General features: G+C 64.9%; 94 protein-coding genes, 1 tRNA gene and 2 pseudogenes (2 of these 97 only partly in view). 48 read left to right on the forward strand and 49 right to left on the reverse strand.

Annotation, left to right across the window (positions count from 1 at the left end; all coding sequences use genetic code 11):
• The 3 genes from acnA to ACVWZ4_RS12725 all read left to right on the forward strand — a co-directional run.
• A protein-coding gene (gene acnA / locus ACVWZ4_RS12715) for an aconitate hydratase AcnA (RefSeq protein ID WP_456700308.1) crosses the window boundary here: on the forward strand, positions 1–2,641 show its 3' portion. It extends 80 nt beyond the left edge of the window; the window shows 2,641 of its 2,721 coding nt (coding positions 81–2,721); its start codon lies beyond the left edge, outside the window; its stop codon occupies positions 2,639–2,641.
• A gap of 302 nt (positions 2,642–2,943) precedes the next feature.
• On the forward strand, positions 2,944–3,723 hold the full coding sequence (locus tag ACVWZ4_RS12720; RefSeq protein WP_456700307.1) for a DUF1223 domain-containing protein: 780 nt from the start codon (positions 2,944–2,946) through the stop codon (positions 3,721–3,723).
• Between the two features lie 634 nt (positions 3,724–4,357).
• The gene (locus tag ACVWZ4_RS12725; protein ID WP_456700306.1) at positions 4,358–4,729 is read left to right on the forward strand and encodes a DUF2794 domain-containing protein; all 372 of its coding nucleotides are present in this window, start codon (positions 4,358–4,360) and stop codon (positions 4,727–4,729) included.
• Between the two features lies 1 nt (position 4,730).
• On the opposite strand, the gene ACVWZ4_RS12730 is transcribed toward ACVWZ4_RS12725, so the two are convergent.
• The 4 genes from ACVWZ4_RS12730 to ACVWZ4_RS12745 form a co-directional block, all read right to left on the reverse strand.
• On the reverse strand, positions 4,731–5,261 hold the full coding sequence (locus ACVWZ4_RS12730; protein WP_456740423.1) for an N-acetyltransferase family protein: 531 nt from the start codon (positions 5,259–5,261) through the stop codon (positions 4,731–4,733).
• Between the two features lie 121 nt (positions 5,262–5,382).
• Positions 5,383–6,174, reverse strand: coding sequence for a Bax inhibitor-1/YccA family protein (locus ACVWZ4_RS12735; RefSeq protein WP_092233985.1), 792 nt, complete (start codon positions 6,172–6,174; stop codon positions 5,383–5,385).
• Between the two features lie 295 nt (positions 6,175–6,469).
• Positions 6,470–9,040 carry an ABC transporter permease gene (locus ACVWZ4_RS12740; RefSeq protein ID WP_456740424.1) on the reverse strand — a complete coding sequence of 857 codons (2,571 nt, stop codon included), beginning with the start codon at positions 9,038–9,040 and terminating at the stop codon, positions 6,470–6,472.
• Positions 9,037–9,759: an ABC transporter ATP-binding protein gene (locus tag ACVWZ4_RS12745; protein WP_456700303.1), complete on the reverse strand. Its 723-nt coding sequence runs from the start codon at positions 9,757–9,759 to the stop codon at positions 9,037–9,039. The genes ACVWZ4_RS12740 and ACVWZ4_RS12745 overlap by 4 nt, the downstream gene beginning before the upstream one ends.
• Before the next feature lie 55 nt (positions 9,760–9,814).
• On the opposite strand from ACVWZ4_RS12745, the gene ACVWZ4_RS12750 reads away from it, so the two are divergent.
• The 12 genes from ACVWZ4_RS12750 (at position 9,815) to ACVWZ4_RS12805 (ending at position 23,807) form a co-directional block, all read left to right on the forward strand.
• Positions 9,815–10,450 carry an arylesterase gene (locus tag ACVWZ4_RS12750; protein ID WP_456740425.1) on the forward strand — a complete coding sequence of 212 codons (636 nt, stop codon included), beginning with the start codon at positions 9,815–9,817 and terminating at the stop codon, positions 10,448–10,450.
• A 173-nt stretch (positions 10,451–10,623) separates the two neighbouring features.
• A complete protein-coding gene (gene thpR, locus ACVWZ4_RS12755; protein ID WP_456700301.1) occupies positions 10,624–11,160 on the forward strand; it encodes an RNA 2',3'-cyclic phosphodiesterase in 537 nt (178 codons plus the stop codon).
• Between the two features lie 110 nt (positions 11,161–11,270).
• Positions 11,271–12,458 carry a cell division protein ZapE gene (zapE, locus tag ACVWZ4_RS12760; RefSeq protein ID WP_456700300.1) on the forward strand — a complete coding sequence of 396 codons (1,188 nt, stop codon included), beginning with the start codon at positions 11,271–11,273 and terminating at the stop codon, positions 12,456–12,458.
• 247 nt (positions 12,459–12,705) lie between these two features.
• Positions 12,706–13,674, forward strand: coding sequence for a malate dehydrogenase (gene mdh / locus ACVWZ4_RS12765; protein ID WP_092233999.1), 969 nt, complete (start codon positions 12,706–12,708; stop codon positions 13,672–13,674).
• Positions 13,675–13,875: 201 nt separating this feature from the next.
• The gene (sucC, locus tag ACVWZ4_RS12770) at positions 13,876–15,072 is read left to right on the forward strand and encodes an ADP-forming succinate--CoA ligase subunit beta (RefSeq protein WP_456740426.1); all 1,197 of its coding nucleotides are present in this window, start codon (positions 13,876–13,878) and stop codon (positions 15,070–15,072) included.
• Positions 15,073–15,076: 4 nt separating this feature from the next.
• Positions 15,077–15,556 (forward strand): DUF1579 family protein, encoded by a 480-nt coding sequence (locus ACVWZ4_RS12775; protein ID WP_456700298.1) that lies wholly within the window; start codon positions 15,077–15,079, stop codon positions 15,554–15,556.
• 36 nt (positions 15,557–15,592) lie between these two features.
• Entirely contained in the window at positions 15,593–16,477 is an 885-nt protein-coding gene (sucD, locus tag ACVWZ4_RS12780) for a succinate--CoA ligase subunit alpha (RefSeq protein ID WP_008145220.1), read from the forward strand.
• Between the two features lie 134 nt (positions 16,478–16,611).
• Positions 16,612–19,569: a 2-oxoglutarate dehydrogenase E1 component gene (locus tag ACVWZ4_RS12785; RefSeq protein ID WP_456700297.1), complete on the forward strand. Its 2,958-nt coding sequence runs from the start codon at positions 16,612–16,614 to the stop codon at positions 19,567–19,569.
• A gap of 166 nt (positions 19,570–19,735) precedes the next feature.
• Entirely contained in the window at positions 19,736–20,968 is a 1,233-nt protein-coding gene (odhB, locus tag ACVWZ4_RS12790) for a 2-oxoglutarate dehydrogenase complex dihydrolipoyllysine-residue succinyltransferase (RefSeq protein WP_456700296.1), read from the forward strand.
• A 54-nt stretch (positions 20,969–21,022) separates the two neighbouring features.
• Positions 21,023–21,784 (forward strand): SDR family oxidoreductase, encoded by a 762-nt coding sequence (locus ACVWZ4_RS12795; protein WP_456700295.1) that lies wholly within the window; start codon positions 21,023–21,025, stop codon positions 21,782–21,784.
• Positions 21,785–21,840: 56 nt separating this feature from the next.
• Positions 21,841–23,241, forward strand: a complete 1,401-nt coding sequence (lpdA, locus tag ACVWZ4_RS12800; protein ID WP_456700294.1) for a dihydrolipoyl dehydrogenase — start codon at positions 21,841–21,843, stop codon at positions 23,239–23,241.
• Positions 23,242–23,276: 35 nt separating this feature from the next.
• Positions 23,277–23,807 carry a hypothetical protein gene (locus ACVWZ4_RS12805; protein ID WP_456700293.1) on the forward strand — a complete coding sequence of 177 codons (531 nt, stop codon included), beginning with the start codon at positions 23,277–23,279 and terminating at the stop codon, positions 23,805–23,807.
• A gap of 58 nt (positions 23,808–23,865) precedes the next feature.
• On the opposite strand, the gene ACVWZ4_RS12810 is transcribed toward ACVWZ4_RS12805, so the two are convergent.
• On the reverse strand, positions 23,866–24,459 hold the full coding sequence (locus ACVWZ4_RS12810) for a DUF4337 domain-containing protein (protein ID WP_456700292.1): 594 nt from the start codon (positions 24,457–24,459) through the stop codon (positions 23,866–23,868).
• A gap of 103 nt (positions 24,460–24,562) precedes the next feature.
• Complete coding sequence (locus tag ACVWZ4_RS12815; protein ID WP_456700291.1) at positions 24,563–25,528, reverse strand: tyrosine recombinase XerC; 966 nt, start codon at positions 25,526–25,528, stop codon at positions 24,563–24,565.
• Between the two features lie 111 nt (positions 25,529–25,639).
• Between ACVWZ4_RS12815 and ACVWZ4_RS12820 the strand changes: the two genes are divergently transcribed.
• Positions 25,640–27,850, forward strand: coding sequence for a primosomal protein N' (locus ACVWZ4_RS12820; protein WP_456736904.1), 2,211 nt, complete (start codon positions 25,640–25,642; stop codon positions 27,848–27,850).
• Between the two features lie 217 nt (positions 27,851–28,067).
• On the opposite strand, the gene ACVWZ4_RS12825 is transcribed toward ACVWZ4_RS12820, so the two are convergent.
• Positions 28,068–28,571 (reverse strand): septal ring lytic transglycosylase RlpA family protein, encoded by a 504-nt coding sequence (locus ACVWZ4_RS12825; protein ID WP_456700289.1) that lies wholly within the window; start codon positions 28,569–28,571, stop codon positions 28,068–28,070.
• Between the two features lie 646 nt (positions 28,572–29,217).
• Here ACVWZ4_RS12825 and ACVWZ4_RS12830 point away from each other — a divergent pair.
• The 6 genes from ACVWZ4_RS12830 (at position 29,218) to ACVWZ4_RS12855 (ending at position 36,199) form a co-directional block, all read left to right on the forward strand.
• Complete coding sequence (locus tag ACVWZ4_RS12830; RefSeq protein WP_456700288.1) at positions 29,218–29,778, forward strand: F0F1 ATP synthase subunit delta; 561 nt, start codon at positions 29,218–29,220, stop codon at positions 29,776–29,778.
• Positions 29,778–31,307 (forward strand): F0F1 ATP synthase subunit alpha, encoded by a 1,530-nt coding sequence (gene atpA / locus ACVWZ4_RS12835; RefSeq protein WP_456700287.1) that lies wholly within the window; start codon positions 29,778–29,780, stop codon positions 31,305–31,307. Before ACVWZ4_RS12830 ends, atpA begins: the two co-directional genes overlap by 1 nt.
• Positions 31,308–31,485: 178 nt before the next feature.
• Positions 31,486–32,358: a F0F1 ATP synthase subunit gamma gene (locus ACVWZ4_RS12840; protein ID WP_456763427.1), complete on the forward strand. Its 873-nt coding sequence runs from the start codon at positions 31,486–31,488 to the stop codon at positions 32,356–32,358.
• 82 nt (positions 32,359–32,440) lie between these two features.
• Positions 32,441–33,874 (forward strand): F0F1 ATP synthase subunit beta, encoded by a 1,434-nt coding sequence (atpD, locus tag ACVWZ4_RS12845; RefSeq protein ID WP_456700285.1) that lies wholly within the window; start codon positions 32,441–32,443, stop codon positions 33,872–33,874.
• An 89-nt stretch (positions 33,875–33,963) separates the two neighbouring features.
• Positions 33,964–34,371 carry a F0F1 ATP synthase subunit epsilon gene (locus ACVWZ4_RS12850; protein WP_456700284.1) on the forward strand — a complete coding sequence of 136 codons (408 nt, stop codon included), beginning with the start codon at positions 33,964–33,966 and terminating at the stop codon, positions 34,369–34,371.
• Between the two features lie 151 nt (positions 34,372–34,522).
• Positions 34,523–36,199, forward strand: a complete 1,677-nt coding sequence (locus ACVWZ4_RS12855; RefSeq protein WP_456790135.1) for an adenylate/guanylate cyclase domain-containing protein — start codon at positions 34,523–34,525, stop codon at positions 36,197–36,199.
• 170 nt (positions 36,200–36,369) lie between these two features.
• Here ACVWZ4_RS12855 and ACVWZ4_RS12860 read toward each other — a convergent pair whose 3' ends face one another.
• The 10 genes from ACVWZ4_RS12860 to proB all read right to left on the reverse strand — a co-directional run bounded on the left by ACVWZ4_RS12860 (position 36,370) and on the right by proB (position 46,006).
• Positions 36,370–36,870, reverse strand: a complete 501-nt coding sequence (locus tag ACVWZ4_RS12860; protein WP_456700283.1) for an RNA pyrophosphohydrolase — start codon at positions 36,868–36,870, stop codon at positions 36,370–36,372.
• A 63-nt stretch (positions 36,871–36,933) separates the two neighbouring features.
• Positions 36,934–37,440 (reverse strand): RNA pyrophosphohydrolase, encoded by a 507-nt coding sequence (locus ACVWZ4_RS12865; RefSeq protein WP_456700282.1) that lies wholly within the window; start codon positions 37,438–37,440, stop codon positions 36,934–36,936.
• A 71-nt stretch (positions 37,441–37,511) separates the two neighbouring features.
• Entirely contained in the window at positions 37,512–38,720 is a 1,209-nt protein-coding gene (locus tag ACVWZ4_RS12870) for a divergent polysaccharide deacetylase family protein (protein ID WP_456700281.1), read from the reverse strand.
• 184 nt (positions 38,721–38,904) lie between these two features.
• Positions 38,905–40,269 carry a S41 family peptidase gene (locus tag ACVWZ4_RS12875; protein WP_456700280.1) on the reverse strand — a complete coding sequence of 455 codons (1,365 nt, stop codon included), beginning with the start codon at positions 40,267–40,269 and terminating at the stop codon, positions 38,905–38,907.
• Positions 40,266–41,633 carry a murein hydrolase activator EnvC family protein gene (locus tag ACVWZ4_RS12880; RefSeq protein ID WP_456700279.1) on the reverse strand — a complete coding sequence of 456 codons (1,368 nt, stop codon included), beginning with the start codon at positions 41,631–41,633 and terminating at the stop codon, positions 40,266–40,268. The genes ACVWZ4_RS12875 and ACVWZ4_RS12880 overlap by 4 nt, the downstream gene beginning before the upstream one ends.
• Before the next feature lie 31 nt (positions 41,634–41,664).
• Positions 41,665–42,147 (reverse strand): 23S rRNA (pseudouridine(1915)-N(3))-methyltransferase RlmH, encoded by a 483-nt coding sequence (gene rlmH, locus ACVWZ4_RS12885; protein WP_456740428.1) that lies wholly within the window; start codon positions 42,145–42,147, stop codon positions 41,665–41,667.
• Between the two features lie 82 nt (positions 42,148–42,229).
• The gene (gene rsfS, locus ACVWZ4_RS12890; RefSeq protein WP_456700277.1) at positions 42,230–42,586 is read right to left on the reverse strand and encodes a ribosome silencing factor; all 357 of its coding nucleotides are present in this window, start codon (positions 42,584–42,586) and stop codon (positions 42,230–42,232) included.
• A 196-nt stretch (positions 42,587–42,782) separates the two neighbouring features.
• Positions 42,783–43,409 (reverse strand): nicotinate-nucleotide adenylyltransferase, encoded by a 627-nt coding sequence (locus ACVWZ4_RS12895; protein ID WP_456738268.1) that lies wholly within the window; start codon positions 43,407–43,409, stop codon positions 42,783–42,785.
• Between the two features lie 41 nt (positions 43,410–43,450).
• A complete protein-coding gene (locus ACVWZ4_RS12900; RefSeq protein WP_456740429.1) occupies positions 43,451–44,746 on the reverse strand; it encodes a glutamate-5-semialdehyde dehydrogenase in 1,296 nt (431 codons plus the stop codon).
• Between the two features lie 138 nt (positions 44,747–44,884).
• Positions 44,885–46,006 (reverse strand): glutamate 5-kinase, encoded by a 1,122-nt coding sequence (gene proB, locus ACVWZ4_RS12905; RefSeq protein WP_456740430.1) that lies wholly within the window; start codon positions 46,004–46,006, stop codon positions 44,885–44,887.
• Positions 46,007–46,187: 181 nt separating this feature from the next.
• Between proB and ACVWZ4_RS12910 the strand changes: the two genes are divergently transcribed.
• On the forward strand, positions 46,188–47,165 hold the full coding sequence (locus ACVWZ4_RS12910; RefSeq protein ID WP_456740431.1) for a Bug family tripartite tricarboxylate transporter substrate binding protein: 978 nt from the start codon (positions 46,188–46,190) through the stop codon (positions 47,163–47,165).
• A 44-nt stretch (positions 47,166–47,209) separates the two neighbouring features.
• On the opposite strand, the gene ACVWZ4_RS12915 is transcribed toward ACVWZ4_RS12910, so the two are convergent.
• The 3 genes from ACVWZ4_RS12915 to ACVWZ4_RS12925 all read right to left on the reverse strand — a co-directional run bounded on the left by ACVWZ4_RS12915 (position 47,210) and on the right by ACVWZ4_RS12925 (position 50,589).
• The gene (locus ACVWZ4_RS12915; protein ID WP_456763426.1) at positions 47,210–48,844 is read right to left on the reverse strand and encodes an alkaline phosphatase family protein; all 1,635 of its coding nucleotides are present in this window, start codon (positions 48,842–48,844) and stop codon (positions 47,210–47,212) included.
• Positions 48,845–48,981: 137 nt separating this feature from the next.
• Positions 48,982–50,022 carry a GTPase ObgE gene (obgE, locus tag ACVWZ4_RS12920; RefSeq protein ID WP_456700272.1) on the reverse strand — a complete coding sequence of 347 codons (1,041 nt, stop codon included), beginning with the start codon at positions 50,020–50,022 and terminating at the stop codon, positions 48,982–48,984.
• 84 nt (positions 50,023–50,106) lie between these two features.
• Positions 50,107–50,589: a MaoC family dehydratase gene (locus ACVWZ4_RS12925; protein WP_456700271.1), complete on the reverse strand. Its 483-nt coding sequence runs from the start codon at positions 50,587–50,589 to the stop codon at positions 50,107–50,109.
• A gap of 222 nt (positions 50,590–50,811) precedes the next feature.
• On the opposite strand from ACVWZ4_RS12925, the gene ACVWZ4_RS12930 reads away from it, so the two are divergent.
• Positions 50,812–51,726, forward strand: a complete 915-nt coding sequence (locus tag ACVWZ4_RS12930) for a DMT family transporter (protein WP_456742212.1) — start codon at positions 50,812–50,814, stop codon at positions 51,724–51,726.
• Between the two features lie 79 nt (positions 51,727–51,805).
• On the opposite strand, the pseudogene ACVWZ4_RS12935 reads toward ACVWZ4_RS12930, so the two are convergent.
• The 3 genes and pseudogenes from ACVWZ4_RS12935 to rplU all read right to left on the reverse strand — a co-directional run bounded on the left by ACVWZ4_RS12935 (position 51,806) and on the right by rplU (position 53,303).
• Positions 51,806–52,400: pseudogene (locus ACVWZ4_RS12935) on the reverse strand (GNAT family N-acetyltransferase).
• A 156-nt stretch (positions 52,401–52,556) separates the two neighbouring features.
• Positions 52,557–52,826, reverse strand: a complete 270-nt coding sequence (rpmA, locus tag ACVWZ4_RS12940; protein WP_092234086.1) for a 50S ribosomal protein L27 — start codon at positions 52,824–52,826, stop codon at positions 52,557–52,559.
• Between the two features lie 102 nt (positions 52,827–52,928).
• A complete protein-coding gene (gene rplU / locus ACVWZ4_RS12945; protein WP_456700269.1) occupies positions 52,929–53,303 on the reverse strand; it encodes a 50S ribosomal protein L21 in 375 nt (124 codons plus the stop codon).
• Positions 53,304–53,634: 331 nt separating this feature from the next.
• Between rplU and ACVWZ4_RS12950 the strand changes: the two genes are divergently transcribed.
• The 4 genes from ACVWZ4_RS12950 (at position 53,635) to ACVWZ4_RS12965 (ending at position 57,571) form a co-directional block, all read left to right on the forward strand.
• On the forward strand, positions 53,635–54,789 hold the full coding sequence (locus tag ACVWZ4_RS12950; RefSeq protein ID WP_456700268.1) for an ROK family protein: 1,155 nt from the start codon (positions 53,635–53,637) through the stop codon (positions 54,787–54,789).
• Positions 54,790–55,384: 595 nt separating this feature from the next.
• Positions 55,385–55,474, forward strand: a tRNA-Ser gene (locus ACVWZ4_RS12955).
• 232 nt (positions 55,475–55,706) lie between these two features.
• A complete protein-coding gene (locus ACVWZ4_RS12960; RefSeq protein WP_456740433.1) occupies positions 55,707–56,978 on the forward strand; it encodes a DUF2157 domain-containing protein in 1,272 nt (423 codons plus the stop codon).
• A complete protein-coding gene (locus ACVWZ4_RS12965) occupies positions 56,975–57,571 on the forward strand; it encodes a GDYXXLXY domain-containing protein (RefSeq protein ID WP_456738854.1) in 597 nt (198 codons plus the stop codon). The genes ACVWZ4_RS12960 and ACVWZ4_RS12965 overlap by 4 nt, the downstream gene beginning before the upstream one ends.
• Before the next feature lie 6 nt (positions 57,572–57,577).
• Here ACVWZ4_RS12965 and ACVWZ4_RS12970 read toward each other — a convergent pair whose 3' ends face one another.
• Positions 57,578–58,942, reverse strand: coding sequence for an aminotransferase-like domain-containing protein (locus ACVWZ4_RS12970; protein ID WP_456763735.1), 1,365 nt, complete (start codon positions 58,940–58,942; stop codon positions 57,578–57,580).
• Between the two features lie 163 nt (positions 58,943–59,105).
• On the opposite strand from ACVWZ4_RS12970, the gene ACVWZ4_RS12975 reads away from it, so the two are divergent.
• Positions 59,106–59,963, forward strand: coding sequence for a DMT family transporter (locus tag ACVWZ4_RS12975; RefSeq protein ID WP_456740434.1), 858 nt, complete (start codon positions 59,106–59,108; stop codon positions 59,961–59,963).
• Between the two features lie 12 nt (positions 59,964–59,975).
• Here the strand turns inward: ACVWZ4_RS12975 and ACVWZ4_RS12980 are convergent, their stop codons facing one another.
• Positions 59,976–61,187: an EAL domain-containing protein gene (locus ACVWZ4_RS12980; RefSeq protein WP_456740435.1), complete on the reverse strand. Its 1,212-nt coding sequence runs from the start codon at positions 61,185–61,187 to the stop codon at positions 59,976–59,978.
• A 568-nt stretch (positions 61,188–61,755) separates the two neighbouring features.
• Entirely contained in the window at positions 61,756–62,919 is a 1,164-nt protein-coding gene (locus ACVWZ4_RS12985; RefSeq protein WP_456700263.1) for a hypothetical protein, read from the reverse strand.
• 333 nt (positions 62,920–63,252) lie between these two features.
• Between ACVWZ4_RS12985 and ACVWZ4_RS12990 the strand changes: the two genes are divergently transcribed.
• Positions 63,253–63,867, forward strand: coding sequence for a LuxR C-terminal-related transcriptional regulator (locus ACVWZ4_RS12990; RefSeq protein ID WP_456740436.1), 615 nt, complete (start codon positions 63,253–63,255; stop codon positions 63,865–63,867).
• Positions 63,868–63,886: 19 nt separating this feature from the next.
• On the opposite strand, the gene ACVWZ4_RS12995 is transcribed toward ACVWZ4_RS12990, so the two are convergent.
• From ACVWZ4_RS12995 to ACVWZ4_RS13010, 4 genes are all read right to left on the reverse strand, one after another.
• The gene (locus tag ACVWZ4_RS12995) at positions 63,887–64,135 is read right to left on the reverse strand and encodes a hypothetical protein (RefSeq protein ID WP_456700261.1); all 249 of its coding nucleotides are present in this window, start codon (positions 64,133–64,135) and stop codon (positions 63,887–63,889) included.
• A 98-nt stretch (positions 64,136–64,233) separates the two neighbouring features.
• A complete protein-coding gene (locus tag ACVWZ4_RS13000) occupies positions 64,234–64,647 on the reverse strand; it encodes an Hpt domain-containing protein (protein WP_456700260.1) in 414 nt (137 codons plus the stop codon).
• Between the two features lie 149 nt (positions 64,648–64,796).
• Positions 64,797–65,492 carry a Crp/Fnr family transcriptional regulator gene (locus ACVWZ4_RS13005; protein ID WP_456705109.1) on the reverse strand — a complete coding sequence of 232 codons (696 nt, stop codon included), beginning with the start codon at positions 65,490–65,492 and terminating at the stop codon, positions 64,797–64,799.
• A 171-nt stretch (positions 65,493–65,663) separates the two neighbouring features.
• Positions 65,664–66,374 (reverse strand): Crp/Fnr family transcriptional regulator, encoded by a 711-nt coding sequence (locus ACVWZ4_RS13010; protein ID WP_456700259.1) that lies wholly within the window; start codon positions 66,372–66,374, stop codon positions 65,664–65,666.
• Between the two features lie 876 nt (positions 66,375–67,250).
• Between ACVWZ4_RS13010 and ACVWZ4_RS13015 the strand changes: the two genes are divergently transcribed.
• The 6 genes from ACVWZ4_RS13015 (at position 67,251) to ACVWZ4_RS13040 (ending at position 72,950) form a co-directional block, all read left to right on the forward strand.
• Positions 67,251–70,097 carry a hybrid sensor histidine kinase/response regulator gene (locus tag ACVWZ4_RS13015; RefSeq protein ID WP_456740437.1) on the forward strand — a complete coding sequence of 949 codons (2,847 nt, stop codon included), beginning with the start codon at positions 67,251–67,253 and terminating at the stop codon, positions 70,095–70,097.
• An 84-nt stretch (positions 70,098–70,181) separates the two neighbouring features.
• Positions 70,182–70,655 carry a chemotaxis protein CheW gene (locus ACVWZ4_RS13020; protein WP_456736919.1) on the forward strand — a complete coding sequence of 158 codons (474 nt, stop codon included), beginning with the start codon at positions 70,182–70,184 and terminating at the stop codon, positions 70,653–70,655.
• A 35-nt stretch (positions 70,656–70,690) separates the two neighbouring features.
• A complete protein-coding gene (locus ACVWZ4_RS13025; RefSeq protein ID WP_092239913.1) occupies positions 70,691–71,080 on the forward strand; it encodes a response regulator in 390 nt (129 codons plus the stop codon).
• A gap of 34 nt (positions 71,081–71,114) precedes the next feature.
• Positions 71,115–71,984, forward strand: coding sequence for a CheR family methyltransferase (locus ACVWZ4_RS13030; protein ID WP_456700256.1), 870 nt, complete (start codon positions 71,115–71,117; stop codon positions 71,982–71,984).
• Positions 71,985–71,986: 2 nt separating this feature from the next.
• Positions 71,987–72,304, forward strand: a complete 318-nt coding sequence (locus ACVWZ4_RS13035) for a PilZ domain-containing protein (protein WP_456700255.1) — start codon at positions 71,987–71,989, stop codon at positions 72,302–72,304.
• A 142-nt stretch (positions 72,305–72,446) separates the two neighbouring features.
• A complete protein-coding gene (locus ACVWZ4_RS13040; protein ID WP_456700254.1) occupies positions 72,447–72,950 on the forward strand; it encodes a response regulator in 504 nt (167 codons plus the stop codon).
• A 53-nt stretch (positions 72,951–73,003) separates the two neighbouring features.
• Here the strand turns inward: ACVWZ4_RS13040 and ACVWZ4_RS13045 are convergent, their stop codons facing one another.
• On the reverse strand, positions 73,004–73,321 hold the full coding sequence (locus ACVWZ4_RS13045) for a hypothetical protein (protein WP_456740438.1): 318 nt from the start codon (positions 73,319–73,321) through the stop codon (positions 73,004–73,006).
• 174 nt (positions 73,322–73,495) lie between these two features.
• Between ACVWZ4_RS13045 and ACVWZ4_RS13050 the strand changes: the two genes are divergently transcribed.
• Entirely contained in the window at positions 73,496–74,131 is a 636-nt protein-coding gene (locus tag ACVWZ4_RS13050; RefSeq protein ID WP_092239918.1) for a response regulator transcription factor, read from the forward strand.
• Positions 74,132–74,173: 42 nt separating this feature from the next.
• Here the strand turns inward: ACVWZ4_RS13050 and ACVWZ4_RS13055 are convergent, their stop codons facing one another.
• Positions 74,174–77,770 carry a PAS domain S-box protein gene (locus ACVWZ4_RS13055; RefSeq protein ID WP_456736922.1) on the reverse strand — a complete coding sequence of 1,199 codons (3,597 nt, stop codon included), beginning with the start codon at positions 77,768–77,770 and terminating at the stop codon, positions 74,174–74,176.
• Entirely contained in the window at positions 77,748–78,167 is a 420-nt protein-coding gene (locus ACVWZ4_RS13060; protein WP_456736923.1) for a response regulator, read from the reverse strand. The genes ACVWZ4_RS13055 and ACVWZ4_RS13060 overlap by 23 nt, the downstream gene beginning before the upstream one ends.
• 254 nt (positions 78,168–78,421) lie before the next feature.
• On the opposite strand from ACVWZ4_RS13060, the gene araD reads away from it, so the two are divergent.
• Complete coding sequence (gene araD, locus ACVWZ4_RS13065) at positions 78,422–80,158, forward strand: L-arabinonate dehydratase (protein ID WP_456700250.1); 1,737 nt, start codon at positions 78,422–78,424, stop codon at positions 80,156–80,158.
• A gap of 9 nt (positions 80,159–80,167) precedes the next feature.
• Positions 80,168–80,887 carry a ribonuclease activity regulator RraA gene (locus tag ACVWZ4_RS13070; RefSeq protein WP_456700249.1) on the forward strand — a complete coding sequence of 240 codons (720 nt, stop codon included), beginning with the start codon at positions 80,168–80,170 and terminating at the stop codon, positions 80,885–80,887.
• A 45-nt stretch (positions 80,888–80,932) separates the two neighbouring features.
• Here the strand turns inward: ACVWZ4_RS13070 and ACVWZ4_RS13075 are convergent, their stop codons facing one another.
• The 4 genes from ACVWZ4_RS13075 to ACVWZ4_RS13090 form a co-directional block, all read right to left on the reverse strand.
• Positions 80,933–83,041: a S9 family peptidase gene (locus tag ACVWZ4_RS13075; RefSeq protein WP_456700248.1), complete on the reverse strand. Its 2,109-nt coding sequence runs from the start codon at positions 83,039–83,041 to the stop codon at positions 80,933–80,935.
• 244 nt (positions 83,042–83,285) lie between these two features.
• Positions 83,286–84,473 carry a pyridoxal-phosphate-dependent aminotransferase family protein gene (locus ACVWZ4_RS13080; protein WP_456700247.1) on the reverse strand — a complete coding sequence of 396 codons (1,188 nt, stop codon included), beginning with the start codon at positions 84,471–84,473 and terminating at the stop codon, positions 83,286–83,288.
• A gap of 165 nt (positions 84,474–84,638) precedes the next feature.
• Positions 84,639–85,364: a thermonuclease family protein gene (locus tag ACVWZ4_RS13085; RefSeq protein ID WP_456700246.1), complete on the reverse strand. Its 726-nt coding sequence runs from the start codon at positions 85,362–85,364 to the stop codon at positions 84,639–84,641.
• 152 nt (positions 85,365–85,516) lie between these two features.
• The gene (locus ACVWZ4_RS13090; RefSeq protein ID WP_456700245.1) at positions 85,517–87,244 is read right to left on the reverse strand and encodes a hypothetical protein; all 1,728 of its coding nucleotides are present in this window, start codon (positions 87,242–87,244) and stop codon (positions 85,517–85,519) included.
• A 406-nt stretch (positions 87,245–87,650) separates the two neighbouring features.
• Here ACVWZ4_RS13090 and ACVWZ4_RS13095 point away from each other — a divergent pair, with 406 nt between their 5' ends.
• A complete protein-coding gene (locus ACVWZ4_RS13095) occupies positions 87,651–88,499 on the forward strand; it encodes a caspase family protein (RefSeq protein ID WP_456700244.1) in 849 nt (282 codons plus the stop codon).
• Between the two features lie 175 nt (positions 88,500–88,674).
• Here ACVWZ4_RS13095 and ACVWZ4_RS13100 read toward each other — a convergent pair whose 3' ends face one another.
• From ACVWZ4_RS13100 to ACVWZ4_RS13110, 3 genes are all read right to left on the reverse strand, one after another.
• The gene (locus tag ACVWZ4_RS13100) at positions 88,675–89,562 is read right to left on the reverse strand and encodes an efflux RND transporter periplasmic adaptor subunit (protein ID WP_456700243.1); all 888 of its coding nucleotides are present in this window, start codon (positions 89,560–89,562) and stop codon (positions 88,675–88,677) included.
• A gap of 201 nt (positions 89,563–89,763) precedes the next feature.
• Entirely contained in the window at positions 89,764–90,822 is a 1,059-nt protein-coding gene (locus tag ACVWZ4_RS13105) for a lactonase family protein (protein WP_456790503.1), read from the reverse strand.
• A 202-nt stretch (positions 90,823–91,024) separates the two neighbouring features.
• Entirely contained in the window at positions 91,025–91,162 is a 138-nt protein-coding gene (locus ACVWZ4_RS13110; RefSeq protein WP_456700241.1) for a hypothetical protein, read from the reverse strand.
• Between the two features lie 455 nt (positions 91,163–91,617).
• Here ACVWZ4_RS13110 and ACVWZ4_RS13115 point away from each other — a divergent pair, with 455 nt between their 5' ends.
• Together ACVWZ4_RS13115 and ACVWZ4_RS13120 are read left to right on the forward strand one after the other, a co-directional pair.
• Positions 91,618–91,740, forward strand: a complete 123-nt coding sequence (locus ACVWZ4_RS13115; RefSeq protein WP_456700240.1) for a hypothetical protein — start codon at positions 91,618–91,620, stop codon at positions 91,738–91,740.
• A gap of 151 nt (positions 91,741–91,891) precedes the next feature.
• The gene (locus ACVWZ4_RS13120; protein ID WP_456740441.1) at positions 91,892–93,991 is read left to right on the forward strand and encodes a methyl-accepting chemotaxis protein; all 2,100 of its coding nucleotides are present in this window, start codon (positions 91,892–91,894) and stop codon (positions 93,989–93,991) included.
• Between the two features lie 70 nt (positions 93,992–94,061).
• Here ACVWZ4_RS13120 and ACVWZ4_RS13125 read toward each other — a convergent pair whose 3' ends face one another.
• The 3 genes and pseudogenes from ACVWZ4_RS13125 to ACVWZ4_RS13135 form a co-directional block, all read right to left on the reverse strand.
• Positions 94,062–94,943 (reverse strand): SDR family oxidoreductase, encoded by an 882-nt coding sequence (locus ACVWZ4_RS13125; RefSeq protein ID WP_456740442.1) that lies wholly within the window; start codon positions 94,941–94,943, stop codon positions 94,062–94,064.
• Positions 94,944–95,159: 216 nt separating this feature from the next.
• A pseudogene (locus tag ACVWZ4_RS13130) lies at positions 95,160–95,521 on the reverse strand (hypothetical protein).
• Positions 95,522–95,719: 198 nt separating this feature from the next.
• Positions 95,720–98,383 (reverse strand): bifunctional diguanylate cyclase/phosphodiesterase, encoded by a 2,664-nt coding sequence (locus ACVWZ4_RS13135; protein WP_456736930.1) that lies wholly within the window; start codon positions 98,381–98,383, stop codon positions 95,720–95,722.
• Positions 98,384–99,010: 627 nt separating this feature from the next.
• On the opposite strand from ACVWZ4_RS13135, the gene ACVWZ4_RS13140 reads away from it, so the two are divergent.
• The 4 genes from ACVWZ4_RS13140 to ACVWZ4_RS13155 all read left to right on the forward strand — a co-directional run bounded on the left by ACVWZ4_RS13140 (position 99,011) and on the right by ACVWZ4_RS13155 (position 102,413).
• Positions 99,011–100,057: a LysM peptidoglycan-binding domain-containing protein gene (locus ACVWZ4_RS13140; protein WP_456740444.1), complete on the forward strand. Its 1,047-nt coding sequence runs from the start codon at positions 99,011–99,013 to the stop codon at positions 100,055–100,057.
• Between the two features lie 382 nt (positions 100,058–100,439).
• Positions 100,440–101,708, forward strand: a complete 1,269-nt coding sequence (locus ACVWZ4_RS13145; RefSeq protein ID WP_456740445.1) for a Spy/CpxP family protein refolding chaperone — start codon at positions 100,440–100,442, stop codon at positions 101,706–101,708.
• Between the two features lie 196 nt (positions 101,709–101,904).
• Entirely contained in the window at positions 101,905–102,135 is a 231-nt protein-coding gene (locus ACVWZ4_RS13150; protein ID WP_456740446.1) for an AbrB/MazE/SpoVT family DNA-binding domain-containing protein, read from the forward strand.
• Positions 102,132–102,413, forward strand: a complete 282-nt coding sequence (locus ACVWZ4_RS13155; RefSeq protein WP_456740447.1) for a PIN domain-containing protein — start codon at positions 102,132–102,134, stop codon at positions 102,411–102,413. Before ACVWZ4_RS13150 ends, ACVWZ4_RS13155 begins: the two co-directional genes overlap by 4 nt.
• A 247-nt stretch (positions 102,414–102,660) precedes the next feature.
• Here the strand turns inward: ACVWZ4_RS13155 and ACVWZ4_RS13160 are convergent, their stop codons facing one another.
• Together ACVWZ4_RS13160 and ACVWZ4_RS13165 are read right to left on the reverse strand one after the other, a co-directional pair.
• Positions 102,661–105,108, reverse strand: coding sequence for an adenylate/guanylate cyclase domain-containing protein (locus ACVWZ4_RS13160; protein ID WP_456740448.1), 2,448 nt, complete (start codon positions 105,106–105,108; stop codon positions 102,661–102,663).
• 133 nt (positions 105,109–105,241) lie between these two features.
• Positions 105,242–107,257, reverse strand: coding sequence for an AsmA family protein (locus tag ACVWZ4_RS13165; protein ID WP_456740449.1), 2,016 nt, complete (start codon positions 107,255–107,257; stop codon positions 105,242–105,244).
• Positions 107,258–107,473: 216 nt separating this feature from the next.
• Between ACVWZ4_RS13165 and ACVWZ4_RS13170 the strand changes: the two genes are divergently transcribed.
• On the forward strand, positions 107,474–108,148 hold the full coding sequence (locus ACVWZ4_RS13170; RefSeq protein WP_456700227.1) for a Crp/Fnr family transcriptional regulator: 675 nt from the start codon (positions 107,474–107,476) through the stop codon (positions 108,146–108,148).
• Positions 108,149–108,203: 55 nt separating this feature from the next.
• On the opposite strand, the gene ACVWZ4_RS13175 is transcribed toward ACVWZ4_RS13170, so the two are convergent.
• From ACVWZ4_RS13175 to ACVWZ4_RS13190, 4 genes are all read right to left on the reverse strand, one after another.
• Positions 108,204–111,347, reverse strand: coding sequence for an efflux RND transporter permease subunit (locus ACVWZ4_RS13175; RefSeq protein WP_456700226.1), 3,144 nt, complete (start codon positions 111,345–111,347; stop codon positions 108,204–108,206).
• Positions 111,347–112,276 carry an efflux RND transporter periplasmic adaptor subunit gene (locus ACVWZ4_RS13180; RefSeq protein ID WP_456700225.1) on the reverse strand — a complete coding sequence of 310 codons (930 nt, stop codon included), beginning with the start codon at positions 112,274–112,276 and terminating at the stop codon, positions 111,347–111,349. Before ACVWZ4_RS13180 ends, ACVWZ4_RS13175 begins: the two co-directional genes overlap by 1 nt.
• A 143-nt stretch (positions 112,277–112,419) precedes the next feature.
• Entirely contained in the window at positions 112,420–113,082 is a 663-nt protein-coding gene (locus ACVWZ4_RS13185) for an OmpA family protein (RefSeq protein WP_456700224.1), read from the reverse strand.
• A gap of 138 nt (positions 113,083–113,220) precedes the next feature.
• Positions 113,221–114,744, reverse strand: coding sequence for a caspase family protein (locus tag ACVWZ4_RS13190; RefSeq protein WP_456763422.1), 1,524 nt, complete (start codon positions 114,742–114,744; stop codon positions 113,221–113,223).
• Between the two features lie 370 nt (positions 114,745–115,114).
• On the opposite strand from ACVWZ4_RS13190, the gene ACVWZ4_RS13195 reads away from it, so the two are divergent.
• Positions 115,115–115,343, forward strand: partial view of an N-acyl homoserine lactonase family protein gene (locus tag ACVWZ4_RS13195; RefSeq protein WP_456740451.1) — the beginning only. The gene runs 578 nt beyond the window's last position; only the first 229 of its 807 coding nucleotides appear in the window; the start codon lies at positions 115,115–115,117; its stop codon lies off the right edge, out of view.

Here is a 115,343-nt window from a genome sequence, read left to right on the forward strand (position 1 = left end):
GGCCGAGAAGAATGGTCTGAAGGGAATTTCGAAACTTCCCTATTCGATGAAGGTCCTGCTCGAGAACCTCCTCCGCAACGAGGACGGCCGCTCGGTCAAGAAGGAGGACATCGTCGCGGTCTCGAAGTGGCTGCGCAAGAAGTCGCTGGAGCATGAGATCGCGTTCCGCCCGGCCCGCGTGCTGATGCAGGACTTCACCGGCGTTCCGGCCGTCGTCGACCTCGCCGCGATGCGCAATGCGATGCAGAAGCTCGGCGGCGATGCCGAGAAGATCAATCCGCTGGTGCCGGTCGATCTCGTCATCGATCACTCCGTGATCGTGAATTTCTTCGGCGACAACAAGGCTTTCGCCAAGAACGTCACGGAAGAGTACAAGCAGAACCAGGAGCGCTACGAGTTCCTGAAATGGGGCCAGAAGGCGTTCTCGAACTTCTCCGTCGTGCCGCCCGGCACCGGCATCTGCCACCAGGTCAATCTTGAATATCTCTCCCAGACGGTCTGGACCAAGAAGGAGAAGATGACGGTCGGCAAGAAGACCGGCACCTTCGAGGTCGCCTATCCCGACTCGCTCGTCGGCACCGACTCGCACACCACCATGGTCAACGGTCTCGCCGTGCTCGGCTGGGGCGTCGGCGGCATCGAGGCGGAAGCCTGCATGCTCGGTCAGCCGCTGTCGATGCTGCTGCCCAACGTCGTCGGCTTCAAGCTGAAGGGCGCGATGAAGGAAGGCGTCACCGCGACCGACCTCGTGCTCACAGTCACGCAGATGCTGCGCAAGCTCGGCGTGGTCGGCAAGTTCGTCGAGTTCTTCGGCCCCGGCCTCGACAATCTCTCCGTCGCCGACAAGGCGACCATCGCCAACATGGCGCCGGAATATGGCGCGACCTGCGGCTTCTTCCCCGTTGACGCCGCCGCGATCGATTATCTCAAGACCTCCGGCCGCGCCGCACCGCGAGTCGCACTGGTGCAGGCCTATGCCAAGGCGCAAGGCCTGTTCCGCACCGCCAAGTCGGCTGATCCCGTTTTCACGGAAACGCTGACGCTCGACCTCGCCGACGTCGTGCCGTCGATGGCCGGTCCGAAGCGTCCTGAGGGCCGCATCGCGCTGCCGTCCGTTGCCGAAGGTTTTTCGCTCGCACTCGGCAGCGAGTACAAGAAGACCGAAGAGCCCAACAAGCGCTTCGCCGTCGAGGGCAAGGACTACGAGATCGGTCACGGCGACGTCGTCATCGCCGCCATCACCTCCTGCACCAACACCTCGAATCCGAGCGTGCTGATCGGCGCCGGCCTCTTGGCGCGCAACGCCGCCGCGAAGGGCCTGAAGGCAAAACCGTGGGTGAAGACCTCGCTGGCTCCGGGCAGCCAGGTCGTGGCCGGCTATCTCGCCGATTCCGGTCTGCAGAAGGATCTCGACAAGGTCGGCTTCAATCTGGTCGGCTTCGGCTGCACCACCTGCATCGGCAATTCCGGTCCGCTGCCGGAGGAGATTTCGAAGTCGATCAACGACAACGGTATCGTCGCCGCGGCCGTGTTGTCAGGTAACCGCAACTTCGAAGGCCGCGTCTCGCCGGACGTGCAGGCGAACTATCTGGCCTCGCCGCCGCTGGTCGTCGCGCATGCGCTCGCCGGTAGCGTCACCAAGAACCTCGCCGTCGAGCCGCTTGGCGAAGGCAAGGACGGCAAGCCGGTGTACCTGAAGGACATCTGGCCGACGACGAAGGAGATCAACGCCTTCATGAAGAAGTTCGTGACCTCGACGATCTTCAAGAAGAAATATGCCGACGTGTTCAAGGGCGACACCAACTGGCGCAAGATCAAGACGGTCGAGAGCGAGACCTACCGCTGGAACATGTCGTCGACCTATGTGCAGAACCCGCCCTATTTCGAAGGCATGAAGAAGGAGCCGGAGCCGGTCACCGACATCGTCGAGGCGCGCATCCTCGCCATGTTCGGCGACAAGATCACCACCGACCACATTTCGCCGGCCGGCTCGATCAAGCTTACCTCGCCCGCCGGCAAATATCTCAGCGAGCACCAGGTGCGTCCCGCCGACTTCAACCAGTACGGCACGCGCCGCGGCAATCATGAAGTGATGATGCGCGGCACCTTCGCCAACATCCGCATCAAGAACTTCATGCTCAAGGGCGCGGATGGAAACATCCCCGAGGGCGGCCTCACCAAGCACTGGCCCGACGGCGAGCAGATGTCGATCTACGACGCCGCGATGAAGTATCAGCAGGAGCAGGTGCCGCTCGTGGTGTTCGCCGGCGCCGAATACGGCAACGGCTCCTCGCGCGACTGGGCCGCGAAGGGCACCCGCCTGCTCGGCGTGCGCGCCGTGATCTGCCAGAGCTTCGAGCGCATCCATCGCTCGAACCTGGTCGGCATGGGCGTGCTGCCGCTGACCTTCGAGGACGGCACCTCCTGGTCGTCGCTCGGCCTGAAGGGGGATGAGAAGGTCACGCTGCGCGGCCTGGTCGGTGACCTCAAGCCGCGCCAGAAGCTGACCGCGGAGATCGTCTCCGGCGACGGCTCGTTGCAGCGCGTTTCGCTGCTCTGCCGCATCGACACGCTGGACGAGCTCGATTACTACCGGAATGGCGGCATTCTCCACTACGTGCTGCGCAAGCTCGCGGCGTAGTCCATGATCCGGAAAACGGTGCAGCGGCTTTCCGGAAAGATCATGCTCCAACAACGATCGAAGTGCGCTTGGCGTACTTTAGCGCGCGAATTTGTGAACGGTGGCTCACCGCGACGTGAGTAGAAGCCTAGACAAAGGCGGCCTATCAAAAAGGCCGCCTTTGTTCGTTTGCGGTATGTTTCGGATGGGCCTGCCCGGCAAAATCCCCCCTTGGACGGTTGGATGCGTTCGGCCCGTAAGACTACGGTGACCATCAGGCGATAAGATCTTCCCTCAACGAGCTACCATGTGTGACGTTCGACATGACTGGAATGATGGCTTCTAATCTCGTTTCGCGATGGTCCGGTGCATTCTGGTCGGGAGCACTCGGCATCTGCGCCATCGTCGCCGTCATTCGTCCCGCCCAGGCCGATCCCCGCGCCGTGGTCGAGCTCTTCACCTCCCAGGGCTGCTCCTCCTGCCCGCCCGCCGACAAAATCATCGGCGATCTCGCCAAGGACCCCTCGATCATCGCGCTGAGCATGCCGATCGACTATTGGGACTATCTCGGCTGGAAGGACACGCTGGCGGACTCACGTTTCTCGGCGCGGCAGCGCGCTTATTCACGGATGCGCGGTGATCGCGAAGTCTACACGCCGCAGGTCGTGGTCAACGGCGCTGCGCATGTCATCGGCAGCGATCGCTCCGGCATCGAAAATGCAATCGACAAGACCGACTCAAGCGCGGGCGTGATGAGCGTGCCGGTGACGATGTCGCTCGCGGGCAAGCAGATCAACGTGTCGGTGGCGGCGAGCAAAGAGCCGGCGGTCTCGCATGGCGAGGTCTGGATCTGCTCGATCGTGAGATCGGTGCCGATCGAGATCAGCCGTGGCGAGAATCGTGGTCAGCAGATCACCTACCACAACGTCGTGCGCAATCTGCTCAAGGTCGGTGACTGGAACGGACGTCCGGAAAGCTGGACGGTCCCGATCGAGAATTTGACATCGCGCGATGGCGTGGACGGCGCGGTGGTCTATGTCCAGGACGGCAGTCGCGAGAAGCCAGGCGCAATGCTGGGCGCGGCGTACACCTCGCTGCACTGAAGCGAACGCTTCGAACTGCTGATCCGAGCACCACGTTCAATCCCCATGGTGAGGAGGCGCGTGAGCGCCGTCTAGCGGACATGCTCTGCACCGCCGCGAGCACCATGCAGGCCCCGCTCATGCATCCGGGACTCGATCGTTGGAGACGCCGCTTCGCGGCCCTCAGGATGAGCAGAAAGAATTTTCGCGCGGATGCTCGGAGTGCAGCTTCGTCGGGGCAACATGCAGCCACGAACAAAAAAAAGGACCAACTTGCGTTGGTCCTCCTTGTCGTGCGTACAGACCCGATCCTGTTCGACCCCGGGGGGCTGGGGGCTGAGGAATCCGGAACCGAAAGGACCGGGTCAACGCACACCAGCCTTGTCGCAGTGCAGGGCGGCAGGCGGTGGGCGGAAAAGCGGCGATCCTGTGATTCCTGCTAACGATCCCGTGACGGTTTGCCGCTGGGGAGTTCCACCGTTGCGTGTGTCATGATTCTCAGGCGCCCGGCGAGCTGAGCCGGGATCGTTCGAGAGGCCGGGCAAGAGCCTCTTGCGGCGGGGAACGGTTGGCGCGATCATGCAGATGTCATGATCCGCGGCTCCGGGGACGGTCTTCGCGGAGGCGGTCATGCCGAGCGATGAGGAGGCGCCCCATGAGTTTGACGTCGGAGGATGCCGATCCGAGCGAGCTGCGCGCAGCGGTGCGCCCCGCCGCTGCGAATGCCCAACCGAACCGGGTGACGTTCAACCGGCTCGAGCTGAACCGAATTCTCAACCTCTATGGCCGTATGGTTTCCGACGGCGAGTGGCGCGACTATGCCATCGACTTCCTGAAAGACCGCGCGGTGTTCTCGGTCTATCGCCGCGCCTCCGAAGTGCCGATCTACCGCATCGAGAAAGATCCGCGGCTCGCGCGCAAGCAGGGCATGTACAGCGTGATCTCGGCGACCGGCCTGATCCTGCGCCGCGGCCACGAGCTCGACCGCGTGCTGCTGGTGATCGACCGCAAGCTGGCGGCGGTGTGACCTACTTTCCGGGGACCGTCTTCGCGCCCTCGCCGAGATCGCGCTGCATCATGACCGTATCCAGCCAGCGGCCGAATTTCAGGCCGACATCGGGATGCGTGCCGATCATCTTGAAGCCGCCCCGGGTGTGCACGCCGATGGAGCCGGCATTGGCGGAATCGCCGATGACGGCAATCATCTGGCGGAAGCCGCGAGCCTCGCATTCGCTGATCAGCCGGTCCAGCAGCAGTGACCCAATGCCGCGGCGGTGGAAGGCGGGATCGAGATAGATCGAATTCTCGACTGTGAAGCGATAGGCCGGCCGCGGCCGGTAGGCGCCGGCATAGGCGTAGCCGGCGACGCGGCCGTCGAGCAATGCGACGAAATAGGGATAGCCGCCGTCGACCAGCGTGCGATAGCGGCGCGTCATCTCGGCGAGGTCGGGCGGATCGAGCTCGAACGTCGCGGTGCCCTCGCGGACGGCCTGCTGATAGATCGCGGCGATGGCGGGGAGGTCGGCCTCGATGGCGGGCCTGATTTCAGGTGCGGACATGGGGGCGAGATTAGCAGGGGCCTTGCTCCGAGCAACGTGATTTTCCTCATGACGGAGGCGGCGCAAACAAAAACCCCGGCCCTTCGGCCGGGGTTCGTGTCCGTTCTCTTGCGGCTGGCGCTTAGTCGCGCTGGCCGAGGAGCTGCAGCAGCAGCGTGAACAGGTTGATGAAGTTCAAATACAGCGAGAGCGCACCCGATATCGCCGCACGCTCGGCGATGTCACCGCCGGCGGAAGCGTAGCCGTAGATGTAGTCGTTCTTCAGGCGCTGGGTGTCCCAGGCGGTGAGGCCCGCGAACACGAGAACGCCGACCACCGACACGATGAACTGCAGCGCCGTGCTGGCCAGGAACAGGTTCACCAGGCTCGCGATGATAATGCCGATCAGGCCCATGAACAGGAACGAGCCCATGCCGCTCATGTCACGCTTGGTGGTGTAGCCGTAGAGGCTCAGCGCACCGAACGTCGCCGCGGTGATGAAGAACACCCGCACGATCGAGGTGTGCGTGTACACCAGGAAGATCGAGGACAGCGAGATGCCCATCAGCGCCGAGAACACCCAGAACAGGATCTGGGCGGTCGAGGGAGCCAGGCGGTTGATGCCGGCCGAGATCACGAACACCATGGCGAGCGGCGCCAGCATGAACAGATATTTCAGCGGGCTCACGAACATCGCGTAGCCGAACGGCGTCAGGAACAGCTTGCCGACGCGGACCGCCTCGGCCGTCGGAACGTCGGTCACGGCAGCCATGTAGACACCGAGCGCGGCGAGGCCGGTGATGGCGAGGCCGATGCTCATGTAATTGTAGATGCGCAGCATGTAGGCGCGCAGGCCGGCGTCGACCGTCGCGGCGTCAACACGCCCGGCGGCCCTGCCGAAAGGAGAAGCGTAATTGCGGTCTAGGTCCGACATGGTCGAATTCCCGTTGGTTGGCCCGGTCCGGCACGGGGGTTGCCATGCCGCCGGTTCGTCAAATTCTATCTCGGATACCGATGCCTGCCGACTAAATTTTGGCTAACAATCGGGGCTCCGAACCCATCCGATATGTGGGAAACTAACACATTCGCTGCAACCGTCCACGCGCGGCCGAATGTCGCCCTTTCGCGCAATCCTGACGAGAACCTGACAGCAGACGTGGTTAATCGCAGGAATCCTGCGCTTCCGGTCCGGCCGATTTCGGTCCGGCGCGGCTACCCGCTACCTTTTGTCACAAATTCCGCAACACCGTGGCGGGCTTTTTGTTCAAGGCCAGCAGCGTGCCCGCGAGCCCAAGCCCGACGGTGACGACCAGCGCGGCCACGACCACGCCGGCCGCGCTGCCGCCTTGCCAGACGAAGGTCAGCGTCATCAGCCGCGTCACGATCATCCAGGCGGCCATGCTGCCGGCGATCACGCCGAACATTGCGGTGGCAAGGCCGATCAAGAGGTATTCGAGCGCATAGGCGCCGAGCAGCCGCAGCCGCGTCGCGCCGAGTGTTTTGAGGATGACCGCATCATAGACCCGGTGGCGATGACCGGCGGCGAGCGCGCCGCCCAGCACCAGGATTGCCGAGATCAGGGTCACGGCGCTGGCGCCGCGGATCGCAAGCGCGAGGTTGGTCACGACCGCGCCGACCGTCTCCATCACCTCGCGCACCCGCACGCTCGTCACCATCGGGTAGGCGTCCGCCACCTGCTTGATGATCTTGCCGTCGCCGGCCGCATCGCCGCCCGATTCCGTCAGCGTCGCGATGTGGGTATGCGGCGCGCCCTTGAAGGCGCTCGGCGAGAACACCAGGACGAAATTGATGCCGAGCCCCTGCCAGTCGATCGTGCGCAGATTGCTGATTTTCGCCGCGATATCGCGGCCGAGCACGTTGACGACGATTTCGTCGCCGAGCTTGAGGCCAAGCCCGTCGGCGATCTTCTTCTCCATCGAGACCAGCGGCGGGCCTGAATAGTCGGCGCGCCACCATTCGCCCTCGACGACCTTGGAGCCTTTCGGCAGCTCGCCCGTATAGGTCAGGCCGCGGTCGCTCTGCAGCACCCATTCGGAATCGGTCGACGGCTTGAGGTCCTCGGCACGGACGCCGCGGGCCGCGACGATGCGCCCGCGCAGCATCGGCACGTCCTCGACCTTCGCGCCGGGGGCGATCTGGCGCAGATAACCGTCGAACTCGGCGGCCTGCGTGCTCGGAATGTCGATGAAGTAGAACGCCGGCGCGCGATCGGGCAGCGCCGCGAGGAACTGGCGCCGCAGATTGCCGTCGATCTGGGTGATGGTGACGAGCACCGCGAGGCCGAGCCCGAGCGAGAGCACGACCGACGGCGTCAACGCGCCCGGCCGGTGGATGTTGGCGATCGCAAGCCGCAGCATGGTGAAGCGCGTGCGCGGCAATCGGCGCGCGATCGCCATCAGCACGGCGGCGACGCCGCGCAGCACGGCGAACACGACGACGGAGGAGACCACGAACATCGCGGCGATGCGCTTGTCGAAGGACAGGCCGATCACGACGGCGACCAGCAGCACGACGACACCGCCCATGAACACGAGATAGCCCAGGCGCGGCCGGTGCCATTCGGCGGCGACGGTGTCGCGGAACAGCGCCGCGACCGGCACGTCATGCACGCGTCCGAGCGGCCACAGACCGAAGGCGAGCGCTGTGAGCAGGCCATAGACGAAGGACAGTGCGAGCTCGTCGGCATGCACCGCCGGCACCACCGGCAGCGGCAGCAGCTTGCCGAACAGGCCGACGATGGCGAACGGCATCGCCGCGCCGAGCGCCAGGCCGATCGCCGAACCGATCGCGGCCAGCAGCACGACCTGCGCCAGATAAATGCCGAACACGTCGCGCCCGGTGGCCCCGACGGCCTTGAAGGCCGCGATCACCTCGAGCCGGCGGTCGATATGGCTCTTCACGGCATTGGCAACGCCGACACCGCCGACCAAAAGCGCGGCGAGGCCGACCAGGGTCAGGAACTGGGTGAAACGGCTGATATTGCGTTCCAGCTGCGGCGAGGCATTGGAGCGGCTGCGGACCTCCCAGCCGGCCTGCGGCGCGGCGTTGCGGGCGTCGGCAATGAAGGTGTCGGTGGCGCGGTCGCTGTTGGCGGCGTCGGGCAGTTTGACGCGGTAAACCCAGCGTACCAGGCTGCCTGGCTGAATGAGACCGGTGGCACGCAAGGCCGCCTCGCTGATCAGCAAGCGTGGGCCAAACCCGATGCCGCTGGCGAGCTTGTCGGGCTCGGCCTCGACGCTGGAGCGGATCTGGAACGTCGCAGAGCCAATGGTGACGCGGTCGCCGATCCTGAGTGAAAGCCGCGCCAGCAGCGTCGGATCGGCAGCCGCGCCGAATGCGCCGTCGCGTTCCGCGAGCAGATCGGCGAGGGGCAGTGGCGGCGCCAGCGTCAACTGTCCGAGCATCGGATAGGTGTCGTCGACCGCCTTCATCTCGACCAGCGCCGGCTTGCCCTCGGCCGAGCGCGCCATGCCGCGCAAGGTGGCGGCGACGGAGAGGGTGCCGCGCGAGCGCAGGAAGGCGATTTCGTCCGGCTTGGCCTCGCGCTGGAACAGCACGAAAGAGACGTCGCCGCCGAGCAGCGTGCGGCCCTCACGCGCGAGACCGTCGCTGAGGCTCGCTGAGACCGAGCCGACGCCCGCAATCGCCATCACCCCGAGCGCAATGCAGGCGATGAAGACGTAGAAACCGCGCAGGCCGCCGCGCAATTCGCGCAAGGCATAGCGCAGCGACAGCGCGACGCCGTTCGGCCTCGCGGACGGTGCGATGGCGACGCTCATGCGCTGGTCGTCTGCGTGTCGATGCGGCCGGAGCGCAGGCGGATCACGCGGTCGCAGCGATGTGCGAGCGAGGAATCGTGCGTCACCAGCACCAGCGTCATGCCGCGCTCGGCATGTTTGGTGAAGAGCAGATCGATGATCTGCTTTCCCGTGGCCTCGTCGAGATTGCCGGTCGGCTCATCGGCGACGAGGATGGCGGGATCGGGCGCCAGTGCGCGCGCCAGCGCCACGCGCTGCTGCTCGCCGCCGGAGAGCTGCGTCGGATAATGATGCAGGCGATCGCCGAGTCCGACCGATTGCAGCTCCTCGGCCGCGCGTTTGTTGGCATCAGGATTGCCGGCGAGCTCGAGCGGCACCGCGACATTCTCCAGCGCGGTCATGGTCGGGATCAGGTGAAAGGACTGAAAGACGATGCCGACCTGGCGGCCGCGAAAACGCGCCAGCGCGTCCTCGTCGAGGGCATTGAAAGGCGTGCCTGACACCACCACCTCTCCGCTATCAGGTCGCTCCAGCCCCGCCATCACCATCAGCAGCGTGGATTTGCCCGAGCCTGACGGGCCGATCAGGCCGATCGTCTCCCCCGAGCCGATCCGCAGGCTGATATCCTTGAGGATGTGAACGCGTGCCGCCCCCGTGCCCAATGACAGATTGACGTTGGAGATGGCGATGGTGTCCGGCGCAGTGCCGGCGAGCGAAGAGGTTTCGATGCGACTGTCCATGGTCCGGTCATATGGCAACTCCGCACGTGGGGTCGAGAGGCGTTACGGATTGTTCATGCACATAGCCGTGTTGATGCTCGCTTTGATGACGCTCACGGGTCCGGCCCGGGCGGATTCGACAAAACCGATCAAGCTCGTCGTTCTCGGCGATTCCTTGAGCGCGGGTCTTGGCCTCCCGGCCCAGGATGCGTTTCCTGCCAAGCTTCAAAAAGCGTTGCATGTCAATGGCATAGATGTCGAGATGGTCAACGCTGGCGTATCCGGCGACACCTCGTCCGGCGGCCGCGACCGGCTCGACTGGTCGGTGCCCGAGGGAACCGAAGGCGTCATCATCGAGCTCGGCGCCAACGACGCGATGCGCGGCATCGACCCAGACTTGACGCGGGCGGCGTTGACCGACATCGTTCAGCGTCTGAAGGCGCGCAAGATCGCCGTGATGCTGTGTGGCATGCTGGCGCCGCCGAATTTCGGCGCGGGCTACGGCGCGCGCTTCAATTCGATTTATCCGGAACTGGCGAAGCGGTTCGACGTGCCGCTCTATCCGTTCTTCCTCGACGGCGTCGCCGCGGACGCCAAGCTCAACCAGGCCGACGGCATTCATCCGACCGCTGCAGGCGTCGACATCATCGTCAACAACATGCTGCCCACGGTGGAGGCATTCGTGCGCACGATCGGCGAGCAGCGCCGTTGAAATGCAGGCAATGCTAACCCTGACACCAGGGTTTTCCCGGTGTAGCCTCGCCAACACTTCGCAGAGTCACACAACTGCGATAGGAATCAGGGTACTGATGATTCGTCGCCGGCTCTAAAATCTGGATATGATCTCTCCCCGGGATCATGCCCAAGCATCGGGAGTACGAAACGATGCCGCGTTTGTTTACTGGTCTGGAAATTCCGGCCGAGGTCTGCCAGACGCTTTCCAATTTGCGAGGTGGCCTTCCCGGAGCCCGCTGGATCGATCCCGAAAATTATCACGTCACCCTGCGCTTCATCGGCGACATCGATGGCGTCTCCGCCAACGAGATCGCATCGATGCTGTTTCGCGTCGACCGCAAGCCGTTCGAGGTGAAGGTGCAGGGGTTGACGAGTTTTGGCGGCCGCAAACCGAGGGCGGTCGTTGCGACGATCGCGCCGAGCAAGCCGCTGATGGAGCTGCAGGCCGAGCTCGAACGCATGATGCAGCGGATCGGCCTCGATCCGGAGGGCCGCAAATTCATCCCGCACGTCACGCTGGCCCGGCTGCACGACGCCTCCGACCGCGACGTCGCCGACTATCTCTCGATCCGCGGCTACTTCCCGAGCAAGGCGTTCGTGGCGGAGCGCTTCGTGCTGTTCTCGTCGCGTGCGTCGACCGGCGGCGGCCCGTATGTGGTCGAGGACGCCTACGAGCTGTGTGAGTGAGCTCGTTCTTCCCCTCTCCCCGTAAGAACGGGGCGAGGGAGAAGAAAGCGCATAGCCCGTCCACCAATTGACGGCTTGCAATTTCCGCCGGTCTCTGGCGGTAAAGAGCCATGCTCTCCACCCCGAACTCCTCCTTCAGCGAAGCCTATCAGGCCCAGATCGCATCGGGCGCGATCGAGCCCGATGCCGCGCAGGCCGAGGTCGCCGAGGCCTATGCGGCGCTCGACCTGCGGCTTGCGAACTACAGCCCGAAGCGCAAGCAGGGGCTGCTCGCCCGCCTGTTCAACGGTGGCGACAAGAACGAAGCGCCGCGTGGCCTGTACATCCATGGCGAGGTCGGCCGCGGCAAGACCATGTTGATGGATCTGTTCTTCCAGCACTCCACGGTCGAGCACAAGCGCCGCGCGCATTTCCACGAATTCATGGCCGATGTGCACGAGCGCATCTACGATTATCGCCAGGGCATCGCGCGCGGCGAGATCGCCGACGGCGACGTCATCGCGCTGACGGCGAACGCGATCTTCGAGGAGAGCTGGCTGCTCTGCTTCGACGAATTCCACGTCACCGACATTGCCGATGCGATGATCCTCGGGCGCCTGTTCGCAAAGCTGTTCGAGCTCGGCACCGTCGTCGTCGCGACCTCCAACGTTGCCCCCGACGATCTCTACAAGGGCGGCTTGAACCGCGCGCTGTTCCTGCCCTTCATCAAGCAGATCTCGGACCACATGGACGTCTCGCGGCTCGATGCGCGCACCGACTTCCGGCTGGAGAAGCTTCAGGGCGTGCCGATGTGGCTGACGCCCGTGGACGGCGATGCCGGCGCTGCGCTGGATCGCGCCTGGGCCAAAATGACCGGCAATGCCAAATGCAGGTCGCGCGACATCCAGATCAAGGGGCGCATCCTGCACGTGCCCTGCTCGGCCCATGGCGTGGCGCGCTTCGGCTTCGCCGATCTCTGCGAGAAGCCGCTCGGTGCATCAGACTACCTCAGGCTGGCGCACGACTACCACACCATCCTGGTCGACCATATTCCAGTGATGGACTTCTCCCAGCGCAACGCCGCCAAGCGCTTCATCACGCTGATCGACACGCTCTATGACAATGCCGTGAAGCTGATGGCCTCGGCCGATGCCGACCCGATATCGCTCTATGTCGCGACAGAGGGCAACGAGGCGATGGAGTTCAAGCGGACCTCATCGCGCCTGATCGAGATGAGTTCGGAATCCTATCTGGCGCTGGCTCACGGGCGCAAGGATTCCACCGCCAGCGGCTCCACCAAAGGCTTGGTGGAGACTTAGGTCCTATTTCTATCCTCCCGTCATTCCGGGGCGTGCGCCGGCACGAACCCGGAATCTCGCGCTGCAATTTCCAGATTCCCGGTTCGCCCGCGCAACGGCGCGGGCGCGCCGGAATGACGGCTTAGGGACCGCTGGGCGGAAACGCGGCAAGCCCGACAATTGGGCATCCGCCGACTTGAACGGGGCAAGCGAAAGGGATAACCACCCTCTCAGTTTCCCCTCCTTACGTGTCTAGAGGACAGTTCACATGGCGCGCGACAAGATTGCTTTGATTGGCTCCGGTCAGATCGGCGGAACGCTGGCTCACCTCATCGGCTTGAAAGAACTGGGCGACGTCGTGATGTTCGACATCGCCGAGGGCGTGCCGCAGGGCAAGGCGCTCGACATCGCGCAGTCCTCGCCGGTCGACGGTTTTGACGCGCACTACAGCGGTGCGAACTCCTACGAGGCGCTCGACAACGCCAAGGTCTGCATCGTCACCGCCGGCGTGCCGCGCAAGCCCGGCATGAGCCGCGACGACCTCCTCTCCATCAACCTCAAGGTCATGGAGCAGGTCGGTGCGGGCATCAAGAAATACGCCCCCGACGCCTTCGTCATCTGCATCACCAATCCGCTCGATGCCATGGTCTGGGCGCTGCAGAAGGCCTCGGGGCTGCCGCACAAGAAGGTCGTCGGCATGGCCGGCGTGCTCGACTCCGCGCGCTTCCGCTACTTCCTGGCCGACGAGTTCAACGTCTCGGTCGAAGACGTCACTGCCTTCGTGCTCGGCGGCCATGGCGACACCATGGTGCCGCTGGTGAAGTACTCCACCGTTGCCGGCATCCCGCTGCCCGACCTCGTCAAGATGGGCTGGACCTCGCAGGCGCGCCTCGACGAGATCGTCGACCGCACCCGCAACGGCGGCGCCGAGATCGTCAACCTGCTCAAGACCGGCTCGGCCTTCTATGCGCCGGCTGCTTCGGCCATTGCGATGGCCGAGAGCTATCTGCGTGACAAGAAGCGCGTGCTGCCCTGCGCCGCCTACCTCAACGGCGAATACGGCGTGAAGGACATGTATGTCGGCGTGCCCGTGGTGATCGGCTCCAAGGGTGTCGAGCGCGTCGTCGAGATCGAACTCGCCGGCAAGGACCGCGAGGCCTTCGACAAGTCGGTTGGCGCGGTGCAGGGCCTGGTCGATGCCTGCAAGAAGATCGCCCCCGATCTTCTCGGTCGCTAAAGCCTCAACACTCCCGCCGAGGACCGAAAACCGGTTCTCGGCGGTTTCATTTCCGGGCCCCGGCTAGCCGGGACGGGGTCCGGCCCAAGATTTCCGACATCAGAGAATCCGGGTTGCAGTTGCTGTGGTATATGGTATGCCAGCCACAAGACTGAGGTGGGCCCTGAGGGGTCACCGCCCGCGGGTTCAGGGAGCGACCATATGAATATCCATGAATATCAGGCCAAAGCGCTGCTGAGCGAGTTCGGCGTAGCGATCTCCAAGGGCGTTCCCGTCCTCAGTGCCACCGACGCAGACGCTGCGGCCATGGCTCTGCCGGGCCCGGTCTGGGTGGTGAAGAGCCAGATCCATGCCGGCGGCCGCGGCAAGGGCAAGTTCAAGGAAGCCTCGGCGGGCGACAAGGGCGGCGTCCGCATCGCCAAGTCGGCCGCGGAGGTCTCCGAGTTCGCCAAGCAGATGCTGGGCGCTACCCTGGTGACGGTGCAGACCGGCCCGGCCGGCAAGCAGGTCAACCGCCTCTACATCGAGGACGGCTCCGACATCGACAAGGAGTTCTATCTCTCGATCCTGGTCGACCGCGAGACCTCTCGCGTCTCGTTCGTCGTCTCGACCGAGGGCGGCGTCAACATCGAGGACGTCGCGCACAATACTCCCGAGAAGATCGTGACCTTCTCGGTCGATCCCGCGACCGGCATCATGGGCCATCATGGCCGCACCGTTGCCAAGGCGCTGAAGCTCTCCGGTGATCTCGCCAAGCAGGCCGAGAAGCTCACCGCGCAGCTCTACACGGCGTTCGTCGCCAAGGACATGTCGATGCTGGAGATCAACCCGTTGGTCGTGACCAAGCAGGGCCAGCTCCGCGTGCTCGACGCCAAGGTATCGTTCGACGACAATTCGTTGTTCCGTCATCCCGACGTGCTCGCGTTGCGCGACGAGACCGAGGAAGACCCCAAGGAAATCGAGGCGTCGAAGTACGACCTCAACTACGTTACCCTCGACGGCAATATCGGCTGCATGGTCAACGGCGCCGGTCTCGCCATGGCGACGATGGACATCATCAAGCTCTACGGCATGGCGCCGGCGAACTTCCTCGATGTCGGCGGCAGCGCCAGCAAGGAGAAGGTTGCGGCAGCGTTCAAGATCATCACCGCGGATCCCAATGTGAAGGGCATCCTGGTCAACATCTTCGGTGGTATCATGAAGTGCGACGTGATCGCGGAGGGCGTCACGGCTGCGGTTCGTGAGGTCGGCCTCAGTGTGCCGCTGGTGGTTCGCCTCGAAGGCACCAATGTCGAGCTCGGCAAGAAGATCATCCGCGAATCCGGTCTGAACGTGGTGCCGGCCGACAATCTCGACGACGCCGCGCAGAAGATCGTGAAGGCCGTCAAGGGAGGCTAAGCTCATGGCCCAGGACCATCTCTCCGCGTCGTCTCCACTTGCAGAGCATGCGCGTCTCGCCGCGTTCGCCGGCGAATGGAATGGTGAAGAGGTGGTCTTTCCGTCGCGCTGGACGGAAGGCGGCACCGCCACGTCTCACGTCGTCGCGCGCATGGACCTGAACGGGTTCTACCTGATTCAGGACTCGGTGCAGATGCGCGACGGCAAGCAGAGCTTCGCCACCCACGGCATCTTCACTTACGACCGCGACGACCGGACCTACAAATTGTTCTGGTACGATTCGCTTGGCTACACCCCGCCCTCGCCCGCCTCCGGCGGGTGGGTCGGCAAGACCCTGACGCTGGTGCGCGGCTCGCTCCGCGGCAACGCGCGCCACGTCTATGAGATCATCGACGACTCCTCCTACTCGTTGAAGGTCCAGTTCTCGCCGGACGCGGAAGGCTGGGCTGACGTGCTCACCGGCGTTTACCGGCGCATCCACTGATCCTCTCACTCTGTTAGTTTCGCGAAAGCAGACCTCATGTCCATCCTGATCGACAAGAACACCAAGGTCATCTGCCAGGGCTTCACCGGCAAGAACGGCACCTTCCATTCCGAAGCCGCGATTGCCTACGGCACCAAGATGGTGGGCGGCACCTCGCCCGGCAAAGGCGGCTCGACCCATCTGAACCTGCCGGTGTTCGACACCGTGCGCGAAGCGCGTGAGAAGACCGGCGCCGATGCCTCGGTGATCTATGTGCCGCCGCCGGGTGCGGCGGACGCGATCTGCGAAGCGATCGACGCCGAGATCCCGCTGATCGTCTGCATCACCGAAGGCATTCCCGTGATCGACATGGTGCGCGTGAAGCGCTCGCTGGCCGGCTCCAAGTCGCGCCTGATCGGGCCGAACTGCCCGGGGGTCATGACCGCGGGCGAGTGCAAGATCGGGATCATGCCGGCCAACATCTTCAAGACCGGCTCGGTCGGCATCGTCTCCCGCTCGGGTACGCTGACCTACGAAGCCGTCTTCCAGACCTCGCAGGAAGGCCTCGGCCAGACCACCGCGGTCGGCATCGGCGGCGACCCGGTCAAGGGAACCGAGTTCATCGACGTCCTCGAAATGCTCCTGGCTGATCCCAAGACCGAGTCGATCATCATGATCGGCGAGATCGGCGGTTCCGCCGAGGAAGATGCTGCCCAGTTCCTCAAGGACGAGGCAAAGCGTGGTCGCAAAAAGCCGATGGTCGGTTTCATCGCCGGTGTTACCGCACCTCCCGGCCGTCGCATGGGCCATGCCGGCGCGATCATCTCGGGCGGCAAGGGCGACGCCGGTTCCAAGACCGACGCGATGAAATCCGCAGGGATTACAGTGTCGCCGTCTCCCGCGCGCCTCGGCCATACGCTTGCCGAAAAATTGAAAGGTTAATTCACTTCTTGGTACTTTTCCGGGCGAAGTTTCGCAGCAAATAGGGTAAATGGTGCCCATCGCGTCGAGCCTCTGCCGGGAGCTCGACGCCAGCGCCGTTTGTTTGCGCGAACCGAAATCGCCAGGAACCCAGTATGTCTCGCCAGGACGCGAACGCAGCCTTTGCCCTCTCATCCTTTTTGCAGGGCACCAACGCCACCTACATCGACGAAATCTACGCCCGCTACGAGAAGGACCCGTCTTCGGTCGACGCCGAGTGGCAGGAGTTCTTCAAGAGCCTCAACGACCAGCCGGCTGACGTCCGGAAGAACGCGGAAGGGCCATCCTGGGAGCGCGCCAACTGGCCGCTGACCCCGAAGGACGATTTGACCTCCGCCCTCGACGGCAACTGGGCCGAGGTCGAGAAGGCGGTCGGCAGCAAGATCGCCGCCAAGGCGCAGGCCAAAGGCACCGATATTTCCTCTGCCGATTTGCTCCAGGCCACGCGTGACTCCGTGCGTGCGCTGATGCTGATCCGCTCCTATCGCATGCGTGGTCACTTTCACGCCAAGCTCGATCCGCTCGGCATCGAGGCCCCGCGCAACCGCGAAGAGCTCGACCCGCGCACCTACGGCTTCAGCGAAGCCGATTTCGACCGCAAGATCTTTCTCGATCACGTGCTCGGTCTCGAATACGCCAACTTGCGCGAAATCACCGCGATCTGCGAGCGCACTTACTGCCAGACGCTCGGCGTCGAGTTCATGCACATCAGCAATGCCGCGCAGAAGGCCTGGATCCAGGAGCGCATCGAGGGGCCGGACAAGGAGATCTCCTTCACCCGCGAAGGCCGCCGCGCCATCCTGATGAAGCTGGTCGAAGCCGAGGGCTTCGAAAAATTCTGCGACACCAAGTTCACCGGCACCAAGCGCTTCGGCCTCGACGGCGGTGAATCGCTGATCCCCGCGCTCGAGCAGATCATCAAGCGTGGCGGCAATCTCGGCGTGAAGGAAGTCGTGCTCGGCATGCCGCATCGCGGCCGCCTCAACGTGCTGACGCAGGTGATGGGCAAGGCCCACCGGGCGCTGTTCCACGAGTTCAAGGGCGGTTCGGCCAATCCCGATGCGGTCGAAGGCTCGGGCGACGTCAAATATCACCTCGGCGCGTCCTCGGACCGTGAGTTCGACGGCAACCGCATCCATCTGTCGCTGACCGCCAACCCCTCGCATCTCGAGATCGTCGATCCCGTCGTGCTCGGCAAGGTTCGCGCCAAGCAGGACCAGCACGGCGATCCGCCGGACCAGCGCATCTCGGTGATGCCGCTGTTGATGCATGGTGACGCGGCGTTCGCGGGCCAAGGCGTGGTCGCCGAATGCTTCGGCCTGTCGGACCTGAAGGGCTACCGCACCGGCGGCTCCGTGCACTTCATCGTCAACAACCAGATCGGCTTCACCACCTATCCGCGCTACTCGCGCTCCTCGCCCTATCCGTCCGATGTGGCGAAGATGATCGACGCGCCGATCTTCCACGTCAACGGCGACGATCCGGAAGCCGTGGTGTTCGCGGCCAAGGTCGCGACCGAGTTCCGGCAGAAATTCCACAAGCCCGTCGTCATCGACATGTTCTGCTACCGCAGGCATGGCCATAACGAGGGCGACGAGCCGGCGTTCACCCAGCCGGTGATGTACAAGAAGATCGCGGCTCACCCGACGACGCTGGAGCTCTATTCCCGCCGGCTGGTCAGCGAAGGCGTGATGACCCAGGGGGAGGTCGACAAGGCCAAGGCCGATTGGCGCGCGCGGCTCGATGCCGAGTTCGAGGCCGGCACCTCCTACAAGCCGAACAAGGCCGACTGGCTCGACGGCAAATGGGCGGGCTTCAAGATCGCCGACCAGGAAGAGGATGCCCGTCGCGGCGTCACCGGCGTCGATCTGCCCGTCCTCAAGGACATCGGCCGCAAGATCACCAAGGTGCCGGATGGTTTCCGCGTTCACCGCACCATCCAGCGCTTCCTGGAAAATCGCGCCAAGGCGATCGATAGCGGCACGGGCATCGACTGGGCGACCGGCGAAGCGCTGGCGTTCTGCTCGCTGCTCAACGAGAACCATCACGTGCGTCTGTCCGGACAGGATTCGGAGCGTGGCACCTTCTCGCAGCGCCACTCGGTCCTGATCGACCAGGAGGACGAGAGCCGCTACACGCCGTTCAACCATCTCGGCAACGAGCAGGGCCATTACGAGGTCATCAACTCGCTGCTGTCGGAAGAGGCGGTGCTCGGCTTCGAATACGGCTATTCGCTCGCCGAGCCGAACACGCTGACGCTGTGGGAAGCGCAGTTTGGCGATTTCGCCAACGGCGCCCAGGTCGTGTTCGACCAGTTCATCTCCTCGGGTGAGCGCAAATGGCTCCGCATGTCCGGTCTCGTCTGCCTGTTGCCGCACGGGTATGAGGGCCAGGGACCGGAGCACTCTTCGGCGCGTCTGGAGCGTTACCTGCAGATGTGCGCGGAAGACAACATGCAGGTGGTCTACCCGACCACGCCGGCGAACTACTTCCACGTGCTGCGCCGCCAGCTTCATCGCGAGATCCGCAAGCCGTTGATCCTGATGACGCCGAAGTCGCTGCTGCGTCACAAGCGGGCGGTCTCGCGCCTCGAGGAGCTCGCGAAGGGCACGACCTTCCACCGCATCCTGTATGATGACGCCCAGATGCTGCCGAACGAGCCGATCAAGCTCGTTCCGGACGACAAGATCCGCCGCATCGTGCTGTGCTCGGGCAAGGTCTATTACGACCTCTACGAAGAGCGCGAGAAGCGCGGCATCGACGACATCTATCTGATGCGCGTCGAGCAGCTCTATCCGGTGCCGCTGAAGGCGCTGGTGGCCGAGTTGTCCCGCTTCAAGAAGGCGGAGGTGATCTGGTGCCAGGAAGAGCCCCGCAACATGGGAGCCTGGCACTTCATCGAGCCCTATCTGGAGTGGGTGCTGAACCAGGTGAACGGCGCAAGCCGGCGTCCGCGTTATGTCGGCCGCGCCGCCTCCGCGGCGACCGCCACGGGTCTGATGTCCAAGCATCAGGCGCAGCTGAAGGCGTTCCTGGACGAAGCACTGAGCTGAACTTTTTCGAACTGCGTCATGCCCCGCTTGCAAAAGCGGGGCATCCGGTAAGACGTGACGTCCTCGTGCATGCGAAGCGTCCCGGCTTGCTGGATGGCCTGCTTTTTCGCTGGCCGTGACATCAGGAATTCATGACCGCATAGGCGATCCCCTTAAGGAAAAGACCATGACTGAAATTCGTGTGCCGACGCTCGGCGAATCCGTCACCGAGGCCACCATCGGCCGCTGGTTCAAGAAGGCAGGCGATGCCGTCGCCGTCGACGAGCCCTTGGTGGAGCTCGAGACCGACAAGGTCACCATCGAAGTCCCGGCGCCCTCCGCCGGCACGCTGAGCGAGATCATCGCCGCTGATGGCACCACCGTTGCGGTCGGTGCGCTGCTCGGCCAGATCACTGAAGGCGCGGCCGGTGCCAAGCCTGCGGCAGCGCCCGCCAAGCCTGCGGCAGCGGCTCCGGCTCCCGCCGCTGCGGCTCCGGCCGCGAAGGCGCCGCCGGCCGATGCTCCGCTCGCTCCGTCCGTGCGAAAACTCTCCGCCGAGACCGGCGTCGACGCCTCGACCGTTCCGGGCTCCGGCAAGGACGGCCGCGTCACCAAGGGCGACATGCTCGCCGCGATCGAGCGTGCGGCCTCCGCGCCGACTCCGGTGAACCAGCCCGCTGCCGCCGTGCAGGTGCGCAGCGCCTCGCCGGCCGATGACGCTGCCCGCGAAGAACGCGTCAAGATGACCCGGCTGCGCCAGACCATCGCGCGCCGCCTCAAGGACGTGCAGAACACCGCGGCCATGCTCACGACCTTCAACGAGGTCGACATGACCAACGTCATGGCGCTGCGTGCCCACTACAAGGATGCGTTCGAGAAGAAGCATGGCTCGAAGCTCGGCTTCATGGGATTCTTCACCAAGGCCGTCGTGCAGGCGCTGAAGGATATCCCGGCCGTCAACGCCGAGATCGACGGCACCGATCTGATCTACAAGAACTACTACCACATCGGCGTGGCCGTCGGCACCGACAAGGGCCTGGTCGTCCCCGTCGTGCGCGACTGCGACCACAAGTCGATCGCCGACATCGAGAAGGGCATCGCCGATTTCGGTCGTCGCGCCCGTGACGGACAGCTCAAGATCGACGAGATGCAGGGCGGCACCTTCACCATCACCAACGGCGGCATCTATGGCTCGCTGATGTCGACCCCGATCCTGAACGCCCCGCAGTCCGGCATTCTCGGCATGCACAAGATCCAGGACCGTCCGATGGTCGTCGGCGGCAAGATCGAGGTCCGTCCGATGATGTATCTGGCACTGTCCTACGATCACCGCGTGATCGACGGCAAGGAAGCGGTCACCTTCCTGGTTCGCGTCAAGGAGAGCCTGGAAGATCCGGCACGTCTGGTGCTCGATCTCTGATCCCTGAAGCTCTGGGAGCGCCGTCGCGATCGGTGCGACGGCGCCTGTCGAATCATGGAGGCTGATGTGACGGATAAGGTGGTTGTCATCACCGGCGGCAGCCGCGGTATTGGTCGTGCGACCGCGCTTGCAGCGGCCGCGCGCGGCTATCGCGTCGTGGTCGGCTACGCCAGCAACAAGACGGCCGCCGACGAGGTGGTCGCGCAAATCGAAGCCGGCAACGGCAGGGCGATCGCGGTAAAATGCGATGTCGCTGAAGAGAGCGACATCCTCGATCTGTTCAGGGAAGCCGACAAGCTCGGAACGCTCGGTGCGCTCGTCAACAATGGCGGCATCGTCGGCAAGAGCGGCGTGCGCGTCGACGAGATGTCGGCCGAGCGCATCCAGCGCGTGCTGGCGGTCAACGTCACCGGCTCCATCCTCTGCGCGCGGGAGGCGGTGAAGCGGATGTCGACCAAGCACGGCGGCAAGGGCGGCGTCATCGTCAATCTGTCATCGGTCGCGGCCAAGCTCGGCGCGCCCAACACTTACGTCGATTACGCCGCGTCGAAAGGCGCGATCGATTCCTTCACCACGGGCCTCGGCTACGAGGTCGCAGCCGAAGGCATTCGCGTTGCGGGTATTCGCCCCGGCCTGATCGATACCGACATCCACGCCTCCGGCGGCGAGCCTGACCGGCATCATCGCCTGGCCCATCTGGTGCCGATGAAGCGCGTCGGCACCGCGGATGAAATTGCAAATGCCATCATCTGGCTCATGTCGGACGAGGCTTCCTACGTCACCGCAGCCACGCTCGATGTGTCCGGCGGTCGCTGACGCGCCGGCGGACGCTGACACATCCTCATAACGTTGAAATTACGGGACTTTCTCTCATGGCTACCTACGATCTCGTCGTCATCGGCACCGGACCTGGCGGTTATGTCTGCGCGGTGCGCGCCAGCCAGCTCGGCATGAAAGTCGCCGTGGTCGAAAAGAACGCAACGCTCGGCGGCACCTGCCTCAATGTCGGCTGCATGCCGTCGAAGGCGCTGCTGCACGCCTCCGAAATGTTCGAGGAAGCCGCGCATTCCTTCGCGAAGATGGGCATCAGCGTTTCCGCGCCGAAGCTCGAACTGCCGGCGATGATGAACTTCAAGCAGCAGGGCATCGACGGCAACGTCAAGGGCGTCGAGTTCCTGATGAAGAAGAACAAGGTCGACGTGCTCAAGGGCACCGGCAAGATCCTCGCCACCGGCAAGGTCGAGGTGTCGGCCGACGGCAAGTCGCAGGTGATCGAGACCAGGAATATCGTCATCGCGACCGGCTCGGACATCGCGCGCCTCAAGGGCATCGAGATCGACGAGAAGCGCATCGTGTCCTCGACCGGCGCGCTGTCGCTGGACAAGGTCCCCGGCAAGCTGCTCATCGTTGGCGCCGGCGTGATCGGCCTCGAGCTCGGCTCGGTGTGGAAGCGCCTGGGTGCCGAAGTCGTCGTCGTCGAATTCCTCGACCGCATCCTGCCCGGCATGGACGGCGAGATCGCCAAGCAATTCCAGCGTATCCTCGAGAAGCAGGGCTTTGCGTTCAAGCTGGGGGCCAAGGTCACCGCGGTCGACACCTCGGGCAAGACGCTGAAGGCGACGATCGAGCCCGCCGCCGGCGGCCCCGCCGAGACTGTCGAGGCCGACGTCGTGCTGGTCTGCATCGGCCGCGTGCCCTACACCGATGGTCTCGGTCTGAAGGAGGCCGGCGTTGCGCTCGATCAGCGCGGCCGCGTGCAGATCGATCCGCATTTCGCCACCAGCCTGAAGGGCGTCTATGCCATCGGCGACGTCGTCGCGGGCCCGATGCTCGCCCATAAAGCCGAGGATGAAGCTGTTGCGGTCGCGGAGATCATCGCAGGCCAGGCCGGCCACGTGAACTACGACGTGATCCCAGGCGTCGTGTATACCACCCCGGAAGTGTCCTCCGTCGGCAAGACCGAGGAAGAGCTGAAGCAGGCCGGCGTCGCTTATACCGTCGGGAAGTTTCCCTTTACCGCCAACGGCCGCTCCAAGGTCAATCAGACCACTGAGGGCTTCGTGAAGATTCTCGCAGATGCGAAGACCGATCGCGTGCTCGGCGTGCACATCATCGGCATCGAGGCCGGCGAAATGATCCACGAGGCCTGCGTTCTCATGGAGTTTGGTGGCAGTGCGGAAGATCTCGCGCGCACCTGCCACGCGCATCCGACCCGCTCCGAGGCCGTCAAGGAAGCCGCGCTTGCAGTCGGCAAGCGGGCCATCCATATGTAGGATCGCGCCTGGAGCCAAATCCGGCGGGACATCACATGCTGCGCCGCCTTCTTCAACCGGTCTGGGTCCTGCTCGCGATCATCTTCCTGATCGAAGCCTGGCTGTGGGATCATCTCGAGCCTGTTGTCGCGCGGGTCGTGGCACTGATCCCGCTCGCCCGGTTCAAATCATGGCTGGCAGAGCGCGTCGACGCGCTGTCGCCTGCGATGACGTTGATCGTCTTCGCGGTCCCGATCATCCCGCTGTTTCCGCTCAAGCTGGTCGGCCTGTGGCTGCTCACGCATGAATACTGGACCAGCGCGGTCTTCACGATCCTGTTCGCCAAGATGCTCGGCGTCGGTGTCACCGCCTTCGTCTTCGACGTCACGCGCGACAAGCTTCTGGAGATGCACTGGTTCGAGCGGCTCTACGAAATGGTCCTGCGGCTGCGCGCCAAGGCGACCGAGCTGGTCGACCCGGTCAAGCGCCGCCTCCGCGAGCTGGTCACCGGCAACGGAGAAGGCTGGTCCTCCCGCACGCTTCGCCTGATCCAGCGTTTTCGCAAAAGCGTGCACGAGGCGCGCTGAGCTGCTTTCATGCCCCGGTCAAGCCGGGGCATGACAGTGGTGTGTGTGGCGGTCCTGCTCACCCGTGCAGATGCAGCAGATGCGGCGCCCATGCGCCGAGCACGGTCATGCCGAGCCCTGCGAGCGTCAAGAGGCCGGCGATCCAGGCCAGCGGCAGCATGCCGGTGATGATCGTGGCGGATGCCAGCACGATGCCGATCTGGAACGCCGCCGACGCCAGCTCGAAGTGATGGTATTTCGCGGTCGCCTCGTCGCGCTGGTGCTCGGCTTCCTTGGCCTTCTCGGAGAGCTGCTCGGTGCCTTCGCCGGTCTCGGGCTCGGAGCGGTAGCGCGCCGCGGTCTTCTGCCAGTCGTCGATCTGCTTCTGCACCGCGGCCTTCATGGCCTCGTCGCCGGTGCTGCCGAGCGTCAGCTTGCCCTGTTCGGCGGCGGTCTGCACGACGGTGCGGCGGATGCTCTTGGCCTGGAAGAACGCCCAGAGGTTGGAGGCCTCGACGTTCTTGCTGATCGATTCGGTCTGCGCGCCTTTGCCGAGCGTTTCCGAGATCGCCAGGAACAGCGCCAGCACCGCGATCAGCAGGGCGATCTTCTTGTTCTCGCCGGATGCGTGCTCGGCATGCTCGGCCTGCTCCATGCTTTCGTGTGCGCTCATGAATCCCCCTCCTGTTCGGTTCCGCAACGATTGACCGAACCGCGCGGCCTGCGCAAGAGGCATGCTTGCGATGACAGCTTGATGTCAGGAACTAGCGAACTCTTCAGCGCCTTGGATGCGCGCTGGCATAGACTTCCAGCAGCCGCTCGGAATCGATCCCGGTATAGATCTGCGTGGTCGAGAGCGAGGAATGACCGAGCAATTCCTGAATGGCGCGGAGATCCCCGCCGCGCGAGAGCAGGTGCGTTGCGAAGGAGTGACGCAGCGCGTGCGGCGTGGCGCTGTCGGGCAGGCCGAGGGCACCGCGCAGCCGTTCCATCGCGAGCTGGATGATGCGCGGGCTGAGCGGCCCGCCGCGCGCGCCGACGAAGATCGGCCCTTCCGGAGGCAGCGCATGCGGGCACATCGCGGCATATTCGTCGATCAGCGCGAGCACATTTTGCAGCACCGGCACCATGCGCGTCTTGTTGCCTTTGCCTGTCACGACCAGCACGTCGCCTTCGCCGGCCTTCGGCACCTCGCGTCGCTTCAGCCCGAGCGCCTCGGAGATGCGCAGGCCCGAGCCATACAGCAGTGCCATCACCGCAGCGTCGCGCACCAGGATCCAGGTCTCGCGATCCTCGCCGGCGCGCTCGTCGGCATCGGCCAGGCGTTTTGCAGATGCCATCGGCAAAGGCTTCGGCAGCGTCTTGGCGACCTTCGGCGCGCGGATGGCGGAGAGCGCGCCGACCTTGCCTTTGCCTTCGCGTTCGAGGAAGCGGCCGAACGAGCGCAGGCCCGCCAGCGCGCGCATCAGCGAGCGGCCGGCAATGTCGTCGGCGCGCCGCATCGCCATGAAGGCGCGCACGTCGGTCGCTTCGAGCGAGGCAAAGCGGTCCAGCGTGACACGCTCGCCCCAGTGGCTGCACAGGAAATCCAGGCACTGCCTGAGGTCGCGGCCATAGGCTTCCAGCGTCTTCGGCGACAGCCGTCGCTCGGCGCCGAGATGCGACAGCCAGCGCGCCATCTCCTGCGCGATCGAGCAATCGGCGCTGGCGAGCTCGAGTGGTGGGGGGACCGGTTTGCTCATGCGCTCTGGACGGAATGATTCCGCACAGTATATCGCATCATACACGTTTACCGTTCGCTAAGGCGGACCCGGGGCGATAGCCTCAAAGCCCCCGAGGTTCCGATTCTCTCCATGGATCATACGTCGCGCAGCACGACCGTCCCCGCCAACGCGACCCGCATGGTCGACGTGCTGGTGCCTGTCGCGCTCGACCAGACCTATTCCTACAAGGTGCCGCGCGGCATGGAGCTGAAGGCCGGCGATCTCGTCGGCGTGCCGCTCGGGCCCCGTGAGGTGCTCGCCGTGGTCTGGGGCGAAAACGCCAATCCCGATCCACGCCTGCATAACCGCCTCAAGGAGGTCAGCGAGAAGCTGGACGTTGCGTCGCTCAAGGGGGAGCTGCGTTCGGTCGTCGACTGGGTGGCCAATTACACGCTGAGCCCGCGCGGCATGGTGCTGCGGATGTGCCTGCGCATGGGCGAGAACCTCGGTCCCGAGCGCGTCCGCGCCGGCGTGCGGCTAACAGGTGATCTTCCGCGGCGGCTGACGCCGTCGCGTCAGCGCGTCATCGAGCTGCTGTCGGACCGGCTGCTGCACGGCAAATCCGAGACTGCCAAGGAAGCCGGCGTTTCCGCCGGCGTGATCGACGGCCTCGTCGACGAGGGTACGCTGACGGTCGAGCCGATGCCGCCGCCCCCCCCGCCGCCCGCGCCCGATCCTGAGTTCGGCCGTCCCGATTTTTCGCCGCTCCAGCGCGCCGGCGTCGATGCGATGCGCGCGCTCGCGGCTAACGGCACCTTTCATGTCGCGCTGCTCGACGGCGTCACCGGCTCCGGCAAGACGGAGGTCTATTTCGAGGCGGTTGCGGAAACGATCCGCCGCGGCAGGCAGTCGCTGATCCTGATGCCGGAGATTGCGCTGACCGGCCAGTTCCTCGACCGTTTCGCGCAGCGCTTTGGCGTGCGCCCGATCGAATGGCATTCCGAACTCACACCGCGCACCCGCGCGCGCAATTGGGCCGCGATCTCCGAAGGCACCGCGCCGGTCGTGGTCGGCGCGCGCTCGGCGCTGTTTCTGCCCTACGCCAATCTCGGCCTCATCGTCGTCGATGAAGAGCACGACCAGGCCTACAAGCAGGACGAGGGCGTGCACTACCACGCCCGCGACATGGCGGTGGTGCGTGCGCATATCGCCAAGATCCCGATCGTGCTGGCGTCAGCGACGCCGTCGGTCGAATCGGAGGTCAATGCGCGCAAGAACCGCTATCAGCGCATCGCGCTGCCGTCGCGCTTCGGCGGCCAGCACATGCCTGAAATCGAGGCCATCGACATGCGCCGCGAGCCGCCCGCGCGCGGCCGCTACATCTCGCCGCGGCTGGCCGGAGAGATCAGAAAGGCGATCGAGAAGCGCGAGCAGGCGCTGCTGTTCCTCAATCGCCGCGGCTATGCGCCGCTGACCCTGTGCCGCGGCTGCGGCCATCGCTTCGCCTGCACCATCTGCGATGCCTGGCTGGTCGATCACCGCTTTCGCCAGCGGCTGGTCTGTCACCATTGCGGCTTCTCGATGCCGCGCCCCCCGACCTGTCCGCATTGCGCAGCGGAGGAATCGCTGGTGGCGGTTGGCCCCGGCGTCGAGCGCTTGCAGGAGGAGGCGGCGGCGCTTTTCCCTGACGCGCGCACCATGGTGCTGTCGAGCGATCTCATCACCTCGATCGAGACGATGCGAAGTGAGCTAAACGACATCGCGGAAGGCCGCGTCGACATCATCATCGGCACGCAGCTCGTCGCCAAGGGCCACAATTTTCCGCGGCTGAATCTCGTCGGGGTCGTCGATGCGGATCTCGGCCTCAGCAACGGCGATCCGCGCGCGGCGGAACGGACCTGGCAATTGCTCAATCAGGTGATCGGCCGTGCCGGGCGCGAGCAGGGCCGTGGCGTCGGCTATCTGCAAACGCATCAGCCGGATCATCCCGTGATGAAGGCGCTGATCGCCTGCGATCGCGAGGCTTTCTACGACAGCGAGATCGATCTGCGCGAGAAGACGCTCTATCCGCCGTTCGGACGCCTCGCCAGCCTGATCATTTCCGCGGGCGATCGTCCGAGCGCCGAAGGCCTCGGCCGCCAGCTCGTGGCACGCGCGCCGCGCGACGAGCGCGTGGTCGTGCTCGGCCCCGCCGAAGCCCCGCTCGCCGTCATCAAGGGCCGCTACCGCTTCCGCATCCTGGTGAAATCGGCGCGCGGCTTTGATCTCTCGGATTATTTGCGCAACTGGCTGGCGGTGTGTCCGAAGCCGAAGGGCAACCAGAAGCTCGAGGTCGACGTCGACCCGCAGAGCTTTTTGTGAGCCACAAGGCACACTGCGCTCCCTCCGCCTTGCGGGGGAGTGCGGGGAAGAGGGGTGGCCCCGCAAATGCTGTGCGTGAGGGGGAGGGAACGCAGCTGTGCGTGTCGTCAAAAATGCCCCAGCAAAAAGCCCGCGGTCCCCCAAGACCGCGGGCTTGTTTCACGCGCGCATCAAACCGATGAAAACTGCGCGTGTGGGCTGAGGCGCGAGATCGCCGCTACGAGATCACTTCCGCGGTGACGCGGCCGACGCCGGCGCCGGTGAGGCCGATGGCCCGGGCAGCGCCAGTGGAGAGGTCGAGCACGCGGCCGCGCACGAACGGGCCACGGTCATTGATGGTGACGATGACGCTCTGGCCGCCATGGGTGACGCGCAGCTTGGTGCCGAACGGCAGCGAGCGGTGCGCCGCGGTGAGGGCGTTCTGGTTGAAGCGCTGGCCCGAAGCGGTGCGGCTACCGGATTCGTTGCCGTAATAGGAAGCCATGCCGGAGAAGCTGCGGCCGGTACCCTGCGACGGCGTCATCGACGCATTGGCGTTGCGCCAATCGAAGCCCGCGTTGGCCTCGGCCAAGGCCTGGTGGTGGTGGTGAGAACCCCTGTGGTGATGCCTGGATTTGGCGGAAGCTTCGGTGGCAGTTCCACCGACGATGAGAGTTGCAGCGACGAAAGCGATCGCCGTGCGCGGCCGGGTCGCAGTGCCCAGCGTCTTCAAAGACAGCATTTAGTGGTCCCTACGCTAGTATTGCCACATATGTGGCTAGTGGAGCCCCCATCAGTTTGTGAGCGGGTTGGCGTTTCGATTCCTAATGAGGCGTGAATTGGGCAGTAAATCCGTTCCGTGTCGTCGTGAAATATCTTGTGATCTGAATCGATATTCAGCCGAAGTTCCGTAATCTTTCACTTTAACGATTCTTTAACCAAGTTATTACTTAGCTATACTGTAAAACGAAGTTGTTAAACTTCCTGTTTAGAATTGGGTAAGTATTCGGCGGCCGCGATCGGCGGGGCCGAAGTCACGACTCAGCGATCCGTGTTCATGGCGGGTATGCGCTGAGGGCGGGAACGAATGCGCGCGTTGCCGACGAACGGCGCCCGGCAGCCCGTAGCCTGGCAGCTCAGGTCAGGCGGTCGCAGCCGCGTCTCGAACTGCGACGAACGGCCGACAGAACCTCATGCCTTTAATTTGGCGTCATGTTGCACGTGCGCGCCTGCTATGTTAGCAAAGCCGCGATTTTAACGGACCCGGCACGTCCCCGTGTCGGCCGAGAATCAAAGTCCCGCTTGAATTCCAAGGGCTTGGATCGCTAGGCGCCGCGTTGTGGCGACGGTTTTCCCCTTGCGAGTTTGACAGCACAAAGAGCGCGTCGGTGGCAGCAGAAGATACGTCGGTTTCAGGTGTGTCCGGCCGTTATGCAACGGCCTTGTTTGAACTCGCCCGCGACCAGAAAGTGGTCGACGAGGTCAAGGCCGATCTCGACAAGTTCGAGGCTCTGCTGAACGAAAGCGCTGATCTCAAGCGCCTCGTCCGCAGCCCGGTTTTTGCGGCTGACGCCCAGTCAAAGGCCCTTTCGGCGGTGCTGGACAAGGCGGGCATATCAGGCATTTCCGCCAATTTCCTGAAAGTGCTGACCGCCAACCGCCGCCTGTTCGCGGTGGCCGACGTCATCCGCGCCTATCGCGCCCTCGTCGCCAGGTTCAAGGGCGAGGCGACGGCGGATGTCACGGTCGCGGAAGCGCTCTCGGACAAGAATCTCGACGCCCTCAAGGTTGCCCTGAAGTCGGTGACCGGCAAGGACGTCGCGCTCAACGTGAAGATCGATCCCTCGATCATCGGTGGCCTCGTCGTGAAGCTTGGCAGCCGCATGATCGATAGTTCGCTTCGCACCAAACTCAATTCGATCAAGCACGCGATGAAAGAGGCAGGCTGATGGACATCCGCGCCGCGGAAATTTCCGCGATCCTCAAGGACCAGATCAAGAATTTCGGCCAGGAAGCTGAAGTCTCCGAAGTCGGACAGGTGCTGTCCGTCGGCGACGGCATCGCCCGCGTCTACGGTCTGGACAATGTCCAGGCCGGCGAAATGGTCGAATTCGAGAACGGCACGCGCGGCATGGCGCTGAACCTCGAAACCGACAACGTCGGTGTCGTTATTTTCGGTGCCGACCGCGAGATCAAGGAAGGCCAGACCGTCAAGCGCACCCGCGCCATCGTGGACGCGCCGGTCGGCAAGGGCCTGCTCGGCCGCGTCGTCGACGCGCTCGGCAACCCGATCGACGGCAAGGGCCCGATCCAGGCCGACAAGCGCATGCGCGTCGACGTCAAGGCGCCCGGCATCATTCCGCGCAAATCGGTGAGCGAGCCGATGGCGACCGGCCTCAAGGCGATCGATGCCCTGATCCCGATCGGCCGCGGTCAGCGCGAGCTGATCATCGGCGACCGTCAGACCGGCAAGACCGCGATCGCGCTCGACACCATCCTGAACCAGAAGCCGCTCAACGCGCAGCCCGACGAGAACATCAAGCTGTACTGCGTCTACGTCGCGGTCGGCCAGAAGCGTTCGACGGTTGCCCAGTTCGTGAAGGTGCTCGAAGAGCAGGGCGCGCTCGAATACTCGATCGTCGTCGCCGCCACCGCCTCCGATCCGGCGCCGATGCAGTACATCGCGCCCTTCACCGGCTGCACCATGGGCGAGTACTTCCGCGACAACGGCATGCACGCGGTCATCATCTACGACGATCTGTCCAAGCAGGCCGTCGCCTACCGCCAGATGTCGCTGCTGCTGCGCCGGCCGCCGGGCCGCGAAGCCTATCCGGGCGACGTGTTCTATCTGCACTCCCGCCTGCTCGAGCGCGCGGCGAAGCTGAACAAGGACCAGGGCTCGGGCTCGCTGACGGCGCTGCCCGTCATCGAAACCCAGGCCAACGACGTGTCGGCCTACATCCCGACCAACGTCATCTCGATCACCGACGGTCAGATCTTCCTGGAAACCGACCTGTTCTTCCAGGGCATCCGCCCCGCGGTGAACGTCGGTCTGTCGGTGTCGCGCGTCGGCTCCTCGGCGCAGACCAAGGCCACCAAGAAGGTCGCCGGCAAGATCAAGGGCGAGCTCGCGCAGTACCGCGAAATGGCGGCGTTCGCGCAGTTCGGCTCCGACCTCGACGCCTCGACCCAGCGCCTGCTGAACCGCGGCTCGCGCCTGACCGAGCTGTTGAAGCAGCCGCAGTTCTCGCCGCTGAAGATGGAAGAGCAGGTCTGCGTGATCTGGGCCGGCACCAACGGCTATCTCGATCCGCTTCCGGTCAGCAAGGTGCGCGCGTTCGAGGACGGGCTGCTGTCGCTGCTGCGCGGCAAGCACGTCGACATCCTCAATGCGATCCGCGACAGCCGAGACCTCTCCGACGACACTGCTGCCAAGCTGAAGTCGGTGGTCGAAGGCTTTGCGAAGAGCTTCGCGTAATTAACAGCCGATATGGCCGGGCTAAAGCGCGAAGCGCGTCTTCGCAAATGATGTCCCGGCCATCCACGCGTTTCGGCTTGCAAGATAGAACGTGGATGCCCGGGACGAGCCCGGGCATGACGACTGGGATAGGCTAGTGGCTTGACCGTCTGGGTCGAACCGCCGGGGTGAACGAAGAATGGCGTCACTTAAAGACATGCGCGTGCGCATCGCCTCCACCAAGGCGACGCAAAAGATCACCAAGGCCATGCAGATGGTCGCGGCCTCGAAGCTGCGACGTGCGCAGACCGCGGCGGAAGCGGCGCGTCCTTATGCCGACAAGATGAGCGCCGTCATCTCTAACATCGCCAGCGCCGCGGCAGGTTCGCCCGGCGCGCCGGTGCTGCTGGCCGGCACCGGCCGCGACCAGGTTCATCTGCTGCTGGTTTGCACCGGCGAGCGCGGCCTGTCGGGCGCCTTCAACTCGTCGATCGTGCGTCTCGCCCGCGAGCGCGCCTTGGCGCTGATCGCCCAGGGCAAGGACGTGAAATTCTTCTGCGTGGGCCGCAAGGGTTACGAGCAGCTCCGCCGGCAGTTCGACAAGCAGATCGTCGAGCATCTCGACCTGCGCAGCGTGCGCCAGCTCGGCTTCGTCAATGCCGAGGATATCGCCAAGAAGGTTCTGGCGCGGTTCGACGCCGGCGAGTTCGACGTCTGCACGCTGTTCTACTCGCGCTTCCGTTCGGTGATCGCGCAGATCCCGACCGCCCAGCAGATCATCCCGCTGGTGGTCGAGGAGGACTCGAGCGCCAACACGACGCCTTACGAATACGAGCCCGAAGAGGACGAGATTCTCACCCGTCTTCTGCCGCGCAACCTCGCTGTCCAGATCTTCCGCGCGCTGCTCGAGAACAACGCCTCGTTCTACGGCGCTCAGATGAGCGCGATGGACAACGCGACGCGCAACGCCGGTGAGATGATCCGCAAGCAGACGCTGGTCTACAACCGCACGCGTCAGGCGCAGATCACCAAGGAACTGATCGAAATCATCTCGGGCGCCGAAGCCGTCTAGCAAAGACGCATCGGCACTCGTCAAACCCAACATCCCGGTCGGTTGACCGTGGTCTACAAGTTCGGATCGAAGGAGACATTCAATGGCAGCCCAGCTCGGTCGCGTCACCCAGGTCATCGGCGCCGTCGTCGACGTGCAGTTCGAAGGCCACCTGCCGGCCATTCTCAACTCGCTCGAGACCAAGAACGGCGGCAATCGCCTGGTGCTCGAAGTCGCTCAGCATCTCGGTGAGTCCACCGTCCGCACCATCGCGATGGACACCACCGAAGGTCTGGTTCGCGGCCAGGAAGTGACCGACACCGGTTCGCCGATCCGCGTTCCCGTCGGTGAAGGCACGCTCGGCCGCATCATCAACGTCATCGGCGAGCCGATCGACGAAGCCGGTCCGGTCAAGGCGGAAGGCCTGCGCGCGATCCACCAGGAAGCGCCGACCTACACCGACCAGTCGACCGAAGCTGAAATTCTCGTCACCGGCATCAAGGTCGTCGATCTTCTTGCTCCGTATGCGAAGGGTGGCAAGATCGGCCTGTTCGGCGGCGCCGGCGTCGGCAAGACCGTGCTGATTCAGGAGCTGATCAACAACGTCGCGAAGGCGCACGGTGGATACTCCGTGTTCGCCGGCGTCGGCGAGCGGACCCGCGAGGGCAACGACCTCTATCACGAGTTCATCGAGTCCAAGGTCAACGCCGATCCGAAGAATCCGGATCCGAGCGTGAAGTCGAAATGCGCGCTGGTGTTCGGCCAGATGAACGAGCCCCCGGGCGCCCGCGCCCGCGTCGCGCTCACGGGTCTGACCATCGCCGAAGACTTCCGCGACCAGGGCCAGGACGTGCTGTTCTTCGTCGACAACATCTTCCGGTTCACCCAGGCCGGCTCGGAAGTGTCGGCGCTGCTCGGTCGTATTCCGAGCGCCGTGGGTTATCAGCCGACGCTCGCGACCGACATGGGCGCGCTGCAGGAGCGCATCACCACCACCCAGAAGGGTTCGATCACCTCGGTGCAGGCCATCTACGTTCCGGCCGACGACTTGACCGACCCGGCCCCCGCGACCTCGTTCGCGCATCTTGACGCAACCACCACGCTGTCGCGCTCGATCGCCGAAAAGGGCATCTATCCGGCGGTGGACCCGCTCGACTCGACCTCGCGCATGCTCTCCCCGCTGGTCGTCGGCGAGGAGCACTACGCGGTGGCCCGTCAGGTTCAGCAGGTGCTGCAGCGCTACAAGGCGCTCCAGGACATCATCGCCATTCTCGGCATGGACGAGCTTTCGGAAGAGGACAAGCTGACCGTGGCCCGCGCCCGCAAGGTCGAGCGCTTCATGTCGCAGCCGTTCCACGTCGCCGAGATCTTCACCGGTTCGCCGGGCAAGTTCGTCGACCTCGCCGACACCATCAAGGGCTTCAAGGGCCTGGTGGAAGGCAAGTATGACCACCTGCCGGAAGCCGCCTTCTACATGGTCGGCACCATCGAAGAAGCCGTCGAGAAGGGCAAGAAGCTCGCCGCTGAAGCGGCTTAAGAAGCGAATGGCGAATGGGGAGTCGCGAATAGTTTCGCTGCTCCTTTTCGCCACTCGCTATTCGCCATTCGCCATTCGCAAGGTTTCCCATGGCCACCTTCCACTTCGATCTCGTCTCTCCGGAAAAGCTCGCCTTCTCGGGCGAAGTCGATCAGGTCGACATTCCCGGTGTCGAAGGTGACTTCGGCGTGCTGGCGGGGCACGCGCCTGTCGTGGCTGCGATCCGTCCCGGCATCCTCGTCGTCACCACCGCTGGCCGCCACGAGAAGATCATCGTGCTCGGCGGCCTCGCCGAAGTCTCCGAAAAGGGCCTGACCGTGCTTGCCGACGTCGCGACCTCGCTGGCCGAGCTCGACCGCGCCGAGTTCGCCGAGACCATCGCGGAGATGGAGGAAGGCTTGAAGGAGCACGAAGGCGGCGAGCTCGATCAGGCGATCGAGCGGCTCGATCACTTCAAGAGCATCCAGCAGCAGCTCAATACCACGGCGATGCACTAAGCCCCGGTGCACTGCTCCGGGGCTCAAAGCTCTAAATTCCTGAACAAGTTCAGCGCTCGTCACCACAAATGGCGGGCGCTGAAACTTTGTTGCGCCGCGCCGGAGATGGCGGCATTCTGCGCCCGCGGATGTGTTCCGGGGCGGGTAGCGGATGAAACGCAAGATCGCAGCGATTTTCGCAGCCGATATTGCCGGTTACTCAAGGCTGGTCGCGGAGGATGAAGAGGAGACGCTGCGGCGTCTGGCATCCTATCGTCTTGTCGTAGACGACTTCATTGCCAGGGCCGGCGGACGCATCTTCAACACCGCCGGTGACGCCGTGCTCGCCGAATTCCCGAGCGCAGTCGAAGCTGTGCGCTGCGCGATCGACATCCAGGAGTCCTTGCGAACCCGAAACATGGCCTATCCGGCGAGCCGGCAGATGACGTTCCGGATCGGCATCACCATCGGCGACGTCGTCGAACGTGACGGCGATCTGCTCGGCGACGGCGTCAATATCGCAGCCCGGCTCGAGGGGCTCGCCGAGGTCGGTGGCATCTGCATCTCCCGTGCCGTGCACGAGCAGGTCGCCAACAAGCTGTCGGTGCAGTTCGCCGATATCGGTGCGCAGGAGGTCAAGAACATTCCGACGCCGGTGCACGCCTACATGGTGGCGATGCGGCGTGAGGACGGGACTTTTGCGACGCCGCAGCTGAAGAAGGCCGCCAAGGCAGGGCAGGGGCCGAGCTGGATGTGGCCATTGGTGGTCGGCGTGGTCTCGGTCGTCGCCATCGCCGTCGGCGGCCTCCTCTATTTCAGCAAGCTCGAGACCGGCAAGACACCTGATGTCGCGGCGTCAACCACGCCTGCTCCGCTGCCAGGCGCGACGGCCGCAGCGACCCCGAGTCCAACACCCACGATGGCCGCGAAGGCGCCGATGCCTTCACCGACGCCGACATCGACACCGACCCAAATGGCTGCCGCCACGCCGATGTCCACGCCAGTGCCGACGCCGGCGGCACCGAACGGCAAGCTCCCTGCGGATGCGGTGCCGTTTGTCAGTGAGCGCGTGCGTGGCTATCTCGGCAATGATTATTCAGCCGCCGGCGATTACAAGGCCTTCGCCCTGAACATCACCGGCTTCACTGGCGCCTCGGTCAATCAGCCGAATGAGGAAGCTGCGCGCGCCGCCGCGCTCGATCAGTGCCAGAAGCGTGCGGATGCCGCGCAATCGCCGCGGCGCTGCGAGCTCTATGCGGTCGGCAACAAGGTGGTCTACAGCCATGGTAATCCGCCGATGCCGCCGCCGCCCTGGGTGCGGCACGACAGCATGACCGAGCGCCCGCTCGTGGCGAAAGATTTTCCGCTGCTGCGCGATCAGGCCAGGACCCGCATCGAGAACGTCTACGCGCCGGCGGCAAAGTCACGGGCGGTCGCGCTCGGGCCGGGCGGTCAGTATTTCATGACGCTGGGGGCGACCTCGGTCGACGAGGCTACGCGGCGTTCGCTGGAATCCTGCGGTGCGTTCGCAGGCTCTCCCTGCATGGTCGTGGCGGTTGACGATGTCTATGTCGTGCCAATCCCGACCCTGCTCAGGGCCGTTGGCTTCTTCCACCCCGCGAGCAATCCCTCGATCGTGGCCGATGCGCGCCCCGAGGTCGTGCGCAAGCTCGGCGACGGCTTGGGCTGGAATGCGGTCGCCGTCGGAACGTCGGGCCGCTCCGGCCTAGGCCTGAAGGCCGCCGACGAGCAGACCGCCGTCGACGGCGCGATCGCCGATTGCGTCAAGCACGACAGCGACTGCCACGTCATCGCGATCGGCCCGTTTACGGTGGGACCGATCAATTAAGTAGCCTCGCAGTATAAGCCACAATCGCCACTCCGACGAAGGTGCGTTCCCTTCCCCCCCCCCCTGTGGGGAGGGAACGAGAGAGTGCTGCGTTGCTCACTCAAATTTCCAAAAAACTTCTCTGATCAACCAACCCCCGGGCTACTGTGCATGGGGTTGTTTTCGCGAATTCAGTTTGCGAAGGGCGCGAACTCCTGGGCTACTGCGCGGTAGACGTCGCGGCGGAACGGCACCACGAGGTCGGCGACGCGATCGAGTCGCTCCCAGCGCCACGCGTCGAACTCCGCGGGCTGGCCGTTGCGCGGCGTCAGCGGGTCGATCTCGTCCTCCTTGCCGGTGAAGCGCAGCGCGAACCACTTCTGACGCTGGCCGCGGAATTTGGCCAGCCGATGGGTCTGCGGACCGTCATAGGGCGGGAATTCGTAAGTGAACCAGTCGGTCTCGCCGAGATAGCAGGCGCTGACGACGCTGGTCTCCTCCCAGAGCTCGCGCACCGCGGCATCGCGAAGGTTCTCGCCCTCGTCGACGCCGCCTTGGGGCATCTGCCAGTCGAGCCCCGGCAGGATGATCTCGGGGCCGTCGCCCTTGAAGCGGTGCCCGATCAGCACGCGGCCGTCGGCATTGAACAGCGCGATCCCGACATTGGGACGGTAGGGTTTTTCGCTCGTCACGCGGGAGTCTCTCATTGTCAGTCCGGCGATGCCTTAGCACCAAAGTCCGGACGACAATTTGATCTAGTCGTCCGCGAGCGCGGAAAATTCCTTGACCACGCGCTCATAGACAGGGCGCTTGAACGGAATGATCAGCTCGGGAAGATTCTTCATCGGCTCCCAGCGCCAGCTGACGAATTCGGCCTTGTGGCCGCCGCCGCCGGGCTTCTCGACATTGATCTCGCTGTCCTTGCCGGTGAAGCGCACCGCGAACCATTTCTGGCGCTGGCCGCGGTAGCGGCCCTTCCAGGCGCGTCCCGCCACCGTGCGCGGAATGTCGTAGATCAGCCAGTCCGGCACCTCGGCGAGCCGCTCGATCGAGCGCACGCTGGTTTCTTCATAAAGCTCGCGTTTGGCAGCGGCCCAATTGTCCTCGCCGGGATCGACCCCGCCCTGCGGCATCTGCCAGACATGGCGGTCGTCGACGTGCTCGATGCCGCCGGCACGGCGGCCGATGAACACCAGGCCTTTCGGATTGATCAGCATGACCCCGACACAGGTTCGGTAGGGCAGATCCTCGTAACGCGCCATTCCGCCAAACCTCTCGGGTACTGCTGGAACGCTGCCGGGCACTCCGGCCCATGGCGTACCAATTCTTTGATTTAACTGGATTTTGATTTCAGCATCGCGGTTGTCAATGGCACCAAAAGGATACCTCGGTCGCTCAATGTCTTGATCCAGGCGCCGACCCGCTCGATCGAGACGGGAAGCGCGGAGGCGGTGCCGATGGCGACCCCGCGTTCCCTCGCCATCGATTCCAGCTTGTTCAGCGCACGGTCGATCTCGGTCGGGGTCGGCACCGCGTCGAGCGCGATGTCGCCCTTGCCGAATGGCACGGTGAGGCTGCCGGCCGCCTGGCCTGCGATGCTGCGCGGCGAGGAGCCGTCGTCGAAGAAGCCGAGGCCGCGCTTGGAGGCCTCGCGGATGATCGGCTGCATTGCCGCGTCCGTCGCCACGAAGCGAGCGCCCATGAAATTGGTGATGCCGGCATAGCCCTGTATCCGGCTCAGGTGCCAGTAGAGGCGATCGGTGTTCTGGTCTGCCGTGAGCGACGTCAGCAGGGTTTGCGGGCCGGGATCATTGTCCGGGAAATCGTAGGGCTCCATCGGGATCTGCAGGAAGATCTCGTGGCGCTGGGCGCGGGCGCGCTCGGCCAACTTTCCGGGATCAGATCCATAAGGCGTGAAGGCCAGCGTCACCGCGCCCGGCAGCTTCATGATGGCATCGGTGGTCTTGGCGGCACCGACGCCGAGGCCGCCGATCACGATCGCCACCACGGGCATCTTCGCGGCCTTGGCGCGGTCGGCCTCGGCGGCGTAGACGTTGAACGGCTTGAGATCGCCCGATACCGCGGGGATCATGCCGTAGCGCGACTTCTCCAGCAGCTTGGGATCGATCCCGGTCATGACGGGGGGCGGAGCGGAAACCGCCTCGCCCTTGTCGGCGGCGTCGCCCGCGCCGATCACCACGTCGTGGCGCGCGCCGGTCGAGCCGTCGATCATGGTGACGGTCTTCTGATCGCCGGACGCGGCTTCCTTCGGCGCCTCCTTGGTCGCGCGCTTGCTTTCCTCGCTTTGGCCGGCGGCAGGCTTCTCGTCCGTGGCCTTGAGATCGCGGATCGCGATCCGCGTCATCGGCTCGCCGCCGAGCGGGTCCTTGTTGAAGATGGCGAAGCCGGCGAAGGTCACCAGGAACAGGCCGAGCATCACAGCCAGCAACTGCATGGCGGTGAACGGCAGCCGCAGCCGCCGTTTCCGGCGCGGCGTGTCCTGTCCGAGCGGGGCGCTCAGATCATCGGCCGTTTCAGTCATGCGAGATCCCGAATCACTCCACCGACGATACCACGCCGCGGTCAAGCGGCGGCAGGCCGGGATAGGCCGGGGATGTCGGGAGTTCCCAAGCAAAATGGGCAGCAGCAAAAAGGGCGGCTGTTGGAGCCGCCCTTTGCATGAGATCGCGTCGATCGCGTTTAGCTCGCGGCCTTAGTTCGCGGCCTTAGTTCGCGGCCTTGGGCTTGTCCGTCGCGGGCGCGGCCTTGTTGTCGCCACCCGGCGCCGGCGCCGCGCTGGCGCTGTTCTTGATGCCGTGGAGCAGGTCGTCGGCCATCTTGAGCGCCTTGTCGTCCTTGGCATCAGGCGGAACGTAGGACTGCGAACCGGTCTTCTCGTCGCCGTCGTTCTTGAGATGGCCGCGGAGCGAAGCTTCACCCTTGGTGTCGGTGCGCGACTTCAGCTCGTCGGGCACGTCCTGCAGCACCTCGATGTCAGGCACGATGCCCTTGGCCTGGATCGACTTGCCCGACGGCGTGTAGTAGCGCGCGGTGGTCAGGCGCAGCGCGCCATTGCCCGAGCCCAGCGGGATGATGGTCTGCACCGACCCCTTGCCGAACGAGCGGGTGCCGACAATGGTCGCGCGCTTGTGGTCCTGCAGCGCGCCGGCGACGATTTCCGATGCCGAGGCCGAACCGCCGTTGACGAGCACGATGACTGGCTTGCCCTTGGTGAGGTCGCCCGCATGCGCGACGCGGCGCTGGGTCTCCTCGGCGTTGCGGCCGCGGGTCGAGACGATCTCACCCTTCTCCAGGAAGGAGTCGGACACGGTCACGGCCTCCTCGAGCAGACCGCCCGGATTGTTGCGGAGGTCGATGATGTAGCCCTTGAGCTTGTCGCCGATCTGGCTCGAGAGGTTCGCAATCTCCTTCTTCAGGCCTTCGGTGGTCTGCTCGTTGAAGGTGGTGATGCGGATATAGGCGATGTCGTCAGCCTCGACGCGCGCGCGCACCGAGCGAACGCGGATGTTGTCGCGCACCAGCGTGACGTCGATCGGATTGTCCTGGCCCTTGCGGATGATCTTGAGCTTGATCTTGGTGTTGACGGGGCCGCGCATCTTCTCGACCGCCTGGTTCAGGGTCAGGCCCTGCACCGCCTCATCGTCGAGATTGGTGATGATGTCGTTGGCCATGACGCCGGCGCGCGAGGCCGGCGTATCGTCGATCGGCGAGACCACCTTGATCAGGCCGTCTTCCATGGTGACCTCGATGCCGAGGCCGCCGAACTCGCCGCGGGTCTGCACCTGCATGTCGCGGAAGCTCTTGGCATCCATGTAGCTCGAATGCGGATCGAGGCCGGAAAGCATGCCGCTGATGGCGGATTCGATCAGCTTGGTGTCGTCGGGCTTCTCGACATAGTCGGAGCGCACGCGCTCGAAGACGTCGCCGAACAGATTGAGCTGGCGATAAGTGTCGGCGGTCGCGGCTCGCGCGCTGGAGCCCATGAACACCGCGCGCGGCTGGGTCACGAACAGCGTCAGCGCCGCACCGGTGGCCGCGCTGAGGAGGATAACTGAAGTCTTGCGCATCATCCGCGAACCTTCTCGCCTTCATTTGCGGCCCACCATGGACCTGGATCGATTGGAGTGCCGTCTTTGCGGAACTCGACATACAGCACAGGTTGACTCGCGTTGGTGGCGAGAATGGAGGCGACTTGAGATGTCGACCCCATGGTCGCGACCGGCTCCCCCGTGAGCACAAACTGTCCGATGTTTACCGAAATGCGCTCCATCCCGGCGATCAGGACATGATACCCGCCCCCGGCATTGAGGATCAAGAGTTGTCCATAGCTGCGGAACGGGCCGGCATAGACCACCCAGCCGTCGCAGGGCGTCGTGACCTGCGAACCAGGCTTGGTGGCCAGCGAAATGCCCTTCTGAATCCCACCGATTCCGTCGGAACCGCCAAAGTCCCTGATCTTGTTACCGTTAACCGGCAGGGGCAGGAGCCCCTTCGCCGAGGCGAACAGGATCGCCGGGCTGGTCCGGGAGCGGTCCTTGAACACGGCCGGCCCTGATTTGGCATCGGCCGTCGCGTTTGCCGCTGCTGCCTTAGCCTCGTTGGCCTCGGCCTGTTTTGCGGCCTCGGCCGCTTTCTCGGCCGCCCTGGCGGCGCTTTGCAGGTCCTGCTCCATCTTGGCGATCAGCCCCTGGAGATCGCCGACCTGCTTTGACAGGGTGATGGCGCGCGAATTCTCGGCGTCGAGGTCCTTTTCGCGCGAGGATTGCTGTCGCTGCCGCTCCTCGACCAGGGCGGTGAGGCGGGTCTGGTCGCTGCGAATCTTGTCGCGGTCGGATGCGAGCTGGTCGCGCTCGGCGGCGATGGTTTTGCGCAAGGCCACGAGGTCGCCGAGCTCGCCCGCGATCTTCTCGGCGCGGCCGCGCAATTCCGGCACGAGGGCACCGAGCAGCATCGCGGTGCGTAGCGATTGCAGCGCATCTTCGGGCCGCACCAGCAATGCTGGCGGCGTGCGCCGGCCGGCGCGTTGCAGGGCCGCCAGCACCTCGACGATGTCGGCGCGACGCGAATCGAGCGAGGCGCGTGCCGCCTGCTCGCGGCCGTTCAGCGTCTTCAGCCGCGCTTCGGCCGCGTCGATCTTGGTCTCGACGGTGCGAACATTGGCGGCGGTGTCGATCAATTGCTGATTGAGCTGGGTGCGGTCCTGGCCGAGCGCGGTGATTTCGGCCTTCAGCTTGGCTTGCGCTTCCTCCGCGCTCTTCTGGCCGGCGCGCGCTGCCTCCAGCTCCTGCTCACGCTGCTTGATGGCGTCCGGCGAGATGGCTGCGGTCTGTGGCGCCGGTGCCCCCGTCTGAGCTTGCGCGAGGGTTTCTTCGGCGAAGAGGCTTGCCCCGGCGCAACTCGCAATCAGCAGCAAATTGAGGATCGGCGCTCGCATCTCGTCTGCAAGGTGCTCGTTGTGGCGCGAATCACGCGCGATGATAGGGGTGGCCGGCCAGAATGGTGGCGGCCCGATACAGCTGTTCCAGAAGCATGACGCGGACCATCTGGTGCGGCCAGGTCGCAGAGCCGAACGCGATCGCGAGCTTGGCCTTACGGCGCAATTCGGGCGAAAGTCCGTCCGCCCCTCCGATCACGAAGATCGTATGACCGGCACCCTCGTCGCGCCAGCGCCCGAGATTCCGTGCGAATACGGTGGAATCGAGATTTTGCCCGCGCTCGTCCATCGCCACCAGGATCGATTTGCCGGGGATATGGGCGGAGATCGCCGCGGCCTCCTCGGTCATCCGCGTTGCGGCGTCGCGGGCGCGGCTTTCCGGGATTTCGTGGACAGTGAGCTCACGGAATCCGAGCTTGCGGCCGGTCTCGTCGAACCGCTCGAAATAGCGGTCGGCAAGCTCCCGTTCGGGGCCCTGCTTCAGCCGGCCCACCGCAATGACGGCAACACGCATAGCATCTCTTGAATCGCGCGCACCATGCGCGCGCATGACGCTAGCATGCGCGTCAGCCGATGCGAAATCGGCTCAAGTCAGCCTAGATCGCCTTCGCCGCCCCCGGGCCCTGCGTGTACAGTCTCTCGAGGTTGTAGAACTCACGGACCTCGGGTCTGAACACGTGCACGATCACATCGCCGGAATCGATCAGCACCCAGTCGCAATTGGGCAAGCCCTCGACGTGGATGTTCTTGATGCCGTTTTCCTTGAGGCCTTTGGCGACGTTCTCCGCGATCGCGCCAACGTGCCGGTTCGCCCGGCCGGTGGTGATGATCATGTAGTCGGAGTATGCCGATTTGCCGCGAAGGTCGATGGTGACCGTCTCTTCCGCCTTCATGTCGTCAAGGCGGGAGAGGATCAGGCTCAGCGTCTTGTCGGCGTCGGGTTGCGCCTTCAAGGCCGCAGCTTTGGTCGATGTTTTACGCGCCGGTTTTGCCTTGGGTAAAACAGACTTGGACAATACAGATGTGGTCAGGGACCATTCCTTTCACTGTATCGCGAACGCCGAATCCAGCGCTCACTGGCTACACTACATCATGTGGGGTTAAGGGTTTCAATATGCCAGAGAGCCCCAACCCCGCGCAGAATCCGTCTCACTTCGTACCTTTCCAGCTCCCGTCCGGGTTCCGCAGGCCCGTTGAGGAGAGATTCAGCTTCAATCCGGTCAGGAAGACCCAGGCCGGCGCCGGCTGATCCGCAAGCAAGGCTGCCTTATTCTCCGCCAGGCGGTAGCGCGCCAGCGCCTTGGCGGCGGGAGAGGCGAGCGCCCGAAAGCTCTGCGGCGGACGATCGATGACCGCAACCGGCACCTGGGCGGCGATGCGCCGCCAGTCCTGCCAACGATGGAATTGAGCGAGGTTGTCGGCGCCCATGATCCAGACGAAGCGCAGGCCGTTGAAGCGGCGGCGCAAGGTGTTGATCGTGTCGATAGTGTAGCGCGTACGAATGACGGATTCGAGACAGCTCACCTCGATCCTGGGGTCGTCAGCGACGTCACGCGCGGCCTGCATGCGCTCGCCGAGCTCATGCAGATTGCCGTTCTCCTTGAGCGGGTTGCCCGGCGTCACGAGCCACCAGACCCGATCGAGTTGCAATCGCTTGAGCGCGAATTGGCTGATCGCGCGATGGGCCTGGTGCGGCGGATTGAACGAGCCGCCGAGCAGGCCGATGCGCATGCCCGGGGTCGAGGGCGGGGTCGCTTGCGCCACCGAACGCGGCACGACGAATGTGTTACTCAATGCCCCCCGCCTTGCGACCTTACTTACGGCCGCGTCTGCCCGGTGCCGTGAACGCGATACTTGAAGCTCGTCAACTGCTCGGCGCCCACGGGGCCGCGGGCGTGGAAGCGGCCGGTGGCGATGCCGATCTCGGCGCCGAAGCCGAACTCGCCGCCGTCGGCGAACTGCGTCGAGGCGTTGTGGAGCACGATCGCGGAATCGACTTCGCTCAGGAATTTCTTCGCGGCCCCGTCGTTCTCGCTGACGATCGCATCGGTGTGATGCGATCCGTGGTCCTGGATATGCGCGATCGCGCCGTCGACGCCGTCGACCACCTTCGCCGCGATGATCGCGTCGAGATATTCGGTGTCCCAATCCTCTTCGCTGGCAGGCTTTACGCGCGAGTCGGTCTTCTGCACGGCATCGTCGCCGCGCACTTCGCAGCCGGCGTCGAGCAGCATCTCGACGAGCGGCTTCAGGCTCTTGCCAGCTGCGGCGCGATCGACCAGCAGCGTTTCGGCCGCGCCACAGACGCCGGTGCGGCGCATCTTGGCGTTCAGCACGATCGATTTCGCCATGGCGAGGTCGGCGCTGGCATCGATGTAGACGTGATTGACGCCTTCGAGATGCGCGAACACGGGCACGCGCGCTTCCTGCTCGACGCGCGCGACGAGGCTCTTGCCGCCCCGCGGCACGATCACGTCGACCGCTCCGTTAAGGCCCGATAGCATCATGCCGACCGCCGCACGGTCGCGCGTCGGCACCAGCGTGATCGCAGCTTCGGGCAGTCCCGCTTCGCGCAAACCTTGCACGAGGCATTCATGGATGGCGCGGCAGGAGCGGAAACTGTCGGAGCCGCCGCGCAGGATCACGGCATTGCCCGACTTCAGGCACAGCACGCCAGCATCCGCCGCGACGTTGGGACGACTCTCGAAGATCACGCCGACGACGCCGAGCGGCACGCGCACGCGCTCGATGATCATGCCGTTCGGCCGCTGCCAGCTCTCGGTGACGATGCCGACGGGATCGGCGATGCCGCGCACGACGGCGATGCCTTCCGCCATGCCTTCGACCCGCGCCGGCGTCAGCGTCAGGCGATCGATGAAGGAGGAGGTTGCGTTGCCCGAGGCGCGGGCTTCCGCGACGTCCTCGGCATTTGCGGCAAGGATCGCCGCAGCATTGCTGCGGATCGCCTTCGCCATGGCCTCCAGCGCCCGGTTCTTCTGCTCCGGCGGCGCCAGCGCCAGCACGCGCGCAGCGGCGCGGGCACGGGCGGCGAGATCGGACATCAGCGCCTGGAGATCGGGATTGCCGTCGACGGCTTTGAGGGGGGCGGCCATGGGGCGTCAAACCTTCTGCTAAGGCGGTGTCCTAGCACGGAAATCCCGCATTTGCGAAGGGTCGGGAGGGTATGGCAGGTACGCCGGGTTGTGCCGCGCCCCAGCTGGGTCTCTGGCCCAGCGATCGGGCCGCGGGCCCTACCCGCCCACCACCAGATCATCTCGGTGGATCATCTCCGAGCGACCGCTGATGCCGAGGATGTTCATCACATCCGGGGACGAGCGGCCCCTGATGCGCTCGGCGACCTCGGCGTCGTAGGCGATCAGGCCGCGGCCGACCTCGCTGGTATCGGGGCCGCGCACGATCACGGCATCGCCCCGGGCGAACTGGCCCTCCACCTTGATCACGCCGGCGGGCAGCAGGCTGGCGCCGGCGCGCAGTGCGGTCACCGCGCCGGCGTCGATGGTCAGCGTGCCCTTCGGCTCCAGCGTGCCCGCGATCCAGCGTTTTCGCGAGGTGATGGGATTGGCGGGCGTCAGGAACCAGGTGCAGCGGCCGCCATTGGCGATCGCCTGCAAGGGGTGTTCGATCTTGCCTGATGCGATCAACATATGCGTGCCGCCAGTCGTTGTGATCTTGGCCGCCTCGACCTTGGTGCGCATGCCGCCGCGCGACAGTTCGGACTCGGCATCTCCCGCCACCGCCTCGATCTCCGAGGAAATGCTCTCGACCACGGGGATCAGTTTTGCGTTCGGATTGTTCTTCGGCGGCGCGTCGTAGAGCCCGTCGATGTCGGACAACAGCACCAGCAGATCGGCGCTCGCCATGGTGGCGACGCGGGCGGCGAGACGGTCGTTGTCGCCGTAGCGGATCTCGGTGGTGGCGACCGTGTCGTTCTCATTGATGACGGGGATCGCGCGCCACTCCAGCAGCTTGCCGATCGTGGAGCGGGCATTGAGATAGCGGCGGCGCTCTTCGGTATCCTGGAGCGTCACCAGGATCTGGCCGGCGCCGATGTCATGCGCGCCGAGCACCTCCGACCAGATCCGCGCCAGCGCGATCTGGCCGACGGCTGCGGCCGCCTGGCTTTCCTCCAGCTTCAGCGGACCGCGAGGCAGTTTCAGCCGGCTGCGGCCGAGCGCGATCGAGCCCGAGGAGACGACGAGAACGTCGCGGCCCTCCTTGTGCAGCTTCGCCATGTCGTCGGCGAGCGCAGCGAGCCAGGAGGCGCGCACCTCACCCCGGTCGGAATCGACCAGCAGCGCGGAGCCGACCTTGACGACGATGCGGCGGAATTGACTGAGTTCGGGGCTGGCCATGGTGTTGTCAGGTTGCTCTGGAATCGGCGGAGCGACGGGCAACGCCGATGAGGCTGCTTTTGCAGCAGGACGGCGGCCGGCGCAAGGCAGCAGGCGCGGCAATCGGCGAAGGCCGGCCTTGTCTTGGCGGCCAGCCGGGTTCTAATGCCGCCGACCGATAACGGGCTGGATGAGGATACGAATGGATCGCCGCAAATTCATGGCCGGATGTCTTGGAGGATGTCTCGACCTGCCGCTGCTGGCGCAGGCGGGTGAGGCGCAAGCGCAGGCTGGACTCAGCAAGATCATCTTTCCGTTCGCGGCGGGCGCGGGCGGCGACACGCTGTGCCGGCTGATTGCGCAGGAGGTCGCGCCAATGCTGCAACGGACCATGGTGGTCGAGAACCGCACCGGCGGCGACGGGCTGATCGGCATCAAATCGGTGAAGGGTGCGAGCCCCGACGGCAGCATGGTGCTGGTGACGACGGGGCCGACCATGTACCTGCTGCCGATGGTGGAGACGACACCGAGCTTCGACACCGCCAAGGATTTCATGCCGGTGTCGCTGCTCGCGCGGTTCGAATTCGCCGTCGTGATCGGCCCGGAGATCGATGCTGCGGATTTCAAGAGATTTGTCGCCTGGCTGAAAGCGCATCCCGACAAGACATCGTTCGGCGTTCCCAGCAACGGCACTATCCCCCACTTCATGGGCTCCAAGCTCGAGAAGGATCTCGGCATCCCGCTCACGCGCGTGCCCTATCGCGGCAGTGCGCCTGTTCTCAACGACGTCATCGGCGGCCACATTTCCTTTGGGATCACCACGCTGGCCGATGCGCTGCCGCAGCATCGTGCCAAGGGCGTGAAGATCGTTGCGGTCTCGAGCGCGGAGCGTTCGCCGTTTGCACCTGACGTTCCCACGCTGAAGGAGAATGGCATCGACCTCGTGGCGGACGCCTGGTACGGCATGTGGCTTCCCGCCGGCAGCCCGCCGGAATTTGCGAGCAAGTTAGGAGCGGCCTCGAGCGCGGTGCTTGCAAAACCCGAGGTGAAGGCGAAGCTCACGGCGATCGGCCTGATCCCGGTTGGCAGCAGCGCGGACGGGCTGACCAGGGAACTCGCCGCGAACACGGCGTTCTGGCAGCCGATCGTGAAGGCGACGGGATACAAGATCGAGAACTAGTCTCTCCTCTCGTCGTTGCTTCGCTACGCCCGCAATCACGAGGCTCACATCTTCGCGCGCTGCGCGATACCGTCCCTGATCGCGGCGAGCTCGTTCTCGTCCCAGATGCCGATCAGGAATCCGGCCTTCACCTGAAGCTGGTTGTCCGCATAAGCCGCGATCTTTTCCCGCGGCGTCGTGATGTGGCCGCTCGGATGCAGCGCCCAGTCGAACAGCTCTGCCTGGAGCCGCGCAATGATGCCGGCACATTCCGGATCGTTGCCGCGATCCACGTATTCTTCCGGATCGGTTTCGAGATCGTACAGCATCGGGCGGAAGCCGGAGGCGTGGACGTATTTCCAGCGGCCGTCGAACACCATGAAAAGGCGGCAGCGCTCGATCGGCTGGTTCAGCTTCAACCTGACATCCTGCATGGCGTAGTCGTATTCGGAGAACGCCACCTTGCGCCAATCCGGCGGCGTAGGTCCACGCAGCAGCGGCAGCAGCGAACGTCCTTCGAGGATGTGGCTCGGCACCTTGCCGCCGAAATAATCGACGAACGTCGGCGCGAGATCGATGCCTTCGACCAGTGCGTCGCTCTGCCTGCCGCGCGTCGCGTCGGCCTCTTGCGAGGGGTCGATGATGATCAGCGGGATCTTCGCCGACTGCTCGTGGAACAAATCCTTCTCGCCCATCCAGTGATCGCCGAGGTAATCGCCGTGGTCGGAGGTGAACACGATCATGGTGGTTTCCAGGAGGCCGCGTTCCTCCAAGAATTTCATCAGCACGCCCATCTGGTCATCGATCTGGGTGATCAGGCCCATATAGGTCGGGATCACCTTCTCGCGGGCTTCGTCGCGCGCCATGTTGCGGGAGTAGCGCATGTCCATGTAGGCGCCGAACACCGGGTGCGGGTTCTGCCGCTCGCGCTCGGAGCGGATCACCGGGATCATGTCGCCAGTCGAATACATGCTCGCATAGGGCTCCGGCGCGATGTAGGGCCAGTGCGGCTTGATGTAGGACAGATGCAGACACCACGGCCGGCCGTCGGTCTCGGCCTCGCTGATGAAATCCATCGCGCGCCGCGTCATGTAGGGCGTCTCGGAATGCTCGTCCGGCACGCGCGCGGCCTTGTCGGCGTGCACCAGCAGCCAGCCGTTCTGCAACGAGCCGTCCTCCGCCGCGCCTGAATTGGCCCAGTGTTCCCAGGGGTTCGTCGCTTCAAAACCCTGCCGGCGCAGATATTCGTCGTATTTCGGACGTGGCCGTCCGGTCGGATGCAGGCCGTCGTCGCGCTCGTAAGGCTCGAAGCCGCATTCGGCGACATGCACGCCGATGACCGATTCCGGCGGGATGCCGAGCGCCTTCATGCCTTCAAGGTCAGGCGCCATGTGGGTCTTGCCGACCAGCACATTGCGCACGCCGATTTTCTTGAGATGATCGCCGAGCGTGGGCTCGCCGACGCGCAGCGGCCAGCCGTTCCAATGCGAGCCGTGCGAGCGCATGTAGCGCCCGGTGTAGAACGACATCCGCGACGGTCCGCAGATCGGCGATTGCACATAGGCCTTCGAGAACAGCACGCCGCGCCTGGCCATGGCGTCGATGTTCGGCGTCTTCAGCGTGGGGTGGCCGGTGCAGCCGAGATAATCATAGCGAAGCTGGTCGCACATGATCCAGAGAACGTTCTTCGCGCGTGCCATGCGTCATCCCGGAAATTTCTTGATTATCTGATGCTGCGCTATCGACGGCGCGATGGCAACCTGCCAGTGATGCGCGTGCCTGGGGCCATGCACTCCACTGTCGTCCCCGCGTTCGCGGGGACGACAGCGGGGAGAGTCTACGCCGACCACGGCTCCGCTTCGGCCGCGCTCTTTGCCTTGGCCGAGACGGGCGCCTCGCCGATCACATCGACGAGCGCGCGGAGCGCTTCCCTGACGCCGTCGCCGGTCACGGCGGAGAGCAGCAGCGGCGTCTTCTTGGCGGCGCGCTTCAGCCGATCCTTCTGCTTCTTCAGCTCGTCCGGGTCGACCGCGTCGATCTTGTTCAGCGCGACGATCTCGATCTTGTCGGTCAACAGCCCGCCATAGGCGTCGAGCTCCTTGCGCACGGTCTTGTAGGCCTTGCCGGCATGCTCGCAGGTGGCGTCGATCAGATGCAGCAGCACGCGACAGCGTTCGACATGGCCGAGGAAGCGATCGCCGAGTCCGGTGCCCTCATGCGCGCCTTCGATCAGGCCGGGAATGTCGGCGAGCACGAATTCGCGGCCGTCGGCGTTCACGACGCCGAGCTGCGGATGCAGCGTGGTGAAGGGATAGTCGGCGATCTTCGGCCGCGCCGCGCTGACCTTGGACAGGAAAGTCGACTTGCCGGCATTGGGCATGCCGACGAGACCGGCGTCCGCAATCAGCTTCAGCCGCAGCCAGATCCAGCGCTCTTCCCCGGGCTGGCCGGGATTGGCATTGCGCGGCGCACGGTTGGTCGAGGTCTTGAAATGCGCGTTGCCGAAGCCGCCATTGCCGCCCTCGGCGAGCACGAATTTTTCGCCGACATTGGTGAAGTCGTGGATCAGGGTCTCGCGATCCTCATCGAAGATCTGAGTGCCTATGGGCACCTTCAGCACGATGTTCTTGCCGTTTGCGCCATGTCGGTCCGAGCCCGAGCCGTTCTCGCCCTTCTGGGCCTTGAAGTGCTGCTGGTAGCGGTAGTCGATCAGCGTGTTGAGGCCATCGGCAACCTCGATGATGACATTGCCGCCGCGGCCGCCATTGCCGCCGGAGGGACCGCCGAATTCGATGAACTTCTCGCGGCGGAACGCCACGCAGCCGTTCCCGCCGTCACCAGAGCGGATATAGACCTTTGCTTCGTCGAGGAATTTCATGGGCCATAGGTAGGCCAGCCGGGCACGCCCGGCAACCCGGACTTGTCCGCAAATCGGCCCGAATCCGGCGAATTCGTCGCGTGCTTAACCGACCGGCCGGCGCCTGATCAGGAATTTCTGCGTCCCTTCAAGCACCAGCTCCTTGCGCTGGTTGAACACGGTGCTCCGAAGCGTCACCGCGCCGGTCGTTCGCCCCGGCACGAGCTCGATGACCTCAAGCGCGGGATAGATGGTGTCGTCGGCGTAAACAGGCTTGAGGAACCGGCTCGATTGCTCGAGGAAGCCGACCAGGGATTCCTCGACCATGAACGGAAACAGGCCGGCGCCGGGCGCGGTGTGGATCAGCGTCTGGAAGCCATGGGCGAGCAGATGAGGCATGCCGCGGGCGCGGCAATATTCGACGTCGTAGTGCACCGGATGGGTGTCGCCGCTCGCGGTCTGGAACGCCGCGAACACCGCGGTCGTCTGGGTCCGGCTCGGCAGCACGAAGCGTTCGCCGACCACGAAATCCTCAAACCAGCGTTGCGCCGACATCATGCGGTGCCGGGCCGGGTCGAAGTCGGTCATGCCAAAGCTCTTTCCTGGCTCTTTCCTCGGTGAAGTGTCTATCGCTACCGCGCCGCGTAGCCTGCGACAATCCGTTCAATTCGCCTTGCCCGGGCTTGTGGCGGCGGCTCACGTCATTAAAAGACCCCCGAGCGAATCGAGTGGCCAGCTTCCGACGCTCTCTCCGCTCGTCTTTGCGGGCGGGCTCCTCGCAATGACGACTCCAAACTCACACCCGTGGCGATGTCCCTCTTCAAGAACCTCTCCGCCTATGACGACCGCTCGGCGCGGCTGGCCGGCATTGCGCTGATGGTGCTGTCGATCTTCATGTTCTCGTTCGGCGACGCCACGGGCAAGTTCCTGGTCGGGACTTATTCGGTCGGGCAGCTGCTGTTCTTGCGCGCCTGCGCGGCGCTGCTGTTGCTGTCGCCGCTGATCTGGCGGCAGCGCCACCAGTTCCTGCATCTCGAGCGGCCGGGCCTGCAGCTGTTCCGCGTCGTGCTCTCGACGCTGGAGGTGGCCGCGTTCTTCCTCGCAGCCGTCTATCTGCCGCTCGCTGACGTCATCACCTATTATCTCGCCGGTCCCATCTTCGTCACCGCGATGTCGGCGATCTTTTTGGGTGAGAAGGTCGGCTGGCGGCGCTGGACGGCGATCCTGGTCGGCTTCTGCGGTGTGCTGATCGCGTTGCGGCCGTCGGCGCAGACGGTGAGCCTGCCGGCGCTGATCGCGCTCGGCGGCAGTCTCTCCTTCGCGACCCTGATGCTGATCACGCGCAGCCTGCGCAGGACGCCCGACATCGTGATGGCGTCGTCGCAGTTCATCGGCACGTTTTCGCTGGGCGCTGTACTCTCGGCCTACCATTGGGTGCCGCCGACTCCACGCAGCCTGGTGTTCTTCGCGTTGGCCGGGTGCATCTCGGTGACGGCGCTGTTCTGCGTCAACCGTTCGCTCAAGCTCGCGCCGGCGAGCGTGGTGGTGCCCTATCAATATTCGATGATCGTCTGGGCGGTGATCTTCGGCTTCGTCGTGTTCGGGGACGTGCCCTCCATCGCCACGATCGTCGGCGCCGCGATCATCATCGGCGCGGGCTTCTACATCTATCTGCGCGAGCGCGATCTCGGCCACGCCGGCGAAGAGGTCAATCCGCCGGTGTAGCGGCAACGTCGTCCCGGCCCCCGTGCGCGATTGCGCACCAGGCCGGGACGACAGCTGCGCGTGCAGCGGCTTCTCGCCCTTATCCCATCCGCCGGGCGCTGCTCCAGCTCTTCAGCGACGACCACACCCCGCGCGACAAGCGGAAGCAGTCGACCGGCGTCGACGAGCCCAGAGCCAGGAAGCGATGCAGCTGCACGCCGCTCCACTGGAAGCCGCACTTCTCCAGCACGTTTCGCGAGGCCGGGTGGGTGACGCGCGCGCCCGCGTAGAGCTGGTCGTCCTCGAACTCCTCGAAGAAGAAATCGATCGCGCCGCGTGCGGCCTCGGTGGCGAAGCCCCGGCCCCAATGCTCGACGCCGAGCCAATAGCCGAGCTCGGCATTGTCAGGCGTGGAGCGGTCGATGCCGACCATGCCGACCGGCCCGGTATCATGCTCGATCAGGAATGCGGTCTCGCCGCCGAGCGTGGCGGTGGCGCGGACGAAGGCGATGGCGTCGTCCTGGGAATAGGGGTGGGGGAGGCGGCGGGTATTTTCAGCGACACGGCGGTCGTTGGCGAGACGCGGCGATGGCTCTGACGTCGGCAAGAGTCGGCCGTCGCAACGTCAGCCGCTCGGTGGCGACGACGCTCGGTCTCGCCTCCCGCAAGGTCACGCTCGAAAAGTCCTGCAACATGTCCGGCTCCGTCAAAGTCACCAAGTGAAAAGTGAACGCGAGAAACGAAAAGGGGAGGCCGGTTTCCCTGCCTCCCCTGGAGCCTTCGATCTCTTTGATCTCTGGACTCCGCCGGTTCGGTCAAGGACCCGGCGGACTCCAAATTAGATCCACCGTCTATTCAGCAGCCTCTGCAAGCGGGAGTACCGCCACAAAGGTGCGTCCGTTGGCTTTAGCCTGGAATTCGACACGACCCTCGATCTTGGCGAACAGGGTGTGGTCGGTGCCCATGCCGACGTTGAGGCCGGGATGCCAGGTGGTGCCGCGTTGACGCGCAATGATGTTGCCGGGAATCACGCGCTCGCCGCCGAACACCTTGATGCCAAGACGCTTACCCTTGGAATCGCGACCGTTGCGCGATGAACCGCCTGCTTTTTTGTGAGCCATGGCTCGTCTCCGAAATCCTGCGTATGTCTAGGTCAATTCCTTGACGGAATCATTTCAAAACGTCGCACGCATCAATTCGTGAATTGGCGTGATCGGTCTCAGTTACTCGGCAGCTTCTTTCGCGACCTTTTCCTTCTTCGGACGCGGGCCCTTGGTGGGCTTGGCATTATCGGTCAGGATCTCGCTGACGCGCAGCACCGTGATCTCGTCGCGGTAGCCCCGCTTGCGGCGCGAATTCTTGCGGCGGCGCTTCTTGAACGCGATGACCTTGGGGCCGCGCTTGTGGTCGAGCACCTCGACCGCAACGGAGGCACCGGCCACCGTCGGGACGCCCAGCACCGGCGTGTCGCCGCCGACGACCAGAACTTCATTCAGCTGCACGATCGAGCCGACTTCGCCTTCGATCTTGCCTACTTCGAGAACATCATCCGGCGCGACGCGGTATTGCTTGCCGCCGGTTTTGATGACTGCGAACATCGTTTTTTCTCCGTGTTCAATCCCGGCCTCGAGACTGACGTCAGGGGCCGGCTTTTTGATCAGTCGCTATGGGTTTATTGCGAGTTTTGTGCGGGCGGGAGTTATCCCTTTGAAAACCCACGCAAAAACACGCGGCGCGAGAAACGCCCCGCGCCGGTTGTGGGATTTATAGCGGTCATCCGCTGGGAGTCAAGGAAAAGCGGGCAAAACAGCCTGGATTTGAAGGATTTGCACCCTTTCCAGCGCCGGGCCCTGAATCTCGGCCCGGCTAGCAACCAACGGGTTCCCGCGCCGTTGTTCCCCCAGATAGGCACGTGGGCAAGGGACTTCCATGGCAACCGACGAACTGGTCAAGACGACGACGGGCATCGCCCATCACGGCGGCGGGCGGCTGCCCTCGGTGGACATCGACAGCTTCAACATCGAGCTGAAGGACGAGGACGGCTTCCTCGGCGACCGCGCCAGCAAGGGCGCGTTCCGCGAGATTCTCGAACGCTGGCGCAAGCCGTTGCGCAAGACCGGCGAGGATCCGTTCGGCAAGGAGCCGTCGGAGAATATCAGCAAGAAGACGCTGGATTCGATCCTGGTCAGCGACGACGTCGAGGCCTCGGCGGTGGTGCACAGCGCGATCGAGGACTTTGCCCAGGAACTCGCTCACGTCACCCGCCGCTTCCTCAAGACCAAGGCCTGGGCCAAGACCGAGCGCATCGTGGTCGGCGGCGGCTTTCGTGATTCCAGGCTCGGCGAGCTTGCTATCGCGCGCACCGAGATCATCCTGAAGTCCGAGGACTTCAAGGTCGACATGATTCCGATCCGGCATCACCCTGACGAAGCCGGGCTGATCGGCGCGCTGCATCTGGCGCCGTCCTGGATTTTCGAGGCCTATGACAGCATCCTCGCGGTCGATATCGGCGGGACCAATATCCGCTGCGGCCTGGTGGAGACCGGCTGGAAAAAGGCCAACGACCTGTCGAAGGCCAAGGTCGTGACATCAGAGCTGTGGCGGCATGCCGATGACGAGCCGACCCGCGAAGGCGCGGTGAAGCGGCTGACGAAGATGCTGAAAGGGCTGATCACTGAAGCCGAAAAGGAAGGCTACAAGCTCGCGCCCTTCATCGGCATCGCCTGTCCCGGCGTGATCAACGAGGACGGCTCGATCGAAAAGGGCGCGCAGAACCTGCCGGGCAACTGGGAGAGCAGCAAATTCAACCTGCCGGCGAGCTTGATCGAGGGCATCCCGGAGATCGGCGAGCACGATACCGCGATCCTGATGCACAATGACGGCGTGGTTCAGGGCCTGTCCGAGGTGCCATTCATGCAGGATATCGAGCGCTGGGGCGTGCTCACCATCGGCACCGGCCTCGGCAATGCACGCTTCACCAACCGCCGCAGGGACAGCGGAAACGGCAAGGACCGGGATTCTGCGGACGGGAAGAAGAAAGCCAAGGAAAACAACAAGGACAACGGTAAAGGCGAAAAGAAGTAACCTTGACTGGTTAGGTTAAGGGACGGATTGCATTGCAGGCGGCAGAATACACGCTAGAGTGGAAATGTCGCCTCACGCAGGCCTGCGAAGCCGCCCTTCCTGGCCAGCATTGTAATGAGCGGCACGGGACCGCCAGTGTTTACCGCGTCTGGCGGTCCCACCCCGTTCTCTTGCTGCATGACGGGTGAGGCTGGCTCGCGCCCCCAAAAAAGGTGCCGAGACAGGGGAGGTGCGCTCCCTCCCCCGCTCGCGAGAAGGGTTGGGAGAGGTTTCTCCCCAACGGGACACTCCCCCGGAGGAGAGAACCCTCACCCGGCGCGCGGGACGATGCTTCGCTTCGCCCGGCACGCGCCGACCTCTCCCGCAAGCGGGAGAGGTGCACCGAGCCCGCAGCGGCTTGTTTCAACCCAATCTCATCGCGCTCCAGGGAGGAGGAGTGGCCAGGAACAGGTGCCAATTGTCGACGACACGACGACTCCAGAGCAAAAGCCGCAAAACAGGCAGCGGATTTTCCCCTTTCGCGCCTTGTCTGGCCCGCCATCCTCGCCTATTAACGCCCCCAACCACAGGGGCCTGCCCCTTCATGGCGCCTTCAGGAGAGGTGGCAGAGTGGTTGAATGCACCGCACTCGAAATGCGGCATAGGTGCAAGCCTATCGGGGGTTCGAATCCCTCCCTCTCCGCCAGATAACCGTTGTTCAGCCCGGACACATGGGTAACAGGTTGTACCTGAGAGATGGGTGACAACCTCGTGCCGAACGGGTTGTCGAGGGAGTGCAGAGTTCTCTGCTCCAGGTCGAAGTCTCTCAAAATTGCGCATGAAGCTCACGCACCGCGGGAGAGTTCAACCGTTGAACCCGTCACCGCCGCGCTCCGACCAACATCCCGCGTGCGCCAAGGAGCCAGTGATCCACGACCATGTTCGAGAAGACCTATCGGCAGCGCCTCGAGGCTGATCTCGCCCAATGGGAAGCCGATGGCGTGATCGCGCCGGCGGCAGCCGGCTCCATCCGCAACGTTCTGCCGCCGCTCTCACCCAGCATCAACATTGCCGTGGTCGTGGCCATCGTCGGGGGCCTGTTGATCGCGGCTGCGTTCCTTGCCTTCGTGGCGGCGCACTGGACCGAGATCGCGCGGCTGTTGCGGTTTGCGATCCTGCTCGCCGGCATGCTCGTCGCCGGCGCCCTCGGGGCTTGGTTCGCCGCGACCGGCCGTACTGTCCTTGCCGATCTCTGCGCCAGCATCGGCGCCATCATCTTTGGCGCGGGCATCGCGCTGGTCGGCCAGATGTATCACCTCGGCGACGATTTTGCCGGTGGCCTGCTGCTGTGGTCAACAGGCGCATTCGCCGCCGCGATCTTGACCGGCTCGCGTGGCGCGCTCGCGGTCGGCCTCGCCGCCGCCTGCATCTGGACCTGCATGCGCGTCTACGATGCGCCGGATGCGCTTCATCTTCAGTTCGTGGTGGCCTGGCTGATCGCCGTCGCGATCGCGTTCGCGTGGAACTCCCGCGTCGCCGCCCATCTCGTCGCGGTCGCCGCGATTCCGTGGTGGATCGCGACGTCGCTTCGCTTCGACTTCGATGGCGCCCAGCCGTCCTTCGTGCTGGCGAACGGTGCGGCCCTGCTGTTCGGCGCCGGGCTCGCGATATCGACCGCGCCGTCGCCGCGGGCGAACCTGATTGGATCCGTTCTGTCGGTCTACGGCGCATTCTCGCTGGCGATTACAGCTTTCCTGGAGGTGACGACAGTCGACGATCTCTTCCGCATCAGGACGGCCACGATGGCGGCCCAGCCGTCGTGGGCGATCGTGTGCGGCGTTGCGGGCGTCGTTCTTGCGCTCGCGTCCGCCGGCCGCACGCGGCGCGCCGGTGAAATCCTCGCGGCATGCGCGATCGGCCTCGTGCTGATCGCCGCGCCGATCTGGTCGGCATCCACAGCCGGCGAGCCATGGTTCGCCTATGCCGCGCTGCTCTCCGCCATGCTCTGCCTCGTCGTCTCCGGGGTGCTCGACGATGTGCGCCCGCGCATCGTCGCCGGCTGGATCGGCATTGCCGGCGTCGTCGGTGCCATCACCTGGGCGGTCAAAGGCTCGCTGCTGCGCCGCTCGGCTTTCCTGGCGGTGGCCGGAATCATTGCCGTCGTGTTTGCGACCGCGCTCAATCGCATGCTGCCGAGGGCCGAGCGATGATCGAGTCCGTCACACGATTCCGGCAGCGCATCCCGAAAGCCGTGCTGTTCGGTGCCGCCATCCTGCTGCAATGCGCGCTGCTGATCCTGATGGTCACCGACCGCGCGCAGATCCTGCGCGAGGGGACGGAGGTGACGTTGCAGACACGGCCGGTCGATCCGCACGATCTTCTGCGCGGCGACTATGTCGTGCTCGGCTACGACATCTCGCAGCTGCCGGCCGGCGCGCTTGCAGGCCAGCCTTCCGCCGGGCGCAATCCCGTCGTGTTCGTCAAGCTAGCGCCCGATGCCAGCGGCCTCTATCAGGCCGTTTCGGTTCATGCCGCGCCTGTCGCGGTCACCGCGCCCGAAGTGTTGATCCGCGGCCGTGTCAGTTATTCCTGCGGTTCGACCGTCCGCACCTTCTGCGACGGGCTGACGATCAGATACGGTCTCGAAAGCTATTTCGTGCCCGAAGGCGAGGGAAGGACGCTCGAGCAGGCCCGCAACCAGCAGAAGCTGCGCGTCGTCGCCGCCGTGCTGCCGTCGGGCCGCGCCGCGATCAAACGGCTGCTGCTCGACGGCGAGCCGGTCTACGAGGAGCCGTGGTACTAGGCCGCGCTACCTGGAGCCCGTCTTCAAAGCCCGCCGCAGCACGTCCCACATCCCCGGGTCGTTCATATGCGCGACGTTGAACCGCAGGAAATTCTCAGCGGCCTGCGCCACGCTGAATACATTGCCCGGCGCCAGCACCACACCCTTTTCGAGCGCGGCGCGTGCCACCGCCGTCGCATCCTGTCCGTCGACCAGCCGGCACCACAGGAAGAAGCCGCCGCGGGGCATCAGCCAGGGTTCGATGCCCAGCGCGGCGAGTTTTCGCGCGGTGTCGCGACGTGTCCGCGTGAGCTTTTGCCGGAGCTCGTCCATGTGCTTGCGATAGCTGCCGCCGGCCAAAACCCTGGCGATGATCTCGGTCGCGACCGGGCTCGGGCCGCCGAAGCTGGTGGCGACCTGGAGATCGACGAGATGCTCGATCCAGTCGGAGCGCGCCGCGATGTAGCCGCAGCGCACCGAGGCCGACAATGTTTTCGAGAAGCTGCCGATGCGGATGACGCGGTTCAATCCGTCAAGCGCGGCCAGGCGCGGCGAGCGTTCCGGCTCGAAATCGCCAAATATGTCGTCCTCGACGATGGTGAGGTCGTGCGCGGCCGCCGCCGTCAAGAGCCGGTGTGCGGTCTGCAGCGAGAGCGTCGCACCGCTCGGATTGTGCAGCGCTGAATTGGTGATGTAGAGCCGCGGCCGCTCCTCCGCGAGAGCCAGCTCGAATCGCGCGACGTCAGGGCCTGACGGCGTGTAGGGCACGCTGACGATTCGGACCTGATGCGCGCACAGCAGCGCGCGAAAATTGAAGTAGCAGGGATCGTCGACCAGAACGGTGTCGCCGGGACGCAGCAGGAAGCGGCAGATGAGGTCGGTTGCCTGCGTGCCCGAGCCCGTCAGCATCAGCTGGCTGATGGAGGCTTCGATCGCGTCCTCCGCGAGGCGCGCCAGCAGCAGCCGGCGCAGCGCAGGCGAGCCACCCGTGCTGCCGTAGTTCGTCAGCACGCTGGCCTCGCTGCGGGCAAGCGCGCGGGTGGCTCGGCGCAATGCCGCTTCCGGCATCCACGCCGGCGGCAGCCAACCGCAGCCGGGTTTGGGCACATCAGCGTCGGTGTCGAGCGATTGCCGGGAGACCCAGAACGGATCGACCGCCCGGTCTCGGCGTGGCGCCACCTCGGTCAAGGCAAGCGGCGGCGTAACGGTCGATGCGACATAGAAGCCCGAGCCGCGACGCGCGCGGATCAGCCCTTCCGCGGCGAGGCGATCGTAGGCCTCGACCACGGTGGATGGCGAAACACCCATGCTGGCGGCAAGGCCGCGGATCGACGGCAGGCGATCGCCGGCACTCAGCGCGCGGCCCGCGACCTTGGCGCGGATCGCGCTCATCACGTCGATGGTCCGCGTGCCGCCGCGACCCTTCGAGGGACCTTCAATGTTCAAGCCGTATTGCCTTCCATACCCATACAGTATGTTCGGATTGTACTGGATTGTGACTGGCCTCGCCACCGGCGACGGCCGAGGATCGCGCACGCAAAAGCGTGGGACGGACATGCAATCTGCGGGCAGCGGCTGGGGCAACGGGCTTCTCGGCGTCATCATCTTCAGCGGGTCCCTGCCGGCGACGCGCGTCGCGGTCGGTGGCTTTTCGGCGCTGTTCCTGACCTCGGCGCGCGCGACCATCGCGGCGCTGATCGGTGCGGCTGTGCTCGGTCTGCTCCGTCAGGCATGGCCGGAGCGAAAGGATTTCGTCTCGCTCAGCATTGTCTCCATGGGCGTCGTGGTCGGTTTTCCGCTGCTGACGGCGCTCGCGCTCCAGCACATCACCTCGGCGCATTCCATCGTCTTCATCGGCCTCTTGCCGCTGTCGACCGCGATCTTCGCCGTACTGCGCGGCGGCGAGCGGCCACAGCCGCTGTTCTGGCTGTTCGCGGTTCTCGGCAGCGCCACCGTTGCGGCCTTCGCCCTCTCGAACGGCGGCACGGTGTCGATCACAGGCGATCTGCTGATGGTGGCTGCGATCGTGCTGTGCGGGCTCGGCTATGCCGAGGGCGCTGCCCTGTCGCGCCGGATCGGCTGGCAGGTGATCTCCTGGGCGTTGCTGCTGGCGCTGCCACTGATGCTGCCGCTCGCGCTTCTCGCCTGGCCCTCGACATGGAAGGGGGTCGGTGCGCCGGCCTGGATCGGGCTCGCCTACGTCTCGGTCTTCAGCATGTTCGTCGGCTTCATCTTCTGGTATCGCGGCCTCGCGATCGGCGGCATCGCGCGCGTCGGCCAGTTGCAGCAGCTCCAGCCGTTCTGCGGTCTCGCCCTGGCCGGCTTCCTGCTGCACGAGCCGGTCGCATGGAGCATGATCGGCGCGACCGCGCTGGTCGTCGTCTGCGTGTTCTTCGCGCGGCGATATGCCTGAGGCCCTGGCGCCTCAGCCGCGTTCCATTACCGTTTGCGTCAGCGCGCTTCTCGCGAACTTCTTCAACGGCATCGGCTTGCCGAACAGATAGCCCTGCACGAGATCGAAGCCGAGCTCGTTGACAGCCATCAGATCGCCGCGGCTCTCGACACCCTCGGCGACGGCGCGTGCGCCGTAGCCTTGCGCGAGCTCGACGATGTGACGGCACACCGTCCGCTTCAGCCGGTCATTGCCGCAGCCTGTGACGAATTGCCGGTCGGCCTTGAGCTTGATGAACGGAATCTTGTCCAGGCCCATCAGCTCCGGCCAGTTGGCCCCGAGATTGTCGATCGAGAGTCCGATATTGTGGAAGCGCATTTCGCGCGCGATCTCGGTGAGGAAGTCGAGGTCGCGGATCGCCTCGCCGCTGGCGATCTCGATAGTCAGGCCGCCGAACGCCGGATGCGTCGGCATCCTCCTGCAGAGATCGCGCACGGCCTGCGGCTCTCTCAGATAGGGCGCAGGCAGGTTGATCGACAGATCGACCGCGCTCTGGCGCTCGAGAAGATAGTGCCAGTCCTGCAGCGCGCGCTCGATCACGAATTCCGAGAGGTCGCGGAAGTGCGGGTCGTGGCTATCAGGGATGAAATAGGCCGGCGGCACCACGCCCCAGGTCGGGTGCCGCATCCGTACCAGCGCCTCGGCGCCGCAGCGGACCAGCGAGCGCGTCTCGATCTTCGACTGGTACCAGAGCTCGAGCCAACCCGCATGCAGGGCTTCTCCGACGTGCACGGCCGGGCTGGGCACAGGCTCGTCCGGCAGCAGCATTGCGACGCGCTCGCGCAGCGTCTCCGCGGCAAAGGGCGTGGTCAGTGGCGGCAGCATCGCGAGCCCGTATTCCTCGCCGACCTGCTGCACGGCTTTGACGATGATCGAGTCGCGTGCACCGACGGCGAGCACCTTGCCGTCGAAAGCCTCGCGCACCAGAATTTCCAGGAATCGGCCGGGCTCGATGCCGTCGGCCGCGATGCCGAGCAGGATCAGGTCCGGCAGCTCGGAGCCGAGCATGGCCTGCAACTCGCCCGCACCGCTGCATTCGCTGGTGACGAAGCCGAGATCCTCGAGCACCTCGCTCATGAAGGCGCGCAGGTGACGCTTGCTGTCGGCCACGCAAGCGCGCGGCATCATCTTCCGCCGTCCGAAGGTTTTCAGCCTTCGTCCGGCGAGCTCACCAATCCCGTCCATCGCTAACCACTCCCGTTCCCTGCAGGTGTGTTAGCGATGCGGGGAGCTCCAAATATGGAGAGCTTCAGCTTGTACCCCGAATTGTCCCGATAACCTTAAAGCCCTCATCATTTCTAAAATTGTTTAGATTGCTTTCGCAAAGTCTTCACGCCCGTCCGCTTTCGGGACGATCGCGCGCGGAAATCGAGCGTGGATTCTCGCCGGACCGGTCTGTCGATGCCGGCGCGCCGTGTCCTGCAATCGGACGAAGCCGCAGCACGCTTCGCCCGATTGAATAATTCCCGTGCCGACTTCCCATGGCTTTGTCGTGCCCGGCCCTGCCGACCGCGCTCGCGCGTGACGGTGATGCGACAACGCGACGATCTGCAGGGCGGACGAGTGTGAAGCGCCTCACATGCGTATGGCCGCACATGCGCTATGGGTCCGCGGAGCCGGTGGTGGGCTGTCAGGGATTACCTCTATGACGACGCGGCGGTTGGTCCAATGGTGGTTCAGGATCGTGATGTCAGGGCGATTTCTCGATCGCTTCCTGCGCCTGCCACATGTGCCCGAATAGGGTGCAGGGGAATCAGGTTGCCCCGAGCAATTTGCGAAATGCCGCCGCGCCGTCCTGCACCGCGTCGCGGCCCTTCCAGGCCAGATAGCTCAGCTTGCCGCCCAGCGTGTCCGGGCTGCGCAGCCGCCGCGAGCCGAGGATATGACCGACATTGGCGGGGAAGCGGCTGACCTCGGCCGAAACCAGCGCTGCGATCGCGTCCATCAATTGTTGAAGCCGGACGCCCCATTCGCTCTGCTCGATGCCGTCGATGCGAAGCTTGAGCGAATGCTCGGCGTCGTAGATTTCGGTGAGCAGGTCGCGCGCGACGAGGAAGCGGTTGTGGCGGAGCGCGACCCGCAGCGCGAGGCGCTTGTCGTCGAGCCGGTCGAGCACCATGGGAATGACGCAAGCATAGGGCGTGGCGGCGATGTCGGCGGCATTCTTGCTCGCGGCCGCCCTGGTCGCAAGGTATGCGAGTTGCCAGAATGTCTTCAGGCGCCTCGCCACCAGCGCCAGCGCAAACGGCAGTGCATCGGGATGCGCTTTCTTGAAGGCGTCGAGCTGCGCCGTGATCTGGCTGACCTGGCCGTCGTCGAACTTCGCGATCGTCTCGGGCAGCTTGTCATTGAACTTCGACAGTGCCTCGCCGGCGCGCAGCACCCGCTGCATCTTCTTCACGTCGTCGAAGGCGGTACGCGATGCCGTATATTGCGTGAGCTTGCTCCGCGCGAACTCGGCGCTCTCCGCAGAGGCGAGCGTGTTCTCGAGCACCTTGAGCACCTTGATCTGAAAGGCTGTCGCGATCTTCTGCACTTCCTTGGGATTGTTGGCCGTGACCTGGTCATTGATCGCCTTGACATAGTCGCGTGCCATGGTCGGCAGCAGGTCGCGGCAAATCCACTCCCAGATCGGCGTGAGCGTGTTCCGCGAGATCCGTCCCGCATTGGCGTGCTCGGGCGCGCCGTCGATCAGCAGCAGCTCGAGGGGTGCAAAGAAGTAGCGCGAAGGATTGGTGGCGCGCGCCTGGACCGAACCGTCCTTGCGGAACTCCGCGCGCAGCTTGGCCTGAACCCCGGCCGAGCCCGGCATGTCGATGCCGCACAGTTCGAGCCGCTCGAGCTCGCTCAGCAGGCAACTGCGCGACAGCGGCGTCAGCTTCTGCAGGAACTCCGAAAGCTCGTCGATCTCGTCCATGGCACGCTCTCGCAACGTTTCCAGCAGGCCACCGGCCCAATGCATGGACGCATTTGCGCGCTCACAATCGTGACACAGAGAACCAAGTCCCCGTTAATTTATCCGTAAAATCCGGGGGCGCCGGGCGTGTTGCGGGAGAGATCGTTAAGAAAACCTTCAGCGGCCCTGCATAGGATCTAGGCGGCTTGTCAACCGTTGCATGGTCGCGCGGGCCAGGCAAAAGCATAAATTGTGCCGGGGTCGATTGTTTCGCGCCAGATTGGCAAACTAGCCGTAGTCTTACGGAGCAAAAAGTTAGCCACAGATCGCCCCGGGTTCCGCTACAGGAGCCGCATGGGGTCACATAACGATACGGCCACTGATTCGCGGCCGGCGGGATGGTGCGAGAGAAGCGCTGCTCCGATCGAACAGCTCGAATTCGTCCGCTTGAATGCTGCGCGCGCCGAGGCGGCCGACGAGATGGCCGTGGCTATCGCCCGTGAGCTCAATGGCCCTCTGACTGCGCTGCTGCTCTACATGGGCGAGATCAAGCATCATAGCGACCAGCTCGCGCCTGTTTCGGCCGACCGCGCCTATTTGCAGCAGGTTGTGGAGAACGCGTTGGCGCAGACCGAGCGCGTCTGCGCTGTGGTCAAGCAGCTCGCCGGCTCGCACAAGGGCGCGTTGCCCACGACGTTCACGACAGGGGATGCCGTGGTGAAGGCCGGCCGCGTGCTGGCGTCGCGCGAGACGGCCGGCTTGCCGGGCGTGTCGGGCAAGCGGCTGACCAAGCGGGAACGTGAAGTGCTGCGGCTGATCAGTGAGGGCTTTTCGAACAAGCAGGGCGCGCTGCGGATGCAGATCAGTCCACGCACCTTCGAGAGCCATCGTGCCGAAGCGATGCGCAAGCTCGGCGCGCGCAACACCGCGGACCTCGTCCGTGCGGCGCTGTTGCATTCGCTCGAATGAACCGTGGTCCCGGGCCGCTTTAGAAATAATCGTCGGCGAAGGGACGCAGGCGCGAGGTCGGCCGCAGCACCTTCGGATCTTCCTTCGGCGTATTCGGGACAATGGTGATGGTCCAGCGCTGCGGGACGGTCGATTCCTGCTCCAGCACCGAGCGAACGAAGCCCGTGACCGTGGACTCACCTGCCTTCACCGTAGCCATCCGTCCGTTGAATTGGGCGATGCGGAAGCGACGGACCTCTTTCTGGTCCGCAGTCTCATAGGTGAACATGGAAACCCTCCTGGTTTCCGGCGACTATCGCCACCTATGATTAGTCATCCGTGAAAATCGCCAACCGTATAAGTACGGCGCGGCTGCCGCCGGAATGGTCAGTCCTGCGGTTCCTGCGCCATCGCGGTCGCAAACGCCGCATCCATCAGGTCAAGCAAATCGCCGAATTCGGTGTCGTCGAGCGCGTCGGCCGTGCTCTCGAGCCGCAGCGCCAGCGCGGCGAGGCGAAGGTAACCGAATGTCCTGGCCGTGCTCTTCAGTGAATGCGCCTCGCGCGCGATCCGGCCGTGATGCCGGCCGAGGGCCAGCGTGCGAAACAGCTCGAGCCGCGCGCTGGTCTCGCTCCAGAACACCGCGCGCACCTCACGGGCGCCGTCCTCGCCGATCTCGCGCACCAGCGCTTCGAAGGCGCCAGGCTCGCGCAGCGGTTCAGGCTCGCGCAGCGGTTCAGGCTCGGGCAAGGCTGCGGTGTCGAGCGCGGCTGGCCCGGGCGCGAATGCGGTGTCGATCATTGATGTCGAGGTCCCCGTTGTGCGCGCCGGCCTGCGCGGAGCGTAGGGGATGTCTATGCCGTTCAGATTTCAGTTCTGGTCGCGAGACGCACGGTGTTTGCTGGTCACATTAAGCAATTGCTTTACCATGCGCAGCCCTGCGTGCGCCGTCAGGGGCCGAGCAGCCGATCGTACTGGGCTTTGACCGCGGCGTAGCATTCGCATGCCGTCTCGCGCAGCCCGTCCAGATTGACAATCTGGATATGTCCGCGGCTGTAATGGATGAAGTTGGCTTGCTGCAAGGTATTGGCGACCAGCGACACGCTGTTGCGCCGCGCCCCGATCATCTGCGCCAGGGCCTCCTGCGTCAGCAGCAGCCGGTAGTCCCCCGACAAGTCGTGAATGTGCAATAGGCAGCGCGAGAGCCGCGACTCCACCGGGTGCGCCACGTTGCAGCCTGCGGTCTGCTGCACCTGCGCATAGACGGCGAGCCCGTGACGGACCAGTAGCGTCCGCAGGGTCGAGCTCTGTTCGGCGGCGACGCGAAGCCGGTCGAGATCTATCACCGAGGCGGCGCCGGCGACCAGCACCACCGCTGTGTTCAGCGCGGCTGCGTCGCCCATGGCCGAAAGTGCGCCGAGCAGGCTGTCGCGCCCGATCATGGCGACCTGCACATGCTCGCCCTTGGTGAGCTCCACGACGAGCGAGATCACGCCACGATGGGGGAAGTAGGCGCGTTTGAGCGTCTCGCCGGTCTCGACCAGCACGGTCTCTTGCGGCAGATCGACTGTGCGCAGGTGTGCACGGATCAGTTCATAATCATCTGTCGACAGCGCCGACAGGAAACGGTTCGAGGGCCGCACCATCGTTTCCAAAGCTGCCTCGCGGAAATGCATGTCCTGCCCAGCTGCAGGCTCCATCTTGTTGCCCGCTGGATAAGTTGGCAATCGCGGACAGGGCCGACAAATCAATCTTTTCGTCCATATGAGTTTTGGGCGTGCAGTCATTGATATGGGCAATCAATCGTAGATTGCACATCAGGGTCGCCTCCTCAGCAGGTGTGCCTGATGGGCCTTCACGGCGCCGTAGCAATCGCACGAGGTCGCTTCGAGCGCGCGCAGATCCGTGATCTCGATCTGGCCCCGGCTGTAGCGGATAATTCCGGCCCGCTGAAGCGCATGTGCGACCAGCGAAACGGCATTGCGCCTGACGCCCATCATTTGCGCCAGGGTTTCCTGCGTTAGCGGAAGGGTTTCGCTATCGGACAAGTCCCGGGCACGCAGCAGCCATCGCGCCAGTCGCGCCTCGACCGGGTGCAGCGTGTTGCAAAGCAGGGATTGCTGCGCGTGGGCGAGCAAGGACTGCTCATGCCGGATCACCAGGCTGCGGAACGTCCCGCTGGCCGCAGCGACGGTTCGAAAGCTCGCGATTTCGAGCGCGGATGCCGTCCCGGGGAAAAGCACGACGGCGTCTGATGCCGCGATCCCGTCGGCGAGCGCAGCGCCGCCACCGACGATGCTGTCGCGGCCAAGCATCGCGACCTCGATGGTCTGTCCCTCCGACAGACCGACTGTGATCGAAATGGTTCCATCATGAGGAAAGTAGACGTGCCGAAGCGCCACGCCAGCTTCGCTCAAGACATTCTCCCTGACCAATTCAATTGCGACGAGATGAGGACGCAGAAGATCGAGGTCCGCGGCGCCGAGCGACTGCAGCAGCTGGTTAGGCGGTGGGCCGCTCGCGGTCATGGGGGATCAATCCAGCGCGTTCCATAAAGTATCGAAAATGAAGTGCTCGGAATGCAGTTGCACGAAAACGAAGCCCAGTGTACTGGTTGTGGTGCTGTTCATATACCCGTTAGAGGGCAGACAGCCTGGCGTATTTGCGTTGGAAATAAGAACGGCGCGCTGATTTGCGGGTGTGTCCGGCGAATTGGTCCTGCGTCGCGACCGGGGGCATTGGCCAGGGCGCCTCATGAGCGGGCAGCCGACCGCAGATGTTGCATCCACTCTTCCGTCGGACATTCGCCGGTCCAGGGCACTTTGCCCGCCCGCCGATTCTTTTCAGCCGTCAGATATTGCTTCGTACCCTGGCGCGGCCCGGTCGCCCATCGCGCGTTCATTCCGTTCGCATGTCGCACCGGTCCGACCGCCATGCCGTCGTGACGATGTCCACGCAAGCTGGAGGAGAAAGGCGCCATGCTGCCGCGTCGCGTATGGGTTAGCGCGTTGTTGTTCGCGACAATCGTACGGTAAGAATCCGTTTACCGCGAACGCCGATCTCGCGGATTTCATGGACACCTCGATAGAACCCCGAACAGCGGTCCGAATGGCGCGTGATCTGATTCAGATCGCGCGGCCCGTGGATATCCCACGACATGGGCGGGATTTTTTCACCCCTGCCCCGATGCCGTTATGCCCGTGTTTACGTGTCGCGTTGCGCGGCTGACGCAGAAAACCGCAGCCCGATGCAGTCGAACTGCAAACTTCTCTTCAATATCCGTATTAGCACGGAGCATGAAATTAACGGGACCGTGAAATGGGTTGCCTAACGATCTAGGTGCGGACTTCCGCCGATTCCAGGCGCGGCGCAGGCGTCGAGGTCCAGCTCAGTAAGGCGTAACCATGGATGATCTGTTGCGGGAGTTTCTGACGGAGACCAGCGAGAGCCTGGACACCGTCGACAATCAGCTGGTGAAGTTCGAGCAGGAGCCGAACAACGCCAAGATCCTGGATAACATCTTCCGCCTGGTCCACACCATCAAGGGTACGTGCGGCTTCTTGGGTCTGCCGCGGCTTGAAGCGCTGGCGCATGCCGGCGAGACCCTGATGAGCAAATTCCGCGACGGCATGCCGGTGACGGGTGCGGCGGTGACGCTGATCCTGTCCTCGATCGATCGCATCAAGGAGATCCTCGCAGGTCTCGAGGCCACCGAAGCCGAGCCCGAAGGCAACGACCGCGATCTCATCGACAAGCTGGAAGCGATGGTCGAGCAGGGCATGGCCGCCATGTCGGCGTCGGCTTCGCCGATCGCGTCAGGCTCGGCGCAGCCGATGCCGGCCGCGGGCGCCGCGGCTGCCGTTGCCGTTGCCGACGCGCCGCCGCTGGTGCCGGAAGCACCAAGCGCTGCGCCGGCCAAGGAGATGACCACGGGCACGCTGATCGAGCAGACGCTGGAGCGCCCCTTGCGTCCGGGCGAAGTCTCGCTCGACGAGCTCGAGCGCGCCTTCCGCGAGACCGCGATCGAAGCGCCTGCGCCGGTTGCCGGGGCTGAAGCGAAGGCCGAGCCCGCTGCTGCAGCCCCGGCTGCCAGGGAAAAGGAAACCAGCAGGGAAATTGCAAAGCCGGTCAGGGAGAAGGCCGCGCCGAAGAAGTCGATGGCCGACGAGGTGGCTTCCGAAGGCGAGCGCATCGCCAACCAGTCGATCCGCGTCAACGTGGATACGCTGGAGCATCTGATGACCATGGTCTCCGAGCTGGTCTTGACCCGCAACCAGCTGCTGGAGATCTCGAGGCGCAACGAGGACACCGAGTTCAAGGTGCCGTTGCAGCGCCTCTCCAACGTCACCGCCGAGCTGCAGGAAGGCGTCATGAAGACGCGCATGCAGCCGATCGGCAATGCCTGGCAGAAGCTGCCCCGCATCGTGCGCGATCTCTCATCCGAACTCGGCAAGCAGATCGAGCTGGAGATGCACGGCGCCGACACCGAGCTCGACCGCCAGGTGCTCGACCTGATCAAGGACCCGCTCACCCACATGGTGCGCAACTCCGCCGATCACGGCCTGGAGACCCCCGCCGAGCGCACCGCGAACGGCAAGGGCGAGCAGGGCACCATCCGCCTCTCGGCCTATCACGAAGGCGGCCACATCATCATCTGCATCGCCGACAACGGCCGCGGCCTCAACACCGAGAAGATCAAGGCCAAGGCGATCTCCTCCGGTCTGGCCACCGAGGCCGAGCTCGAGAAGATGTCGGAAGCCCAGATCCACAAGTTCATCTTCGCGCCCGGCTTCTCCACCGCGGCCGCCATCACCTCGGTATCGGGGCGCGGCGTCGGCATGGACGTGGTCCGCACCAATATCGACCAGATCGGCGGCACCATCGACATCAAGTCGGTCGCCGGCGAGGGCTCGTCCGTCACCATCAAGATCCCGCTGACGCTGGCGATCGTCTCGGCCCTGATCGTGGAGGCCGCCGGTGACCGCTTTGCGATCCCGCAGCTCTCGGTGGTCGAGCTGGTGCGCGCCCGCGCCAACAGCGAGCACCGCATCGAGCGCATCAAGGACACCGCGGTGCTGCGGCTGCGCAACAAGCTGTTGCCGCTGATCCACCTGAAGAAGCTCTTGAAGATCGACGACGGCGCGGCGTCCGATCCCGAGAACGGCTTCATCGTGGTCACCCAGGTCGGCAGCCAGACCTTCGGCATCGTCGTCGACGGCGTGTTCCACACCGAGGAAATCGTGGTCAAGCCGATGTCGACGAAGCTGCGTCACATCGACATGTTCTCGGGCAACACCATCCTGGGCGATGGCGCGGTCATCATGATCATCGACCCCAACGGCATTGCCAAAGCGCTCGGCGCCGCCGGTTCCTCGGCCCACGACATGGGCGATGACAATGGCGCGCACCATATCGGCTCGGGCGAGCAGACCACTTCGCTGCTGGTGTTCCGCGCCGGCTCCAACCAGCCCAAGGCGGTCCCGCTCGGGCTCGTCACCCGCCTCGAAGAGCTCCCCGCCGACAAGATCGAGTTCAGCAACGGCCGCTACATGGTGCAGTACCGCGAGCAGCTGATGCCGCTCGTCTCCATGGACGGCGTCACCATCGCGAGCCAGGGCGCCCAGCCGATCCTGGTGTTCGCCGATGACGGCCGCTCCATGGGCCTCGTCGTCGACGAGATCATCGACATCGTCGAGGAACGCCTCAACATCGAGGTCGGCGGCTCGGCCAGCGGCATCCTCGGCTCGGCCGTGATCAAGGGCCAGGCCACCGAGGTGATCGATGTCGGCCACTTCCTGCCCATGGCGTTCGCCGACTGGTTCACCCGCAAGGAGATGAAGCCGTCGATGCATTCGCAGTCGGTGCTGCTGGTCGACGACAGCGCCTTCTTCCGCAACATGCTGGCGCCGGTGCTCAAGGCCGCCGGCTACCGTGTCCGCACCGCGCCGACCGCGCAGGAGGGCCTGGCCGCCCTGCGTGCGCAGAGCTTCGACGTGGTGCTGACCGACATCGAGATGCCCGACATGAACGGGTTCGAGTTCGCGGAAACGATCCGCTCCGACAGCAATCTGGGTGCGATGCCGATCATCGGCCTGTCCGCCCTGGTGTCGCCGGCGGCGATCGAGCGCGGCCGTCAGGCCGGCTTCCACGACTATGTCGCCAAGTTCGACCGTCCCGGTCTGATCGCGGCGCTGAAGGAGCAGACCGCGGGCGCCGCCGGTGCCTCCGAGCTGAGCCGGGCCGCGGCGTAACAGCATGATCCGGACAAGTGTGAAGCGGTTTTCCGAAATGATCATGCTCAAACCAGAGAGCGGCGAGGGACCAGGGGAGACGGTATGAGCAAGAAGACCCAGATCGGCGAAGGCGCCATGGTCGAATACGTCACCGCGATGATCGGCGGCCAGCTGTTCGGCCTGCCGATCTCGCGCGTCCAGGACGTGTTCATGCCGGAGCGCGTCACCCGCGTTCCCCTGTCCTCGCACGAGATCGCAGGCGTTCTGAACCTGCGCGGCCGCATCGTCACCGTCATCGACATGCGCGCCCGTCTCGGCCTGCCCAGGGACGAGGACGGCAAGACGCCGATGGCGGTCGGTGTCGACCTGCGCGGCGAATCCTATGGCCTCCTGATCGATCAGATCGGCGAGGTGCTGCGCCTGCCCGAGGATGGCAAGGAAGAGAACCCGGTCAACCTCGACCCCCGCATGGCCAAGCTCGCCGGCGGCGTTCACCGGCTCGAGGGACAGCTCATGGTCGTCCTCGACGTCGATCGCGTGCTCGAGCTCAAGACCGAAGTGCAAATGGCTGCCTGAATATTCACGAAACACATTTAAGCCGGAGATCCAAGATGAAGACCTGTTTGGTGGTTGACGATTCCAGCATCGTTCGCAAGGTCGCGCGCCGCATCGTCGAAGCGCTCGGCTTTCACGTCATTGAAGCGGAAGACGGCGTCGAAGCGCTGGTCCATTGCAAGAAGGCGATGCCGGAAGCGATCCTGCTCGACTGGAACATGCCCGTGATGGATGGCTTCCAGTTCCTGGGCACGCTTCGCCGCATGCCTGGCGGCGAAGACCCACGGGTGGTGTTCTGCACCACCGAGAACGGCATCGACCACATCACCAAGGCGATGGGCGGCGGCGCCAACGAGTACATCATGAAGCCGTTCGACAAGGAAATCGTGTTGGCGAAGTTCCAGGAAGTCGGGTTGGTCGCGCGCGAAGAAGAAACAGCCGCCTGAAAATACATCTGCCAGCAGCGTCAAGAGGTGTCCTGTGAACGCGCCCGATTATGAGTATCTGCGTAAATTGCTGAAGGAGCGCTCCGGTCTCGACCTGTCCGCGGACAAGCAATATCTGATCGAAAGCCGCCTGCTTCCGCTGGCGCGCAAGGCCGGGCTCTCCGGTATTCCCGAGCTCGTACAGAAGCTGCAAGGCGGTTCGAGTGCGCTGATCACCAGCGTGGTCGAAGCCATGACCACGAACGAGACCTTCTTCTTCCGCGACAAGGTCCCGTTCGACCATTTCCGCGACACCATTATGCCTGAGGTGCTCAAGGCCCGTGCCGGCCGCCGCAGCGTGCGAATCTGGTGTGCCGCAGGCTCGACCGGGCAGGAGCCCTATTCGCTGGCGATGACGCTGAAGGAGATGAGCGCGGCCCTGAGCGGCTGGCGCGTCGAGATCATCGCCACCGACCTCTCGCAGGAGGTGCTCGAGAAGGCCAAGTCCGGCGTCTACAGCCAGTTCGAGGTGCAGCGCGGCCTGCCGATCCAGATGCTGATGAAACATTTCAAGCAGACCGGAGAGACATGGCAGGTCAATCCCGAGCTGCGCGCCATGATCCAGCACCGGCAGCTCAATCTGCTCCAGGACTTCTCACACCTCGGTACGTTCGACGTGATCTTCTGCCGCAATGTGCTGATCTATTTCGACCAGGAGACCAAGATCAACATCTTCAACCGCCTTGCCCGGCAGATCGAGCCCGACGGCTTCCTGGTGCTCGGCGCAGCGGAGACCGTGGTCGGACTGACCGATACGTTCAAGCCGATTGCGGATCGCCGCGGCCTGTACAAGCCGAACGACGCGCGTGCGGTGGCGGCCAATGCTGCAGCGGCCCCGCGCATGGCGGCGATGGCGGGACGATAGGCATGGCCGAGGACGGCAAAGGCGTCGAGCGCGTCACGTTCAGTCGCGGCTATGATGTCTGCATCATGGCCATCGACGGCACGTGGCGGCGCGACTGTACGCTCAATGCGATTTCCGACAGCGACGCCATCCTCACGGTGGAGGGCTCCATTCAGGGGTTGAACCTGAAGGAGTTTTTCCTGCTGCTGTCATCCACCGGGCTTGCCTACCGCCGTTGCGAGCTCGTGCGCGTCAACGGCGCCGAGATGGACATCCAGTTCCTGCGTGGCAAGAACCGCAAGAAGCGTGGCGCTGCCGGCGACCATGATGCGGTGGCGTGATCGCCAGGGCGTCACACGCGACGCTTCCCGACGCGTTGCTTCACATTTTCTGAAAACATCGGAGCGAATTCCAAGGTCCGGCTTTACGCGGCTTAAGCGTGCACCGTGTATCGATTGACGGTCGCAATCTCAGGGTCCGGCCATGCCAAGAAGCTCTCTTTCCCCCATCTCCTCAAACCTGCCCGATGCCGCCGAGCGGCGCGCGCTTCAGCTCCTCGTGGTCGATGACGATGCCACGCAGCGCAGCCTGATCACGGTGGCCGCCAAGCAGGCGGGCCACGAGGTCACCGTCGCGCCCTCGGTCGCCGAAGCGATCGAAAAGCTGCGCGCCGCGCGCTTCGACTGCGTGACGCTCGATCTCCTGCTGGAGGATGGTGACGGCATCGACGTCCTGCGGGAGATGGCTGCGGCGAAATTCACGGGCTTCGTGATCGTGATCAGCGGCATGGACGGCAAGCGCCGCAGCGCCGCCCGCAGCTTTGCCCGCTCCGTCGGGATCGAGCTGCAGAGCCTGCCGAAGCCGCTGGATCTCGCCGCGCTGCGCATCAGCCTCGCCAATCTCGGCAAGACGGCGATGGGCCTGCCGACGATTCATACCTGGGGCGGCGTCGCCAGCGACGCGATCGTGGAGCGGCACCGCGCCTGAGGCGCGGAACTGCATGCAATCGGCTGCGGCAATTCAGCCGCGCTGATGCACAACTAGGGCGGATTGCCGGATTCCGACAGTTTTTGCAGGGCCTGGCGGAGCTCCGCCCGGCAGGTATTGAGGGCCGCGCTTGCCGCGGCATAACGGGGCGTGATGTCGTCGAGCACGACGATCTCGATGGAACCCAAGTCGGCGCCCAAGGTAGCGCTGTCGTCCTCCGAGTCCATATCATCATAGGTCATGGCAGCGTCGATCAGACGCATGCTGATGTCGATGCGTGCGATCAGGGAACGCAGTTCGGCAGCGATCAGCTGACGACTGTCGGTTTCGGCCATCGCAGCGAGCGGGGGTGTGCCGGCGTAATTTAGCATGGATATTCTCCGTCCCCCGCAATAAGGCACCTTGCCGCTACTTGTGCGTTAAGTTCATGTCCCGTACAAATGCGGGTGGGCCGAACCTGCGCCGAAAACCATGGATTGGGGCGCGGGCACGATCCTTGAATGCCAAATGGACTTGGCGGTCGCCTTGGCAAATGGACATGGCACATGGTCGAACAAACCTCCCGTGGTGAGATTTTCGTGGTCGACGACGACCCGGCTGTTCGCGACACCCTGTCGATGGTGTTGAAGGCGGCGGGCTATGAGGTGATCTGTTTCGCGGACGGCGCAGCACTGCTTTCCGTCGCGCGCAGCCGCACACCGGCCGCGGTCCTGCTCGACGTGAACATTCCCGGAAAGTCCGGCCTCGACATTCTCAAGGAGCTGCACGGCGAGGACTATCCGGCTCCGATCTTCATGATCTCCGGCCAGGGTGACATTGCGATGGCGGTGGGCGCGATCAAGAGCGGCGCGCTCGATTTCATCGAGAAGCCGTTTCGCGGCAGTGAGATCGTCGGCCGTCTGGATGAAGCCATCGGCGCCTATGCACGCAGGCAGTCGGAGAGCGCCTCGCCCAAATTCGGCTCGCTGCATTTCCCCGGGCGTGAGCCGCTGACCCGTCGGGAGCGTGAGGTGCTCGAGCAATTCGCTGCCGGTGCTTCCAACAAGGAAGCCGGCCGCACCCTCGGCATCAGCCCGCGCACGATCGAGGATCACCGCGCCAACATCATGAAGAAGCTCGGCGCCCGCAATGCCGCCGACCTGATCCGGATCGTGATGACGGCGGCCCAGCGCGCGTCGTAGCTCCATCCGGGCTACTGTCGTTCACTCGAGCCGGCGCCGACGTCAACTGCTCAGCGCTTTGCGGATGATCCGCGCCAGATCCGACTTGCGATAAGGCTTCGCCAGCAGCAGCACACCCGAATCCAGCCGGCCGTGGTGGATGATCGCGTTCTCGGTATAGCCTGATGTGTAGACCACCCTCAGGTCGGGCCGCGTCTTCAACACCTCGTCGGCGAGCTGCCGTCCGTTCATCTTGCCCGGCATGATGACGTCGGTGAACAGCAGATCGAACGGCTTGCCGCTCGCAACGATCGTGAGCGCGTCGGCGGCATTGGCTGCCTGCAAGGTGACGTAACCGAGCGAGTGCAGCTGGGCGAGCACATATTCGCGAACCAGGCGGTCGTCCTCGACCACGAGGATGGTCTCGTGCCCACCCTCGACCGTCGTCGCCGGGACGCCGTCATTGACCGCCGTCGGCGTCTTGCCCGGCGGCAGATACATCTTGATCGTGGTGCCGTGGCCTTCCTCGCTGTAGATCTTGATGTGCCCCGCGGACTGCTTGATGAAGCCGTAGACCATCGAGAGCCCGAGCCCGGTGCCCTTGCCCGGGCCTTTCGAGGTGAAGAAGGGATCGAACACGCGCGCCAGCATGTGGGATGGAATGCCGGTGCCGGTGTCGCTCACCGCGATCATCATGTATTGGCCGGGCCGCACGTCGTTCACGCTGGCATAGATCTCGTCGAGATAGGCAGCGCCGGTCTCCACGATCAGCTTGCCGCCGGCAGGCATCGCGTCGCGCGCATTGAGGGCGAGGTTGAGGATCGCCGTGGTGAGCTGGTTCGGGTCGACGATCGCGACGCAGCTCTCGTCCTCGAACACGGATTCGATCTGGATCTGCTCGCCCAGGGTCGGCCGCAACAGTCTTGCGGTGTCGATGATCAGCGAATTGACGTCGATCTCGCGCGGCTGAAGCGGTTGCTTGCGCGCGAAGGCGAGCAGATGCTGGGTCAGCTCGGCGCCGCGCCCGGCCGCCTCGTCGATCATTTTCGTGATCGCGGCCAGCCGCGGATCCTTGGCGACGGCATCGGCCAGGATCTCGATGGTCCCGGTGATGACGGTGAGGATGTTGTTGAAATCATGCGCCACGCCGCCGGTGAGCTGGCCCACCGCCTCCATCTTCTCGGCATGGCGGATGCGCTCCTCGGACGCGATCTTGTCGGTGAGGTCGCGGTAGAACACGTTGAACAGAATGCCCTCGCGGCGCTGCAGCGCAGTGACGCTCAGCTCGGCCCTGAATTCCTTGCCGTCGCGGCGGCGGACCATGAGTTCGCGGCGGCGGTTGAGCGTCTGCTCTTCCGCGGAATCGAGGAACCGGGCGAGGCCGGTCTCGACCCTTTCGCGCTCGCTCTCCGCGACGATCAGGTCGACCGCGTTCCTGCCGAGCGCCTCGTCGCGCCGCCAGCCGAACAGCTCCTCGGCCCGCGAGCTCCAGTTCAGGATGGTGCTGCGATCGTCGGTCTGGACGAAGGCGTCGAGCGCGGTCTCGACGATGTTACGGGCAAGCTGCTCGCTGTCACGCAAGGATTCGGCCGCGAGCCTGGCCTCGGTCATGTCGCGCCCGACGAAGAAGAAGCGCTTGGCTTGATCCGACCAATTGCCGAGCCAGGAGAGCCAGACCTCGCGCCCGTCCTTGTGGAAGACCCGGGTGTCGGCCAGCTTCGGGTGTCCGCCGTGCCGGAGCGCGCGCATCTCCGCGCGGGATCGATCGAGGTGGTCGGGGTGAATGAAATCGACGCCGGTATGCCCGATCATCTCGTCGGGCCGGTAGCCGAGAATGGTCTCGCAGCTCGGGTTGATCTGCACGATCTCGCCGTGCGAGTTCGTGATCATGATCAGGTCCTGCGAGGTGTCGAACAGCTGCCGCCGTTCCTCGAGGGTCTGTTGCAGCGCCCGCTCGGCCCGCCGCGCCTCGGTCAGGCTGCGCGCCGAGCCCGAGACGCCGACGATCTCGCCTGACGGTCCCCTGATCGGGGACAGGCTGAGAGAGATCTCGACCGGAGTTCCGTCCTTGCGCAGGCGCACCGTCTCGAAGCGTTCGATCGGCTCGCCCCGGGCAATCCTCCGCAGGTAGTCCTTGCCTTGTTCCCGGCGGTCGGCCGGGACGATGATCGCGGTGGACTTTCCGATCGCCTCATCCGCCGTATAGAAATAGAGGCGTTCGGCGGCGGGATTCCAGCCGGTGATGATGGCATCGAGCGACTGCATCACAATCGCATCGTCCGATGACTCGACCGCGGCGCTGAACAGGCGCTCGCGCGCTTCGTGATGGATTCGCGCGGCCTCGGTTCGGCGATGCTCCTCGATCTCGCGTTCGAGCGCGGCCGTCTTGGCCCGCATCTCTTCGACCATTCGGGCAAAGGCCCGCGCCAGCACACCGGTCTCACCGCCGGCATCGACGGGGATGTCGGCGGCCCGCCCCCTGCCGATCGCCTCCACCGCGGCGGTCAGGCGCCCGATCGGGCTGGTCAATGAGCGCGCCAGCAACACGGCGAGCGAAGCTGCGGCAAGGACGGCCAGCACGCCGACAACCAGGGAGGTTTTCTGGACCGCCGCCGGCACGCGGTTGAACACCGGCGGAGGCACCCTCTCGATGACTGCGATCCATTCCTTGCCTGCGAGCAAGGTCGGCGCGATCGCCGCTCCGCTCGGCTTGCCCGACGGGTCGGTCATCAGTTCCGTGGCTCCATCCAGCGTGCCGGCCCGGGCTGCGAAAAACGGAAAATCGTGCCGCCAGTCGGTCGGATGGCCGCGCAACGAGCCGAACTCCTGCGCGCGGTCGGGATGAACGAGATAGTCGCCGCGCGCATTCACGACGAAAATTTCGCTCCCGGCCCCTGCCGTCGAGCGCACCCGGTCGAGTGCGGGCCGCATGTCGATATTGGCGATGATGATGCCGAACGGCTTGCCGTCGGGCGTGAACAGGGGGATCGCGACCCGCAATGTCGGAATGTGGAGATCCGTGGTGCCGCCCTGGCGGCTGGCAAGATCGACGGATGAGACATAGATCTCGCCCGGCGGCAGCCGGATCGTGTCTTGGAAATAGGCTCGCTCGCTCTTGCGCTCCAGTTCGCCGTTGGGGACGATCCGCGCCGTTCCATTGGGACCGGAGCGATCGACGCGGACCAGTTCGCGCTGATCGTCGTCAATGCCGATGATGCGAAACTGCCCGTAGCCGGGTTTGGCGTCGATCTCGGCCGCGAGCCGCTCTGCGATGCGCTCGCGCCAGGTTTGCTCCGAAACGCCGTCGAGAGCATCGATGCCGCCTCCGATATGGGCGCGGATCAGGCCGTTGATCGCGGCGGCGGAGCGATAGCCGAGCAGATCGCCGCGCGCTCCGGCGACGTAGGATTCGAGATTGCTTGCCAGCAGCCGCGATTGGGCTTCGACGCGTTCCAGGACCCGCGGGATGACGGCCTGGGTGGCATTGCGATAGCTCAACCAGCCGACGGCGGCCACGGTCACCGCCACCAGCAGGATCATCGCGATGGCGAGCCGGGTTGCGAGCGTCAGGGGAATATTGGCGTCGCCCCCGGAATTGCGGCGCCCATTCCGGCCTGGAACGGAACGAACGTCCTTGTCATCGGCCGCCGGTGCTGACATCGGCCCCCTCCGACTCGCCTGCCTTCAGGCAGCGGTCGACCGCCGCAAACAGCGCATCCACCCGGAACGGCTTCTGCAAGCTCGTGACCGCGCCGAGCTTGGTCGCCATCTTCAGGAAATTCGGCTCGGCATAGCTATCCGGCGTGATCGATCGGCCGGATATGACGACGATCGGTATTTTCGGCTGCAGTCCCTGGATGTGCCGCATGGTTTCCAGCCCGTCCATGCCTGGCATGAAGATGTCGAGCAACAGCAAATCGAACTGGCTGCCTTCGAACAGAGCAAGGGCCTTGCGACCGTCGCCGGCGACCGTGACGTGGTGGCCGGCCCGCTCCAGCAGCATCCGGATCGTCCGCTGAACGGACGGGTCGTCATCCACGATCAGGATGTTGGCCACGTTAAACCTCCGGGATGGCGATGTGCCCCTCGACCCAAATCAAAGCTCCCGACTATGAAAGTCTTGCGCGGATCGTGCCCGCCCTGCAAGCACTTCGCGGCCGGCGGCACGGACAGGCTCGATCTTGCGTCGCGCTGGTGCCTATGCACCTCTACGTGCATAGCAGGGGCCCGCTCCGCCGCCCCCGGGGGTGCCTTGCGAGGGGTAGATGGCCTGTGAGAAGAGCAGGTCAGATTTTCCGACGGACGAGGATCATGATCAAGAAGAAAACACCCGACCAGTTCCGCAGCGCGCGCTGGTTTGCGCCCGACGATCTCCGCTCGTTCGGCCACCGCTCCCGCGCCATGCAGATGGGCTACGCCCCGGAGGAGTGGAAGGACCGGCCCTGCATCGCGATCATCAACACCTGGTCCGACGCGCAGCCGTGCCACATGCACTTCAAGTCGCGCGTCGACGACGTCAAGCGCGGCATCCTGATGGCCGGCGGCCTGCCGGTGGAATTGCCGGCGCTGTCGCTGTCGGAATCGCTGCTGAAGCCGACCACGATGCTCTATCGCAATCTCCTTGCAATGGAAGCCGAGGAGCTGCTGCGCAGCCATCCCGTCGACGGCGTGGTGCTGATGGGCGGCTGCGACAAGACCACGCCCGCGCTGCTGCTGGGCGCAACCTCGATGAACATCCCGGCGATCTATCTGCCGGCGGGACCGATGCTGCGCGGCAATTGGAAGGGCAAGACGCTCGGCTCCGGCTCCGATGGGTGGAAATATTGGGACGAGCGGCGTGCCGGAAAGATCTCCGACAAGGACTGGCTCGACATTGAAGCCGGCATCGCCCGCAGCTATGGCACCTGCATGACCATGGGCACGGCCTCGACCATGACCGCGATCGCGGAAGCGATCGGCATGACGCTGCCGGGCGCCTCCTCGATTCCGGCCGCCGACGCCAATCATATCCGCATGGCCTCGGAATGCGGCCGCCGCATCGTCGAGATGGTGTGGGAGGACCTGACGCCGAAGACGATCCAGACCCGGAAAGCCTTCGAGAACGCGATCGCGGTCGCGATGGCGATGGGCTGCTCGACCAACGCGATCATCCATCTGATCGCGCAGGCCCGCCGCGCCGGACAGGACATCGGGCTCGACGATTTCGAGATCGCGAGCCGCAAGGTGCCTGTGATCGCCAATGTGCGTCCGAGCGGCGATGCTTATTTGATGGAAGACTTCTTCTATGCCGGCGGCCTGCCGGCGCTGATGGGAGAGATCAAGGATCATCTGCACCTCGACTGCATCACGGTGACCGGCAAGACCCTTGGCGAGAACATCGAGGGCGCCGAGGTGCACAATGCCGATGTGATCCGCTCCGTCGGCAATCCCATCTACAAGGAGGGCGCGCTCGCGGTGCTCAAGGGCAATCTCGCGCCCGATGGCTGCGTCATCAAGCCCTCCGCCTGTGCGCCACGCTTCCTCAAGCACACCGGACCCGCGCTGGTGTTCGACGACTATCCGTCGATGAAGAAGGCGGTCGACGATCCCAACCTCGATGTCACCGAGGACCACATCCTCATCCTGCGCAATGCCGGCCCGCAGGGCGGTCCCGGCATGCCGGAATGGGGCATGCTGCCGATTCCGACCAAACTCGTGAAGCAGGGCGTGCGCGACATGGTGCGCATCTCCGATGCGCGCATGAGCGGTACCAGCTACGGCGCCTGTATCCTGCACGTCTCGCCGGAGTCCTATATCGGCGGCCCGCTGGCGCTGGTGCAGAACGGCGACCGCATCACGCTCGACGTCGCCGCCCGCACCATCGATCTCGACGTCCCCGAGGCTGAACTGGAAAAACGCCGCGCCGCCTGGAAGCAGCCCGAGCGCCGCTTCGAGCGCGGCTACGGCTGGATGTTCACAAAACACATCAAGCAGGCCAATGACGGCTGCGACTTCGATTTCCTCGAGACCGATTTCGGCGCGCCTGTCGGCGAGCCGTCCATTTACTGAGGGACGCACATGTCAAAGCTTTCCGAAGCCACCCGTACCAAGCTCAAATCCGTCTCCACCGCCACCGTCGCCACCGCGCTGTTCAAGCGCGGCTTGCGCATCCAGATGATCCAGGATGTGCATCCCGTCGGGCCGGACAAGCCGACTATGGTCGGTGAGGCCTTCACGCTGCGCTACATGCCGGCGCGCGAGGATCTCAACACCATCGACGTCTTCAGGGATCGTTCCCATCCGCAGCGCAAGGCTGTCGAGGATTGTCCCGCGGGCGCGGTGCTGGTGATGGACAGCCGCAAGGACGCGCGCGCGGCCTCGGCCGGCGCGATCCTGGTGACGCGCTTGATGAAGCGCGGTGTCGCCGGCGTCGTCACCGATGGCGGATTTCGCGATTCCGCCGAGATCGCCAAGCTCGGCATTCCCGCCTACCACCATCGCCCCTCGGCGCCGACCAATCTCACGCTGCACCAGGCGATCGAGATCAACGTTCCCATCGGTTGCGGCGATGCGCCGGTGTTTCCCGGTGACGTCATTCTGGGCGATGCCGACGGCGTCATCGTGATCCCAGCCCATCTCGCCGATGAGATCGCCAACGAAACCTTCGAGATGACCGCGTTCGAGGATTTCGTCACCGAGGAAGTAGGCCGAGGCCGCGGCATCTTCGGCCTCTATCCCGCGACGGATCCGCAGACACTCACCGACTTCGCGGAATGGCGGAAGAGGAACGGCCGCTAAGTTGAGCGCAGCGTCGTCCTGACGAAAGCCGGGACGACGCTGGGGCTATACCCCAGCCTCCGCCATCCCCGTTGCCCACAGTGCAAATGCGTAAACGATCGCGACTTCATCGAGCCGGTCGAAGCGTCCCGAGGCGCCGCCGTGGCCGGCGCCCATGTTGGTGCGCAACAGCACCGGACCGCCGCCGGTCATGGTCGCGCGCAGCCGCGCGATCCATTTGGCGGGCTCCCAATAGGTGACGCGCGGATCGGTCAGCCCGCCCATCGCCAGAATCGCCGGATAGTCCTTCGCCGCGACATTGTCGTAGGGCGAGTAGGACAGGATGGTGCGGAAATCCGTCTCGCTCTCGATCGGGTTGCCCCATTCGGGCCATTCCGGCGGCGTCAGCGGCAGCGTGTCGTCGAGCATGGTGTTGAGCACGTCGACGAACGGCACTTCGGCGACGATGCCTGCGAACAGTTCACCGGCACGGTTGGCCACCGCGCCCATCAGCATGCCGCCGGCCGAGCCGCCATGGCCGACGATGCGTTTGGCGCGCGTGTATTTCGCATCGATCAGCGCGCGGGCGCTGGCGGCGAAATCGTCGAACGAGTTGGTCTTCTTCTCGCGTTTGCCGTCGAGATACCAGCCCCAGCCCTTGTCGGCCCCGCCGCGGATATGGGCGATGGCATAGACAAAGCCGCGGTCGACCAGCGAAAGGCGGTTGGCGCTGAAGGAGGCCGGCATCGCCACGCCGTAGGAGCCATAGCCGTAAAGCAGAAGCGGCGCCGCGCCGTCGAGCTCGAGGCCGCGGCGATACAGGATCGAGACCGGCACCTCGGCGCCGTCTTGCGCTTTCGCCATGATGCGGGTGGTGACGTAATCGGCGGCGTTGTGGCCGGACGGAATCTCCTGGCGCTTGCGCAAGCTGCGCGTGCGCGTGACCATGTCGTAGTCATAGACTTCCGACGGCGTCGTCATCGACGAGTAAGAGAAGCGCAAATTCGTCGTGTCGAATTCGTAGGAGCCCATCGTATCGAGCGAATAGGCGGCCTCGTCGAAGGCGATCGCGTGCTCCTCTTTGGTCGCGAGATCGCGGATCACGATCGACGGCAATGCATTGGCGCGCTCCAGCCGCACCAGATGGCCGGCATAGAGATCGAGGTCGATGATGTAGATGCCCGGGCGATACGGGATCAGGTCGCGCCAGTTCTTGCGCTCGGGTGACGAAAGCGGCGCGGTGACGATCTTGAAGTCGATGGCATCCTCGGCATTGGTGAGGATGAACAGCTCCTCGCCGCGGTCGGCCAGCGAGTATTGCACGCCTTCCTCGCGTGCGGCGACGAGGCGCGGCGGCGCCTCGGGATGCGCGAGATCGATCAGCCGCTGCTCCGACGTCTCGTGGTCGCCACCGGCGATCACGCAGAAACGACCACTGGTGCTCTCGTGCAGATGGGTGAACCAGCCGGAATCCTGCTCTTCGTAGACCAGCGCGTCGTCGGCCTGCCGGGTGCCGAGCCTGTGCCGCCACACCTGCATGGGGCGGTGATTGTCGTCGAGCCTCACATAGAAGAAAGACTTCGCATCCGAGGCCCAGACCACGCCGCCATCGGTCTCTTCGACGACATCGTCGAGATCCTTGCCGCTTGCCCAGTCGCGCACGCGGATGGTGAAATACTCCGAGCCCTTGGTGTCGGCGCTCCAGGCCTGCAGCTTGTGATCGTTCGAGTGGCGGCTGCCGCCGAACTTGAAATATTTGTGGTCTTTTGCCAGCGCATCGCCGTCGAGCACGATATGCTCAACGCCGCCATCCCGCGGCATGCGGCCGAACAGCTCGTGCTGACCGCCCTCGCGAAACCGGCGGAAGTAGGCGAACGGTCCGTCCGGCGACGGCACGCTGGAATCGTCCTCCTTGATGCGACCGCGCATCTCGCGCACCAACGTCTTTTGCAGGCTTGCGGTATGGCCGAGCAGGCTCTCGGTGTAGCCGTTCTCCTCATCCAGATATTTGCGGATATCGGGATCGAGCACCGCGGGGTTACGCAGCACGTCCTGCCATTTCGCGTCCTTCAGCCACGCGTAATCGTCGATCACGGTGAGGCCGTGACGGGTGAACGAATGCGGCCGGCGCGGGGCGACGGGAACGGTCGGGGTTGTGCTGGCGGATTTGGGCAAATCGATCCTCGTGTCAGGGGGCGTGTCTTGCCCCTATATCAGATCGAACGCAGGGAATTTAAAGAAGTGCCAAGGGTGCCGGCCGTTGGCTCCCTCGCCCCGCGCGCGGGGAGAGGGTGGGGTGAGGGGGAGTCTCCACGGGGGAGGCGAGAGTTGCACTCGCGGAGAGTCCCTCTCACCCGGAATCCGCGCTTGGCGCGCGCATTCCGGCTTCTCCCGCAAGCGGGGAGAGGCGAAGAAAACGCTACACCGCCACCTGCTCGCCGAGATACGCCACCGCAGCCTCGAGGCCGCGCTTGCCGTGCGGGATCTTCAGCGCGTTGAGGCCGACTTCGATGACGCCGAGCGTGCCGAGCAGCATCGGCGCGTTGACATGGCCCATGTGAGCGATGCGGAAGGCTTGTCCCGAGAGATCGCCGATGCCGGTGCCGAGCACGACGCCGCACTTTTCCTTGCAATAGCGCTGCAGCACCGCGGGATCGTGGCCACTGGTCATGGTTACCGTGGTCACGGTGTTGGAGCGCTCATGCGGCTCGGCAACGTTGAAGCCGAGCACCTGGCCCTCCGACCATGCGCCGACCGCGCGGCGCGTGGCCTCGCCGAGCAAAGCGTGGCGGCGGAACGCGTTCTCCAGGCCTTCCTCGTGCAGGAGGTCGAGCGCCTGGCGCAGCGCGAACAACAGATGCACCGGTGCTGTGCCGGCATATTTGCGATAATGCTCGGCGCCTTCGCGCTCGCTCCAGCTCCAATAGGGCGTCGCCATGTTCGCGCTCCTGTGCGCGTCCAGCGCGCGCTCGTTGGCGGAGACGAAGCCGAGGCCGGGCGGTGTCATCAGGCCCTTCTGCGAGCCGGACATGGCGACGTCGACACCCCATTTGTCCATCTCGAACGGTATGCAGCCGAGCGAAGCCACGGTGTCGACCATGTAGAGCGCGGGATGATTGGCCGCCTTGATCGCCTTGCCGATCGCCTCGATGTCGTTCTGCACGCCCGAGGCCGTGTCGATCTGGACGACGACGACGGCCTTGATCCTGTGCTCGGTGTCGCGGCGCAGCCGCTCCTCGACTTCATGCGGTCGTACCGCGCGGCGCCAGTCGCCCTTGAGCACCTCGACCTCGGCGCCCATCAGCGACGCCGCATTGCCCCAGCCGATCGCGAAGCGACCGCTCTCCAGCACCAGCACCTTGTCGCCGCGCGACAGCACGTTGCTCAGCGCCGCTTCCCAGGCGCCATGGCCGTTGGCGATGTAGATGTAGGATTTTCCCTTGGTCGCAAACAGTTTCGAGATGTCCCGGAGCAGGCTCTCGGTCAGGTCGGTCATCTGCTTGGAGTAGATGTCGATCCCGGGACGATGCATCGCCTGCAGCACCGCGTCGGGCATCGTGGTGGGCCCGGGGATGGCCAGAAATTCCCGGCCCGCGCGAACGGTCATTGTTATCTTCCTTGTGCCGTGAAGACGGTCTGGTGGGTCGCTGATCTACTCTTCTACGCGGCGGAAAGGCCCGAGCAAAGCGTTCAAAACGCAGGTCTGGGGCGGCTTTTTGCTTTGAGCATGGTCTTTTCGCAAAAACCGCGTCACACTGTTCCGGACACTGCTCTATCGCTTGGTCTCGCGGCAGCCGGCGGCTTCCGCCTCCTCGACCGAGCAGAACCAGCGGGTGCCCTTGCTGATCTTCATCTTGATCTGGGCGTACCAGCGGCTGGTCGGGGTGTGATAGATGCACTCACCCGATGTATTGACGTTGCCCTTGATGGTGCAGTCAGGCGAGGGCGCAACCGGTCCGGAGGCCGAGGCGAGCAGCACCGCATGAGCGCCGTCGGGCGGCTTGGTGGCGCCGAGAATCACCGTCTTCTTGTTGCGCACGCGCCAGTCCCAGGGCGCGATGAAGGCGCCCTGCCACATCCCGGCTTTGGCCTCACGCGCGGCAGCTTCGTCCGCCTCGTAGTCCTTCGAGAGGCGGGTATAGGCCAGCGCCCATCCGTTGCGTACCAGCCATTTCTGGATGTCCTCGCCGCCGACCTCGCAGCGCGCCACGGTGCGGCCGCGGCGGTCGATGGAGCGGGCATGGCAGACCCAGTTTTTGCCGTCGCTGTATTTGGCGAGCTCGTCGCGCGCGGCGACGCCGCAGGTCCAGCGCTCGCTCTTGGTGTTGAGGCAGAGCTGGTCGACCGAGGGCGCGTCGATGCCGCCGAGCCGGATCCGCGTATTGCCGATCAGGACGGAATCACCCTCGCGGACCTTCGCGGTGCCGCTGATGTCGGCCGCCTGCGCCATCGACGGCAAGCTGAGCAAAGACAGCGCAATCAGGAATTTTCGCAACATGCCGGTCCGCGCGTGATGAAAATCTCGATAGAGCCCGCAATTGTGGTCGGCTTTGGGCCTCTCGACCAGCATATGCCGAACGGAGAGGGCTTCAACTTCCCGTCATTGCGGTCTTGCTTTACCCTCCCCCTCCAGGGAGTAAGAGCAAAGCCTCACCCCCGCGCCATCGCCCGCTTCGCCACTGCCAGCCCCATCAGCACGAATGCCGACGTCACCTCGGGACCGCCGACCAGGATCCGCGTCGGGGTCTTCATCTTGTTCCATTCATAGGCGCGGAACGGGCCGCGGCGGCCGCCTTCGCCGATGGCATCGACGATCACGTTCAGGGCCGGGGCGAAGGCGCGCGGATCGGCGCCGAGATGGCCAAGCGCAATCAGCGCCAGCGCGGCGTCGAACACGTTCATCTCCGCGGCCATCAGCTCGACCTTGACGTAGGAGAGTACGCGATGGCGGATGAAGTCGAAATCGCCGTTCGGATCGATCGCGGCCTGCGCCGCCGGCGGCAGTGCCAGGAAGGCCGCATAGCAGCGGCCGAAATAGGCGCTGTAGAGTTCCGGCAGATAATAGATGTGCGAGCGCGGATTGGCGAAGGCGCCGCTCGCCGCCAGCCGCTTCTGGAAGCCGATGATCCGATGCACGGTCGCAAGTCGCGCAGGCGTCTCCAGGATCTTCCAGCGCGCCAGATTGCGAAAGCTCACCTCGAGAATGTCGAGATTGAGCGTCGGATCGAGATCATTGCCGTAGGGGCGCTCGCCCCTGACATTGTCGATCCAGGTGGCGACGCCGCCCTCGTAGTCGATGTTGTCGTTGAGCGGCACCGTCACGCGCGCCTCGTTGACGCCTGATAGCACCTGGTAGCCCGCGTAGAAATCCAGCAGCGGCTGGTCGATGATCTCATCGGTGCAGCCGGCCTGCGTCGCCGCCGAGATCGAGCACGCCGTGGTGTCGCAGTCAGGCACATAGACGCCGAAGCCGAGGTCCTGCTTGATCTGCGCGAAATAGCGGGAGAAGCGCGGATGCGGCGCGGGCGCCAGCGCCGTGATGACGTTGAAGCGCTGGCCGTTGCTGCCCTCGACCTCCTCACGGCTGATGTTGACGCAGAAATCGACCATGTCGGCGATCGCGCGCTCGGCCGCGATCCTGTCCGTGGGCGAGGCGAGCCCGGTTTCGACATAGCTCAACAGTGCCTCGATGAAGAACGCATCATAATAGGCCGAGCGGTGGCGGATCTGCACCGGTTCCCACATCGGCTCGGCGATCCCTCGCCAGGGCGGATTGATCACGGCGCGAGCGGGCGAACGCGCGATGAAGACGCGGGCGAGGTTGAACAGCATCGATGAATTCTTGTAGCCGCGCGCATTCAACCCGGTGAGCGCCATGATCAGCTCGCGCCCGCGGAAATCAGCATCGCCGATCAGGTTGAAGGCGGCATAGGTCGGCAGAAAGCCGTTTTTGCCGAATGAGACGAGCAGATGCTGCGCGCAATCGCGGATCGCGCCGTCGATCTGTGCCGTCGTCGGCATCGCGCCGACGAACATGGCCGGCGGCGGCTTGGGGTGGTCGAGCGTGATGGTGTCCACGAGTTCGGCAATGGGCCGGCCGACCGCGGCCCAATCGGGTTCGGCATCGTCGCGGGCGCGGGCGAGTGCCTCGCGCAGCCGGGTCAGCTTCGCCTCGTCGCGCAGTTCGCTCACGCCGGCACGGCGCAGCAGCAGGCGCAAAGCGGGATTGCCGAGCGCGGTCTTGTAGAATTTTGCCAAATGCGGATCGCCGCCGGCTTGGCCCGACAGGACGGGATCGCAGACATCATAAAGGGAGGGGCCGTCTTTTCGTGCCGTCAGCGCTCGGCACGCGGCGCCTGCGAAATAATGGAGGCTCATGAAATACCTGGTCGCGGGGAACTGGGAGGCCAGGTCGACGACTGCCCCCTGCAAGTCTTTGAAAAAGCTACCCGGATTCGCGGGAAATTCAAATGTGACCGATGTCACGTAAATCTCGGGCACAAAAGCTGCATTTCCGCTTCCGGAAGGTGACGGAGGAACCCTGGAGGCGGATTCCAGGAAGCAAAATTCTCGTAATAGATTCAGAGGCTTAGATCTAATTCGGCATGGTCTATTGCCGAGGCGGCGATCTCAGGTTAAGGCTTTATTTGGTGCGCTGCCGCAAATTGCGCGCAATTCGGGGGCACACCCCCGGCCAATCCCTCAAACCTAAAGACGCCATCGCGCTACTCAAGCAGTGCGCGCGCGCTTGGCCGGTCTTTGGCACTGACAGGAATGAAGCGAGATGAATGTAAGGCAGCTCGACATTTCCCGACGCTCGATTGCGCTCGCCGCGGCCCTCGTCGGCACGGTGTCGCTGGCGATCGGCGCCCATGCTGCCCTCAACATGCGCGCGCTCGACGCCGCCAAGGCCGTTTCGACGGACCAGGTCACGGGTTCGGTGGGCGAGACCTCGCGTCTCGCGCTCGTGATCGGCAATGGGCATTATCCCGACGCCAGCGCGCCGCTGACGCAGTCGATCAACGATGCACGCGCGCTGTCCTCCAGCCTGCGCAAGAACGGCTTTGACGTCGACATGGTGGAAGACGCGAGCAAGGACGACATGGTCCGCGCCGTCAACCGCCTGAAGTCCCGTATCAAGCACGACACCACCGTCATGCTGTTCTTCGGCGGCTATGGCGTGCAGGCCGGCCGCGAGAGCTACATGCTGCCTGTGGACGCCGTGATCTGGAAGGAAAGCGACGTGCGCCGTCAGGGCGTCTCGATCGAGGGCGTGCTCGAGATGATGAAGGAGCAGGGTGCCAAGGCCAAGCTCGTCGTCGTCGATGCCTCGCGCCGCAATCCCTACGAGCGCCGCTTCCGTTCTTACAGCCACGGTCTCGCGCCGATCGGTACGCCCGACAATGCGCTGATCCTGACGTCCGCCTCGCCCGGCAAGGTCGTGGACGACGGCAAGGGTGAGCACTCGACGCTGGTCAGCGAGCTCCTCGCCAACCTCGCGACGCAGGGCAGCGCCGAGAGCGTCTTCAACAAGACCCGCCTCGCCATCTCCCGCGCCTCCGAAGGCGATCAGGTCCCGACCGTTTCCTCCTCGCTGCTCGAGGACGTGCATTTCGATCAGGCCGGCGGGTAGTCTTTTCGCAGGGCTCGCAGGTGGATTAGCGAAGCGTAGTCCACCGCTTCTCTCTCGGCTCGGAAAGCAAATCGGTGGATTACGCCTTCGGCTGATCCACCCTACGGCATGCGTGCTTGGGCCACGACTGTCTCTCCATCGTCGTTGCGCGCGCAATGACGGGTGTGGTGAAAATCTACTTCGCCGCTTCCGCGGCCATCACCGGGCGCACCGGATCGCCTTCGCGCAAGAGCGCGCCGGCGCGAGCGACGACGATGTCGCCTTCGTTGAGGCCGTCGCGAACCTCGATATTGCCGCCCGACATCAATCCGGTCTCGACGCGCTTGGTCTCGACCCGGTTGCGGCGGATCACCTGCACCACGGTGCCCGCGGATGTATATTGCACCGACGTCAACGGCACCGCGACGTTGCAGCTCTGGCCGGTCTTGATCAGCGCGCGCCCGCTCGCGTTGATCAGCAGCCTCCGCTGCGGGGCGATGCCGATATAGACCATGCCCTGCTGGATGTTCGGCTCGACGGTCGGACCGATGCGGCGCACCTTGCCATCGATATCGCCGGCCCCGGCAATGCGCACGGTGACAGGCTGATTGACCGCGAGCTTCCTGATGTCGTTGGTCGCAACGAGCCCGACGAGGTCGTATTCGCTGCGCGCCACGATCGTGAACAGCGCCTCGCCCCTGGCCGAGGCAGGCGCGCCGATCTGTGCGGTGGAGGTGGCGACGACGCCGGCCACGGGCGCGGTGACCTGGAGCGTGCCGCCTTCGGGCAGCGCCAGCCGCGCCAGCACCTGGCCGGCCGTCGTGGTCTCGCCCGCGTCGGCCAGCACCTCCGTCACCTTCAGGCCGGGACGCTCGGGCCGTACGGAGGTTTCCTCGCGCGCCATGATCGAGCCGGTCGCCTCGACGATGTCGGAGAAGCAGGACTTGGCCGCTTTCAGCACCGTGACCGCCGGCCCTTTTGGCGCGTCGTCATCAGCCGCGCGGGCGGGCAGGGCGGAGATCAGCGCCAGTCCGGCGAGAGCTGCGAAGGTCTGGGACAGGGAACGCGCAGGCAATGAACGCATCGGTCATTCCGGTTGGCTGCAAGGCTCTCAGCGATATGGCCCGATCGATAGCAGAAGCGATGGCGGCGGGCCATGGGCTGACCGGGTGAGAATGCCGCAGCGCAGGCGGCGCCATGCCGCCTGTTGGCTTTGTCGCTGCATAAGCAAAGAGGTTCGCTGCTTCCTTACCCGTCCCCTCCAGGGGAGGGTAAGAAAGAGCCCTCACTTCAGCGTCGCAAACTCCACCCAGTTCGGCCTCTTGCCGGTGGGGTAGGATTTCAGCTTGCTGAGCGCGCCGCTGGCCTGGTCGATGGCGTAGACGGTCATGCCGTCGGAGAGCTCGCCGACCGCGGCGAGATAGTGGCCGGTGGGATCGATGTTGAAGCCGCGGGGCTGTTTCTCGGTCGGCACGCTCCCGATCGTCGTCAGCTTGCCGCTCGATGCATCGACCTCGTAGGCGGTCAGCGTGTTGCTGGTGCGTTCGGAGGCGTAGAGAAAGCGGCCGTCAGGGGTGACGTGAATGTCGGCGGCCCAAGGTTTTCCTGAAAAAGCTTCCGGGAGGGCCGTGGTGCGCTGGATCTCGCTCCAGGCTCCGCTCTCGGCCTCATAGCTGTAGGCCGCGACGTCGCCGTTCAGCTCGTGGATGAGATAGACGAACTTGCCGTTGGGGTGGAACACGAAGTGCCGCGGCCCGGATTTTTCCGGCGCCCTGATCGCCGGCAGATCGCCCGGCGTCAGCGTGCCCGCGGCGGCGTCGAACGCAAAGCTCAGCACCTGGTCCGAACCGAGATTGGTCGCGAACACGAAGCGGTTGTCGGGCGAGGGCAGGAAGGCGTGCGCGTTCAACCCGGTCGGGATCACCTGCTTCGGCTCGGCGACGACGCCGTTGGCGGCAAGCGGATTCAGTGCGACCTTGTTGCCGCCATAGGAGGCGCTGAACAGCACCTTGCCGGTGCGATCGGTTGCGATGTTGGCCATGCTGTCGGCGAGCGGCCCGTTGCCGATCGGGCTGAGGAGACCGGTCGTGGGATCGATCGCAAAGCTCACGGCGACGAACGGCTGCGCGCGGACGCCGGCGATCAGCACGCGATGGTCGGGCGTGATGGCAAGTGGTGTCGAGGAGCCGGGCTTCTCGACGCCGGTGAAGGCGGCCGTCTGCACCGGGGTCATCTCGCCGTTCCCGGCAAGCTTGAACACGCTGATGCTGTTGCTGTCGGCATTGCCGACATAGGCGAAGGTTTCGGCCATGCCGGCACGGACTCCGGAAACGAGGGCAAGAATGGTGACAAGAGAGGTGACAACAGAGGTGACAAGAGCGGTGAAGGGCGTGTTGGCGATCACCGCGCGGCGTGTCGGTCTGATCAAGGGCGTCCTCCTGCCGGTACGGCCAGTCGTTTTGCGGCAGGATAGCGGCTCGTAATCCCTTGCACCAAATTTCAGATGAGATCGATCGATGCCGAAATTGTATCGGTCCGCTGCTGCGCTAGCGCACCGACGCCGTCAGGTCGCGCGAGGGCAGATGCGGGCCGGCCTCATGGTCGGGCGGCCCGAGCACCGTCCATATGGCGACGGCGAGCAAGGCCGAGGTCAGGATGGTCCAGGCCACGAGTTGCTTCGTCATGAGGCCAAATCCGTCCGTCCAAGGTTCGACGCGTCCAGTGCGCCAACTATCGTGCACCGCAAAAAGGTGGCGCCGATATGAACTCGTTCACAGCCGAACGGCGCTCCGGTAAATTACGAATCCAAATGACGAACGATTGCCGGCCGCGTGCATTGACCCGGCATGCCCCGCGAAAACGATCTCGAAGGCAAACCCGATATGGGCGGTAAGCACGGCGGACAGTCCGGCCAGCCCAAGCCGCCACCGCGTCCGCGCGAAGGCGCTGGGGATGAAGACGTCGTGGCAAAACGCCGCGCCGGTGAAACCGATCGGAAGGTCGCGCCGACCAAGACAAGAGATCGCTAGGCTTTCGCCTGCAGGGAACGGCAGCCTCTTCCCGCCGTTGCCAAGGGTCTCGCGGGCGAGGACGACAATCGGAGGCCGGCAAAAGGAGGCTGGCAAAAGGAGGCTGGCAAGTGTTTTGGATTTATTGGGACACCGCCTGGTCGCTCATCATCAGCGGCATCATGTTCGCCACCATCATCGCGCATCCGGACGCCGAGTTCGTCGAGGTTCACCCCATCAGGCGTTCGAAGTGAACCTGATGACTTGAACGTCGCGCCCCCGACCGGTGCAAATCGGGCTCCGCCCCGCGCCTCCTGCGGGCCGATGGGCATGTGGTGAACCAAATCTTAGGGGCAAGCCGGTACTTTCCTGCATCCTTATCCGATTCAGAGACCCGGCGCTCCCATGGCATCGTTCGGCAATCCCTCCATTCGTTCCGTTCTCGGCGCCATCATCGGCGTCCTCGGCCTGTTCCTCGTCGGGCAGCTCTCGACCGGCCTGTTCGGTGCCATCGAGCGCAACAGCGCGGCGCAAAAGGTCGAGCGCTACGCCGGGACTGACCAGCAGCTTTTCACGGCGCTGCTCGGCTTCAGGATCGAGCGCGGCACCTTCCTGTCGGCGCTGGTTGCCGAAGAGCCTGCCAATGCCGCTGCCGATGAGCGGATCGCTGCCAACCGGCAACTGTCCGAAGCTGCCTACAAGATCGTGCTCGAACGCCTCGACGGCGTGTCCGATTCCCGCCTTGCCGGCCTGCTGGGCAAGTTCGTTGCGCTCCATGACGCGCTGTTGCCGCTGCGAACCAAGGCCGAAGCCCTGATCCACCAGCCGAAGGCGGCGCGCGACACCAGGGCGGCCGACGAGTTCAGGAAAACGGCGCAGGACTATCTCGACTCCATACTCGACTTGACCACTGCCCTCGAGAACGCGCTCAAGCTCACGGACCCCGTGGTCGATCATCTCCTCGGCGTGAAGCAGTCCGCCTGGGCCGCGCGCAATTTCGGCGGCCTCATCGCGATCCGTCTCGAGGCCGCGGGTGCTGCCGCAAAGCCCTGGACCGCCGCCGACATTGTCGGGGCGGCCGAGGACGGCGGTCGTGCCAAGCAGGCCTGGAGCCAAGTGCAGGATGCCGCAAGCCGCACTGACGCGCCTGCGAGCCTCACCGACGTGGTCGCGCGTTCGAAGCAGGGCGACGCCGTCGCCATGGTCGAACGCCAGCAGGGACTCATCAAGGCGCTGAGCAACAACCAGACCATCGAGATCAAGGGCGTGGAGCTTGCCAAGCTCAACACCGCCATTCTCAATTTTTACGTCGAGGCTGGTCAGGCGGCGCTGGCCGAGATGGTCGCCCGTGCCGGGCAGCAGAAGACGGCTGCGATATGGAGCCTCGTCTTCAACGGTGCGATGATGCTGGTCGCGCTCGCCATCACGGTGTTCGGCTTCATCCTGGTTCAGAGCCGCGTCTCTACGCCGATCCGCAAGCTGACGCAGGCGATGCGCAAGCTCGCCGAGCGCGACTATGCGATCGAGCTGGCAGGCATCGAGCGCGGCGACGAGATCGGCGAAATGTCGCGTGCCGTGTCGGTGTTCAAGGAGAACATGATCACGGGCGACCGCCTCGGCGAAGAAAGGGCTGCCGAGCAGGCCAAGAAGGAGCGGCGCCAGTTCGCCATCGATCGGCTGATCGAGCAGTTCGAAAAGACCGTCACGGAATCGCTGCACACGCTGGCGTCGGCGTCGGGCGAGCTGAATGCCACGGCGCAGTCGATGTCCTCGACCGCCGAGCAGGGCTCGTCCAAGGCGGCCTCGGTCGCGAGCCTGTCGGGCGATGCCTCCTCGAACGTTCAGACGGTTGCGGCGGCAACGGAAGAGCTCTCGGCCTCGATCAGCGAGATCAGCCGGCAGGTCGCGGAATCCTCCAGCATCGCCGGCGCTGCCGCCAGCGAAGCCGATCGCACCAACGCCGAGGTGCAGGCGCTGGCCGACGCCGCCCAGCGCATCGGCGACGTCGTCGCGTTGATCACGGGCATTGCCGAGCAGACCAATCTGCTCGCGCTCAATGCCACCATCGAGGCGGCGCGCGCAGGTGACGCCGGACGCGGTTTTGCGGTGGTCGCTTCCGAAGTGAAGAATCTCGCCACGCAGACCGCGAAGGCGACCGAAGAGATCACCGGCCAGGTCGCCGCGATCCAGGGCGCGACCAAATCCTCGGTCACTGCGATCCAGTCGATCGGCACCACCATCCAGCGCGTCAACGAGATCGCAGCCGCGATTGCGGCTGCCGTCGAGGAGCAGGGCGCGGCGACGCGCGAGATCGCGCGCAACGTGCAGCAGGCCTCGCAGGGCACCAACGAGGTCTCGCGGCACATCTCCGGCGTGTCCCAGGCCGCCGGGCAGACCGGTGCGGCCGCCGGCGAGGTGCTCGACTCCGCCAAGATGCTGGCGCGCCTGTCCGACGATCTCAAGCGCGACGTCGACCGCTTCGTCGGCGATCTCCGGGCGGCGTAGCGCAGCTCCGGTCTCGTCCCGGGACGCTACGCGGCACGAAGCGGTGCGCCATCGGGTCGTTGCCGCCCCGTCAGGTGGACTTTGTCGTCGCCGCCGCGATCTCCGCCGCGAAGTCGCGGTAGGAGCGCAGCGGACGACCGAGGATAGTGGTCAACCGCTCGACGTCGCCGGCGTCGGGGATCATGCCGTGGGTGACGTAACGCTCGGCCATCAGGCGCATCTCGTAGGCCGTCCATTTCGGCATGAAGCTCGCCATGTTCTGTTCGAACCCGCTCGGATCGTCGCCGCCATAGACGACCGGGCGCCCCAGGAGATCAGACCAGATCTTCGCCACGTCAGGTCCGGTCAACGTGTCGGGCCCGACCAGGTTGATGGTCTCGACCGGAAGCTTTTCCGGCGCCCGGTCGCGACGGATCAGTTCGATCGCAGCGACCTCGGCGATGTCGCGCGCGTCGACCATGGCGACGCCCTTGCTGCCGATCGGCATGGGATAGACGCCGTGATTGAGGATCACGTCCTTGATCATGAGCTCGTTGTCGATGAAATAGCTCGGGCGCAGGATGGTGGCGCTGAACCCCATCTGCGCCAGCATGCGCTCGGCGCCCGATTTCACGGCGAAGTGCGGCACGTTCACGGCCGCGTCGGCGTCGAACACCGACAGATAGACCACCCGTTCGACACCGGCCTCGCGGGCGATGTTCAGCGTGATGATCGCCTGCGTGAATTCGTCGCCGGTCACGGCGTTGAGCAGGAACAGCGTCCTCACGCCGTCGAACGCCGCGCGCGACGAGTCGATGTCGAGAAGGTCGCCCTTGGCGACATCGACGCCTGAGGGCACGTCGGCCTTCGCGGGATCACGGGTCAGCACGCGCACCTTGGCGCCGCGCTCGACGAGTTGCCGGACAACGTGGCGGCCGACGCGGCCGGTGGCGCCTGCTACGAGGATGGTCATGGGATCGCTCCTTGCTGGGGTTAGAAGACACCCCGCAAATTAGTGATCCGAATTAGAGCCGATAGACGCTATTTTTAGACCGTGTGTCTCACAGATGGAACAGACTGCCTGCGCTTGCTGGCTTCATCGGGCGCCCGGCGCGGAGGGTCGGTCAGGCCGCATGGGGCTGTGCAGCCGGCAGCATGCGGCTGAAGCCGATTCGTTGCTCCGGTCTTCTCAGGTCATGCTGCCGGGCATGAAGCAGCGGATGTTGGCGCGGCCGTTGACGTAATAGGGCCAGACGATGGTGCGGCCGATGCGGTTCGGTTCGGTGATGACGGTGTCGTCGGGCACGTCGATCCAGTCACACCCATGATCCTCACGCGATAGTGTCCACCGCGCGTCTCCCAATCGACGTCGTCGAGCGCCGTGCCGTCCGCATCCGCGCAGCAGGGCCCGCCACCCTTGCTGTGCAGGCTCTCGAACCAGCCCTTGAGGGGGGAGTTCGCAAAGCGGCCGTCGTCGCGCGCCTGCGCGGCAAAGCCGATCAATGCGGCGGCCGCTATGAGTGGAATCATCCTGGAAGTCACGATCGCCATGTCGCCTCGCTTGATGTGCACGCGCGCAACCGATCGCAGGTGGCAAGTCGCCCGCGTTGTGCGTGATGCAATGTCGACTGAGGCCCGCCCGGCCGGAGTTCCCGGCCGTCTCAGCAGCGCGATAACTGCGAGATGCGAGGTTTGATCCTATTTGCTCTGGACCACGCGAACGTCGCTGCAATGCGGGCGGGGCCGGCCTCAGGCCGCCGCCGCCTGCTTCGCCAGCAATTGCTTCAGCTTCGCCGCCGGCACGGCCGGGCTGAACAGCCAGCCCTGCATCTGGCTGCATCCGAGCTGCCGCAGCACCGCGGCTTGCGCTTCGGTCTCGACGCCTTCCGCCGTCGTCGCCATGTGGCGGGCCGCGGCCATGTGCACCACGGCCTGGACGATCGGAGAGGAATCCTCGGATTGGCCGATGTCGCTGATGAAGCTGCGATCGATCTTGATCTTGTCGAACGGGAAGCGATGCAGATAGCTCAGCGACGAATAGCCGGTGCCGAAATCGTCGAGCGCGATGCGCACGCCGAGATCGCGCAGCTGCTGCAGGACGGTCAGGGCCTCCGCGTCGTCGCGGATCAGCACGGTTTCGGTGATCTCGAGCTCGAGCCGCCCCGGCGCGAGGCCTGACTCGGAGAGCGCGGTTGCAACCTTGAGCGCCAGCGTCTTGGAGCGGAATTGCACCGGCGAGACGTTGACCGCGATGTGGATGTCGCCGGGCCACGACGCCGCCTCGGTGCAGGCCTGCCTCAGCACCCATTCGCCGATCTCGCCGATCAGGCCGGTGTCCTCAGCGACCGGAATGAAGTCGGCGGGCGAGACCATGCCGCGCTCCGGATGGCGCCACCTGAGCAACGCCTCGCAGCCGGTGACGACGTTGGCGGAGAGATCCACCAGGGGCTGGTAGTGCACCTCGAATTCGCGGCGGGCCAGCGCCTGGCGCAGGTCGATCTCGAGCTGGCGGCGCTGCCGCGCCTTGGCGTCGTATTCCGGCACGAAGACGCGGAAGGTGCCGCGCCCTTCGCACTTCGCCGCATACATCGCCAGATCGGCGCGCTTGAGCAGGTCGTCGATGATGTCGCCGTGGTCCGGCGCGATCGCGATGCCGATGCTGGCGTCGGTCGTGATCTCCTGGCCCTTGCAATCGACGGGGATGCGCAGCGCCTTCAGGATCCGTTCGGCCAGCGCCGCCAGCTCGTCCTGGTCCGAGCTCCCGGCCTTGACGATGGCGAACTCGTCGCCGCCGAGCCGCGCCACGAGATCGTCGTCGCTGACGCAGGCGCGCAGGCGGCTGGCGACCTGGCGCAGCAATTCGTCGCCGACCTCGTGGCCGAGCGAATCGTTGACGCCCTTGAACTCGTCGACGTCGATATAGAGGACCGCAAATGACCTGCCTTGGGCGAGCTCCGCCACGCGCCGCTCCAGATGTCCGCGCATCAGCACGCGGTTGGGCAGGTCGGTCAGCGCGTCGTAATGCGCCATGTGTGCGATGCGCTCGTCGGCGCGGATGCGCTCGGTGACGTCGTTGTGGGTGGCGAGCCAGCCACCGGCCGCGCCGGGATGGTTTTTGATTTCGATCAGGCGGCCGCCGGAGGTCTCGACGATGGTGCTCTGGAGGCGCCCCGCATTGCTCAGGATGTCTGCGCAATAGGCGTCAACGTCACCGTGGAATGAGCCGGTATCTGCGCGGTGCTGGATCACGTCGCGGAAAGTCGTGCCTGGCTTCACCACTGCGGTCGAGAGCCCGTACATCTCGATGTAGCGGCGGTTGCAGACGACGAGCCGCTCGTCCTGGTCGAACATCAAGAGCCCCTGGGTCATCGTATTCAGGGCGGTGTCGAGCCGCTGCTTCTCCAGCGAGACGCGGTTGGTCACCTGGCGGAAGATCAGGAACAGCGTGAGCACGAGCAGGCCGATCGACAGCACGGCGACGGTGACGAAGAACTTGGTTTGCGTGCGCCATGTGGCGAGTGTCGCGTCCAGCGATTTGGTGGCGACCACCACCAGCGGCTCGCCGGTGAGCCGGCGCGAGGCGACGATGCGGTCCTTGCCGTCCATCGGGCTCTTGAGCTTCGTGGTGACGAAGCTGCGCTCGAACACGGCTTTCTGCGCGGCCGAGCCGGTGCGGAAGTTCTGTCCGATCATCGCGTCGAGATGCGGAACGCGCGCCAGCAGCTGGCCATTCTGGTGGTGCATCGCGATCGAGGCGTCGTCGCCGAGGCCGGTCGAGGCGAAGAAGGATTCGAGCTGGTCCGGCGTGATCGCGCGGGTCACGATGCCGAGGAACTCGCCATGCGCGCCCGACACGCGTCGCGCAAACACGATCGCCGGGCCGCTGCCGAACCGGCCGGGCACGACCTCGATCTCTTCCTGCGCGGCCGGATCGTTCTTGAGCCTGATAAAATAGCCGCGGTCGGACACCGAGATGTCGGCGACGGGCCAGCTCTTCGACGAGTTGATCAGCTCGCCCCTGGAATCGAACAAATTGGCGCCGGCGACGTCGGACCAGCCGCTGGCCTTGGTGCGCAGCACCTCGTGCATGGCGAGCGTCGACATCTCGCTGCGGAAGACATCGGGGGAATCGATGCCATAGCTTTCGAGCTCCGCGATGATGCTCTTCTGCAGCACCGCAAAATCCTCGAATTGCCGGTCGAAATGCCGTGCGAGCAGGCGGACCGAGCTTTCCAGGCTGTCGCGGCCGCTCTCGATCGCGTTCTGGCGGAAGCGGTCGACGGTCAGCGCGGTGCCGACGGCCATTGCCGCCATCAGCACGAAGCCGCCGACGATCAGCCACGTCAGCGGTGCGCCCCGCCAACGGCGAAGCAACGCGCGCAACCGCGCGGTCCAGCTTGTTGATGCGCCCATCCCTGTCCTCTCCCTTGAGAGGCAAGATGCAGCAAAACCGACAAGAGCCCGTTACCAGCAACGGTTAGGGAACTATGAATCGGAACAAAATCAGGAGCTTGGCGCGCCCCCGAAAGGGCACGAACCTGATCCGGTCCCGCCAGCCGCTCACTCCCGCTTCACCTCCCATGCCAGCGCGTCCGCATTGTCCTTGGCGAAGATCCCGGGCACGTCGAATTTTCCGGTCTGAAGGTCGTAGCGGCATTGCCAGCCGCCGAGGCCCTTCATGACGGTGTTGTTCGGATGCTCGTCGTATTGGCCGCCGAGCGAGATCAGGAGATAGCGGTTGTTGGGCCAATCGAGCCGAGTTTGCGATAGGCGTCTTCCGTGCCCTCCAGGGGACCCGGCGGCGGCCCGAAAGCCGCGAGCCCGGGGGTGGCGGCGAGCGTCAAGGCAAGCGCCAGCCATGGCGCGGCGCGGCAAGATGCGGTCACGGTGAAATACCCTTGAAGAATTGCCGCGAAGCGGCCTCGCTGATTTGACGTGCGTCAGCCCTGGCGGTTCACTTATCCAGGCTTGCTGCCGTAGCCAAAACGGCGCAATTTATCGGGGTTGATTTCCCAGGTTTTGATCAAGGCTTGATGACTGATGATCACCGCATCCAAGGCCTTCGTTGCGTTCTGTCTGCTGGCGGTGGTCGGCACCGTGCTGGTGATCGGCCCCGCCGAGCTGCGCCGGCTGCTGCCGGGCAAGACGAACACAGAGGTCGCCGCGGTCGTGAAGCCGGACGAGAAACAGCCCGAAGCGAAGACCAAGCTCGAGCCTGAGGCAAAGGCCGAGGTGAAGGTCGAGGCCAACGCAGAGGCCGACACCGGGGTCAAGTCGGAGGCGAAGACCGGCGAACCGAAGCTTGCCGCGGCTGCGCCGGCACCGTCAGCCTCTCCCATGGCCGAGACCCGGAAGCAGGTCGCGGCGCTGGCCGAGATCGCGCCGGCCAAGTCGCAGCCTTCAGCTGCCGACACCGGCCCCCGTTTCGACGTCGCCCGCGTTGACGATCAAGGCGAGGCTGCTGTCATCGCCGGCCAGGCCGCGCCCGGTGCAAAGGTCGAGCTGCTGCGCGATGGCCAGCCGCTCGACAGCGTGGTGGCCGATGCATCGGGCCAGTTCGTGATGACCCCGCCAAAACTTCCCGCCGGCAGCTATGAGCTGGCGCTGCGGGCGACGGCACCCGATGGCACCGTCGTGCAGTCGAGCCGCACCATGCCGGTGACGATCGCCGAGGCTTCGCCGCCGGCGCGCGTCGCGGCGGCGCCGAAGCCGGACGCGAAGCCGGTCGAAAAGCCTGACGATAAATCAGACGTCGTCGCGTCCTTGCCGCCGCCACGCCTTGCCGCGACGCAAGCGGCCCGGCCCCGCATGATGGGCTCGCCGAAACCCAAATCCATGGCGAGGCTGCCGGCCGCGAATGCTGCCGTCGCATCGGCCTCGCCCGCGGAGGCCATCACCCCGGCGACGGCGGAGGCCGGCGGCAGCCGGGTGGTGTCCCGCGGCGACAGCCTCTGGGCGCTGAGCCGTCTCGCCTATGGCGACGGCGCCCGCTATGCGGTGATCTTCAACGCCAACCGCGCGAAGATCCGCAATCCCAATCTGATCTATCCCGGCCAGACCGTCGTGGTGCCGCAAAAGCCGCAGTGAGCTTGCTTCGCCTCTCCCGCTTGCGGAGAGGCCGACGCGCCCCGGGCGATGCGAAGCATCGTGCCGCGCGCGGCGGGTGAGGGCTCTCACCACCCAGGAATACCCTCCCGAGCGGAGGCACGCCCACCCCAACCCTCCCCCGCAAGCGGGAGAGGAAGCCCGGCGCCGATGCCGCCGCATCGTGGACACCATATGCGATAGCACTGCCGCAGGGAGCGCTCGCCGCGATAGCGCCTCGGGGGTCCGCTGACGCTTCGCCCGTCGCGTCGCGGAACAATTGGTTCCCTCGCGAGTCATCTCTGCGACGTGGTGCGCTTGGCTGGAGGAGGGCCAAGGGGTGGTCAGCTCGTTGGTCGGTTCAGTGGTCTTGTCGAGATCGCGCTTGGGACCGGCGCTTGCCGGCGCGATTCTTGTCATTCTGACAGTGCTGTTGCCCAACAGAGCGGAAGCGCAGTTCGGATTGCGCGGCGGGCCGCTCGGTGTTGCGCGCTTTGCCGTGGGCCATGTGCTCGGTCTGTCGCGCCTGCGCCATGCCCGCATGGGCGTGCGCGGCGGCCGTACCCGTGATGCCGCGTTGCGGTCGCAGGATCCGCGGCCGAGGCCGGACGGAGCCGAGCGCGGCCAGCCCGCCAATCCCTATGTCATGCGCGCGGCGCTCACCGCGCAGGCCGCGCTGTCGGGCTGGCATGGCGGCCACCGCCCGCAGGGCTGGTGGCGTCACCCTGACGGCAGCTATGGCTGGATCGGTCCGGTGTTCTGGCCGTTCGCGCATGACGATCTCACCGCTGCAATCATTTTCGGCGATACGACCAGTCTCTCGCTCTATGGCTACGGCGATATCTATGCCGCGATCTTCGCGCCCTATGCCGCGCCGGAGCTCGCCGCCTACACCGCGCCGCACGGCCGTCGCGGGCGAAGGGTTCCGTCGGTGGCGACGGTCTGCGATGGCAGCGACACCGGCGGCTTGCCTGTCGAACGTATCGCCGAATTGGTGCAGCCGAACGAGATGCAGCGCTCGGCCCTGGACGATCTCGGCGCCGCCTGGATCTCCGCGCGCGATATCATCCGCGCCGCCTGTCCGGCGCAGGCGCCCGCGACGGCCGCGGAGCGCCTCGGCGTGATGCAGACCCGTCTGGAGGCGATGATCAAGGCCACGGACGCGATCGCGCCGGCATTGGACAAAGTCGTCCACCTGCTCGATGACGGCCAGAAGGCAAAGCTGGAGTCGCTGGCGCAGCAGCGCCGTGCCGCCCTCGCATCGGCCCAGCACAAGGACGCGCAGGCGGCCAAAGCCTGCGATCCGAACGACGATCCCCGCTACGACGTGCAGGCCCAGCACCAGTACGAGCAGCTCGTGCAGCAGCAATGGCCCGCCGCCGAGATCGTCTCGATGCTGAAGCTCGACGACACCGGAAGCGCCCGGCTCGACGTGCTGCAGGACACCACGCTGCGCACCATGCAGGCGCTGAGCTCCTGCCCGATGAAGGCGGAAGCGACACCGCAGGCCCGCCTCGCGGCCGTGAAGACACGGCTCCAGACGATGCTGCAAGCGGTGGGCGGCGTCGCCGATGCGCTCGATGATTTCGAAGCCGACCTGAGCGACGAGCAGAAGGCGGCTTTCGAGGCGATCGGGCCGAAGCGGGGGACGTGAGCAGCTTCCCTATCGCGCAGCGGTCTTGGGCCGCTCTCGATGATCTTCCGCCGCAAAACGAGACGTCATCCTGAGGGCCCGCCGCAGGCGGGCGTCTCGAAGGATGGGCCACGGGCGAACTGCTAACAACATCTTTCCCCCAAGCGATAATCCTGCCCGATGATATACAACGATTTTGTATATCATGGAGGCGACAATGCTGGTTTCCAAGTGGGGTAACAGCCTTGCTGTTCGCTTGCCCAAGTCGCTGGTGGACGCCCTGAACCTTTCACCCGGTGACGAACTCAACGTGGTGGAGGCCTCGAAGGGAAGGCTCGCGGTGGAGAAGGTCGACAAGCGGGCGGAATTTCTCAGGCAGGCGGAGCAATTCCAGTTTCCCCTGCCTGAGGGTTACAAGTTCGACCGCGACGAGGCGAACGAGCGGTGAGCGCGTTCTTCGACAGCAATATCCTGATCTATGCGTATTCGACCGACGCACGGCGCCAGCAAGCGCTGAGCACGATTGCCGGCGGTGGTGTCATCAGTGCCCAGGTCCTGAACGAGTTCACCAACGTGCCGCGCAAGAAGCAGAAGCTGGATTGGCCTGTGATTGAAGCCGCCGTGCAGTCGCTGCGCTTTCGCTTTCCCGACATCGCGCCGCTGACGTCAGACACGCACGCTGCGGCGCTTGCTCTGGCCCCGCGACCACACGCTCGCTTTTTATGATTCCTTGAGCGTTGAGCGAGACCTACGCGAAGCTCCTGGAGACAACCCACCCCGATGACGCGAGCGCCAGAGACGCCTACAGGGCAAGACGAGCTTCAGCCCTAACGCCCGACGATGCCATCATGCCAGCGTTTTGCCCGACGCGTCAAGGAAAATTTCGAAAAATCCGCAATTTCGAGAAAATCGCAGGGCCGCCCAGTGACTTGCCTACTGTGCATGGGGTTGTTTTCGACTTTTGCGTTGGTTTCTATCCCCGACGCCGCGCCGCGGAGGCATCCACGACGTTGTCGACCTCCTCGCGCCAGCGCAAGATCTCCATGGCCAGCACCGGGTGATTGAACCCCTTGAGCTGGAGATCATCGAGCGCGCGCGCTTCGACCCATGGCTCGACCATGCCGTAGACGCGGCGGCTGACCACGATCTGGTTCGCATGGGCCTCGGCGCACAGGCGGGAGGCGAGGTTGGTGACGCTGCCGATCGCGGCATATTCCAGCCGCTGCTCGAAGCCGACCTGGCCGAGCGTGGCATAGCCCAGCGCGATGCCGATGCCGAAGCCGAGGCTATGTCCGCGGTTGCGCCAGCGCTCGGTCAGGGGGCCGATGGTGTCGCGCATCTCCACCGCCATCTTCACGGCGCGCGTGGTGTGGTCCTCGAACTGGATCGGCGCGTTGAACAGGATCATCACGCCGTCGCCGGCATATTTGTCGAGCGTGCCCTCATATTTGAAGATCAGCTTGCCCAGCGCTGCGTGATATTCGCGCAGCACGTTCATCGCCTCCTCCGGCTCGGTCGCCTCCGTGAAAGCCGTAAAGCCGCGCAGGTCGCAGAACACCACGGTGACTTCGCGGCGCTGGCTGGTGAGCAGCCCCTCGGGACTGTCGGAGGAGGCGATCAGCTGCGCCACCTGCGGCGCGAGGAAGCGCTCGAGCTTGCGGATGCGCTCGATCTCGCCGAGCTGGGTCGCGACGCGCTCCTCGAGCGACTTGTTCCAGTCCTTGAGCTGCTCGGTCTGCTCGCGCAGCTTGTCGGCCTGGGCGCGGACCGTTTGGTTCGCGCTCTCCAGCGCGTGGCTCTTGTGGTCGACTTCGCTGAACAGCCGCGCATTGCGCATCGCCAGCACCGCCTGGTTGGCGAAGGTGCGCATCAGGCCGGTGAGGCTGCCCTCGAACGCGCCGCTGGCGCGGCGCAGCACCACCAGCGCGCCGAGCGTGCCCTGCTGGTCGACCAGCGGCACCACCAGCACCGCATGGAAGCCGGCGGCGAGCGCGACGTCGCGCAGCGGCTGCCCGGCGGCGTGGTCGAGGTCCGCGATTGCGATCGGCTCACCGCTCTCGGCGGCATCGCTCAGGATGTTGTCGCCTTCGTCGATCGTGACGTGGGCGCCTTCGGCCGATTTGTCGATGCCGTCGGCCTCGACCAGGTTGAAGCGATGGCGTTCGGCATCATGGCCGTAGATCAGCACCGCATCGGCATGGCTGATCTCCAGCGCGCGGGCGGCGATCGTCGGCAGCACGGCATTGAGGTCGAGCGAGGACGCCACCGCACGGCCGACCTCTTCCAGCACCTTCAGCTCGTTGATCGACTGGGCGAGATCGCGGGTGCGCGCCTCGACTTTCGCTTCGAGGTCCGTATAGGTCTCCTGGAGCTGCCCGGCCATGCGGTTGAACTGGCCGGCGAGCTCCTCCAGCTCGTCGGAGGTGTGCACGTCGATGCGATGGCTGAACTCGCCCTCGCCGAGCCTGTGCGCGCCGTCGCGCAGCGCCGTGATCGGGATGATCATGCGCCGCGCGAGCAGCGTGCCGGCGAGGATCGCGACCAGCAGGCCCATGCCGATCAAAAGCGCGATGCGCACGAGCTGGTCACGGATCGGCATCAGCGCCTGTGAGGCCGGCTGCTCGAACAGCACGCTCCAGCCGAGCTTCGGCACGGTGCTCTCGGCTGACAGCACCGCGTGGCCGTTGAAGTCGGTGCCTGACGTCGCGGGCTCGCGGCCGGGCGCGATCGCAGCCGCGACCTGCGGCAGTTTCGACAAATCGCTGCCGAGATCGGGTCCGCTGGACGAGGTCGCGAGCACGCGGCCATGTGCATCGACCACATAGGCGAAGGCGGCCTTGCCGACCTGTGCGTCCGACAGAAAGCGGGAGAGGAAGCTGAGATCGACCTCGGCCACGGTGACGCCGGCATTGAAGCCGGAATGTGCCACCGAGATCGACATGTAGGGAGTGCCGTCCGAGAAGTAGGCTGGCGAGTAGCTGACTCCGCGCGCGACCGTATCAAGGAAGCGCAGGTCGCGGGAGAGGTCCGCATTGCTGCCGGTCGTGGTCGACTGGCGCGAAACGCGCAGCACCTCGCGGCCGTCGCCGTTGAGCTGGAACAGCTGGGAGACGACGGAGACCTGCTGCAGCAGCTGGGCATAATCGGCGCGGCGCTTCTCGATCGTGTCCCGGCTGGCCGTCGTCACCCAGCTGATCTGGCGCTCGATCTCGGAGACGGATTGCTCCAGGCGCCGCGCGGTGGCTTGCGCCTTGTCCTCGAGCCCGCCGGTCAGCTGTGTCCTCGTGGCGCGATAGGAGATCCACGTCTCCATCGCGCCGTTGACGGCGAGCACGAACACGACGAGGCCGACGAGGGAGACGACATATTTGGCGAACAGGCCCCCGCGCAGAAACCAGGTCTTGTCTTTCGCTCCCGCCATCCGGATCCTCTCGCGCCACGACGGACGCCGGCGCCATGGGCCGCACAGGCCGAACGGCCCTTTTATCACAATTTGGGCCGGTGAACCGGCGAGGGGCTGGTGTGGCTTACCCGCGGGAAACGCCGTCCGCCAATCACCTGTTAAACAGCTGCCGCATCAGGTCGTTCATCGGCTGGCTGTCCTGCTGCGCCGCAGGCGGGTCCTGGGTCGGCGGGGCCGGCGAGGCCTGCGGCGCCGGTGCGCCGGGCAGGCTGAGGTTTCGGCTGGCGCCGTTTCCGTTGCCGCTCGACAGCCCCTGCTGGATCAGATTGCCGATCGCTTCGCCCAACTGGCCCCCGAGCAGATTGTTTTGCCCTTGTCCTTGCCCCGGCCGCTGCGCCTGCGGATCGGCGTTGCCGCCGAGGCCAAAACTGTTCAGGATATTGCCGAGCCCGGCGCCGTCAGGGCCGAACAGGCCCTTGCCCATCTCGCGCAGCTTCGCATAGGCGGCATCAGGATTGTCGAGCACGCCGGCCATGTCAGGATAGATCCGCGGCTGCGACCACGGGCCTGTGATCATCACGGGAATGCCGAAGCCGACCGGTTCGGACGTGCGGCCCTGGCCTTCGGTCGTCATCACCAGTTTCGGCTCGACGCGAAAGCCCATCATCTTGGTGTCGAGCGCAATGGTGCCGGCGCCGGTGACACGCACCAGCGGCCCGACCAGATTGAGATCGGTCGTCACCGCCTGTCCCTTGTCGATGCGGAAAGAGGCGGAGAGCTGTGACAGGTCCGTGCTCTGCTCCTGGCTGGCGTTCTGGTTGTCCTGCCAGCCCGACAGCGTGCCGGAGGTCAGCGAACGGATCATCTGCGCGACATTGATGCCGCGGATGCTGCCGTCCTGGAAATTGACGAAGGCCGTGCCCTGCATGTTCGCCATCAGCGCGCGCTGGCTGGCGCCGGCGCTGCGCAGGGCGAGCTTGGCCTGCAGCTTGCCGTCGATGCGGTCGAATTCGGCAAGGCCCTGCAGCAGCGGCAGCGCACGCACGCCGACGAGGTCGGCATGCATCGCAAAGCTCGGCGCGCCGCCGGTCGCATCCAAAATCGCTTCGCCCGAGACCTGGCCGCCGTAAGTGCCAAGATTGGCCGTGCCCGCCTTCAAGATGCCGCCCGCGAGCTTTGCATCAACCGCCAGCGGCGCTAGACGGGCATCGCCAATGACGGCTTCGTTGGCCGAGACCCTGATCTGGGCGTCGACATAATTGAGTCCGGACACGTCGATCGGCGCATCGCTCCAGGGCTCCCCAGCCGCACCGCCAGGCGATTTCACCAGCGGGATTGCGAGCCGCTGGAAATCGAGATCGAGCTTCACCAGCGGCTTGCTCGCGATGTCGACCGAGGCCCAGCCATTGAAGCCGCCATCTCCGAGCGTGCCGCTGACTCCGTTGATCATCACGACCGCGCCGTTCAGCCGCATGTCGGCATGGCCGGCGAGTTGAGCCTTCAGCACGTCGGGCATGTCGATGGCGAAATCCACCGGGATGGTCTGGCGCTCGTTCGGTGGCGCCGGCCTCGTCGCCTTGATGTCGAACCTGGTCGGGTGCTCGCCGACGCGAGCAGTGCCGGCGATATTGACCTTGCGGTCGCGGCTCGTGACGGCGTCGGCGTTGATGGCGCTGATGCGGCCTTCGACGCGATCGCGCGCGCGAGAGAATGCGACCTCGCCGTTGCTGATCTTGATGCGCTCGATCGTCGCGCCGCTCATGTCGAGCGCGAACGCCTGCGCCGACGCACCGCTGTCGGGCAGGCGCTCGCGCAGCAGCGGCTGGTGCAGCACGGGGTGGCTGACGACAATTTCGCTGATCTCGGGATGGCCCGACCATGCGCTCGCAAGCGACATGTCGGCCTGCACGCTGTCGATCGTCAGGCGCGTGATGCCGCTGCGGTCCTTGGGATCCTGCAGCGTCAGATCGTTCAGCGTGATGTTCAGCGTCGGCCAAAAGCTGATCTTGGCGGAGCCGTCGATCGACAGGCGATAGCCGCTCGCCTGCTCGACGCGCGAGGCAATCGTCGTGGTCAGGAAGCCCGAGGGAATCCCGATCACCAGCAGCAGACCGACCACGATGATGATTGCGGCCACCGCAGCGCCGGCGAATTTCATTGCTCTCATGTCGCATTTCCAAGAACTGCGGCGTCGAAACCGGCCGGTTGCCGCCCGTTCGCCTGAGTTTATCCCGGGACGGGAGACCGCTCCAAGCGCCTAAAAATAATCAGGAGGTGCTGCAAAGTTATGTGACTTATGACACACTTCCCCGGTGCGGTTTTACGCGATCCTGACGTCGATGCCTCCAAGCGATTTGCCGAAGAGATTCACAAGGACGTTGAAATGAGCAAGCAGGCGGAATTTGCGGTCATTCTGAAAATGAATGCCATGTTCGCCGACCTCGGTCCCGACGAGCTCCAGCGGCTGTCCAATCTTTGCCACACCCAGCATCTGGCAAATGGCGAGGTGTTGTTCCAGAAGGGCGATGCGGGAGACGCGCTGTTCGGCGTGCGCCGTGGTCAGGTCCGCATCGAGACTGGGGCGTCCGATGGCAGCCGGCTGACGCTGAACTTCATGGGTCCGGGCGATCTGTTCGGAGAGGTCGCGGTGCTCGACGGCCAGAGCCGCACTGCGGATGCGACCGCCGGTGAAGCCAGCGAATTGTTCGTGTTGCGGCGCGAAGACTTTCTTGCTTTTCTGGAACGGGAGCCAAAGGTCGCGATCAAGATCATCGCGCTCTTGTGCCAGCGCATTCGCTGGCAGAGCGAACGCATGGAAGAGTCGATGTTGCAGCCTTTGCCGGTGCGGCTGGCGCGCCGGCTCTGCGCGCTTGCCGCCGATTTCGGTTCCGAAGTCCACATCTCGCAGGAGCAACTCGGCGTCTTCGTCGGCGCCGCTCGCGAGAGCGTCAACCGCCAGCTTCAGGCCTGGCGCAAGGAAGCAATCCTGGATCTCCAGCGCGGCCGCATCCTGCTGCGGAATATGTCCAAGCTGACCGCGATCGCGCGAAACGAGTAGGACGAGGCGTCGCGGCGAAGACTTTCGTCGCTGCGACGGCTTCTGCAGAGCGCGCTTACTCCGCCGCCGGGTGCACGATGCGCTTCGGCGCATGCGCCGTATCCGCGGCTTCATGGTGGCCGCCGGTCTCGGCGTCTTCGCTGTGCACGATCAGCCGCTTGCCGAAGCGCCAGATCAGGGCGCCGAAATCGTCCATCACCATGAACATTGCGGGCACAAACACCAGCGAGAGGATGGTCGAAAAGATCAGGCCGCCGATGACCGCGAGCGCCATCGGCGAGCGGAATTCGCCGCCGGCCCCGACCGCGAGCGCGCTCGGCATCATGCCGGCGGCCATCGCGATCGTGGTCATCACGATCGGACGGGCGCGTTTCATGCCGGCGTCGATCATCGCCTCGTCGCGCGGCTTGCCGGCATTGATCGATTCGATCGCAAATTCCACCAGCATGATCGCGTTCTTGGTCACGATGCCCATCAGCATCAGGATGCCGATCCAGACCGGCGTGGTGAGCTGCTTGCCGGTGACAAGCAGGGCCGCGATCGCACCGCCGATCGAGAGCGGAAGCGAGAACAGGATGGTGATCGGCTGCAGGAAGGTGCCAAACAGCAGCACCAGCACCGCATAGACCATCATCAGGCCGGCCGTGATCGCGGTGGCGAAGCCGTCGGACAGTTCGTTGAGGCTTTCGGCGTCACCGGAGGGAGAGACCTTCACGCCCTTCGGCAGGCTCTTCATGACAGGGAGATCGTAGATCTTCTTGGTGGCGTCGCCGAGTGCCGCGGAGCCGACGAGATCGGCCGCGACCGTTGCCTGCCGCTCGCGGTCGTAGCGGTTGATGCTGGTCGGACCCTGGTCGAGCTTGACGTCGGCGATGACCGAGAGGGGTACGCCGCCCTTCTCGCCGTGCTCGCCGAGCGGAACGCGCAACTGCTCGAGCGTCTTCAGGTTGCCGCGCGCCGCGTCCTCGAGCTGCACTCGGATCGGCACAAGGCGGTCGCCGACGTCGAACTTGGCGAGCGCCGGACCGACATCGCCGATCGTCGCGACACGGATGGTCTGCGAGAGGCTTTCGGTCGAGACGCCCAGTCGCGCGGCGAGATCGGCGCGCGGCTCGATGCGCAGTTCGGGACGTTCCAGCGACGTCTCCGAGATCACGTCGGAGATGGTCGGAATTCGCTTCATCTGCGTCGCGAGTTCACTGGCGACGTTGTTGACGATGTTGGCGTCGACACCGGTCACCACCAGCGAGATCGCGCGCAATCCGTTCTCGTCCAGGAACCAGAACCGGATATCGGGAACGTTCTCCAGTTCCTGACTGATCGAGAATTCGAGCTCGCGCTGGGTAATCTTGCGGTCGTTCTTGGGCGTGTAGTTGATGATCAGCGAAGCGCGCCGGACTTCCTGGGTCCCCGGTGGAACGCGGCCGCCATCGACGAAGATGCTCTTCACCTCCGGCCGCTTGCGCAGGCGCGCGACGATGTCCTCGGTGACCTTCTCGGTGTAGGCGAGCTGCGTGCCCGGCGGCAGTTCGAGGGCCAGCAGCGAGCGGGCGCTGTCCTGCGCCGGCAGGAAGCCCTGCGGCAGCAGCGTGATGCTCCAGATCGAGGCCGCGAAGATGCCGAAGCCGATCAGCACCGTGATGAAATAATGCTTGACCGACCACGAGACGAGGCCGTGATAGGTGCGCAGGATGCGGCCGGGCGGCGGCTCTTCGTGATGGCCGTGCTTGAGGAAGTAGGCGGCCAGCATCGGCGTCACGAACCGCGCCGCAAGCAGCGAGAAGAACACCTGCACCGAGACCGTGATGCCGAACTGCTTGAAGAATTGCCCGGCGATGCCCGACATGAAGCTCGCGGGCGCGAAGATCGCGATGATGGTCAGCGAGATCGCGATCACCGCGAGACCGATTTCGTCGGCGGCTTCGAGGGCGGCACGATAGGGCGACTTGCCCATGTTCATGTGCCGCACGATGTTCTCGATCTCGACGATGGCGTCGTCGACCAGAATACCTGTCGACAGCGTGATGGCCAGGAAGCTGACGAGGTTGAGCGAGAAGCCGAGGATGTCCATCGCCCAGAACGCCGGGAAGATCGACAGCGGCAGCGAGACCGCGGCAATCATGGTGGCGCGCAAGTCGCGGAGGAACAGCAGCACGATGACGACGGCGAGAATGGCGCCCTCGAACAAGGTCGAGATCGCCGCTTCGTAATTGCCGTTGGTGTAGTCCACCGAGGTATCGATCAGCTTCAGGTCGACATCGGGATAGGCGGCCTTGAGCGCGTCGATGCGCTTCTGCACGGCTGCGGCGACCTTCACGTCGCTGGCGCCCTTGGAACGCTTGATGCCCAGCGCGACCACCGGCTCGCCGTTGAAGCGGGCGAAGGTACGGCGGTCGGCGATGGTGTCGGTCACGGTGCCGAGATCGTCGAGACGAACCTCGCCGCCGCCGAACAGCGGGACCATGGTGCCGGTGAGGTCGCTGAGAGTCTTGGCGCCGGCCAGAGTCCGGATGGCCTGGTCGTTCTTACCGATCTCGGCACGACCGCCGGCGACGTCGACATTGGTGCCGCGCAGGCTCTGGCTGACATTGACGGCAGTCAGCCCCATCGCCTGCAGGCGATCGGGATCGAGCGAAACCAGGATCTCACGCTCGACACCGCCGATGCGCTCGACCTGGGCGACGCCGCGCACGCCCTGCAGCGCGCGCTTGACCACGTCGTCGACGAAATAGGAGAGCTGCTCCGGCGTCTTGCCCGGCGAGATCGCGGCATAGGTTACAATGGGCAGGCCGATCACGTCGACGCGCTGGATCAGCGGCTCGGTGACGTTTTGCGGCAGGTTCGAGCGCACGCGGGTCACCGCGTCCTTGACGTCGTTGAGCGCGCGGTCGGTGTTGGTCTCCAGCGCGAACTGGATGGTGGTGACTGACACGCCATCGGTGATCGAGGAGGTGATGTGCCGCACGCCCTCGACGCCGGAGACGGCGTCTTCGACCGTCTTGGTGACCTGGGATTCAAGCTCTGCGGGCGCGGCGCCGAACTGCGCCACCGCCACCGAGATCACGGGAATGTCGGCCGAGGGCAGTCGTGTGATCGCGAGCCTGGTGAAGGAGGTCCAGCCGAGAATCAGGAGGATGATCGAAAAGACCACCGAGGGCAGCGGATTACGGATCGACCATGCCGAGATATTGAGAGCCATCAGCGTACCCGCGTGCGATCGAGTTCATCGGCGAACATGGTCTTGATCTGGTCGCCGTCATGGAGCGAAGAGCCGGCGTCGGCCACGACGATTTCGCCGACGTCGACCCCTTCCAGGATTTCCGTTTGGCTGTCCGATGTCAGGCCGACGCGCACCCTCCGCGTCTCGACGGTGTTGCCCTTGACCACCTGGACGGTCAGATGGTCGATCGCGGTCTTGGGGACGGCGACGCCGCAGCTTCGCTTGGCGTCGATCGAGGCGCGGGCAAACACGCCGACCTTCAACGAAGGATTGTTGGTGACGCTGATACGGACGCGGCCGAGCTGCGTGGCACGGTCGATCTCGGGCGCGACGAGCCGGACCCGGCCAATCAGATCGGCGGCATCGTCGCGGCTGATCCGCACCGTCGCTCCGGGGCTGAGCTTCGGCATGTGCACGGCCGGGACCTGCGCATCCAGCTCGATCTCGTTGTTGACGGCGATCCGGAACATCGGTCCGGCCTGCGGCGAGGCCGGCGCGCCGACGATGGTCCGCACTTCCGTGATGAGGCCCGGTGCGGGCGCCTTCAGCGAGATCGGCCCCTGGGGGACCGGCCTCTGCGGCTGACCGGGAATCTGCGGCGGCGCCGTCAGGCGCGCCAGCTCCTGGTTGTCGGTGACGACAGTACCTTCGGTGACGAAGAGGTCGGTGACCTTCGAGCCTTCCTGGTCGGCGATGACCACGGCCTCACGCCGCGGCACGAAGAAGCCCGTCACCCGCACGAGGTCGGAGAAGCAGGCATTGGTCGATTTCGACACGATGACGAGCGCCTCGCCCGGCGTCTCCTTTGCCTCGGGACGATGCCGATGCTCGAACCAGTAATAGCCGGCGCCGAGCGCAAGGATGAACGCCACGGTACCCGCAGGCTTGAGATATTCGGAGACGTTCATCGCCGGATCATCCTGGCCTGGCTCGGGGTTGTGAAGCGGGTTTCCCTGATACGAATCGGCGTCCCGCAGGACTGGGGGACGCGCGCCGGGAGCAAGACCTTACACCACATCACGACTTGTCACTGCAACGGGTTACGCCGTGGTCACTTCGATGCGGTGGTCTTGTTTTCCATATTCACGACCTGCACGCGGCGATTCACCTCCGCCATCGGCCGGTTCGGATCCTTCAGCTTTGTCTTGCCATAGCCCACGGTGACGAGGTCGGCGGCGGCGATGCTGTATTTCTCGACCAGATAGCGCTTGATCGAATCCGCGCGGCGTTCAGAGAGCTCCTGATTATAGCTCTCGCCGCCGGCGGCGTCGGTGTGGCCGGCGACCACGAAGGTCGAGCCCTTCAGATCGGGGCTGGTCAGGGCGCGGCCCAGCGCCTGCACCGACGGGAGTGACTTGGTGCTGATATCGGCCGAGTTGTAGTCGAAGGTGATTTCGAGATCGATATTCGGCTTGTCCCTGGCCGCGGTTGCGATCTCCTCGCGCTCGGTCGAGGAAAGCGAGCGCGTGGCACGACCGCGGACGGATTGGATCAGCTTGGCTTCCGCCGGGTTCGGCGCGGGATCGGCTTGAGGGGCGATCGAGAGACCGCGGGTCAGGGGCTTTTTCTGCGGCGCCAGGGCACGGACGATCTCGTCCTCCGTGACGTTCTGGCTGTTGCCGTCATCGCCGGCGAAGGCTGGCGTCAGCGACAGCGCGGCACCGAGGGTGACGATGGACAGAATCGCGGTCAGTCCTTTTCCAGCCGATCTCATTGTCAGTCCCTCCTGCGCGAGCCCGCGCTGTTCCAAAACCTTGGCGACAGGCCCACGGCAAGGCCAGCGGCATCCGTTCGGTTAGTCTTGGCCGGATCGCCAGGGGTTCGAGCGCCGCCCGCCCCAAGTCAAAAAATATCAACGCACTCCGTAGCTTGCAAATTCCTGCACGATGTTCGGATCCATCGCCTTGGCATTGGCGATGTCAAGTGCGCCTTCCTGGGCCGAACCGTTGCGCTGCTTGGCTACGCCGCGGCCGTAGAGGGAGGAGGTCAGGCGCGGATTGATCCTCAGCGCCGCGTCGAAGTCGGCGATGGCGTTCTTTGCCGCGCCGGATTTGAGGTTCACGAGGCCCCGGCTGTCCAGCGCGTCGACGAAATTCGGCCGCAGCCGCAGCGCCTCGTTGCAATCCTTCAGGGCACCCTGGAGGTCGCCGACCACGGTGCGGGTCCAGCAGCGGTTATTCAGCGCCTCGACATCCTTTGAATTGATCCGGAGCGTGTCATCGAAATCCTTGATGGCCAGATTGTACGCCCCTTTGCTGGCATAGACCTGGCCGCGCCGGTACAGCGCATTCACGTCGTCAGGATTGGCGGCGATCTTGGCCGTCAGGCCCTTGATCGTGGGATCTTCGGCCAGTGTGGCCGCGCTCGGCCCGCCATCGGCGTTTGGCACCGGGGCAGGCTCGGCCGGTTTGACCGGCGGGGGCGGCGGAGGCAGCGCGGCCTCGACCTGCGGTTTCGGCGGCGGGGGTGGCGACGGAGCTGCGGGCGACGCCGGCGGATTGTTCGCAGCCACCGGCGCAGGCGGTGGGGCCGGTGGATTTGGCGGAGGGTTGTTGGCGACTGCAGGAGGCGGCGGCGCGGGAGGCGCCGGCGGCGGTGTCGTTGCGGCCGGGCGCGATCCGCCGGCTCCGGGAATGAACGAGAAATCCTCCGCAAGCGAGGACGAGATCCACGGCACCTGCTCGCCGCGCGAGGCGCGGGTGACGCCCATCTTGGTGCGGTTCAGCGTTTCCTCGGCCATCAGGTCCGGGACGCGGATTTCCTTGAGCAGCTCCTGGACGAACAGGCTGTGATCGCCACCCGCGTCCGACACCACCGATGCCAGCGCTGCCGAATACATCACCAGCGTGCCGTTCGGCGCGATGACAGGAGTGAGACCGGCCGAAAAGCTGCGGAACCGGCGTTCGAACGGGTTACGCCTGGAGGCATCGATCAGCGCGATCTTGACCCCGGCGCCGCGGGTGTTGAGCTCGCCCAGGATGGCTTCGATGCTGAAACCGTCACGGCGGACGTCGGACTCGGTCCAGATCTGCGCATCGATCGGGATCATATAGCTCTGGCGCGCCGACTGGATGCCGAACCCGCTGTAGAACAACAGGGCGACCGAGCCGGGCTTGATCTTGCCATAGAGCTTGTCGAAGGCGCGACGCATGCCGTCGCCAGTGAGATTCTCGCCGACCTCAACCGTAAAGCCATCACGCTTGAGCTCATCGGCGACGTCGCGGGCGTCATTGATCGGCTCCTTCAGCGGACTGTCGGCATCGGGATATTTGGCATTGCCGATCACCAGTGCATAGCGGTCGCTGGCCGCAAGCGACGGAGCGGTCGGGAAAAGAGAGGCGAGCAAGGGCAGAAGAAGAAGGAAGCGGATTTTCATAATCAGCGCGGTCCAGCCAAAAAGGCGCCGTTCCCAGCTTGCGCCGCGGCGACCTTAACTTACGCAAAGTGCATTATCAAACCGGCGCGTGGGGGCGTCAACCACTTGGAGATTCGGCACTATTGCGACAATTGACCGCGACGCGCAGGTCGGTTGCGAGGGGAATGATGCGGCGGTCACGATTTTCCTCGGCGCGTTCTCGTTCGGGGTTCCGGCGGCCCACGTCAGGCCGGTCCTCGCGACGAAAGTGTGATTGGTCTCACATTGGGTCTCGCGTCCGCCACAACCTCGCACGTTTGACCTTTGCTGCGGGCGATGGCTTGGTGCGCAAGATCCGCTCAGAAAAAAGCAAGAACGGGAATTAGAGCCCATGGGAAACGCTTACGAAATCTACGCCCTGCGCTATGCGACGATGTCGCCACGCACGCCCAGCATGAATTTTCTGGCGCCCGACCCGCATGACGGCGCGGCGCAGGATCTCGACTACTTCGTTTGGCTGATCCGCGGGCAGGGCCGCGAGATCCTGGTCGACACCGGCTTCAATGCCGAGGAGGCGACCTTGCGCGCGCGAAAACTGACGCTCAACCCGGTCGATGCGC

It is taken from the genome of Bradyrhizobium sp. USDA 4472, assembly GCF_054058595.1.

Bases quoted from the DNA above. Each gene is read 5' to 3' on its own strand.
- ACVWZ4_RS12720 (WP_456700307.1), top strand. From the start codon at position 2,944: ATGACTGGAATGATGGCTTCTAATCTCGTTTCGCGATGGTCCGGTGCA.
- ACVWZ4_RS12725 (WP_456700306.1), top strand. From the start codon at position 4,358: ATGAGTTTGACGTCGGAGGATGCCGATCCGAGCGAGCTGCGCGCAGCG.
- ACVWZ4_RS12730 (WP_456740423.1), bottom strand. From the start codon at position 5,261: ATGTCCGCACCTGAAATCAGGCCCGCCATCGAGGCCGACCTCCCCGCC.
- ACVWZ4_RS12735 (WP_092233985.1), bottom strand. From the start codon at position 6,174: ATGTCGGACCTAGACCGCAATTACGCTTCTCCTTTCGGCAGGGCCGCC.
- ACVWZ4_RS12740 (WP_456740424.1), bottom strand. From the start codon at position 9,040: ATGAGCGTCGCCATCGCACCGTCCGCGAGGCCGAACGGCGTCGCGCTG.
- ACVWZ4_RS12745 (WP_456700303.1), bottom strand. From the start codon at position 9,759: ATGGACAGTCGCATCGAAACCTCTTCGCTCGCCGGCACTGCGCCGGAC.
- ACVWZ4_RS12750 (WP_456740425.1), top strand. From the start codon at position 9,815: ATGCACATAGCCGTGTTGATGCTCGCTTTGATGACGCTCACGGGTCCG.
- thpR (WP_456700301.1), top strand. From the start codon at position 10,624: ATGCCGCGTTTGTTTACTGGTCTGGAAATTCCGGCCGAGGTCTGCCAG.
- zapE (WP_456700300.1), top strand. From the start codon at position 11,271: ATGCTCTCCACCCCGAACTCCTCCTTCAGCGAAGCCTATCAGGCCCAG.
- mdh (WP_092233999.1), top strand. From the start codon at position 12,706: ATGGCGCGCGACAAGATTGCTTTGATTGGCTCCGGTCAGATCGGCGGA.
- sucC (WP_456740426.1), top strand. From the start codon at position 13,876: ATGAATATCCATGAATATCAGGCCAAAGCGCTGCTGAGCGAGTTCGGC.
- ACVWZ4_RS12775 (WP_456700298.1), top strand. From the start codon at position 15,077: ATGGCCCAGGACCATCTCTCCGCGTCGTCTCCACTTGCAGAGCATGCG.
- sucD (WP_008145220.1), top strand. From the start codon at position 15,593: ATGTCCATCCTGATCGACAAGAACACCAAGGTCATCTGCCAGGGCTTC.
- ACVWZ4_RS12785 (WP_456700297.1), top strand. From the start codon at position 16,612: ATGTCTCGCCAGGACGCGAACGCAGCCTTTGCCCTCTCATCCTTTTTG.
- odhB (WP_456700296.1), top strand. From the start codon at position 19,736: ATGACTGAAATTCGTGTGCCGACGCTCGGCGAATCCGTCACCGAGGCC.
- ACVWZ4_RS12795 (WP_456700295.1), top strand. From the start codon at position 21,023: ATGGAGGCTGATGTGACGGATAAGGTGGTTGTCATCACCGGCGGCAGC.
- lpdA (WP_456700294.1), top strand. From the start codon at position 21,841: ATGGCTACCTACGATCTCGTCGTCATCGGCACCGGACCTGGCGGTTAT.
- ACVWZ4_RS12805 (WP_456700293.1), top strand. From the start codon at position 23,277: ATGCTGCGCCGCCTTCTTCAACCGGTCTGGGTCCTGCTCGCGATCATC.
- ACVWZ4_RS12810 (WP_456700292.1), bottom strand. From the start codon at position 24,459: ATGAGCGCACACGAAAGCATGGAGCAGGCCGAGCATGCCGAGCACGCA.
- ACVWZ4_RS12815 (WP_456700291.1), bottom strand. From the start codon at position 25,528: ATGAGCAAACCGGTCCCCCCACCACTCGAGCTCGCCAGCGCCGATTGC.
- ACVWZ4_RS12820 (WP_456736904.1), top strand. From the start codon at position 25,640: ATGGATCATACGTCGCGCAGCACGACCGTCCCCGCCAACGCGACCCGC.
- ACVWZ4_RS12825 (WP_456700289.1), bottom strand. From the start codon at position 28,571: ATGCTGTCTTTGAAGACGCTGGGCACTGCGACCCGGCCGCGCACGGCG.
- atpA (WP_456700287.1), top strand. From the start codon at position 29,778: ATGGACATCCGCGCCGCGGAAATTTCCGCGATCCTCAAGGACCAGATC.
- ACVWZ4_RS12840 (WP_456763427.1), top strand. From the start codon at position 31,486: ATGGCGTCACTTAAAGACATGCGCGTGCGCATCGCCTCCACCAAGGCG.
- atpD (WP_456700285.1), top strand. From the start codon at position 32,441: ATGGCAGCCCAGCTCGGTCGCGTCACCCAGGTCATCGGCGCCGTCGTC.
- ACVWZ4_RS12850 (WP_456700284.1), top strand. From the start codon at position 33,964: ATGGCCACCTTCCACTTCGATCTCGTCTCTCCGGAAAAGCTCGCCTTC.
- ACVWZ4_RS12855 (WP_456790135.1), top strand. From the start codon at position 34,523: ATGAAACGCAAGATCGCAGCGATTTTCGCAGCCGATATTGCCGGTTAC.
- ACVWZ4_RS12865 (WP_456700282.1), bottom strand. From the start codon at position 37,440: ATGGCGCGTTACGAGGATCTGCCCTACCGAACCTGTGTCGGGGTCATG.
- ACVWZ4_RS12870 (WP_456700281.1), bottom strand. From the start codon at position 38,720: ATGACTGAAACGGCCGATGATCTGAGCGCCCCGCTCGGACAGGACACG.
- ACVWZ4_RS12875 (WP_456700280.1), bottom strand. From the start codon at position 40,269: ATGATGCGCAAGACTTCAGTTATCCTCCTCAGCGCGGCCACCGGTGCG.
- ACVWZ4_RS12880 (WP_456700279.1), bottom strand. From the start codon at position 41,633: ATGCGAGCGCCGATCCTCAATTTGCTGCTGATTGCGAGTTGCGCCGGG.
- rlmH (WP_456740428.1), bottom strand. From the start codon at position 42,147: ATGCGTGTTGCCGTCATTGCGGTGGGCCGGCTGAAGCAGGGCCCCGAA.
- ACVWZ4_RS12900 (WP_456740429.1), bottom strand. From the start codon at position 44,746: ATGGCCGCCCCCCTCAAAGCCGTCGACGGCAATCCCGATCTCCAGGCG.
- proB (WP_456740430.1), bottom strand. From the start codon at position 46,006: ATGGCCAGCCCCGAACTCAGTCAATTCCGCCGCATCGTCGTCAAGGTC.
- ACVWZ4_RS12910 (WP_456740431.1), top strand. From the start codon at position 46,188: ATGGATCGCCGCAAATTCATGGCCGGATGTCTTGGAGGATGTCTCGAC.
- ACVWZ4_RS12915 (WP_456763426.1), bottom strand. From the start codon at position 48,844: ATGGCACGCGCGAAGAACGTTCTCTGGATCATGTGCGACCAGCTTCGC.
- obgE (WP_456700272.1), bottom strand. From the start codon at position 50,022: ATGAAATTCCTCGACGAAGCAAAGGTCTATATCCGCTCTGGTGACGGC.
- ACVWZ4_RS12925 (WP_456700271.1), bottom strand. From the start codon at position 50,589: ATGACCGACTTCGACCCGGCCCGGCACCGCATGATGTCGGCGCAACGC.
- ACVWZ4_RS12930 (WP_456742212.1), top strand. From the start codon at position 50,812: ATGTCCCTCTTCAAGAACCTCTCCGCCTATGACGACCGCTCGGCGCGG.
- rpmA (WP_092234086.1), bottom strand. From the start codon at position 52,826: ATGGCTCACAAAAAAGCAGGCGGTTCATCGCGCAACGGTCGCGATTCC.
- rplU (WP_456700269.1), bottom strand. From the start codon at position 53,303: ATGTTCGCAGTCATCAAAACCGGCGGCAAGCAATACCGCGTCGCGCCG.
- ACVWZ4_RS12950 (WP_456700268.1), top strand. From the start codon at position 53,635: ATGGCAACCGACGAACTGGTCAAGACGACGACGGGCATCGCCCATCAC.
- ACVWZ4_RS12960 (WP_456740433.1), top strand. From the start codon at position 55,707: ATGTTCGAGAAGACCTATCGGCAGCGCCTCGAGGCTGATCTCGCCCAA.
- ACVWZ4_RS12965 (WP_456738854.1), top strand. From the start codon at position 56,975: ATGATCGAGTCCGTCACACGATTCCGGCAGCGCATCCCGAAAGCCGTG.
- ACVWZ4_RS12970 (WP_456763735.1), bottom strand. From the start codon at position 58,942: ATGAGCGCGATCCGCGCCAAGGTCGCGGGCCGCGCGCTGAGTGCCGGC.
- ACVWZ4_RS12975 (WP_456740434.1), top strand. From the start codon at position 59,106: ATGCAATCTGCGGGCAGCGGCTGGGGCAACGGGCTTCTCGGCGTCATC.
- ACVWZ4_RS12980 (WP_456740435.1), bottom strand. From the start codon at position 61,187: ATGGACGGGATTGGTGAGCTCGCCGGACGAAGGCTGAAAACCTTCGGA.
- ACVWZ4_RS12985 (WP_456700263.1), bottom strand. From the start codon at position 62,919: ATGGACGAGATCGACGAGCTTTCGGAGTTCCTGCAGAAGCTGACGCCG.
- ACVWZ4_RS12990 (WP_456740436.1), top strand. From the start codon at position 63,253: ATGGGGTCACATAACGATACGGCCACTGATTCGCGGCCGGCGGGATGG.
- ACVWZ4_RS12995 (WP_456700261.1), bottom strand. From the start codon at position 64,135: ATGTTCACCTATGAGACTGCGGACCAGAAAGAGGTCCGTCGCTTCCGC.
- ACVWZ4_RS13000 (WP_456700260.1), bottom strand. From the start codon at position 64,647: ATGATCGACACCGCATTCGCGCCCGGGCCAGCCGCGCTCGACACCGCA.
- ACVWZ4_RS13005 (WP_456705109.1), bottom strand. From the start codon at position 65,492: ATGGTGCGGCCCTCGAACCGTTTCCTGTCGGCGCTGTCGACAGATGAT.
- ACVWZ4_RS13010 (WP_456700259.1), bottom strand. From the start codon at position 66,374: ATGACCGCGAGCGGCCCACCGCCTAACCAGCTGCTGCAGTCGCTCGGC.
- ACVWZ4_RS13015 (WP_456740437.1), top strand. From the start codon at position 67,251: ATGGATGATCTGTTGCGGGAGTTTCTGACGGAGACCAGCGAGAGCCTG.
- ACVWZ4_RS13020 (WP_456736919.1), top strand. From the start codon at position 70,182: ATGAGCAAGAAGACCCAGATCGGCGAAGGCGCCATGGTCGAATACGTC.
- ACVWZ4_RS13025 (WP_092239913.1), top strand. From the start codon at position 70,691: ATGAAGACCTGTTTGGTGGTTGACGATTCCAGCATCGTTCGCAAGGTC.
- ACVWZ4_RS13035 (WP_456700255.1), top strand. From the start codon at position 71,987: ATGGCCGAGGACGGCAAAGGCGTCGAGCGCGTCACGTTCAGTCGCGGC.
- ACVWZ4_RS13040 (WP_456700254.1), top strand. From the start codon at position 72,447: ATGCCAAGAAGCTCTCTTTCCCCCATCTCCTCAAACCTGCCCGATGCC.
- ACVWZ4_RS13045 (WP_456740438.1), bottom strand. From the start codon at position 73,321: ATGCTAAATTACGCCGGCACACCCCCGCTCGCTGCGATGGCCGAAACC.
- ACVWZ4_RS13050 (WP_092239918.1), top strand. From the start codon at position 73,496: ATGGTCGAACAAACCTCCCGTGGTGAGATTTTCGTGGTCGACGACGAC.
- ACVWZ4_RS13055 (WP_456736922.1), bottom strand. From the start codon at position 77,770: ATGTCAGCACCGGCGGCCGATGACAAGGACGTTCGTTCCGTTCCAGGC.
- araD (WP_456700250.1), top strand. From the start codon at position 78,422: ATGATCAAGAAGAAAACACCCGACCAGTTCCGCAGCGCGCGCTGGTTT.
- ACVWZ4_RS13070 (WP_456700249.1), top strand. From the start codon at position 80,168: ATGTCAAAGCTTTCCGAAGCCACCCGTACCAAGCTCAAATCCGTCTCC.
- ACVWZ4_RS13080 (WP_456700247.1), bottom strand. From the start codon at position 84,473: ATGACCGTTCGCGCGGGCCGGGAATTTCTGGCCATCCCCGGGCCCACC.
- ACVWZ4_RS13085 (WP_456700246.1), bottom strand. From the start codon at position 85,364: ATGTTGCGAAAATTCCTGATTGCGCTGTCTTTGCTCAGCTTGCCGTCG.
- ACVWZ4_RS13090 (WP_456700245.1), bottom strand. From the start codon at position 87,244: ATGAGCCTCCATTATTTCGCAGGCGCCGCGTGCCGAGCGCTGACGGCA.
- ACVWZ4_RS13095 (WP_456700244.1), top strand. From the start codon at position 87,651: ATGAATGTAAGGCAGCTCGACATTTCCCGACGCTCGATTGCGCTCGCC.
- ACVWZ4_RS13100 (WP_456700243.1), bottom strand. From the start codon at position 89,562: ATGCGTTCATTGCCTGCGCGTTCCCTGTCCCAGACCTTCGCAGCTCTC.
- ACVWZ4_RS13110 (WP_456700241.1), bottom strand. From the start codon at position 91,162: ATGACGAAGCAACTCGTGGCCTGGACCATCCTGACCTCGGCCTTGCTC.
- ACVWZ4_RS13120 (WP_456740441.1), top strand. From the start codon at position 91,892: ATGGCATCGTTCGGCAATCCCTCCATTCGTTCCGTTCTCGGCGCCATC.
- ACVWZ4_RS13125 (WP_456740442.1), bottom strand. From the start codon at position 94,943: ATGACCATCCTCGTAGCAGGCGCCACCGGCCGCGTCGGCCGCCACGTT.
- ACVWZ4_RS13135 (WP_456736930.1), bottom strand. From the start codon at position 98,383: ATGGGCGCATCAACAAGCTGGACCGCGCGGTTGCGCGCGTTGCTTCGC.
- ACVWZ4_RS13140 (WP_456740444.1), top strand. From the start codon at position 99,011: ATGATCACCGCATCCAAGGCCTTCGTTGCGTTCTGTCTGCTGGCGGTG.
- ACVWZ4_RS13150 (WP_456740446.1), top strand. From the start codon at position 101,905: ATGCTGGTTTCCAAGTGGGGTAACAGCCTTGCTGTTCGCTTGCCCAAG.
- ACVWZ4_RS13160 (WP_456740448.1), bottom strand. From the start codon at position 105,108: ATGGCGGGAGCGAAAGACAAGACCTGGTTTCTGCGCGGGGGCCTGTTC.
- ACVWZ4_RS13165 (WP_456740449.1), bottom strand. From the start codon at position 107,257: ATGAGAGCAATGAAATTCGCCGGCGCTGCGGTGGCCGCAATCATCATC.
- ACVWZ4_RS13170 (WP_456700227.1), top strand. From the start codon at position 107,474: ATGAGCAAGCAGGCGGAATTTGCGGTCATTCTGAAAATGAATGCCATG.
- ACVWZ4_RS13175 (WP_456700226.1), bottom strand. From the start codon at position 111,347: ATGGCTCTCAATATCTCGGCATGGTCGATCCGTAATCCGCTGCCCTCG.
- ACVWZ4_RS13180 (WP_456700225.1), bottom strand. From the start codon at position 112,276: ATGAACGTCTCCGAATATCTCAAGCCTGCGGGTACCGTGGCGTTCATC.
- ACVWZ4_RS13185 (WP_456700224.1), bottom strand. From the start codon at position 113,082: ATGAGATCGGCTGGAAAAGGACTGACCGCGATTCTGTCCATCGTCACC.
- ACVWZ4_RS13190 (WP_456763422.1), bottom strand. From the start codon at position 114,744: ATGAAAATCCGCTTCCTTCTTCTTCTGCCCTTGCTCGCCTCTCTTTTC.